This window comes from Algoriella xinjiangensis, assembly GCF_900115015.1.
Classification (GTDB): Bacteria; Bacteroidota; Bacteroidia; order Flavobacteriales; family Weeksellaceae; genus Empedobacter; species Empedobacter xinjiangensis.
The window spans coordinates 115,343-230,685 of the sequence record NZ_FOUZ01000005.1 but is presented as its reverse complement, the minus strand read 5'-3'; the positions used below and the strand labels follow the sequence as shown (position 1 = coordinate 230,685).

At 30.5% G+C, this 115,343-nt stretch carries 127 protein-coding genes, 1 other RNA gene and 1 pseudogene (2 of these 129 running past the window's edge); 39 read left to right on the top strand and 90 right to left on the bottom strand.

Annotated elements, in window-relative coordinates; genetic code table 11:
• The 4 genes in view from BM072_RS06500 to gldG are tightly spaced (at most 40 nt apart) and all read left to right on the top strand, a layout consistent with a single transcriptional unit that may run on beyond the window.
• On the top strand, nt 1–718 hold the 3' portion of the coding sequence (locus BM072_RS06500) for an SAM hydrolase/SAM-dependent halogenase family protein (RefSeq protein WP_092907706.1). It extends 125 nt beyond the left edge of the window; the window shows 718 of its 843 coding nt (coding positions 126–843); the start codon falls outside the window, past its left edge; its stop codon occupies nt 716–718.
• Between the two features lie 40 nt (nt 719–758).
• Nucleotides 759–1,304 carry a CopD family protein gene (locus tag BM072_RS06495; RefSeq protein ID WP_092907704.1) on the top strand — a complete coding sequence of 182 codons (546 nt, stop codon included), beginning with the start codon at nt 759–761 and terminating at the stop codon, nt 1,302–1,304.
• A gap of 1 nt (nt 1,305) precedes the next feature.
• The gene (locus BM072_RS06490; protein WP_092907702.1) at nt 1,306–2,034 is read left to right on the top strand and encodes an ABC transporter permease subunit; all 729 of its coding nucleotides are present in this window, start codon (nt 1,306–1,308) and stop codon (nt 2,032–2,034) included.
• A gap of 4 nt (nt 2,035–2,038) precedes the next feature.
• On the top strand, nt 2,039–3,709 hold the full coding sequence (gldG, locus tag BM072_RS06485; RefSeq protein WP_092907749.1) for a gliding motility-associated ABC transporter substrate-binding protein GldG: 1,671 nt from the start codon (nt 2,039–2,041) through the stop codon (nt 3,707–3,709).
• A 165-nt stretch (nt 3,710–3,874) separates the two neighbouring features.
• Here gldG and BM072_RS06480 read toward each other — a convergent pair whose 3' ends face one another.
• Nucleotides 3,875–4,225 carry a 4Fe-4S dicluster domain-containing protein gene (locus BM072_RS06480; RefSeq protein WP_092907747.1) on the bottom strand — a complete coding sequence of 117 codons (351 nt, stop codon included), beginning with the start codon at nt 4,223–4,225 and terminating at the stop codon, nt 3,875–3,877.
• Nucleotides 4,226–4,287: 62 nt separating this feature from the next.
• Here BM072_RS06480 and BM072_RS06475 point away from each other — a divergent pair, with 62 nt between their 5' ends.
• A complete protein-coding gene (locus BM072_RS06475; protein WP_092907700.1) occupies nt 4,288–5,352 on the top strand; it encodes an acyl-CoA reductase in 1,065 nt (354 codons plus the stop codon).
• Nucleotides 5,353–5,422: 70 nt separating this feature from the next.
• Here BM072_RS06475 and BM072_RS06470 read toward each other — a convergent pair whose 3' ends face one another.
• The gene (locus BM072_RS06470; protein ID WP_092907698.1) at nt 5,423–7,534 is read right to left on the bottom strand and encodes a TonB-dependent receptor plug domain-containing protein; all 2,112 of its coding nucleotides are present in this window, start codon (nt 7,532–7,534) and stop codon (nt 5,423–5,425) included.
• A gap of 120 nt (nt 7,535–7,654) precedes the next feature.
• Here BM072_RS06470 and BM072_RS06465 point away from each other — a divergent pair, with 120 nt between their 5' ends.
• Nucleotides 7,655–8,089 carry a hypothetical protein gene (locus BM072_RS06465; RefSeq protein ID WP_092907696.1) on the top strand — a complete coding sequence of 145 codons (435 nt, stop codon included), beginning with the start codon at nt 7,655–7,657 and terminating at the stop codon, nt 8,087–8,089.
• A gap of 136 nt (nt 8,090–8,225) precedes the next feature.
• Here BM072_RS06465 and ftsY read toward each other — a convergent pair whose 3' ends face one another.
• The 6 genes from ftsY to BM072_RS06435 form a co-directional block, all read right to left on the bottom strand.
• Nucleotides 8,226–9,188, bottom strand: coding sequence for a signal recognition particle-docking protein FtsY (gene ftsY, locus BM072_RS06460; protein ID WP_092907694.1), 963 nt, complete (start codon nt 9,186–9,188; stop codon nt 8,226–8,228).
• A 118-nt stretch (nt 9,189–9,306) separates the two neighbouring features.
• Nucleotides 9,307–9,456, bottom strand: a complete 150-nt coding sequence (locus BM072_RS06455; RefSeq protein WP_092907692.1) for a DUF4295 domain-containing protein — start codon at nt 9,454–9,456, stop codon at nt 9,307–9,309.
• A gap of 14 nt (nt 9,457–9,470) precedes the next feature.
• Nucleotides 9,471–9,653 (bottom strand): 50S ribosomal protein L33, encoded by a 183-nt coding sequence (rpmG, locus tag BM072_RS06450; protein ID WP_084018523.1) that lies wholly within the window; start codon nt 9,651–9,653, stop codon nt 9,471–9,473.
• Nucleotides 9,654–9,664: 11 nt separating this feature from the next.
• A complete protein-coding gene (rpmB, locus tag BM072_RS06445) occupies nt 9,665–9,901 on the bottom strand; it encodes a 50S ribosomal protein L28 (protein WP_092907690.1) in 237 nt (78 codons plus the stop codon).
• Nucleotides 9,902–9,981: 80 nt separating this feature from the next.
• Nucleotides 9,982–11,643: an apolipoprotein N-acyltransferase gene (gene lnt / locus BM072_RS06440; RefSeq protein ID WP_092907688.1), complete on the bottom strand. Its 1,662-nt coding sequence runs from the start codon at nt 11,641–11,643 to the stop codon at nt 9,982–9,984.
• A gap of 55 nt (nt 11,644–11,698) precedes the next feature.
• Nucleotides 11,699–13,342, bottom strand: a complete 1,644-nt coding sequence (locus BM072_RS06435; protein WP_092907686.1) for a M1 family metallopeptidase — start codon at nt 13,340–13,342, stop codon at nt 11,699–11,701.
• Nucleotides 13,343–13,940: 598 nt separating this feature from the next.
• On the opposite strand from BM072_RS06435, the gene BM072_RS06430 reads away from it, so the two are divergent.
• Together BM072_RS06430 and dnaK are read left to right on the top strand one after the other, a co-directional pair.
• Nucleotides 13,941–14,267: a tRNA-binding protein gene (locus tag BM072_RS06430; RefSeq protein WP_260562358.1), complete on the top strand. Its 327-nt coding sequence runs from the start codon at nt 13,941–13,943 to the stop codon at nt 14,265–14,267.
• 207 nt (nt 14,268–14,474) lie between these two features.
• Nucleotides 14,475–16,376, top strand: coding sequence for a molecular chaperone DnaK (gene dnaK / locus BM072_RS06425; RefSeq protein ID WP_092907684.1), 1,902 nt, complete (start codon nt 14,475–14,477; stop codon nt 16,374–16,376).
• 61 nt (nt 16,377–16,437) lie between these two features.
• On the opposite strand, the gene BM072_RS06420 is transcribed toward dnaK, so the two are convergent.
• On the bottom strand, nt 16,438–16,887 hold the full coding sequence (locus BM072_RS06420) for a lipocalin-like domain-containing protein (protein ID WP_092907682.1): 450 nt from the start codon (nt 16,885–16,887) through the stop codon (nt 16,438–16,440).
• An 86-nt stretch (nt 16,888–16,973) separates the two neighbouring features.
• Nucleotides 16,974–19,367 (bottom strand): TonB-dependent receptor, encoded by a 2,394-nt coding sequence (locus tag BM072_RS06415; RefSeq protein ID WP_092907680.1) that lies wholly within the window; start codon nt 19,365–19,367, stop codon nt 16,974–16,976.
• Nucleotides 19,368–19,803: 436 nt separating this feature from the next.
• Between BM072_RS06415 and BM072_RS06410 the strand changes: the two genes are divergently transcribed.
• From BM072_RS06410 to BM072_RS06365, 10 genes are all read left to right on the top strand, one after another.
• On the top strand, nt 19,804–20,871 hold the full coding sequence (locus BM072_RS06410) for a DUF6263 family protein (RefSeq protein ID WP_245752065.1): 1,068 nt from the start codon (nt 19,804–19,806) through the stop codon (nt 20,869–20,871).
• A gap of 1 nt (nt 20,872) precedes the next feature.
• Complete coding sequence (locus tag BM072_RS06405; protein ID WP_092907678.1) at nt 20,873–21,139, top strand: hypothetical protein; 267 nt, start codon at nt 20,873–20,875, stop codon at nt 21,137–21,139.
• Nucleotides 21,129–23,774 carry a YfhO family protein gene (locus BM072_RS06400; protein ID WP_092907676.1) on the top strand — a complete coding sequence of 882 codons (2,646 nt, stop codon included), beginning with the start codon at nt 21,129–21,131 and terminating at the stop codon, nt 23,772–23,774. The genes BM072_RS06405 and BM072_RS06400 overlap by 11 nt, the downstream gene beginning before the upstream one ends.
• Nucleotides 23,775–23,781: 7 nt before the next feature.
• Nucleotides 23,782–25,074: a glycosyltransferase gene (locus BM072_RS06395; RefSeq protein WP_092907674.1), complete on the top strand. Its 1,293-nt coding sequence runs from the start codon at nt 23,782–23,784 to the stop codon at nt 25,072–25,074.
• A gap of 212 nt (nt 25,075–25,286) precedes the next feature.
• The gene (locus tag BM072_RS06390) at nt 25,287–25,556 is read left to right on the top strand and encodes a hypothetical protein (protein ID WP_092907672.1); all 270 of its coding nucleotides are present in this window, start codon (nt 25,287–25,289) and stop codon (nt 25,554–25,556) included.
• Between the two features lie 48 nt (nt 25,557–25,604).
• Complete coding sequence (locus BM072_RS06385) at nt 25,605–26,132, top strand: GLPGLI family protein (RefSeq protein WP_177190269.1); 528 nt, start codon at nt 25,605–25,607, stop codon at nt 26,130–26,132.
• A 116-nt stretch (nt 26,133–26,248) separates the two neighbouring features.
• Complete coding sequence (locus BM072_RS06380; protein WP_092907668.1) at nt 26,249–27,037, top strand: GLPGLI family protein; 789 nt, start codon at nt 26,249–26,251, stop codon at nt 27,035–27,037.
• A 5-nt stretch (nt 27,038–27,042) separates the two neighbouring features.
• A complete protein-coding gene (locus tag BM072_RS06375; RefSeq protein ID WP_177190268.1) occupies nt 27,043–29,667 on the top strand; it encodes a carboxypeptidase regulatory-like domain-containing protein in 2,625 nt (874 codons plus the stop codon).
• Nucleotides 29,668–29,819: 152 nt separating this feature from the next.
• Complete coding sequence (locus tag BM072_RS06370; RefSeq protein WP_092907741.1) at nt 29,820–32,084, top strand: NADP-dependent malic enzyme; 2,265 nt, start codon at nt 29,820–29,822, stop codon at nt 32,082–32,084.
• A 93-nt stretch (nt 32,085–32,177) separates the two neighbouring features.
• Nucleotides 32,178–33,107: a T9SS type A sorting domain-containing protein gene (locus tag BM072_RS06365; protein ID WP_092907664.1), complete on the top strand. Its 930-nt coding sequence runs from the start codon at nt 32,178–32,180 to the stop codon at nt 33,105–33,107.
• A gap of 48 nt (nt 33,108–33,155) precedes the next feature.
• Here the strand turns inward: BM072_RS06365 and rplQ are convergent, their stop codons facing one another.
• The 36 genes and pseudogenes from rplQ to BM072_RS06190 form a co-directional block, all read right to left on the bottom strand.
• Entirely contained in the window at nt 33,156–33,626 is a 471-nt protein-coding gene (gene rplQ, locus BM072_RS06360; RefSeq protein ID WP_092907662.1) for a 50S ribosomal protein L17, read from the bottom strand.
• A gap of 12 nt (nt 33,627–33,638) precedes the next feature.
• Nucleotides 33,639–34,631 (bottom strand): DNA-directed RNA polymerase subunit alpha, encoded by a 993-nt coding sequence (locus tag BM072_RS06355; RefSeq protein ID WP_092907660.1) that lies wholly within the window; start codon nt 34,629–34,631, stop codon nt 33,639–33,641.
• 22 nt (nt 34,632–34,653) lie between these two features.
• Nucleotides 34,654–35,256, bottom strand: a complete 603-nt coding sequence (rpsD, locus tag BM072_RS06350; RefSeq protein WP_092907658.1) for a 30S ribosomal protein S4 — start codon at nt 35,254–35,256, stop codon at nt 34,654–34,656.
• A gap of 45 nt (nt 35,257–35,301) precedes the next feature.
• The gene (rpsK, locus tag BM072_RS06345; RefSeq protein WP_072928707.1) at nt 35,302–35,691 is read right to left on the bottom strand and encodes a 30S ribosomal protein S11; all 390 of its coding nucleotides are present in this window, start codon (nt 35,689–35,691) and stop codon (nt 35,302–35,304) included.
• 10 nt (nt 35,692–35,701) lie between these two features.
• On the bottom strand, nt 35,702–36,079 hold the full coding sequence (gene rpsM, locus BM072_RS06340) for a 30S ribosomal protein S13 (protein WP_092907656.1): 378 nt from the start codon (nt 36,077–36,079) through the stop codon (nt 35,702–35,704).
• A 12-nt stretch (nt 36,080–36,091) separates the two neighbouring features.
• Nucleotides 36,092–36,208 carry a type B 50S ribosomal protein L36 gene (gene ykgO, locus BM072_RS06335; protein ID WP_013598490.1) on the bottom strand — a complete coding sequence of 39 codons (117 nt, stop codon included), beginning with the start codon at nt 36,206–36,208 and terminating at the stop codon, nt 36,092–36,094.
• A 76-nt stretch (nt 36,209–36,284) separates the two neighbouring features.
• A complete protein-coding gene (infA, locus tag BM072_RS06330) occupies nt 36,285–36,500 on the bottom strand; it encodes a translation initiation factor IF-1 (RefSeq protein WP_019974180.1) in 216 nt (71 codons plus the stop codon).
• A gap of 20 nt (nt 36,501–36,520) precedes the next feature.
• Nucleotides 36,521–37,891, bottom strand: coding sequence for a preprotein translocase subunit SecY (gene secY, locus BM072_RS06325; protein WP_092907654.1), 1,371 nt, complete (start codon nt 37,889–37,891; stop codon nt 36,521–36,523).
• Nucleotides 37,892–37,906: 15 nt separating this feature from the next.
• Nucleotides 37,907–38,362, bottom strand: a complete 456-nt coding sequence (rplO, locus tag BM072_RS06320) for a 50S ribosomal protein L15 (RefSeq protein ID WP_092907652.1) — start codon at nt 38,360–38,362, stop codon at nt 37,907–37,909.
• A 25-nt stretch (nt 38,363–38,387) separates the two neighbouring features.
• Nucleotides 38,388–38,567 (bottom strand): 50S ribosomal protein L30, encoded by a 180-nt coding sequence (gene rpmD, locus BM072_RS06315; RefSeq protein ID WP_092907650.1) that lies wholly within the window; start codon nt 38,565–38,567, stop codon nt 38,388–38,390.
• An 11-nt stretch (nt 38,568–38,578) separates the two neighbouring features.
• Complete coding sequence (gene rpsE / locus BM072_RS06310) at nt 38,579–39,100, bottom strand: 30S ribosomal protein S5 (RefSeq protein WP_092907648.1); 522 nt, start codon at nt 39,098–39,100, stop codon at nt 38,579–38,581.
• 16 nt (nt 39,101–39,116) lie between these two features.
• The gene (rplR, locus tag BM072_RS06305; RefSeq protein ID WP_092907646.1) at nt 39,117–39,470 is read right to left on the bottom strand and encodes a 50S ribosomal protein L18; all 354 of its coding nucleotides are present in this window, start codon (nt 39,468–39,470) and stop codon (nt 39,117–39,119) included.
• A gap of 13 nt (nt 39,471–39,483) precedes the next feature.
• On the bottom strand, nt 39,484–40,029 hold the full coding sequence (gene rplF / locus BM072_RS06300) for a 50S ribosomal protein L6 (protein WP_092907644.1): 546 nt from the start codon (nt 40,027–40,029) through the stop codon (nt 39,484–39,486).
• 22 nt (nt 40,030–40,051) lie between these two features.
• Entirely contained in the window at nt 40,052–40,453 is a 402-nt protein-coding gene (rpsH, locus tag BM072_RS06295) for a 30S ribosomal protein S8 (RefSeq protein WP_092907642.1), read from the bottom strand.
• A gap of 254 nt (nt 40,454–40,707) precedes the next feature.
• Entirely contained in the window at nt 40,708–40,977 is a 270-nt protein-coding gene (gene rpsN, locus BM072_RS06290) for a 30S ribosomal protein S14 (protein WP_092907640.1), read from the bottom strand.
• Nucleotides 40,978–40,983: 6 nt separating this feature from the next.
• Entirely contained in the window at nt 40,984–41,547 is a 564-nt protein-coding gene (rplE, locus tag BM072_RS06285) for a 50S ribosomal protein L5 (protein WP_092907638.1), read from the bottom strand.
• Between the two features lie 5 nt (nt 41,548–41,552).
• Complete coding sequence (rplX, locus tag BM072_RS06280; protein WP_092907636.1) at nt 41,553–41,867, bottom strand: 50S ribosomal protein L24; 315 nt, start codon at nt 41,865–41,867, stop codon at nt 41,553–41,555.
• Between the two features lie 10 nt (nt 41,868–41,877).
• Nucleotides 41,878–42,246, bottom strand: a complete 369-nt coding sequence (rplN, locus tag BM072_RS06275) for a 50S ribosomal protein L14 (RefSeq protein WP_092907634.1) — start codon at nt 42,244–42,246, stop codon at nt 41,878–41,880.
• A 7-nt stretch (nt 42,247–42,253) separates the two neighbouring features.
• Nucleotides 42,254–42,511 (bottom strand): 30S ribosomal protein S17, encoded by a 258-nt coding sequence (rpsQ, locus tag BM072_RS06270; RefSeq protein WP_092907632.1) that lies wholly within the window; start codon nt 42,509–42,511, stop codon nt 42,254–42,256.
• A 13-nt stretch (nt 42,512–42,524) separates the two neighbouring features.
• Nucleotides 42,525–42,713: a 50S ribosomal protein L29 gene (gene rpmC, locus BM072_RS06265; RefSeq protein ID WP_092907630.1), complete on the bottom strand. Its 189-nt coding sequence runs from the start codon at nt 42,711–42,713 to the stop codon at nt 42,525–42,527.
• An 18-nt stretch (nt 42,714–42,731) separates the two neighbouring features.
• The gene (rplP, locus tag BM072_RS06260; RefSeq protein ID WP_092907628.1) at nt 42,732–43,151 is read right to left on the bottom strand and encodes a 50S ribosomal protein L16; all 420 of its coding nucleotides are present in this window, start codon (nt 43,149–43,151) and stop codon (nt 42,732–42,734) included.
• A 35-nt stretch (nt 43,152–43,186) separates the two neighbouring features.
• Nucleotides 43,187–43,909, bottom strand: coding sequence for a 30S ribosomal protein S3 (rpsC, locus tag BM072_RS06255; protein ID WP_092907626.1), 723 nt, complete (start codon nt 43,907–43,909; stop codon nt 43,187–43,189).
• A 4-nt stretch (nt 43,910–43,913) separates the two neighbouring features.
• The gene (gene rplV / locus BM072_RS06250) at nt 43,914–44,330 is read right to left on the bottom strand and encodes a 50S ribosomal protein L22 (RefSeq protein ID WP_092907624.1); all 417 of its coding nucleotides are present in this window, start codon (nt 44,328–44,330) and stop codon (nt 43,914–43,916) included.
• 9 nt (nt 44,331–44,339) lie between these two features.
• The gene (gene rpsS / locus BM072_RS06245; RefSeq protein ID WP_019974202.1) at nt 44,340–44,618 is read right to left on the bottom strand and encodes a 30S ribosomal protein S19; all 279 of its coding nucleotides are present in this window, start codon (nt 44,616–44,618) and stop codon (nt 44,340–44,342) included.
• A gap of 3 nt (nt 44,619–44,621) precedes the next feature.
• Nucleotides 44,622–45,446, bottom strand: a complete 825-nt coding sequence (gene rplB / locus BM072_RS06240) for a 50S ribosomal protein L2 (RefSeq protein WP_092907622.1) — start codon at nt 45,444–45,446, stop codon at nt 44,622–44,624.
• 15 nt (nt 45,447–45,461) lie between these two features.
• The gene (gene rplW, locus BM072_RS06235; RefSeq protein WP_092907620.1) at nt 45,462–45,746 is read right to left on the bottom strand and encodes a 50S ribosomal protein L23; all 285 of its coding nucleotides are present in this window, start codon (nt 45,744–45,746) and stop codon (nt 45,462–45,464) included.
• A gap of 8 nt (nt 45,747–45,754) precedes the next feature.
• On the bottom strand, nt 45,755–46,384 hold the full coding sequence (gene rplD, locus BM072_RS06230; RefSeq protein ID WP_092907618.1) for a 50S ribosomal protein L4: 630 nt from the start codon (nt 46,382–46,384) through the stop codon (nt 45,755–45,757).
• Nucleotides 46,375–47,004 (bottom strand): 50S ribosomal protein L3, encoded by a 630-nt coding sequence (gene rplC, locus BM072_RS06225; protein ID WP_092907616.1) that lies wholly within the window; start codon nt 47,002–47,004, stop codon nt 46,375–46,377. The genes rplD and rplC overlap by 10 nt, the downstream gene beginning before the upstream one ends.
• Nucleotides 47,005–47,270: 266 nt before the next feature.
• Nucleotides 47,271–47,576 carry a 30S ribosomal protein S10 gene (gene rpsJ / locus BM072_RS06220; protein ID WP_019974208.1) on the bottom strand — a complete coding sequence of 102 codons (306 nt, stop codon included), beginning with the start codon at nt 47,574–47,576 and terminating at the stop codon, nt 47,271–47,273.
• A 10-nt stretch (nt 47,577–47,586) separates the two neighbouring features.
• On the bottom strand, nt 47,587–49,710 hold the full coding sequence (gene fusA / locus BM072_RS06215) for an elongation factor G (protein WP_092907614.1): 2,124 nt from the start codon (nt 49,708–49,710) through the stop codon (nt 47,587–47,589).
• A 6-nt stretch (nt 49,711–49,716) separates the two neighbouring features.
• A complete protein-coding gene (rpsG, locus tag BM072_RS06210) occupies nt 49,717–50,193 on the bottom strand; it encodes a 30S ribosomal protein S7 (protein WP_072929391.1) in 477 nt (158 codons plus the stop codon).
• A 12-nt stretch (nt 50,194–50,205) separates the two neighbouring features.
• Complete coding sequence (gene rpsL, locus BM072_RS06205) at nt 50,206–50,589, bottom strand: 30S ribosomal protein S12 (protein ID WP_092907612.1); 384 nt, start codon at nt 50,587–50,589, stop codon at nt 50,206–50,208.
• 304 nt (nt 50,590–50,893) lie between these two features.
• The gene (locus tag BM072_RS06200; RefSeq protein ID WP_092907610.1) at nt 50,894–51,271 is read right to left on the bottom strand and encodes a response regulator; all 378 of its coding nucleotides are present in this window, start codon (nt 51,269–51,271) and stop codon (nt 50,894–50,896) included.
• Between the two features lie 11 nt (nt 51,272–51,282).
• Nucleotides 51,283–51,753 carry a sensor histidine kinase gene (locus BM072_RS15580; protein WP_338061008.1) on the bottom strand — a complete coding sequence of 157 codons (471 nt, stop codon included), beginning with the start codon at nt 51,751–51,753 and terminating at the stop codon, nt 51,283–51,285.
• A 15-nt stretch (nt 51,754–51,768) separates the two neighbouring features.
• Nucleotides 51,769–52,329, bottom strand: a pseudogene (locus BM072_RS15575) (histidine kinase dimerization/phospho-acceptor domain-containing protein); the annotation flags it as partial.
• Nucleotides 52,330–52,344: 15 nt separating this feature from the next.
• Complete coding sequence (locus BM072_RS06190; RefSeq protein WP_092907606.1) at nt 52,345–53,142, bottom strand: PAS domain-containing protein; 798 nt, start codon at nt 53,140–53,142, stop codon at nt 52,345–52,347.
• A gap of 216 nt (nt 53,143–53,358) precedes the next feature.
• On the opposite strand from BM072_RS06190, the gene BM072_RS06185 reads away from it, so the two are divergent.
• The 3 genes from BM072_RS06185 to BM072_RS06175 all read left to right on the top strand — a co-directional run bounded on the left by BM072_RS06185 (nt 53,359) and on the right by BM072_RS06175 (nt 56,327).
• Nucleotides 53,359–54,003: a DUF47 domain-containing protein gene (locus tag BM072_RS06185; protein ID WP_092907604.1), complete on the top strand. Its 645-nt coding sequence runs from the start codon at nt 53,359–53,361 to the stop codon at nt 54,001–54,003.
• Between the two features lie 23 nt (nt 54,004–54,026).
• A complete protein-coding gene (locus BM072_RS06180) occupies nt 54,027–55,133 on the top strand; it encodes an inorganic phosphate transporter (protein ID WP_092907602.1) in 1,107 nt (368 codons plus the stop codon).
• Between the two features lie 96 nt (nt 55,134–55,229).
• On the top strand, nt 55,230–56,327 hold the full coding sequence (locus BM072_RS06175) for an inorganic phosphate transporter (protein ID WP_092907600.1): 1,098 nt from the start codon (nt 55,230–55,232) through the stop codon (nt 56,325–56,327).
• A gap of 78 nt (nt 56,328–56,405) precedes the next feature.
• Here BM072_RS06175 and BM072_RS06170 read toward each other — a convergent pair whose 3' ends face one another.
• From BM072_RS06170 to BM072_RS06145, 6 genes are all read right to left on the bottom strand, one after another.
• Entirely contained in the window at nt 56,406–56,741 is a 336-nt protein-coding gene (locus BM072_RS06170) for a hypothetical protein (protein ID WP_092907598.1), read from the bottom strand.
• 172 nt (nt 56,742–56,913) lie between these two features.
• On the bottom strand, nt 56,914–57,318 hold the full coding sequence (locus BM072_RS06165) for a hypothetical protein (protein ID WP_092907596.1): 405 nt from the start codon (nt 57,316–57,318) through the stop codon (nt 56,914–56,916).
• Nucleotides 57,319–57,437: 119 nt separating this feature from the next.
• Nucleotides 57,438–59,150 carry a phospho-sugar mutase gene (locus tag BM072_RS06160; RefSeq protein ID WP_092907594.1) on the bottom strand — a complete coding sequence of 571 codons (1,713 nt, stop codon included), beginning with the start codon at nt 59,148–59,150 and terminating at the stop codon, nt 57,438–57,440.
• Nucleotides 59,151–59,160: 10 nt separating this feature from the next.
• A complete protein-coding gene (locus tag BM072_RS06155) occupies nt 59,161–59,865 on the bottom strand; it encodes a GIN domain-containing protein (RefSeq protein ID WP_092907592.1) in 705 nt (234 codons plus the stop codon).
• A gap of 15 nt (nt 59,866–59,880) precedes the next feature.
• Complete coding sequence (locus BM072_RS06150; protein ID WP_092907590.1) at nt 59,881–60,843, bottom strand: glycosyltransferase family 2 protein; 963 nt, start codon at nt 60,841–60,843, stop codon at nt 59,881–59,883.
• Between the two features lie 3 nt (nt 60,844–60,846).
• Nucleotides 60,847–61,416 (bottom strand): DUF4199 domain-containing protein, encoded by a 570-nt coding sequence (locus tag BM072_RS06145; RefSeq protein WP_092907588.1) that lies wholly within the window; start codon nt 61,414–61,416, stop codon nt 60,847–60,849.
• Between the two features lie 196 nt (nt 61,417–61,612).
• Between BM072_RS06145 and ffs the strand changes: the two genes are divergently transcribed.
• The 4 genes from ffs (at nt 61,613) to BM072_RS06125 (ending at nt 66,050) form a co-directional block, all read left to right on the top strand.
• Nucleotides 61,613–61,711: signal recognition particle sRNA small type (gene ffs / locus BM072_RS06140), an RNA gene on the top strand.
• Between the two features lie 82 nt (nt 61,712–61,793).
• Nucleotides 61,794–63,446 (top strand): CTP synthase, encoded by a 1,653-nt coding sequence (locus tag BM072_RS06135; protein ID WP_092907586.1) that lies wholly within the window; start codon nt 61,794–61,796, stop codon nt 63,444–63,446.
• Nucleotides 63,424–65,268, top strand: coding sequence for a membrane protein insertase YidC (gene yidC, locus BM072_RS06130; RefSeq protein ID WP_092907585.1), 1,845 nt, complete (start codon nt 63,424–63,426; stop codon nt 65,266–65,268). The genes BM072_RS06135 and yidC overlap by 23 nt, the downstream gene beginning before the upstream one ends.
• Before the next feature lie 215 nt (nt 65,269–65,483).
• Nucleotides 65,484–66,050: an acetate uptake transporter gene (locus BM072_RS06125; protein WP_177190267.1), complete on the top strand. Its 567-nt coding sequence runs from the start codon at nt 65,484–65,486 to the stop codon at nt 66,048–66,050.
• A gap of 62 nt (nt 66,051–66,112) precedes the next feature.
• Here the strand turns inward: BM072_RS06125 and BM072_RS06120 are convergent, their stop codons facing one another.
• On the bottom strand, nt 66,113–66,427 hold the full coding sequence (locus tag BM072_RS06120; protein ID WP_092907583.1) for a GlsB/YeaQ/YmgE family stress response membrane protein: 315 nt from the start codon (nt 66,425–66,427) through the stop codon (nt 66,113–66,115).
• Nucleotides 66,428–66,550: 123 nt separating this feature from the next.
• Between BM072_RS06120 and glmM the strand changes: the two genes are divergently transcribed.
• From glmM to BM072_RS06100, 4 genes are all read left to right on the top strand, one after another.
• On the top strand, nt 66,551–67,933 hold the full coding sequence (gene glmM, locus BM072_RS06115; RefSeq protein ID WP_092907581.1) for a phosphoglucosamine mutase: 1,383 nt from the start codon (nt 66,551–66,553) through the stop codon (nt 67,931–67,933).
• A gap of 93 nt (nt 67,934–68,026) precedes the next feature.
• The gene (locus BM072_RS06110; protein WP_092907579.1) at nt 68,027–69,397 is read left to right on the top strand and encodes a tetratricopeptide repeat protein; all 1,371 of its coding nucleotides are present in this window, start codon (nt 68,027–68,029) and stop codon (nt 69,395–69,397) included.
• 87 nt (nt 69,398–69,484) lie between these two features.
• The gene (locus tag BM072_RS06105) at nt 69,485–70,078 is read left to right on the top strand and encodes an acyl carrier protein phosphodiesterase (RefSeq protein ID WP_092907577.1); all 594 of its coding nucleotides are present in this window, start codon (nt 69,485–69,487) and stop codon (nt 70,076–70,078) included.
• 63 nt (nt 70,079–70,141) lie between these two features.
• Nucleotides 70,142–71,770, top strand: a complete 1,629-nt coding sequence (locus tag BM072_RS06100) for an acyl-CoA carboxylase subunit beta (RefSeq protein ID WP_092907575.1) — start codon at nt 70,142–70,144, stop codon at nt 71,768–71,770.
• A 55-nt stretch (nt 71,771–71,825) separates the two neighbouring features.
• Here the strand turns inward: BM072_RS06100 and BM072_RS06095 are convergent, their stop codons facing one another.
• The 10 genes from BM072_RS06095 to BM072_RS06050 are packed head-to-tail and all read right to left on the bottom strand — an operon-like array spanning nt 71,826 to nt 82,386.
• On the bottom strand, nt 71,826–72,401 hold the full coding sequence (locus tag BM072_RS06095; protein WP_092907573.1) for a sugar transferase: 576 nt from the start codon (nt 72,399–72,401) through the stop codon (nt 71,826–71,828).
• A gap of 5 nt (nt 72,402–72,406) precedes the next feature.
• On the bottom strand, nt 72,407–74,899 hold the full coding sequence (locus tag BM072_RS06090; protein WP_092907571.1) for an exopolysaccharide transport family protein: 2,493 nt from the start codon (nt 74,897–74,899) through the stop codon (nt 72,407–72,409).
• A 2-nt stretch (nt 74,900–74,901) separates the two neighbouring features.
• Entirely contained in the window at nt 74,902–75,690 is a 789-nt protein-coding gene (locus BM072_RS06085) for a polysaccharide biosynthesis/export family protein (RefSeq protein WP_092907569.1), read from the bottom strand.
• Between the two features lie 6 nt (nt 75,691–75,696).
• A complete protein-coding gene (locus tag BM072_RS06080; protein ID WP_092907567.1) occupies nt 75,697–76,800 on the bottom strand; it encodes a glycosyltransferase family 4 protein in 1,104 nt (367 codons plus the stop codon).
• The gene (locus BM072_RS06075; protein ID WP_092907565.1) at nt 76,787–77,539 is read right to left on the bottom strand and encodes a glycosyltransferase family 2 protein; all 753 of its coding nucleotides are present in this window, start codon (nt 77,537–77,539) and stop codon (nt 76,787–76,789) included. The genes BM072_RS06080 and BM072_RS06075 overlap by 14 nt, the downstream gene beginning before the upstream one ends.
• Entirely contained in the window at nt 77,524–78,639 is a 1,116-nt protein-coding gene (locus BM072_RS06070) for an EpsG family protein (protein WP_092907563.1), read from the bottom strand. The genes BM072_RS06075 and BM072_RS06070 overlap by 16 nt, the downstream gene beginning before the upstream one ends.
• Nucleotides 78,640–78,645: 6 nt before the next feature.
• Nucleotides 78,646–79,635: a glycosyltransferase family 2 protein gene (locus tag BM072_RS06065; RefSeq protein ID WP_092907561.1), complete on the bottom strand. Its 990-nt coding sequence runs from the start codon at nt 79,633–79,635 to the stop codon at nt 78,646–78,648.
• Entirely contained in the window at nt 79,632–80,696 is a 1,065-nt protein-coding gene (locus BM072_RS06060) for a glycosyltransferase (protein ID WP_125113388.1), read from the bottom strand. Before BM072_RS06060 ends, BM072_RS06065 begins: the two co-directional genes overlap by 4 nt.
• Nucleotides 80,697–81,245 carry a serine O-acetyltransferase gene (locus tag BM072_RS06055; RefSeq protein ID WP_092907559.1) on the bottom strand — a complete coding sequence of 183 codons (549 nt, stop codon included), beginning with the start codon at nt 81,243–81,245 and terminating at the stop codon, nt 80,697–80,699.
• Nucleotides 81,246–81,252: 7 nt separating this feature from the next.
• Nucleotides 81,253–82,386 carry a glycosyltransferase gene (locus BM072_RS06050; RefSeq protein WP_092907557.1) on the bottom strand — a complete coding sequence of 378 codons (1,134 nt, stop codon included), beginning with the start codon at nt 82,384–82,386 and terminating at the stop codon, nt 81,253–81,255.
• 61 nt (nt 82,387–82,447) lie between these two features.
• On the opposite strand from BM072_RS06050, the gene BM072_RS06045 reads away from it, so the two are divergent.
• Nucleotides 82,448–83,803: a hypothetical protein gene (locus BM072_RS06045; RefSeq protein WP_245752063.1), complete on the top strand. Its 1,356-nt coding sequence runs from the start codon at nt 82,448–82,450 to the stop codon at nt 83,801–83,803.
• Nucleotides 83,804–83,877: 74 nt separating this feature from the next.
• Here the strand turns inward: BM072_RS06045 and BM072_RS06040 are convergent, their stop codons facing one another.
• From BM072_RS06040 to BM072_RS06005, 8 genes are read right to left on the bottom strand one after another with little or no spacing between them, the layout of a single operon-like run.
• A complete protein-coding gene (locus BM072_RS06040) occupies nt 83,878–84,468 on the bottom strand; it encodes an HAD-IB family hydrolase (protein WP_092907555.1) in 591 nt (196 codons plus the stop codon).
• Complete coding sequence (locus BM072_RS06035; protein WP_092907554.1) at nt 84,468–85,193, bottom strand: SDR family NAD(P)-dependent oxidoreductase; 726 nt, start codon at nt 85,191–85,193, stop codon at nt 84,468–84,470. Before BM072_RS06035 ends, BM072_RS06040 begins: the two co-directional genes overlap by 1 nt.
• 2 nt (nt 85,194–85,195) lie before the next feature.
• Entirely contained in the window at nt 85,196–86,512 is a 1,317-nt protein-coding gene (locus BM072_RS06030; RefSeq protein WP_092907552.1) for an FAD-binding oxidoreductase, read from the bottom strand.
• Complete coding sequence (locus BM072_RS06025) at nt 86,502–87,377, bottom strand: UbiA prenyltransferase family protein (protein ID WP_092907550.1); 876 nt, start codon at nt 87,375–87,377, stop codon at nt 86,502–86,504. The genes BM072_RS06030 and BM072_RS06025 overlap by 11 nt, the downstream gene beginning before the upstream one ends.
• Nucleotides 87,378–87,391: 14 nt before the next feature.
• Entirely contained in the window at nt 87,392–88,183 is a 792-nt protein-coding gene (locus BM072_RS06020; RefSeq protein ID WP_177190266.1) for a hypothetical protein, read from the bottom strand.
• A 43-nt stretch (nt 88,184–88,226) separates the two neighbouring features.
• Nucleotides 88,227–89,390: a glycosyltransferase gene (locus BM072_RS06015; protein WP_092907546.1), complete on the bottom strand. Its 1,164-nt coding sequence runs from the start codon at nt 89,388–89,390 to the stop codon at nt 88,227–88,229.
• 11 nt (nt 89,391–89,401) lie between these two features.
• A complete protein-coding gene (locus BM072_RS06010; protein WP_092907544.1) occupies nt 89,402–90,304 on the bottom strand; it encodes a glycosyltransferase family A protein in 903 nt (300 codons plus the stop codon).
• On the bottom strand, nt 90,291–91,475 hold the full coding sequence (locus BM072_RS06005) for a glycosyltransferase (RefSeq protein ID WP_092907543.1): 1,185 nt from the start codon (nt 91,473–91,475) through the stop codon (nt 90,291–90,293). Before BM072_RS06005 ends, BM072_RS06010 begins: the two co-directional genes overlap by 14 nt.
• Before the next feature lie 105 nt (nt 91,476–91,580).
• Between BM072_RS06005 and BM072_RS06000 the strand changes: the two genes are divergently transcribed.
• Nucleotides 91,581–92,096 (top strand): Smr/MutS family protein, encoded by a 516-nt coding sequence (locus BM072_RS06000; protein ID WP_092907541.1) that lies wholly within the window; start codon nt 91,581–91,583, stop codon nt 92,094–92,096.
• Here the strand turns inward: BM072_RS06000 and BM072_RS05995 are convergent.
• From BM072_RS05995 to BM072_RS05980, 4 genes are all read right to left on the bottom strand, one after another.
• Entirely contained in the window at nt 92,093–92,743 is a 651-nt protein-coding gene (locus BM072_RS05995; protein WP_092907539.1) for an alpha/beta hydrolase, read from the bottom strand. The genes BM072_RS06000 and BM072_RS05995 overlap by 4 nt on opposite strands.
• A gap of 108 nt (nt 92,744–92,851) precedes the next feature.
• The gene (locus tag BM072_RS05990; RefSeq protein ID WP_092907537.1) at nt 92,852–93,436 is read right to left on the bottom strand and encodes a hypothetical protein; all 585 of its coding nucleotides are present in this window, start codon (nt 93,434–93,436) and stop codon (nt 92,852–92,854) included.
• A gap of 108 nt (nt 93,437–93,544) precedes the next feature.
• Nucleotides 93,545–94,309: a TIGR02757 family protein gene (locus BM072_RS05985; protein WP_092907535.1), complete on the bottom strand. Its 765-nt coding sequence runs from the start codon at nt 94,307–94,309 to the stop codon at nt 93,545–93,547.
• Nucleotides 94,306–94,983, bottom strand: coding sequence for an ABC transporter ATP-binding protein (locus BM072_RS05980; RefSeq protein WP_092907533.1), 678 nt, complete (start codon nt 94,981–94,983; stop codon nt 94,306–94,308). The genes BM072_RS05985 and BM072_RS05980 overlap by 4 nt, the downstream gene beginning before the upstream one ends.
• Before the next feature lie 275 nt (nt 94,984–95,258).
• On the opposite strand from BM072_RS05980, the gene sucC reads away from it, so the two are divergent.
• Nucleotides 95,259–96,452, top strand: coding sequence for an ADP-forming succinate--CoA ligase subunit beta (gene sucC / locus BM072_RS05975; RefSeq protein WP_092907531.1), 1,194 nt, complete (start codon nt 95,259–95,261; stop codon nt 96,450–96,452).
• Nucleotides 96,453–96,594: 142 nt separating this feature from the next.
• Here sucC and BM072_RS05970 read toward each other — a convergent pair whose 3' ends face one another.
• Together BM072_RS05970 and BM072_RS05965 are read right to left on the bottom strand one after the other, a co-directional pair.
• The gene (locus BM072_RS05970) at nt 96,595–96,975 is read right to left on the bottom strand and encodes a PUR family DNA/RNA-binding protein (protein WP_092907529.1); all 381 of its coding nucleotides are present in this window, start codon (nt 96,973–96,975) and stop codon (nt 96,595–96,597) included.
• Nucleotides 96,976–97,091: 116 nt separating this feature from the next.
• The gene (locus BM072_RS05965; RefSeq protein ID WP_092907527.1) at nt 97,092–98,849 is read right to left on the bottom strand and encodes an ABC transporter ATP-binding protein; all 1,758 of its coding nucleotides are present in this window, start codon (nt 98,847–98,849) and stop codon (nt 97,092–97,094) included.
• Nucleotides 98,850–98,914: 65 nt separating this feature from the next.
• Between BM072_RS05965 and nusB the strand changes: the two genes are divergently transcribed.
• From nusB to BM072_RS05935, 6 genes are all read left to right on the top strand, one after another.
• Nucleotides 98,915–99,862 carry a transcription antitermination factor NusB gene (gene nusB, locus BM072_RS05960; protein ID WP_092907733.1) on the top strand — a complete coding sequence of 316 codons (948 nt, stop codon included), beginning with the start codon at nt 98,915–98,917 and terminating at the stop codon, nt 99,860–99,862.
• Nucleotides 99,863–99,906: 44 nt separating this feature from the next.
• Nucleotides 99,907–100,398 (top strand): DUF1573 domain-containing protein, encoded by a 492-nt coding sequence (locus BM072_RS05955; protein ID WP_092907525.1) that lies wholly within the window; start codon nt 99,907–99,909, stop codon nt 100,396–100,398.
• Nucleotides 100,399–100,420: 22 nt separating this feature from the next.
• Nucleotides 100,421–100,777: a preprotein translocase subunit YajC gene (gene yajC, locus BM072_RS05950; protein ID WP_092907523.1), complete on the top strand. Its 357-nt coding sequence runs from the start codon at nt 100,421–100,423 to the stop codon at nt 100,775–100,777.
• 70 nt (nt 100,778–100,847) lie between these two features.
• Nucleotides 100,848–101,450: a dephospho-CoA kinase gene (gene coaE / locus BM072_RS05945; RefSeq protein ID WP_092907521.1), complete on the top strand. Its 603-nt coding sequence runs from the start codon at nt 100,848–100,850 to the stop codon at nt 101,448–101,450.
• Between the two features lie 23 nt (nt 101,451–101,473).
• Nucleotides 101,474–103,027: a sensor histidine kinase gene (locus BM072_RS05940; protein WP_092907519.1), complete on the top strand. Its 1,554-nt coding sequence runs from the start codon at nt 101,474–101,476 to the stop codon at nt 103,025–103,027.
• 4 nt (nt 103,028–103,031) lie between these two features.
• Nucleotides 103,032–103,727 carry a response regulator transcription factor gene (locus tag BM072_RS05935; RefSeq protein WP_092907517.1) on the top strand — a complete coding sequence of 232 codons (696 nt, stop codon included), beginning with the start codon at nt 103,032–103,034 and terminating at the stop codon, nt 103,725–103,727.
• Between the two features lie 68 nt (nt 103,728–103,795).
• Here BM072_RS05935 and BM072_RS05930 read toward each other — a convergent pair whose 3' ends face one another.
• From BM072_RS05930 to glf, 3 genes are read right to left on the bottom strand one after another with little or no spacing between them, the layout of a single operon-like run.
• On the bottom strand, nt 103,796–104,809 hold the full coding sequence (locus BM072_RS05930; RefSeq protein WP_092907515.1) for a glycosyltransferase family 2 protein: 1,014 nt from the start codon (nt 104,807–104,809) through the stop codon (nt 103,796–103,798).
• A 1-nt stretch (nt 104,810) separates the two neighbouring features.
• On the bottom strand, nt 104,811–105,704 hold the full coding sequence (locus BM072_RS05925; protein WP_092907513.1) for a glycosyltransferase family 2 protein: 894 nt from the start codon (nt 105,702–105,704) through the stop codon (nt 104,811–104,813).
• A 5-nt stretch (nt 105,705–105,709) separates the two neighbouring features.
• Nucleotides 105,710–106,819 carry a UDP-galactopyranose mutase gene (gene glf / locus BM072_RS05920; protein WP_092907511.1) on the bottom strand — a complete coding sequence of 370 codons (1,110 nt, stop codon included), beginning with the start codon at nt 106,817–106,819 and terminating at the stop codon, nt 105,710–105,712.
• 133 nt (nt 106,820–106,952) lie between these two features.
• Here glf and BM072_RS05915 point away from each other — a divergent pair, with 133 nt between their 5' ends.
• Nucleotides 106,953–107,954: a glycosyltransferase family 2 protein gene (locus tag BM072_RS05915; protein ID WP_092907509.1), complete on the top strand. Its 1,002-nt coding sequence runs from the start codon at nt 106,953–106,955 to the stop codon at nt 107,952–107,954.
• Here the strand turns inward: BM072_RS05915 and BM072_RS05910 are convergent.
• The 10 genes in view from BM072_RS05910 to BM072_RS05870 are tightly spaced (at most 6 nt apart) and all read right to left on the bottom strand, a layout consistent with a single transcriptional unit that may run on beyond the window.
• Nucleotides 107,951–108,883 carry a glycosyltransferase gene (locus BM072_RS05910; RefSeq protein ID WP_092907507.1) on the bottom strand — a complete coding sequence of 311 codons (933 nt, stop codon included), beginning with the start codon at nt 108,881–108,883 and terminating at the stop codon, nt 107,951–107,953. The two genes, BM072_RS05915 and BM072_RS05910, sit on opposite strands and share 4 nt — an antisense overlap.
• A gap of 6 nt (nt 108,884–108,889) precedes the next feature.
• Nucleotides 108,890–109,720: a glycosyltransferase family A protein gene (locus BM072_RS05905; protein WP_221405165.1), complete on the bottom strand. Its 831-nt coding sequence runs from the start codon at nt 109,718–109,720 to the stop codon at nt 108,890–108,892.
• Nucleotides 109,717–109,872: a glycosyltransferase family 2 protein gene (locus tag BM072_RS15570; RefSeq protein ID WP_221405164.1), complete on the bottom strand. Its 156-nt coding sequence runs from the start codon at nt 109,870–109,872 to the stop codon at nt 109,717–109,719. Before BM072_RS15570 ends, BM072_RS05905 begins: the two co-directional genes overlap by 4 nt.
• Complete coding sequence (locus tag BM072_RS05900) at nt 109,869–110,534, bottom strand: NAD-dependent epimerase/dehydratase family protein (protein ID WP_092907505.1); 666 nt, start codon at nt 110,532–110,534, stop codon at nt 109,869–109,871. Before BM072_RS05900 ends, BM072_RS15570 begins: the two co-directional genes overlap by 4 nt.
• Complete coding sequence (locus BM072_RS05895) at nt 110,521–111,363, bottom strand: hypothetical protein (RefSeq protein WP_092907503.1); 843 nt, start codon at nt 111,361–111,363, stop codon at nt 110,521–110,523. The genes BM072_RS05900 and BM072_RS05895 overlap by 14 nt, the downstream gene beginning before the upstream one ends.
• Nucleotides 111,360–112,148, bottom strand: coding sequence for a glycosyltransferase family 32 protein (locus BM072_RS05890; protein ID WP_092907501.1), 789 nt, complete (start codon nt 112,146–112,148; stop codon nt 111,360–111,362). Before BM072_RS05890 ends, BM072_RS05895 begins: the two co-directional genes overlap by 4 nt.
• Nucleotides 112,145–113,128, bottom strand: a complete 984-nt coding sequence (locus BM072_RS05885) for a WaaS/CpsH family glycosyltransferase (protein WP_092907499.1) — start codon at nt 113,126–113,128, stop codon at nt 112,145–112,147. Before BM072_RS05885 ends, BM072_RS05890 begins: the two co-directional genes overlap by 4 nt.
• 6 nt (nt 113,129–113,134) lie before the next feature.
• Nucleotides 113,135–114,154 (bottom strand): WaaS/CpsH family glycosyltransferase, encoded by a 1,020-nt coding sequence (locus BM072_RS05880; protein WP_092907497.1) that lies wholly within the window; start codon nt 114,152–114,154, stop codon nt 113,135–113,137.
• Complete coding sequence (locus tag BM072_RS05875) at nt 114,144–115,001, bottom strand: glycosyltransferase (RefSeq protein ID WP_092907495.1); 858 nt, start codon at nt 114,999–115,001, stop codon at nt 114,144–114,146. The genes BM072_RS05880 and BM072_RS05875 overlap by 11 nt, the downstream gene beginning before the upstream one ends.
• A gap of 2 nt (nt 115,002–115,003) precedes the next feature.
• Nucleotides 115,004–115,343: the 3' end of a glycosyltransferase family protein gene (locus BM072_RS05870; protein WP_143080476.1), read on the bottom strand. Its footprint extends 470 nt past the window's final position; only the last 340 of its 810 coding nucleotides appear in the window; its start codon lies off the right edge, out of view — the gene reads right to left on this strand; its stop codon occupies nt 115,004–115,006.

The following is a 115,343-nucleotide window of genomic DNA, read 5'->3' as shown; positions in this document are numbered from 1 at the left end:
CTACGATTTGTCTGAAGCCGCCTATATTATTCGAAATTCTTATGAAGAATTTCCGAAAGGGACAATTCATATCATTGCTGTAAACTCATTGAGTACACCATTTCAGAAACCAATTTGTGCATTGATTAACGGTTATTATTTTATTTGTGGAGACAATGGAATTTTATCTTTAATCTGTCAAAAAAATCAACCAGAAGAAATTTACGAAATCACAGCTTACCCAGAAGGAATAGATAGTTTGTTCCCGATGCGAAATTGTTTTGTACCTGTTGCTTGCCATTTGGCACGTGGCGGTGTACCTGCACTTTTAGGAAATAAACGTACAGAAATGAAACAATTGAATGAGTTGAAACCAATTTATCGTGATGATAAATTTATAGTTGGTAATGTGATTTATATTGATCATTTCGGAAATGTGGTAACCAATATTACACGAGAATTTTTTGAAGAAATAGCTGCTGATCGAAAATACAAGATTTTGCTTCGTCAAAAAGATTTTTCGATTACAGATATCAATATCATTTACGATCATTACAACGAAGTTGTGCAAGATTTTAGTAAAGAAGTGCAAGCTTTTGGACGAACGTTGTGTTTGTTTAATGCAGCAGAATTTTTAGAAGTTACACTTTACAAAAGTAATCCCGTGGTTTCTGGTGGCGCAAATCAGTTAATGGGATTAAAAAAAGGCGATACAATTACAATTGAGTTTGATAATTAACGCTAAAAAAAGACAAAATAAAGACGTTTAACACATCAAAATGGCATATAATTATTTAATATATAAAGCAATACACGTAATTTTTGTGGTTAGTTACTTTGCGGGATTATTTTATGTTGTTCGGTTGATGATTTATCATACCGAAACACAAAAAATGGAAGATCCTAAAAAATTGATTCTTCAGGAACAATATACGTTCATGGAAAAAAAATTATGGAATGTTATTACTGCGCCTGCACTTATTATTTTAGTCGTGATGGGAATTAATATGTTGATAAAAAATCCTGCATTATTACAACTTCCATGGATGAAAAGTAAATTAGGAATGGTGAGCGTTCTGTTACTTTACCATTTTTGGTGTTGGAGAACTTTAAAACAAATTCAAAAAAATATCTACAAATACACTTCGGTACAATTAAGAATGATGAATGAGGTTGCAACAATTTTATTGTTTGTAATTGTATTTGCAGTTATTCAGAAAACGCAATTTGGTCAAGACTGGTATTGGTCTATTGTTAGTTTCTTTGGCTCTGGTGTAATACTTATGCTTATTGTTCGTTTAATAAATAGAAATAATAAAAAATAATATGTGGACAATCTTTAAAAAAGAATTTTCCAGTTTTTATTTAGGTTTTACAGCCTATTTAGCAGCCGCAACTTTTGTCATCGTTTCGGCTTTGTTTCTTTGGTTTTTTGACAATGAATTCAATGTTTTTAACACAGGAAATGCATCATTAAGCAGTTTCTTTTTTATTGGACCATGGATTTTGTTATTCATGATTCCTGCATTGACCATGAAATTAATCGCAGAAGAACAAGCAAACGGCACATTATTGTGGTTATTTACACTACCTATAAAAAATAGCCAAATTATTTGGGGCAAATATTTAGCAGTAGTCGCCGTTGTTGTATTTTGTTTACTTTCTACTTTTTTGTTTACAATAACACTTCAAGAATTTTTAATGCCCGAACAAGAGCTAGATTATGGTACTATTTTTTCGGGATATTTAGGACTTTTCTTTTTAGGATGTCTTTTTGCAGCAATTGGATTATTTACTTCATCTATCACAAAAAATCAAGTAATGGCGTATGTTTTAGCCGTTTTCTTTTGTTTTATTATTTATTATGGATTTGAAGGTTTAGCATCCTATAATTTACTAGGTTCTGCCGATTTTTACGTTCAGAAAATAGGAAGTTATACACATTACAACCAATTTCTGAAAGGAATTTTAGACACAAGAGATTTACTTTATTTTATTGTTTTGATTGCAATTCTTAATCAATTTACAATCGTTAATCTCGAAAATAAAAAGTAGTGTTATGAAGAAATTAAATAAATCAAACCTAATTATTTTCGCGGGATTAATTGCACTTTTTATTATCGGACAATTTATATACAATCGTTTCGATTTAACAAAAGACAAACGTTTTACATTAACTTCTACCACAGAAAAATTAGTAGAAAATGTAAAAGAACCGCTTAAAATAGAAATTTTATTGGGCGGAGAATTACCAGGAGATTACAGAATTCTAAAAAATGAAATTCAATTTTTATTAGACGAATTACGCGAAAAAAATAGCAATATTTCTTATTCTTTTGTTGATCCAGTAGATTTAGGACAAACCGAATTAGAACAAAATAAATTAGCGCCAATTCCGATCAAAACTGATAAAGGAACACTAAATATTTATCCTTATGCAAAACTAACTTATGATGGAAAAACATCGTATATGGAAGTTTTAGTTAACGATCCATCAATTCAATTTAATGAATTGGCTTTAGCTTCTACAGAAAAGTTAGAATATTTATTTGCAGAAAAAATTCAGAAAGCAACAAATTTTGATCGTAAACGAATCGGTTTTGTTGTTCATCACGACGAATTACCCGAAGCTAATATTCAAAGTTTAGGACGCGCTTTATCCGAAAAATATGATGTTGAGATTTATTTAAATCCAATTGTTAACAAAACATTTTCGTTTCAACCAGCAGATTTAGATAGTTTAAAACGTTTTGATGCCTTGATTGTAGCAAAACCAACTTTACCTTTTTCGGATATGGACAAATTGGTTTTAGATCAATATGTGATGAATGGCGGAAAAATGTTGATGGCGATAGAAACCGTTGATGCCGAAATGGATTCTATTTTCAGAAGTGGTAAAATAGTTGCATTTCCTCGCGATTTGAAACTAAATGATTTCTTATTTAATTACGGTGTGCGTATTCATCCCGCTGTAATAAAAGATTTAAACGGTGCGCAAATTGTTTTGGCCGATGGCGAAACTGCGGGTAATACGAGTTATAATTATTACAATTGGCCTTATTTTGAATTAGGAATTAGAGGCGAAGAAAATCCAATTACAAGTTCTATAGATCCAGTTTTATTTCAATTCGCAAATCCGATTGAATTATTAAAAAATCCAGCAATTAAGCAAACCGTTTTATTAAGCTCGTCTGAACAAACAAGTTTGAAACCTGCTTTAAATTATATTCAGTTAAACGAAGTTGAAATTGAAGATCAGCAAGAATATAAAATGGGTAAAATACCGATGGCAGTTTTGTTAGAAGGTAATTTTAATTCCGCTTATTCTATGCGTTACGAGCGCAAAGAATTTCCAAACTTTAAGGCAAAAACAACCAACGGAAAAATGATTGTTATTTCGGATGGTGATGTGCTTAAAAATGCTTTATGGCGAGGAATGCCAATGCAATTGGGCGAAAACAAATATTCGGTTCGACCAGATAATCCAGATGGAAAACCAAAAACGTATGCCAATCAAACTTTTTTGATGAACGCGATGGATTATTTGTTAGGCGACGAAGATTTTTTAGCTTTACGTAATCGTAAATTAGAAATTCCGTTGTTAAGTGAAACAACTGTTTTACAAGAAAAATCGACTTGGCAAATAATGAATTTAGTTATACCAACATCTATAATTGCTTTGTTAGGAGGAATTGGATTTTGGATTAGAAAAAAGAAATACGCAAGATAAACGTTATCTACCGCAATAGGGATTGAAGTGGAAATCCTTTTTTGTAAAAAAAAGATTGAAATAAAAAGCCCGCCCGAAGGGATTGCCCAAAATAACTTTTAAAAAATAAATAATAAAAAACCTCGAACAATGTTCGAGGTTTTTATATGTAAAGTTGTGACGATCTTACTCTAAGTGCATAAACGCTTTCTTGCTCAAAAGACGTTCTTCGCTTTCTACGTGGTTATCATCAGGCACACAACAGTCCACTGGGCAAACTGCCGCACATTGTGGCTCTTCGTGGAAACCTTTACATTCTGTACATTTATCTGGAACAATGTAATAAACTTCATCACTAACAGGATCTTGCACCGCATCGGCATCAAACTCAATACCATCAACGTTTACAATAGATCCAGTAAGAGAAGTTCCCTCAGAATATTTCCAATCAACAGCAGCTTCATAAATCGCGTTATTTGGACATTCTGGTTCACAAGCTCCACAATTTATACATTCATCTGTAATAATTATAGCCATTGTATCTGTTTTTAAATTTCCTACATTTGCAAATACAAAATTACATTTAATTTTCAGAAAAAATGACATTTGAACAAAGGATTTCAGCATTTAATGAGTTAGGTCAGTTTTTTAATTTTATTATAGATAACGAACCGACTACGGATGAAAAATTGACTCAAAAATTTGAGAAATGGAAAGAGGAAGCTGAAAGTGCAATTCGCAATGCAGAAGCGCACAACAATTGGTTTATAAAAGAAAATACTACACTTGCTTTTAAAAGCTGGGCGACTGCCTTAACAACTGAAAATTTAACAAATTGGACAAAAGATTATCCGTTTGCTAAACAAGCCAAAAATGTAGGAATAATAATGGCTGGTAATATTCCGTTAGTTGGTTTTCACGATATGCTTTCGGTTGTAATTTCAGGAAATAATGCGTTAATCAAAACATCGTCTAAAGATGATAAATTGATGAAATTTGTGATAAAATATCTTTATTCTATTGATGAAGAATTTGAATCAATCATAAAAATTATTGAGCGTTTACAAAATTTTGACGCTGTTATTGCGACAGGAAGTAACAACACAGCGCGCTATTTTGAACAATATTTTTCTAAAGTTCCGAATATCATTCGTAAAAACAGAACTTCAGTTGCTGTGCTAAATGGAACAGAAACGACAGAAGAATTAACAAAATTGGCTGATGATATTTTTAATTATTTCGGATTAGGTTGCAGAAATGTAACGAAGATTTATTTGAATGATGAAAAACAAATTCCAACCGTTTTTGAATCGTTATATGATTGGGGCGTAAAAGTAATTAATCATCCAAAATATGCGAATAATTACGATTATAATCGTGCAATTTATTTGTTAGGAAAAGATGATTTCTTAGACAATAATTTTGTTTTACTTAAAAAAGACACCAATTTACATTCGCCAATTGCTGTTGTTAATTTTGAGATTTATAAGGATATTAATGATGTTAAAAATTATTTAATAGAGAACGAAGATCATATACAATGTGTGGTTGGACATGATATGAAAGAAAATCCAAATCATGTAGAATTTGGGCAAACGCAGTTTCCTAAACTTACAGATTACGCGGATAATATTGATACACTACAATTTTTAGCAGAAATATAAAACAAAAAAATCCTCACAAATTGTGAGGATTTTTTTTATCTATTTATCAATTTCGATGATTTTTTATTCATTAAAAAGTTGCTGCACCAGCAGTTTGATTTTGTAATTTTCTATCAACATTTGTCTTTTTACCCGTCGAAAAATCATAACTAAAACCTAATACAAACATATTTTTATTGTTCCAAATTTGGGTATGACTTGTATAATCTACCAAACTTTCTGACAAAGATTTTGTTTTATATTCCGAAGGCATTCCAATCCAATACATTCCGGTTGAAAAAGTAAAATTCTGCTTTTTATAACTCATAAAAAGATGATTATTGTTTTCGTTTGTGCTTAGAAAAGCACCGTTTAATGTATATGTCGGAATGTTAAACATATAATTTACACTAAAGTTTTTATAAACAGATGCTATCGAGAAATAATTACCTATATAATCATTTTTAATCGTTTTTCCTTCTTTCGTTTTTACACTTTCTGAAGATGGCGATAAAACAATTTTCAGTGTTAATAAATCTGTTCCAAATGGTTTTACAGAACCTGAAACTTGCACACCATATTGTTGCGAATTTTGAGCATTTTCGTATGTTTCGGCAAAACCAATTAACTTATTATCTGAATTATAAATTTCTTTATATAACCCATTTATTGCATCTTTTCTGTACCAATAAAACGCATTTGCATTGATATCTATATATTTAGAATTGTATGAATAAATTAAATTATTACCAAAAGATTTCTGAATTTTAAGAAATGGATTTCCTGTTTTTACTATGTTTGGAACGACTTGTATTACATTACTACTCAATTCATCACTATAAATAGTTCTTGGTTTATACGAACTTGTAAATCGCAAGCTTTGATTTTTTGCCAATTCATAACCCAAAACTAATTTCGGCGTAAATACCCAATTATTTGTACTTTCTTCTTTACTTTGATTATGAATATTTGTAATTCCTGCGCCTAAACGGTACATTAATTTCTTGGTTTTTCCTGAAAATTCTGAATAAAAATACTGTTCCAAATAATTTACATTGTAATTATCTGTACCCAATAAATTTTCGAGATTATTATCAATTGAGTTATTCGAAATACGATAACCTGAGCTTAATTTTCCTTTTGTAAAATCATGTGTATGCGCAATTTCTCCAACCAAACCAGTTTGCTTTGCTTTTAAATTGGTGATGTATTGATAAACTTCTTCGTTTGTATTCGTTTTCCATTCATGAGAAAAATTATATGAATTCGTCGTGTAATCTGCTCCAACAAAATTTAAACTAACTTCATCTTTTTTACCAAATTTTCTAGAATAATATAAATCTAAAGTTGGTTTTGTATAATGTTGATTATTGTGTTTATAAACGGTATGTTGTTCTGAGTTTTGATTCGTAAAAAAATTACTATTACCATTAACATCAGAAAAACTTGTCAAAATATCTAAATTTAACTTTGCTTGAAATGTATATTTATCCGAATCTGTATTTGTATATCTTAAAAGCACATTTTGATAGGTATAACCAAAATGATCAAATCTATTTTCATCCGTTTTATAATTAACCATTTCATCTAAATCATTTGGCAAAGTATAAGCGTAAGAATTGTTATTTTCGCGGTTATCATAATCTCTCAAATTAATCGAATATTCTAATCCAAAATTATTTTTACCTCGTGTAATATTCGCATAAGCCGAACCATTTACAAAACCTGTTGACAAAGCCGAGGTCAAATCTGTACCAAAAACATAACCATTTTCGGGATTTTTAGTGACTAAATTAACCACTTGATCTACTCGATTTGAATAACGTGCAGGTGGAATATCAAAATATTCTACACGAACAACATCTTGCGGTTTTATAGATTTTATTTGATTGTCTGTTGCCTCAACTCCATTAATTAACATCAAAGTTGTTCCACCTTTTATACTTTTTATTGTATTAGAAATTGGATCGACATTCAATTCTGGTAAAGTATTTAATAAATCTTTTGCATAGCGTGCCTTATCCAAAGCATCTTTATCAAACGTATAAACCGCCTTGTCCGCAAACATCTTTTTACGTTGCGATTTTATCAAAACTTCTTTTATTTCGATTGGATTATAATCTGTCGAATCTTGTTTTTCTTCTACTTGTGCAAAAGAAAAAATAGCTGTTAAGGAAATGGCAAGTACAAAAAAATTTCTCATAGTTTATATTTTTATGCTATTAACAAATATTGTGTTATTCTTAAGACGTGAGAACTTAGAAAATGTTACACTATTTTTGAAATTATTTTCGATAACTTTAACCTGAATAAATAATCAATTTTGAAAAAATCAGTTTTAATTCTTCTCCTATTTTTAGGATTTAACCTAACAAATGCACAAGAAATAGCATCTATACCTTTAACAGAATATAAGGTAGAAAGTTTTCAGACTTCTTTGGTTACAAAAAAAATGATGTTTGATTGGTTCGGAAAATGGGACAAAGTTGCCTACACAAAAAACAATGATATCATTTTAATTTGGACAAATAGAAAGATAATTAATGAAGCAAATGAAACTTTTATGATTATTACTTCGAGCAAAGAAAATGAAGACGAAATGTATGGAACAATACAAATTTTGAGTAGTAATAACCAAGATGCATTAGCCGAAAATTCGCCTTATCGTGAATATTTAACGGAGTTTTTGAAAACCATTTCGAAACAAGAGAATAAAAATAAAAAATTTTATAAAGAATATTTAAAAGTTGAGTATTAATGATGTGTTTCATGTGATTCTGAAACAAGTTGTTAAATTGAATTTAGTTAATCTTCGCATTGCAGAAAACTCAATTATTTTATCACAAAAAAATCCCTTCAATTACTTGAAGGGATTTTATATATTAATTAATCTCTTAATTATTTCGTTTGAAGAAAGAATCCACAAATTCCATTTTATTGAAAGCTTGTAAATCATTAATTCCTTCGCCTACTCCAATATATTTTACAGGAATCTGAAATTGATCAGAAATACCAATCACAACACCACCTTTTGCAGTTCCATCTAATTTTGTAACGGCTAAAGCTGTAACTTCTGTTGCTTGTGTAAATTGTTTCGCTTGCTCGAAAGCATTTTGACCTGTTGAACCATCTAACACCAACAAAACTTCGTGCGGCGCATCTGGAATAACCTTTTGCATAACTCGTTTTATTTTTGTCAACTCATTCATCAAATTTACTTTATTGTGCAAACGTCCCGCTGTATCAATCAAAACAACATCTGCATTTTGCGCAACTGCCGATTGAATTGTATCAAACGCAACCGAAGCCGGATCTGAACCCATCGCTTGTTTTACGATTGGCACATCTGCACGCTCTGCCCAAATAACCAACTGATCTACCGCTGCTGCACGAAAAGTATCTGCTGCTCCTAAAACAACTTTCAACCCATTCGCTTTAAATTGAGAAGCTAATTTACCAATTGTTGTCGTTTTACCAACTCCATTTACACCAACCACCATAATTACATACGGCACGTTTTTCTTTGGAATTGTAAAACCATTTGTATCTTCTATATTGTTTTCGGAAAGTAGACCTGCGATTTCTTCTCGCAGAATAAGATCTAATTCAGAAGTTGAAACATATTTGTCTCTTTCAACACGCTCTTCTATTCTTCGAATAATTTTCACGGTTGTTTCTACGCCGACATCAGATGAAATTAATACTTCTTCTAGATCATCTAAAACCTCATCATCTACTTTTGATTTACCTACAACTGCGCGGCTAATTTTATCAAAAAAAGACGATTTTGATTTCTCTAGACCTTCATCTAATTTGTCTTTGTTTTCTTTACCTAATATCTTTTTGAACCAACTCATTAAAAGTTAATTTATCTTAAAATTCTGTACGAAGATACATAAAATTAAAGGAAATAAAAAAGCTGCTCTTTTTAGAGCAGCTTTTATTAACCTTAATATTTTTTTGTTAAGCTAATAATTATTTTGCGTAGAATGCATCTACTTCGTCAGCGTTAACTACTTTTTCTACGAATACGTAAGCTCCAGATTTAGGAGATTTTACCATTCTAATTACTTTGGTCATTTTCTTAGACCCTGTTTGAAGGGTTGCTACTGTCTTTTTTGCCATCGTCTAAAATTTTATTATTTGATCTCCTTGTGAACTGTATACTTTTTCAATACTGGGTTGAATTTTTTCAACTCAATACGATCTGGAGTATTTTTTTTGTTTTTTGTAGTGATGTAGCGAGACATTCCTGGCATACCACTCTCTTTATGCTCTGTACATTCTAAAATAACCTGTACTCTGTTTCCTTTTTTTGCCATGGTGTATTAAATTATTTGATTAAACCTTCTTTACGTCCACGTCTAACAGCCTCATCAACACCTACTTTGTTGATAGTTTTTAAACCGTGTGCAGAAACTCTTAAAGTAATCCACTCACCAGCTTCTGGCATAAAAAATTTCTTTGTGAACAAATTCACTTCAAAAGTGCGTTTTGTTTTATTATTAGCATGAGAAACATTGTTTCCCACTAATCTCTTCTTACCTGTAATCTGACAAATTTTTGACATCTTATATTTACTTATTGTCTTATTTTAAACGGAGTGCAAAGTAACAATTTATATCTTACTTATACAACAGTTTAAGGTTATTATTTAATATTTTTTTTCTTAACTTGCTTATATAGTAACTTCTGAGCGAGTGTATAAGCTAAGATAATTCCCATTATCAATAAAGCTACTCTTGCTAATACGTCACCATATTTTGTATAAAACGTTAACTCACTATTCATCAAAACTGTACCATTTAAGGCACCTTGCTCTCCATAAGGTAATGATTTCATTATGTCTCCTCGCTGATTAACGAAAGCCGAAACCCCTGAATTTGCTGATCTAACAATAGCGCGTCTATTTTCAATAGCTCTTAAATTACCATATAATAGTAATTGTCGATGACCATCAGTAGAGCCCCACCAAGAATCGTTGGTCATTGTGAATAAAACATTTGCGCCTTCTCTCACATATTCTGTTGTGTATTCTCCGTAAATAGATTCGTAACATATAATCGGAGCAACAGCGGCTGCATTTGTTTTATTTTTGAAAACAGAACGATTAGGTTGTGTACCTAATGTTTTTGTTGTGCCGCCAAAGTTAAGCATAAATTCTCCAATAATTGGCATTAAAAATGAACGATATGGAAAATTTTCTACTCCTGGCACTAATTTACTTTTGTGATAGATCTGAATAGAATCGTTAGAACCTAATTGTAATGCAGAGTTATAGGCGTCGTACCATGTAATTCCGTCTTTCATTACTGAGGCAGATTCTGTTGCTAAAGATGCTACTGGATAAATTCGCATAACCGATGCGCCCGTTACAAAATGTAAATCTTTTTTACTATTTGTCCATTGCTGAATATCTTGAATGATTAAATCATTGTATAAATTATCAAAAACTAAGGCAGATGAGCCAGGAATTGCAGTTTCTGGTGCTACAACAAATTGTGTATTGGGTTGCATATTTTTTACAGCCAATTGTTTTAGCTCGTCATAAATCTGCAAACCATCTTTCATATACTTTTCGTTATATGGATCTAAATCTGGTTGAAGAATCAAGGCGTGTAATGCTTTTCCTTTTTCTTCGTAGTTGGCATAAATAATATATGATATCCCGATTGGAACAGCTATTAATAATCCTCCAAAAATTCCTAATTTATTTAGATAGTTTATTTCCTTCTTATTAATGTATGCTGTCAAATAATAAAAGATAACTAAATTGGTTACCCAAATCCACAATGTTCCTCCAAAAGTACCGGTGTATTCGTACCATTGTACCCATTCGTACCATTTTGCAAACCCGTTACCTAAATTAAACCACGGCCAAGTTAATTCCCAATTTAAATGTAGTTTCTCAAAACTAATCCAAATTGCAGGCAAAAAAACAAGTCCATATATATTACCTGCTTTTGTTTTTACCCAATGATAAATTTGAAAAACAATTGACATAAAAAATGCGTTGGCTATAACTGGAATCAAATAAGCCAACCACGAATTTTGTAAATCACCATTTGCATCGGTTTCTTTTGCAAAATGCAACCACCAAATTACAATAGCATTCCATATAATGAAGGCTAAAAATGATAATCCAAAAATTTTGCGTCCCTTCTTTTTAAATTCTGCGCGTTGCGAGATCTGATGCTCTGTTAACAACAACGGAACAAAAGCTATGAATAATAACAAAGGAAAACCGTGCGATGGCCAACCTGCTGTTAATAATAATCCTGAAGCTATTGCGTATGCAATGTATTTTTTCATGCGACAAATTTAATGTATCATCCATCAATAATCGATGATATTTGTTTGGTCTATTTTATTTTACGATTGATGTTTTTATGTAATAATTTGGATTAACCTCTACATCCGAAACTTTTTTTATAGTTGATTGATTAAGCACTTGCCAATCTTTTGTTGGATAGATTGTAATCTCCGAATTATTTAATCGCAAAGGCATTTTAAAACCTTCGACAATAGTAGTATATCTGTAAATAATTTGATTATCTTCTTGTTTAATTTCTAGGGTCGGAATATCAATTGTTCTTAAATATTGATTGAAAAATGCAGTTAAATCTAATCCCGAATTTTGTGCAATATAATTTTCTATTTGCGCTGTAGTTACAGTTTGATGATAAAATTCTTTGTTCAAACCACGTAAAATTCCTCTAAACTTTACATCATCATTCAACCAAGTTCGCAACGTATGAATCATATTTGCGCCTTTGTAATACATATCGCCACTACCTTCTTGGTTTACGCCGTAAACACCAATAATCGGAATATCATTTTGAATTGCATTTTGTGTTCCGCGCACATATTCGTCCGCAGCTTTTTTACCATAATAGGTTTCTGTAAATAAGGTTTCAGAATAAGCAGTAAACGATTCATGAATCCACATATCAGCAACATCTTTCTCTGTAATATTATTTCCAAACCATTCGTGACCAGCTTCGTGAACAATTATAAAATCCCATTTTAATCCCCAACCAGAACCTGACAAATCGCGACCTAAATATCCATTTTTGAATTTATTACCATATGCAATTCCAGATTGATGTTCCATACCCAAATGTGGTGCATCAATAATTTTGAACGAATCTTCGTAAAAAGGATAAGGTCCAAACCAATATTCAAAACTTTTTAGCATCAATTTAGCTTGTTCAAACTGTATTTTTGCTTTTTCTAAATTATAATCTAAAACATAATAATTTAAATCAAGTTTTCCTTTTTCGCCTTGATATGTATCTTTAAAGTTGACATAATTCCCGATATACGGAATAATATTATAATTGTTGATTGGATTGACAACTTTCCATTTATAAATCTTTTTATCTTTAATTGTCTTTTCCGAAACTAAACGTCCATTACCAACACCAACCAAATCTTTTGGCGTCACAATTTCTAGTTCCATTCCATTATCGGGTTCATCACCCAAATAATCCTTGTTCGGAAACCACGCACTTGCTCCTAAACCTTGTACTGCAACAGACATCCAATCTCTACCTTTTTCGTCTTTGGTAAAAATCCAACCGCCATCCCAAGGCGCTTTTATTGCAACACGAGGATTTCCTTGATACTGCAATTCTAACAGATTATCTTTTGCTTTTAATTTTTTACCAACTGTAATAAAGTAAACATTTCCGTCATGTTTAAATTCTTTAATATCTTGTCCATTCAGCTTTACATGTACAATTTTCATTGGTTCTTGCAAATCTATCTGAATCAAATCCGAACCTTGTTTTGCCGAAATATCAAACGTAATTGTAGACGTTCCTTTTATAGATTTTGTACTAAAATCTGGCTCTACATTTACTTTATAATGTTTAACATCCCACCAATTACGAAACTCATTATTTGTTCCACGAAGTGAATCTTGGCGTGTAAATTCTTTTTTATGATTTAAAACTTGTGCATTTGTAGTTATCGATAACAATCCAAGTATAAGCAATAATTTCTTCATAGTCATTTTTAAAACATATCAAAAATAACATTATATATTTGATTAATAAGCGAAAAATATGATTACTGAAAATTTTAAAGAGAGAATAAATTATTTAAAAAAGAATAAACTTATTGTAGAAGCTTTGTATGAAATTTTAGATTTATTTGATTTAAAACACAGCGATTTTACAGGTTTTACATTTCGAGAAGAAATCAATCCGCGAGGTTTATTGTTAACTGCCGAAGGCGATGAAACTACTGGAATTACAATTCGTGTTCCGCGTAATATTTTGAATTTTGACTTGATTTTAGTTACAAATTTATTGATGCACGAGATTTTTCATGTTTATCAACGATCAGGCAAAAATCAAATAGAAAGTCGCGAAGAACGCGAATGGCAAGCTTATAACGAAATGTTGTTTCACGATAAATTTCCGAAAGTTCCAAAACTTGCCAACTTTTATGTCAAACAATTTGGCGAAAAAGCATTGACATATTATGCAAAAATGTCAGACGAATTAAAAAATCAATATAAAGATGAAAAAAATCGGTTAGAAACACTTTTAACTAGTTTTGAAAAGGAAACTAAATCCGAAGAAAAAAAGGATGAACAAACAATTTCGTGGTCTGATTTTGAGAAAATCGACATGCGTGTTGGGACAATTGTAAAAGTGAATGATTTTCCGAAAGCAAGAAATCCAGCATATCAATTAGAGATAGATTTTGGAATATTGGGCATCAAAAAAAGTTCGGCTCAAATTACAGCTTTGTATAAAAAGGAAGATTTAATGGATAAACAAATAATTGCAGTTGTTAATTTCCCAAAGAAACAAATTGCCACATTTATGAGCGAATGTTTGGTAATGGGTGTTTATGGCGACAATAATGATATTGTATTGCTTAATCCTGAACGAAAAGTTGTAAACGGAAGCAAAATTGGCTAAACAAATTATGTCATAAACCTCATCAAAAGACATATAAAATAAAATTTGAGTTATCATTTTATAAAGCTTGTGACAACTTGTCATAAAAAACGAAGAATTTGATGATTATTTTACGTTGGCACAAAGATTGTCTATCTGTTGTAGCATCATTTTTGATATGATGAAGAACTATAGAAAAACATTTAATAATATAAATAACAAAATAAGATGAGCAAAATAATCGGAATCGACTTAGGTACAACAAATTCATGTGTCTCTGTAATGGAAGGTAGTGAACCAGTTGTAATTCCAAATGCAGAAGGTAAAAGAACTACTCCATCTATCGTAGCATTCGTAGAAGGAGGAGAAATTAAAGTTGGAGATTCAGCTAAACGTCAAGCTGTAACTAACCCTACAAAAACGATTTATTCTATTAAACGTTTCATGGGAACTAAGTTTAATAACGATGCAAATGAAATTGGTCGTGTTCCTTATAAAGTTGTAAAAGGAAATAATGACACTCCAGGTGTAGATATTGACGGACGTATTTATACGCCACAAGAAATCTCGGCAATGATTTTACAAAAAATGAAAAAAACTGCTGAAGATTACTTAGGTCAAGAAGTTACAAGAGCGGTAATTACTGTTCCTGCATACTTTAACGATGCACAACGTCAAGCAACAAAAGAAGCTGGAGAAATTGCAGGTTTAAAAGTTGAACGTATCATTAACGAACCAACTGCAGCTGCTTTAGCATACGGATTAGACAAAGCACATTCAGATAAAAAAATCGCTGTTTACGATTTAGGAGGAGGAACTTTTGACGTTTCTATCTTAGAATTAGGAGATGGTGTTTTCGAAGTATTATCTACAAACGGTGATACACATTTAGGAGGTGATGATTTTGATGATGCAATTATCAATTGGTTAGCTTCAGAATTTCAAGCAAAAGAAAATGTTGATTTGAAAAAAGATCCAATGGCTTTACAACGTTTACGTGAGGCTGCTGAGAAAGCTAAAATCGAATTATCTTCTTCTGCACAAACAGAAATTAATTTACCATACGTTACAGCTAACGAAACAGGACCAAAACACTTAGTAGAAACTTTAACTCGTTCAAAATTTGATCAGTTAACAGAAAGCTTAGTAAAACGCTCTATGGATCCTTGTCAAAAAGCTTTATCTGACGCTGGTTTATCAATTAGTGATATTGACGAAGTAATTTTAGTTGGTGGATCTACACGTATCCCTAAAATCCAAGAAGAAGTAGAAAAATTCTTCGGTAAAAAACCATCAAAAGGAGTTAATCCTGATGAAGTTGTTGCTGTAGGTGCTGCTATTCAAGGTGGTGTATTAACAGGTGATGTAAAAGACGTATTATTATTAGACGTTACACCATTATCTTTAGGTATCGAAACTTTAGGAGGTGTTTTCACTAAATTAATTGAAGCGAATACAACTATTCCTACTAAAAAATCTGAAACTTTTTCTACGGCTGCAGATAATCAACCAGCTGTAACATTAAGAATTGGACAAGGAGAGCGTGCTTTATTTAATGATAACAAAGAAATTGGTCGTTTTGACTTAGTAGATATTCCACCAGCACAAAGAGGTGTTCCTCAAATCGAAGTAACATTTGATATTGATGCGAATGGTATCTTAAGTGTTTCTGCAAAAGATAAAGGAACTGGAAAAGAGCAATCAATCAAAATTGAAGCATCTTCTGGTTTATCTGAAGCTGATATCGAAAGAATGAAGAAAGAGGCGCAAGAAAATGCTGCTAAAGATGAAGAAGCAAAAGAGAAAATTGAAAAAGTAAATGCTGCTGACGCTTTAATCTTTCAAACAGAAAAACAATTAACTGAATACGGAGAAAAAATTCCGGCTGATAAAAAACAACCTATCGAGGATGCTTTAGCTGAAGTTAAGTCGGCACACGCTGCACAAGACATCGCTGCTATTGATGCTTCTATGGAAAAATTAAACACAGCTTGGAATGCCGCTTCTGAAGAAATTTATGCTGCAATGAACGAAGGTCAACAAGGTGGTGCGCAAGCTCAACCAGGTGCTGATCAAGGTCAAGCTAAAAATGACGGAGTAGAAGACGTAGACTTCGAAGAAGTTAAATAATCGAATTTATTTCATTATTCAAATAGAAAAAAGCGACTCAAATTTGAGTCGCTTTTTTTATTTATTCTATTTTCTCTATAATATCATAACTAATTGTATTGGCTATTTTTTCAAAAAACTTGTCATCATCTACAATTTTCTCTTTACGATAGGTTTCTAAAGTAATTGAATTATCATTATTCAGTTTGACTATTTTTTCTTCTAAAACATCGTCATTTATATAAAACTGAATACGATTATCAATCAATCTCCAATTAGTTAAGCGTGGTTCACTTGGAAAACAATCACCATTACTTCCTTCAAAATAGCTGTATATCGCATATCCATTATCCCAAATAGAATAATTTCGCAGTAATCTACAATTATCAAAATCTTTATTCACTTTTTTGCCATCTTCAAAAAAGCCAGATTCTTTTAATTTCCAAAAACCTACAACATCATTTTGTTTTATCGATTGAGCAAATAAACTAGAGCTCACCACTAGAAAGAAAATTACCAATTGTTTTTTCATCTGTTTTTATTAGTTGTAGTAAATATACTTTTTAATTATACATTACATTTCAAACTGAGATTAAAATATAATGTATAATTATTATCCTAGAATTTATATCGTAATGTTGTCATTAATTGACGAGGCGCAATAGGATTTACACTGTAATTTTCGTGTACATTATAATTCAATTCATTTGTTATGTTAGATAATTTACTTAACAATGAGAATTTTTTCCAATGATAACCTAACGAAACATCAATTGTTGTATAACCTTCTAAAGGAATTTCGCGATCAAGGATTCCGTTTGGTTGAGAAGCATCAACTTGATTGTTCCAACCTCCTACTCGTTTTCCGATATAATTTCCGATAGCTCCTACAGAAAAACCTTTTAATGCACCATTTTGCATCGTATAAAAGAAACTTAAATTAGCCGTATTTGCAGGCGTTCTTACTAAACGATCTCCAACTATAAAACTACCTTTTAGCCCAGACGTTTTTGTATAACGCATATCATTATAACTATATCCCGCCATAATGCTTAATCCAACAATAGGACGAGCCGTAACATCTACTTCTATTCCTTTACTTTTTGTTGCACCGCTCAAAACTTTAATTGTTGTATCAGTATTTAATGATCCGTCTGCTTTAAACTCTGCTGTTTGCGCTAAATTATCATTTGTAATTTGATACAAAGTAACATTTGTGCTTAACAATCCTTTCCAAAAATCAGTTTTAACACCAACTTCATATTGGTCAATAATTGATGGTTTTATCGCTTGTAAATCTACTGTTGTACCAGAATTTGGCGTAAACGAATTAGAGTAACTTGCAAAAATTGCCATATCTTTTATTGGCTGATAAACTAACCCAACTTTTGGTGTAAAAGCTTGATCGACACGTTTACCATCTACTTTAACCTCAATAGGATTTTTTGTTAAATCCTCTGTTGTTACTTGTGCTTCTTGCCAAGACCAACGTAAACCAGCTAAAACTTTAATTTTATCTGTAACCGAAATTAAATCTTGAAAATAGACTCCAAAACGATTTGTTTTCGTTTTTACAATTCGTGTATTTTTTGCATCTGGAATTGCTCCACCTTGATCAAAATTCTCAAAATCAAAAACATTTCCGCTTCCGTAAGTTTTTGGATCAAAAACAAATGTGTACGCTTTTGCAGCCGAATTATCAAAATCTACACCTGTCATTAATTGGTGTTTTATACTTCCTGTCTTAAAATTACCTTGCAAATTAAGTTGCTCTGCATACAATTGCTCCGTATTTTTATTTTGACCTAATGCACGTGCCCAATTTCCTTTTGCATCTGGCGTTATACGCTCAGTTCCTTTAGATTTTCTATCATAATCTTGGAAAGATGTATTGAAATTAAGTTTCCAGTTTTCGTTAAATTCATGTTTTACCAACGCACTTGCACTCGCTTGACGCGTTTGACCATTTGACCAAACCGCACCTAAATAAGTACTTCTAGGCAAATCTAAAATATCTTTTCCGATGATTGCTGTACCAAAATCTGGCGTCCAATCATCATGTAAATAATCGGCTTGTAAAACGATTTCTGTTCTGTCTGATACTTTAAATAATAACGACGGATTAACATAAAAACGTTCTCTTTTTACAACATCTCTAAAACTTTCAGAATTTTCGTAAGAACCCGTAAAACGGTATGCAATGTTGTTATTTATTGGTCCATACAAATCTATTGCTGGTTTATAAAAAGCATTACTACCCGCTTGCATACTAACTTCGCCACCGCTTGTAAATTTTGGTTTTTTAGTTACCATATTCAAAATTCCACCTGGAGCAACATTCCCAAAAAGTAAAGCTGCGCTTCCTTTTAAAACCTCAACTCTTTCTAAAGATGAAACTTCTGGCATAGAACCATTGTTGAAACGAAACCCATTTTTGAACATATTGTTAGATGACATATCATAACCTCTTGACCAAAAAGATTCTTGTGCCGCACCACGCGCAGATCCTACATAAACACCGTTTACATTTTTTACAACATCACTTAATTTTATCGCTTGTTGTTGTTCTATTGTTTGATTACCAATAATCTGAATACTTTGCGGCAAATCCATCGCTTTGATGTCTAAACCTGACAATACATTTTCTCTTTTCTTATTTGGCGAATCATTAATTTTAATCACAAGTTCGCTTAAAGATGTAATATCTTCGTTCAGAATAAATGTAACATTACTTACTTGATTAGCTTGTACATCAACCGCTTTTGTTTGTTTTTTAAGTCCTGTACCTTCTAAAGTTATTGAGTGATGACCTTCTGGAAAATTTTCAAAGCGAAATTCTCCATCTTCGTTTGTTTCAGTAGAAACTGCTGGTTTTCCCATTTTAATTACAATTCCAGAAATTGGATAACCATCAGAAGATGTAATTTTTCCTTCGATAATTCCTGTGTTTTGCGCATGCAAACATATCGAGGAGAATAAGAGAATTAGTAGAAATTTGATTTGGTAGCTCATATTTTGTTTTTATTTGGAATAGTTAAAAATAATGTCGCAAATGTAGAGTTTCTTCCAAACTACACAAAATTTATTTAGAATAATTAAAATTAGATTCAATAAATTGATTTACAGCAAAATAAACCAATATTTTATCGGTTTAAAATTGGTTATTTTATATACAAATTACGAAATTTATTCATACCGGAATAATGATTTTTCTTAAAAACGTTAATAACTTTAACTTTTATGACTTTTTGCATTTCTATAAAATATCATTCATTGTATTCATAAAACTGACAAAAGAAAGTCTACTTAAATTTGAAGTACTATTTGCGATAACTATTTTATATAAAACTCATTATCAATTCATTTTCATCTAATCATAAAAAAACCACAGAAAATACTTATTTTTGGATTGATTTTGGTAATAAACCAACAATCAAATAAAACTTATATGAAAAAATTAGTATTCGTGATGGCTGTTTTAATGGCAGTTGTTTCATGTAAAAAAGACGATAAAGTAGTAGGCAAAGATAAAGACGGAAAAGAATTGGTGGTGAATGAAAAAGGTGATACAGTTGCCAAAACAGAAACACAAGATTCTTTGAAAGTTGAAACGCCAACTGCGCCAAAAGAGGTTGCTGTAGCCAAAGGTGCAGATGGTAAATTTGCTTATAAATATAATTTAGAGATTGGAAAAACATATCCGATGACATTGGCGATTAAAACAACGCATTCGGCATCTGATGGAAAACAATCTCAAAAAATGGTGAGTGAAAGTAAAAAAACGATTGACTATACGGTAAAAGATTTTAAAGATGGTGTTTATACACTTGAAGTAAATTCTAAAAGTTATGGTGAAAAAATGACAGATCCTTCTGGAAAATCAATTTCGTATGACACAAATTCTGCAAAACCTACAAATAAAGATATTGCAGTTTCTTGGTCTATTTACAAAGCGATGACTGGAAAAACATACACAATGAAAGTTGACCAAAAAGGAAAAGTGATTAGTGTAGATGGTTTGGATGCTGTAAAATCATCAATTCTTAACTCTGTTAAAAAACAAGTAACAGCAGAAGAATTCAAATTTTTTACGCAGGTTATCAACAGTTCTTTAAGCAAAGAAGCTTTATCTTCTCAGTTTGAAGAAACAATGAATATCTTTCCAAATAAAACATTAGCTTTAAATGAATCTTGGTCTGATAATCAAAAAATTGATAAAGGTCCAATGAAAGGAAATGTTTCGATGAAAAGAACTTTAACAAGCGTAGAACCTACAAACACAACAATTACAGTTGTAGGAACACAAAAGTTGAAAGGTACAGAAAGTCAACAAGGGATGTCGATGTCTGCGGATAATAATGCAAATGTAGATGGAAAAATTTTGATCGACACACAATCTGGGTGGATCAATAAAGTGAGCTTAACAAAAAAGGAAACATTAAAACGCACAGTTGAAGCGCAAGGTCAAAAACAAACAATGACGGAGTCTGTTACAACTGTCACAACAGTAAATTAAAATGAAAACAATTCTTTGGATCATTATTTTAAGTATAATTTTCTTAACCATTTTTAGATTTTTAAGAAAAGTATTTGTGATTAAAAAAGTGTTTAAAGACGCGATTAATCAACAACAAAATGCTTACAATCAAAGCCAAAATGCAACAAGCAATGGTTCTTATCAAGAGCCTCAAAATAACAACTCATTCGATCAAGCAAAATTTAATATCGAAGCCGAAACGGTAGATTACGAAATAATCGAAGAAGAAAAAAAGGATGAAAAATAAAAAGAATTTACTCTACGTTCTTGTATCATTACTACTTTTTGTGGTAATTGCTTTAGTTTATTGTGCGCCTGTTTTGTCAGGAAAATCGGTTATACAACCCGATATTGTCAACTACAAAGGTAGTGCGCAAGAAATGTTAACGTATCAGGATAAAACGGGCGAAAATGTCTATTGGTCTGACGCCATGTTTGGTGGTATGCCTACATATCAAACGGGTGCGAAATATAGTTTTGATGTGATTAAAACTATCGATGGCGCTTTTAGATTTTTACCTCGTCCTGCGGATTATATCTTTTTATTATTCACCGGATTTTTTATACTTGGATTAACCGTTTTCAAAAATTGGAAATATGCCTTAGTCGGTTCTATTTTCTTTGCATTTGGTTCCTATTATTTCGAATTGATTGCTGCCGGACACAACGGTAAATTACATACAATAGGCTACTTTGCGCCTTTAATTGCAGGTATTTTATTGTTATATCGCAAAAAATACATCAGCGGTTTTGTATTAACCACATTATTTATGGGTTTACAATTGCAAGCAAATCATATCCAAATGACATTTTATTTGTTTTTGGCAATGTTAGTTTTTGCAATCGTTCAATTCTTTGATAGTTTAAAAAAGAAAGAATTACCCGACTTTTTAAAATCATCAGCATTGGTTGTTGTTGCGGTTATTATTGCGGCTGGTTTAAATGCAAATCGTTTACTTTCTACCTACGAATACAGTAAAGAAACGACGAGAGGAAAGTCTGAAATGACTTTACTTAAAAAGAATTCAAATGGTTTAGACCACGATTATATTACACAATGGAGTTATGGAAAATTAGAAACATTAAATCTATTTATTCCAAATCTTATGGGTGGTGGTTCGCAAACAAATCCAGATGATTTAAAAAATTATACTTCAAAATTACAAGACACGCAATATAGTTTAGGAAATGACGAGTTTAATCAACAAGTTTATCAAGCCATAGCAAATCAACCACGAAGTGCTTATTGGGGTGATCAACCTGGTACATCAGGACCCGCTTATCAAGGCGCTGTAGTCGTATTTTTATTTATTATTGGATTATTTATGGTTCGTGGCAAATACGCGACCTATAAAAAATGGTTATTAGGAGCAACACTTTTAAGTATCATTTTGGCATGGGGAAAAAATTTACCATTTATCACCAATCTTTTTATCGATTATTTCCCGATGTATGATAAATTCCGAGCAGTTTCTTCTATCCTAGTTATTGCCGAATTTACAATGCCATTCTTAGCAATTCTTACCTTATATTATTTCTTTAATTCAGAAGAATCAGAGGAATTCAAAAAGAAAGTGTTATACTTTGCTGGAGGAGGAACAGTTGCAGTCTTAATCATTTTCTATTTATTTGGCGGAATGTTATTTCCTTTTGCCACAGAAAGTGATAAAATGATGTCCGAACAATTTTTAGGAGCCATACAACAAGCCAATCCAAACGCTGTTGGTTTCTGGGACGGAATGATAAAACAATTGGACGAAGCTTTAATTGAAGACCGAATTCAAATGTTTAAATCTGATACATTAAGAACTTTAATTTTTGTTCTTTTAACATTAGGTTTTTTATTGGCTTATCAATTAAAATACATCAAAAACGCAACAATCGTAGTTTTAACAATTGGAGCTTTGGCTTTGATTGATGGAATGACAGTGAATAAGCGTTATTTAAACGAAGATAATTTTGTTTCTAAATACATTGTTGATAATCCTTTTCCAACGGAATTATCGCCACGTTTAGAAACCGAAGCTACAAATAATAATCATGTTGCGCAGATTGCTTATAAGATTCCATTAAACAAAATGTTATCTGAAATCTCGAAGCAAGATAAATCTCATTTCCGTGTTTACAATACGGTTTTAAGTACTTTTAACGAAGCAGGAACTTCTTACTTTGTTCCTTCTATTGGAGGTTACCACGCTGCGAAATTGGGTAAATACCAAGATGTTGTCGACATTTATTTTTCACAAGATCCACGTCTAAAACAATATGGAGTAAAAGATGAAACTGGTTTAATCAACGTCTTGAATATGATGAATACAAAATACATTATTCATGGCGATGTTACTCAACCAGAAGTTCAGAAAAATCCAACTGCATTAGGAAGCGCTTGGTTTACTTCTGCTATAAAATGGACGGAGAATGCAAATGATGAAATTTTAGCCATCAATTCTACGCCAATTAACAATACGGTTATTTTGCGTAAAGATTTGGTTGCAGATAAAAATCTAAAAATTGCAGCAGATTCTACGGCAACTATTCAATTGGTTGATTATTCTCCAATGAAAATGACGTATAAATCAAAATCGAATACAGATCAAATCGCAGTTTTCTCAGAAATTTATTATCCTCATGGTTGGACAGCAACAATTGATGGAAAAGAAGTTCCGATAGAAAAAGCAAACTATGTTTTGAGAGCTGTTCCCGTTTCGAAAGGAGAACATACAATCATTTTTGAGTTTAAACCTCAAGTTATTGCGACAGGAAACATGATTACAATAATCGCTAATATTTTATTGTTAATTGTAGTAGCTGGTGGAATTTACTTAAGCTACAAAAAATGTTCGAAAAAAGACGATTCAACATTAGCCACAGAAAAGGCTTAAAATTATAATGAAAAAAATATTAATCATCACCTATTACTGGCCTCCTGCGGGAGGTCCTGGTGTTCAAAGATGGTTGAAATTCACAAAATATCTTCCTGAATTTGGATACGAACCGCATGTTTATATTCCAGAAAATCCATCGTATCCAATTATTGACGAAACATTAGCCAAAGACATAAATCCGCAGGTTAAAATCGTTAAAAATAAAATTTGGGAACCTTATCAATTAGCCGAAAAATTAAATCCAAAAAATAAAGCTTACAAAGGCGGACATTTTGAAAAGAAGGAAAATCAATCTTTCATGTCAAAATTATCGGTTTTTGTACGTGGAAATTTCTTTATTCCAGATGCCCGAAAGTTTTGGATAAATCCTTCGGTTGAGTTTTTAAATGATTATATCCAGAAAGAACAGATTGATACAATTGTAACTTCTGGTCCGCCGCATAGCTTACATTTGATTGGTTTAAAGCTTAAAAAACAACATCAAAATATCAAATGGTTAGCTGATTTTCGTGATCCTTGGACACAAATTAGTTACCACAAAGAACTAAAATTAACATCTTGGGCAGCTAAAAAACACGAAGATTTAGAACGTGAAGTAATGCAAAATGCAGATGTTGTTTTGGCAACGAGTTACGCCGATGGTAAGAATTTCGAGAAAATTGGTGCAAAGCATGTTGAAGTTATTACGAATGGTTTTGAAGAAGTAAAACAACAAACTAAAAAAAGCAACGAATATTTTGAATTAACATATTCGGGCGGATTAGAAATGCTTCGAAATCCTGTTTCGCTTTGGCAAGCTTTGGCAGAAATCATCAACGAAAATTCATCGTTTAAAACCGATTTAAAACTTAATTTTTATGGTTCTTTGGCTGATGATGTTAAACAAACAATTGTTGAAATTGGCTTAAAAAATAATTTAGTTGTACATGGTTATGTTTCGCATCAAGAATCGTTAAACGCCATCAATTCTGCTAATATTTTACTTTTAACTAATTTTGATAATCAAGCTTCGAAAGGAATTATTCCTGGAAAATTGTTTGAATATATGGCTACCGGAAATCCTATTGTTGCAATTGGACCGACCGAGGCCGATGTAGAAAAAATACTACATAAAACCAAAGCTGGAGAATATTTTGGTCATCAAGATGTAAACAAAATAAAGTCATTTATTCTGTCAACTTATCAACAATGGTTGGCAAATCCAAATACAAAATTTGACACAAACGAAGGGGAAGTTCAACAGTTTAATCGTAAAAACTTAACAGCTAAATTGGCTAAAGTTGTGGATAAATTATAACATCATTTTATTCAAAAAATATATAATCGTTTTTAACTATTTTGGTTTTAAACGATTTTTTTATTTAAAATTTTTCTGTCAATCATTTAATTTTCTATTTTAATTTATTGTTTTTTTATTATATTTATTGTTAGTAGTTTATATCAAAATAGAGATAATAAATATATACAATCTTTTAAAAAATAAAATTAATTACACCTAAAATTAACTATATGAAGAATATACTATTTCTGACGCTAATTCTTATTACAACTAATGTTTTTTCTCAACCATCTATAAAAACAAATATTACTATTAATGCGCCAGATTATTCGCAAATAGATTATGAGTTATCAAGTTTTAATATTTATTACGATTATACAATAGTTAAAAATATAAAACAGCCTGAAAAAGTAAAAGCAGGAACAGCTATTTTACAAGTAGGTAAAAACTACAATAAATTTATAGATGTTTCTAGCTTAAAAAAAGATTCTATTAATTAAAAATTAAGTCATCAAGCTACCGTCAACACGAATGAGATTAATCTGCTTTTGGCAATAGATTTTAAAGCTGCTTTTAAATATCAGCTTATTCTAAACAAGTTAACTAACCAATTTTCTTATACAGATAATATAGAAGGAAAACATTTTGCTTACAATGAAATAACACCAAATTTTGATTGGAAGATGAAAAATGAATCAAAAGAAATTTTGGGTTATCAAACAAAAAAAGCAACTGTAGAATATGGAGGTAGAAATTGGACAGCTTGGTATGCAGAAGAAATTCCAATTCAATTTGGTCCGTATAAATTCAACGGTTTACCAGGTTTAATCTTAGAAATATATGATGAAAAAAATCATTATCATTTTACAGTAAAAGCAATTAATCAGGATCCGCAACAAATTTATTTAGCAAAAACTAACAAAGATGAAATTCTAGTTTCAAAAGCAGAATTTATGACGGCAGAAAAAAATTATTATGCAAATGCTGCTGTAAGACTGAGTGGTCAAGCAATAGATGCTAATGGAAAACCAATAATAGGAAAAGAAATGCCTTATAATCCGATAGAATTAAAATAAACTTTTTAATCCGAATTTTATTTCTAATTTAGATATATTGTTAATTTTAAACAATGTGTTAATACTATTTTTTTTTATGAGTATTAATATCTAATCCTCATTTTGAATACACAATTATGAAAAAAAATATTTTTATAACTCTATTATTTAGCTCAATATTTTGTTTAGCCCAATCCAAAATTAATAAGGAGCAAAGTATTCGTGTCTCTTATAATTTAGAATACTCGCCTGATTCTATACATTTAAATAAAAAAGAGTATGATTTATTTTATCTAACTATCTTAAAAGATAGATCTATATTCAATTCTGAAACAGAATATTTAAAAGATTCTATTTTAAATTCAAGAAATCCTAATAATTTATTTATTCTTAATAAATCATTATTCAAAAATACAATCGTCAAAAAAAATAATAAAATTATTAATTACATAAATTATAATGTATATCGTTTTATTCTTAACGAAAATTTAGATCTAAAATGGGATTTAACAAAAGAAACAAAAGATATATTGGGCTATAAATGTAAAAGTGCTAAAACAAAATTTAAAGGAAGAGATTATATTGCTTTTTATACTGATGAAATACCTATTTCTGAAGGTCCTTATAAATTTAATGGTTTACCTGGGTTAATATTAGAAATTTATGATTCTAATAGAAATTATGAATTCAAAGCGGTTACAATTACAAAATTAACTAACGATTTTGATTATAAAATATTCAATCAATCTAATTATAAAGAAGTTGATTATACAGAAATAAAAAAACTTGAAGCTAAAATAAAAGATAAGCCTTCAATTTTAATAATGAATGATAAAATTAAACTTTCTGAAGAAGCTTATGATAAATATGATCGATCTTACAAAGAAAAAAATAAGTATAGAAATACCCCAATAGAACTAGAATAAAGAATTTGAAATATAAATTAACTCTACTTTTCATTCTACTATCACACTTTATTTTTGCACAACTTACTATTTCTGGAGTTGTAAAAAATGAAGATGGTAAACCCATTTCTGGTGCTAATGTTACAATTTCGCCTAGTACTACAGACGAAACATTGGCTTATTTTATTACCAAAGCAGACGGAAAATATACCTTAAAAATAGATAGTCCATCGCACGAAACCTATGAAATTAAAGTTCGTGCGATGAATTATGCTTTTACATCAGACTTAGCAAATCAATCAGCTTCTAATTTTGATTTCACATTGCAAGAAAAAGCAATTGAGTTGAAAGAAGTAAAATTGAAAGAATCTCCAATTCGAAAAAAAGGTGATACAATTGCTTATGATGTTAGTAATTTTAAAGATATCAAAGACCGTTCTATTGCAGATGTTATCAAAAAAATGCCTGGAATAGAAATTGAAACTTCTGGTCGAATTTTATACCAAGGCGAACCAATCAACAAATATTATATTGAAGGCATGGATTTGCTTGGTGGAAAATATGTCTTGGCAAACGAAAATCTTTCGGCAGATGCTGTAGATAAAGTTCAGATTTTAGAAAACCACCAACCAATCAAAATTTTAGATAGTTTGGTCTATAGTCCTAAAGCTGCATTAAATATCAAACTAAAAAACAAAATTACTTACTCCGGAAAAGCTGAGCTTGGTTTTGGTGCTTCGCCAATGTTGTATCAAGCCAATATTACGCCAATGTTGTTTACTAAAAAGCAACAAATGACAGGTTCTTATCAAGGTAATAACAGAGGAAATGATATTAGTAGACAATTAAAAACATTGACTTTAGATGATTTATTAAACGAGTCTGAAAAATTTTCGAATGAAGGTTGGTTATCAATTTCTACACTTCAAACTCCAGATTTTAATAGCGAACGTTGGTTAGATAATAGTATAAATTTAGGAACTTGGAATCATCTTTTTAAAATAAAAAAAGAATTAGATTTACGTCTAAATTTATCTTATCTCAACGATTATCAAAAACGTTTTGGCGAAACAAATACGCAATATTTTTTACCAACTGGTGATATATTTCTCAACGAAAAAAAACAAAATTATCTGCAAACAGAAAATCTAAATATAAAAGCAACTTTGCTTAGAAATAGTGCTGTAAATTATTTGGAAAACATTGTAGAATTTAAAGGAGATTGGAATAATACTAAAGGTAATTTAATTCAAAATGATCAATTAATTCAACAAAATCTAACAAAACCAAACAAAGAATTTTCGAATCAATTTAACACAATTCGAAAAATTGGTCAGCAATTATTAACTTTTCGTTCTACGATTGCGTACAAAGAATATCACGAAAATTTAGCCATAACGCCAGGAGTTTTTTCAGATTTTATCAATCAAGGAAAACCATACAACGATGCTTTTCAAGAAATTAGTTTTAATAAATTTACAACCAATAATTTTATCGAATTTTCGAAAGGTTTAAAACAATTTACTTTACAATCAAAAGTTGGTGTCAAATATACCAATCACACGATGACAAGCGATTTGTTGGCGGATAATGAAACAATAAATTCGACTTTTAGAAACAATACACGTTGGTCTACTTTTAATCCATATCTCGAAAATAAATTTTCATATAAAAAAAATAGTCTAAATGCTACTTTTGGAATGCCTTTGCAATGGTATAATTTATCAAATCAATCATTCGAAATTAAAAAATCATACAGTCGTTTTTATATCGAACCAAAGTTTAATCTAACAATTGATTTTGCAAAGTTCTGGAAAGTTTCTACTTCACATAATTTTTCGAACGATTTAGGTAGTTTAACAAGTTTACATCAAGGTTTTATTTTGTATAAATACAATTCGATACAACAAAATGATGCAAATTTTAACGAAGTTAAAAAATGGAGTTCATCACTTCGATTTGAGTATAGAAACCCAATAAAATCTTTATTTATAAATTTTGGTTATTCGTATAATTGGAACGAAAATAACTTGTTGTACAATTATAAATACAATGCTGATGCAAGTACAATTCTTGAGGTTTTAGAAAATGAAAATCATAGAAAAACACATTCTTTAAACGCAAAAATCAGTCAATATTTCTCAAAAATAAAGACAACTTTTAATTTATCTGGAGGTTATAATTTTACTAAATATGATCAATTATTAAATAATAATTTGGCCGAAGTAAACAACAATATACTAACTTCTAAATTCGAAACTTCTTTTAGATTATTAAGTTGGACAACGTTAGAATACAATTATTTGATTACAAATTATCAAAACAAATTATCAGAAACAAAAGCGCGTACAATTACCAATCAAACTCATCAAATTGCGTTGCATTTTTTTCTTGCAGAAAAACATTATATCAAATTTAATGTAGATTTTTATTTGAATGAGGATAAAAAATTAAATCCGAATTCAACATTTGGCGATTTAATGTATCGTTATTCACTTTCTAAAAAGAAAATTGATTTTGAATTGAGTGCTTACAATTTATTTAACGAAAAATATTTTTCTCAAAACTCGTTTTCAGCAAACAACGAACAACGTTTTGTTTATCAACTTCGTCCAACACAAATTATGTTAACAACACGTTTTAATTTTTAGTGAAATTTATCAACTCGATAATTTTAGATAGGCTAAATCTTTAAGTTGATAAAAAAACTTCTCTAAAAATATCAAAATCTAACATTCATCATAAGTTGATTGATTATTTTTTACCTAAATTTAATCTTGGAAAAAATATAAATCACAAAACAATGAATGACAATCGCAAGAAAGATGCATTGAATTACCACTCAATGGGAAAACCAGGTAAAATTGAGGTAATTCCTACAAAACCTACGAATACGCAAAGAGATTTATCACTTGCTTATTCGCCAGGTGTTGCAGAGCCGTGTTTAGAAATTGAGAAGGATCCCGAAAATGCCTATAAATATACTGCGAAAGGTAATTTGGTTGCAGTAATTAGTAACGGTACCGCTGTTTTAGGATTAGGAGATATTGGTGCGCTGGCTTCTAAACCTGTGATGGAAGGTAAAGGTCTTTTATTTAAAATATTTGCTGACATTGATGTTTTTGATATCGAATTAGACACTAAAAATGTAGATGAGTTTATTAACATCGTAAAAGCTTTAGAGCCAACTTTTGGTGGAATTAATTTAGAAGATATAAAAGCACCCGAATGTTTCGAGATTGAAAAACGTCTAAAAGCAGAAATGAATATTCCTGTGATGCACGATGATCAACACGGAACAGCAATTATTTCTGGTGCAGCATTAATCAATGCTTGCGAATTACAAGAAAAAGATATTTCGACTGTTAAAATCGTAGTTAACGGTGCTGGTGCTGCGGCAATTTCTTGTACTGGAATGTATATTTCGGTTGGAGCGAAAAAAGAAAATATCGTGATGTTAGACAGTAAAGGTGTTATCCGTGCTGATCGTGACAATCTTGATCCTTCTAAAGCCGAATGGGCAACAGATCGTGATATTTCTACTTTGGCTGATGCTGTAAAAGACGCGGATGTTTTTATTGGTTTATCGGCAGCTGATGTTTTAACGGCAGAAATGCTAAAAACAATGGCGAAAGATCCTATCGTTTTAGCCATGGCAAATCCAAATCCAGAAATTGCATACGAATTGGCTGTTGGTACTCGCGAAGATATTATTATGGGAACTGGACGTTCTGATTATCCAAATCAGGTGAATAATGTTTTAGGTTTTCCTTATATTTTTAGAGGTGCTTTAGATGTACGTTCGACAACAATTAATGAGGAAATGAAAATTGCTGCGGTTCGTGCAATTGCAGAATTAGCAAAACAACCAGTTCCAGAAGTTGTGACGCAAGCGTATAATAATCATTCATTAAAATTTGGAAAAGATTACATCATTCCAAAACCAAATGATCCACGTTTATTACCAGAAGTTTCTGCGGCTGTTGCAAAAGCAGCGATAGAAACAGGTGTTGCTAAAAATATTATTACAGATTTCGAAGAATATAAAACATCATTAATTAAACGTATCGGAAAAGAAAGTACGATTATGCGTAATTTGACGCAAACGGCTAAATCTAATCCAAAACGTGTATTGTTTGCAGAAGGTGATCGTTTCGAAATTTTGAGAGCGGCGCAAATTGTAAAAGAAGAAAAAATTGGAATTCCAGTAATTTTAGGTAAAAAATCTAAAATTCAACAAATGATTAAAGATTATATGTTGGATTTAGAAGATGTAGAAATTGTTGATCCAAGTACCGAAGAAGATTCAGACCGTTACAACCAATTTGTAGAGTTCATCTATAATAAGAGAGCTCGCAAAGGTGTTTCGCTTTCTGATGCTAAAAAACTACTAAGAGATCGCAATTATTTTGGATCTTGTATGGTTGAGTTTGGTTATGCCGATACAATGATTTCGGGAATGACAAAAAACTATTCGCAAGCAATTCGTCCAGCATTAGAATTAATTGGTGCAGAAGAAGGAATGAAAGTTGCGAGTATGTATATGATGTTAACCGAAAAAGGACCTATTTTCTTAGGCGATACAACGGTTAATTTAAACCCAAGTGCAGACGATTTGGTTAACATTACGCTTCAGTTTAATGAGACCATCAAAAAGTTTAAAATAGAGCCTAAAATTGCTTTGTTATCATATTCTAACTTCGGATCGAATAAAGGAGAAACTGTTGAGAAAGTTCAACAAGCTGTAAAATACATTCACAAAAATCATCCAGAAATTATTGTTGATGGAGATATACAAGCGAATTTTGCTGTAAATAAGGAAAAGCTGAAAAGCAATTTCCCTTTCAGTAAATTAAGTGGATCGTATGCAAATACCCTTGTTTTCCCTAATTTAGAATCGGCGAATATTTCGTACAAATTATTACAAGAATTAGGAAATATAGAAGCGGTTGGACCAATTTTAATTGGAATGAAAAAACCAATTCATTTATTACAATTGGATAGTACTGTTCGCGAAATCGTAAACATGGTTACTATTGCTGTGATTGATGCGCAACAACATGATTAAAATAGTATCGTTATAAAATACTTCTCTAAAACTCTGATTTAAAAAGTCAGAGTTTTTTTTTGTTATATTGCTTATAATTATAAACATGATAATATGAAGAAAATTTATACACTTTTATTTATTGCAAGTATTACTACTACGCAAGCGCAACAAATATATTCCTTCGAGACTTCTGAAGGCTATGTACTAGGAAACTTAAACAAACAAAATGGTTGGGAAGTTAGTGAAGCTGGTGATGGAAAAATAATAAACAATCAAATTGTAACAAATGAGTTAGCAAGTGATGGTATGTACTCTTTTAAAAATGGTGATCAAACAGATTATGGTGATCAATGGTTTCCTATTATGGGAGCTTCTAAAGCTTTTGAAAAACCTGTCGATTATAAAAATTTTACCATAACATTTGATGCCTATGTAAATAAAAGAAACGGTGCTGATTTTGAGTTTACTTTATATACAATAAATACAGAAACTGACGAATTTTATCCTGTTGCTGGTTTCGGAATGGAAAATAGAGGTTATTTATATGTTGTAAAAGATATCAATTATGGATTTGATTATGCAGATGACGCAAAAGATTGGCCAATTAATAAATGGAATAATTTTAAAATTGAAGTTTCTGAAAATGATATTAAATATTATCTAAACTCAAAACTAGTTTATACTGGAAGTAATTTCACAAAAATGAATATTAATGGATTCACTATGCTGCATAATAATTATGGTGGTGATGCATATTATGATAATTTTAAAATTACTTCTGATAATCTTACTACAAATAATATTAATCAACAAGAACTAAAAATATACCCTAATCCTATAAAAGATTATTTAGGAATTGATGCAAACTTTCAGAATCAAATATCTTCTATAGAAATCATCAATACATTAGGACAAGTTATTTTAAAAGAAAATAACGTAACCAATAAAATTGAAACAAATAATCTACAAGCAGGTATTTATATTGTAAAAATTATATTGAAAGATGGAAAAACCATTAATCGAAAAATAATCAAGAAATAAAAAAAGCTCCCAAAATTGGGAGCTTTTTTATATATAATCATTATAAGATTATGCTTCTTCAGTACTTACAGTTTCTGTTGCATCAGCAGCATCTTCTGTTTTTACTTTTTTACCACGACGTGTAGTTGCTTTTTTCTCTACTTTCGCATTAGTATAGATATCATTGAAATCTACTAATTCGATCATTGCCATATCAGCACTATCTCCTAAACGGAAACCAGTTTTGATAATACGAGTGTATCCACCTGGGCGGTCAGCAATTTTAGGAGCTACTGTTCTGAATAATTCAGTGATAGCTTCTTTATCTTGTAAGTATGAAAATACAACGCGACGGTTGTTAGTATCGTCTACTTTAGACTTTGTCAATAAAGGCTCTACATATTTTTGTAATGCTTTAGCCTTTGCTACTGATGTATTGATTCTCTTGTGAGTAATCAATGCTATAGCTAAATTAGATAATAAAGCTCTTCTATGAGAGGCAGTTCTACCTAAATGGTTAAATTTTTTTCCGTGTCTCATTTTTTAATAAAATTATTCTACGTCTAACTTATATTTTACGATGTCCATACCAAAGTTTAAACCTTTGCTGTCCACCAATTCTTCTAATTCTGTAAGAGATTTCTTACCGAAGTTTCTGAATTTCATTAAGTCAGACTTAGCGAAAGAAACTAATTCGCCTAATGTTTCAACTTCTGCTGCTTTTAAACAATTTAATGCTCTTACTGATAAATCCATGTCAACCAATTTAGTTTTCAATAATTGGCGCATGTGTAAAGCTTCTTCGTCATAAGTTTCACCAGATGCTACTTCTTCTGCTTCAAGAGTAATTCTTTCATCAGAAAACAACATAAAGTGGTGAATTAAGATTTTAGCTGCTTCAGTTAATGCATCTTGTGGAGTTATAGACCCATCTGTCGTAATTTCAAAAACTAATTTTTCGTAATCAGTTTTTTGTTCTACACGATAGTTTTCAATTGCATATTTTACATTCTTTATAGGAGTGTAAATTGAATCAATTGCTATAGTACCAATTGGCGCAGAAGCCTTTTTATTCTCTTCAGCTGGTACGTATCCTCTACCTTTATCAATTGTAAATGTGATAGTCACATTAACTTTTGAGTCTAAGTTAGCGATTACTAATTCAGGGTTTAAAACTTGGAATCCAGAAATAAATTTCCCTAAATCACCTGCTGTTAATTGATCTTGCCCTGAGATAGTAGCAGTTACAGTTTCAGCATCTGATTCATCAATTTGTTTCTTAAAACGAACCTTTTTCAGATTTAAAATGATCTCTGTAACATCTTCCACTACTCCTGGAATAGTTGAAAATTCGTGCTCAACACCTTCAATCTTGATCGAAGTGATTGCGTATCCTTCTAAAGAAGAAAGTAATACTCTACGTAGAGCATTTCCAACTGTAATCCCGTATCCTGGCTCTAAAGGACGAAATTCAAATTGTCCAAATTTAGAATCAGATTCTACTAAGATTACTTTGTCAGGTTTGATGAAATTTAAAATAGTCATTTTATTAGTCTGATTTTAAGGTTTATTTAGAATATAACTCGACGATTAATTGCTCTTTAATATCTTCTGGGATTTGAACTCTTTCTGGAGCTTTTGTAAATGTACCAGATAATTGCTCATCGTTCCAAACTAACCAATCGTATTCTCTACGAGCGTGTAATGAACTTGTAATAGGAGTCAAAGATTTAGACTTTGCTCTTACTCCAACAACATCACCAGCTTTTAATTGGTATGAAGGAATGTTAACTAATTCTCCATTAACAGTGATGTGTTTGTGAGAAACTAATTGACGAGCACCGCTACGAGAATTAGCAATACCTAATCTGTAAACTACGTTGTCTAAACGAGATTCACATAATTGTAATAATACTTCACCTGTAATTCCTTTAGATGCATTTGCTTTCTTGTATAAGTTTGCAAATTGTTTCTCTAAGATACCGTAAGTATATTTCGCTTTTTGTTTTTCAGATAACTGAATAGCGTATTCTGATTTTTTAGCTCTTCTTTTGTTAGGTCCGTGTTGCCCTGGAGGATATTTCTTTTTTTCAAAAGATTTATCATCTCCGAAAATTGGTTGTCCAAATTTTCTTGCAATTTTTGTTTTTGGTCCTGTATATCTTGCCATGATTTATTACTATTAAATATTAAATAATTAAATTGAGAAAAAGAATTATACTCTTCTCTTTTTAGGAGGACGACATCCGTTATGTGGAAGTGGAGTTACATCAACAATTTCTGAAACTTCAATACCCCCATTATGAATAGTTCTAATAGCAGATTCACGACCTTGACCTGGTCCTTTAACGAATACTTTTACTCTTCTTAAGCCAGCTTCGTATGCAACTGTAGCTGCATCTTGAGCGGCAACTTGAGCAGCGTAAGGCGTGTTCTTTTTAGAACCACGGAATCCCATTTTACCTGCAGAAGACCAAGAGATAACTTCACCATTTTTGTTTGTTAAAGTAACGATAACATTGTTAAATGATGCTTGAATATGAGCTTGTCCAGTAGCTTCAACAACTACTTTTCTTTTCTTTACTACTTTCTGATTTTTTGCCATGATCTACTTATTATTTAGTGGCTTTTTTCTTGTTAGCAACTGTTTTCTTTTTACCTTTTCTAGTACGTGAGTTATTTTTTGTTCTTTGACCACGTAATGGTAAACCTAATCTGTGACGAATACCTCTTTGACATCCGATATCCATTAAACGTTTGATGTTTAATTGGATTTCCGATCTTAATTCACCTTCTACTTTGAAAGTTTCATTGATCGATGCACGGATTGCGTTGATTTCTTCATCAGTCCATTCGCTAACTTTCTTATCCTCTGAGATATTATTCTCAGCTAAGATTTTAGAAGCACTGCTTCTACCGATCCCGTAAATGTATGTAAGTCCGATTACACCTCTTTTGTTTTTAGGTAAATCTACACCTGAAATTCTTGCCATAATTCTAAATAATTAACCTTGTCTTTGTTTAAACTTAGGATTCTTTTTGTTGATCACATACAAGCGTCCTTTACGACGCACAATTTTACAGTCAGCACTTCTCTTTTTAATGGATGCTCTAATTTTCATCTTTGTAAATTTATTTATAATCCGATAGAGTTAACGCCAAAAACGTTAACTCTACCACCAGTCGTTAATTTATCTTTTAGTATCTATAAGATATTCTACCTTTCGTTAAATCGTAAGGAGACATCTCAATCTTCACTCTATCACCTGGTAATAATTTGATGTAATGCATACGCATTTTACCAGATATGTTACATGTTACAACATGTCCATTTTCTAATTCGACACGGAACATTGCATTAGATAATGCTTCTGTAATCGTACCGTCTTGTTCAATATGTTTTTGTTTAGCCATAAATCTTTTAAAAAATCTTATTAGATATCTCTTGAAGTTCTACCTGAAGACATTAAACCATCATAACGGTGATTTAATAAATACGTATTAATTTGTTGTACAGTATCTAAGATAACGCCCACCATAATTAACATTGATGTACCTCCAAAGAACATAGCCAAGCTTTGTTCTACACCTAATAATTTTACAATTGCTGGCAAAACAGCAAGCAAAGTTAGTAAAATTGCTCCAGGTAACGTAATTTTTGATAAAATTTCGTCTAAATAATTTGCAGTTTCTTTTCCAGGGCGGATTCCAGGTATGATTCCTCCGTTTCTTTTTAAGTCTTCAGCCATTTGATTTACAGGGATTGTGATCGCTGTATAGAAATAGGTAAAGATAATAATTAGTAAACCAAAGATCAAATTGTATTCCCACGTAAATGGATCTGCCATTTTTGCGAAGAATTGTTTTACTGGACTTGCTTCGTCTAGAAAATAATTTGCTAATGTTCCTGGTAAAAACATAATCGCTTGTGCGAAGATAATAGGCATTACACCTGCTGCATTTACTTTTAGAGGAATATAAGATCGTACAGAATCTGTTACTGATCTCATATAAGAACTACTAGAAGTTTGTGCTCTTCTTACATATTGTACCGGTACTTTACGAACCGCTGCAACAATCATAATACACATTGCAATAACTAGGATTAAACCTAACATTTCTATCAAGAAGAAAATTCCATTTGAAGGGTCAACTTCAAATGCGTTAAATATTGCTTTTGGTAAGTCGGCTAAGATACCAACCATAATAAGGATTGATATTCCGTTACCGATACCTTTGTCAGTAATTTTTTCTCCCATCCACATGGCAAAGATTGTTCCTGTAATCAAAATGATTACTGATGGAAACCAGAACCAGAAGCTTGCTGGGGGAATTACATAAATAGCATACGATGAAGTTGGGTCATAAGGTAAAATCTGAGAGGTTACTAATGTAAGGTAGGCTGGTGCTTGCACCAAACATATCCCAATTGTTAACCATCTTGTGATTTGATTTACTTTATTTCGTCCACTTTCTCCTTCTTTTTGTAGTTTTTGGATGTAAGGTACTGCTAATCCCATCAATTGTACAACAATTGAAGCAGAGATATAAGGCATGATTCCTAACGCAAATACGGAAGCTCTTTTGAAAGAACCTCCGGTAAAAGAGTTTAATAATCCTAAAATTCCTGAGTTTGCATTTTCTTGGTCTGCAATAAAACGATTAACTTCGTTAATATCGACACCTGGAAGTGGTATATGAGAACCGAATCTATAAACCAATAACAAAAGGATAGTTACAAGTAACTTATCCTTTAGTTCTTTTATGCTCCAGATATTTTTTATGGTCTGTATAAACCCTTTCATCTATAAAAAAAATTTCTAAGCGTTAATTAATTCTACTTTACCTCCTGCTTTCTCAATAGCTTCTTGTGCTGTTTGAGTATATTTATCAGCAGTAACATTAACTGTAGCTGTTAATTCACCACGACCTAAGATTTTAACTAAGGCGTTTTTGTGAGCTAAACCTAACTGTACTAATGTTTCTTTGTTAAGAGTATCTGTAATTTTGTTGTTATCAACTAATTGTTGAATTGTATCTAAATTGATTCCTGTGTACTCAACTCTGTTGATGTTTTTGAAACCAAATTTAGGTAAACGTCTTTGTAAAGGCATTTGACCTCCTTCGAATCCGATTTTTCTAGAATATCCAGAACGAGATTTAGCACCTTTGTGTCCACGACCTGCTGTCAAACCGTTTCCACTACCTTCACCTCTACCTTTACGGAATTTATTTTTTACTGAACCAGCTGCTGGTTTTAAATTACTTAAATTCATTTTTTAAATCTTTTAAGGTTAGCGATTAAGCTCTTTCTACTACTACTAAGTGTTGAATTTTTCTGATCATACCCTCAATTTGAGGTGTAGATTCGTGCTCAACAACTTGATTCAATTTCTTTAATCCTAAAGCTACTAAAGTTGCTTTTTGAGATTTATCACGGTTGATAGCACTACGTGTTTGTTTTACTTTTACTTTGCTCATGATACTATATTTTAACCGTTGAATACTTTAGTTATTGAAATACCTCTTTGACGTGCAATAGTTTCTACAGAACGTAAGCTTAATAAAGCGCGGAATGTAGCTTTTACTGCATTGTGAGGATTAGAAGAACCTTTTGATTTTGATAATACATCATGTACACCAACTGATTCTAATACTGCACGTACTGTACCACCAGCAATAACTCCTGTACCTTTTGCTGCAGGACGGATAAATACTTGCGCACCACCGAAACGAGCTTCTTGTTCATGAGGAATTGTGTTTCCGAATAAAGGAATACGTACTAAGTTTTTCTTAGCATCTTCGATTGCTTTTGCAATTGCAGAAGCTACATCTTTAGATTTACCTAATCCAAAACCTACTACTCCATTACCGTCTCCAACTACTACGATTGCAGAGAAACCAAATGCTCTACCTCCTTTTGTTACTTTAGTAACACGTTGTACTCCAACTAAACGATCTTTTAAATCTAATCCTGTTGGCTTAACTCTTTCTACGTTTTTAAATCCTAACATAATTTCTTTCTCTTTTTTAGAATTTTAATCCACCTTCTCTAGCACCATCTGCTAAAGCTTTGATTCTACCATGATATATGAAACCGTTACGATCAAAAACTACAGTTTCAATTCCTTTAGCAACAGCTTTTGCAGCTAACGCTTTACCAACAGATGCAGATACATCAGATTTAGTACCTTCTACAGAAACACCTTTTTCACGAGATGATGCAGAAGCTAAAGTTACTCCACTGTTATCGTCAATAATTTGAGCGTAAATTTCTTTATTAGAACGGTAAACTGACAAACGAGGTTTAGTTTCTGTTCCGAAAATATTTCGACGCACGCGTCTTTTTATTTTTTGTCTTTTTTCTACTTTAGATAATGCCATTTTTCAATGATTTTTATGCAGATTTACCTGCTTTTCTTCTAATAATTTCTCCAACAAACTTAATTCCTTTTCCTTTGTAAGGCTCTGGCTTACGGAAAGCACGGATTTTAGCTACAATCATTCCTAATAATTGATTATCGTGAGATGATAATGTAATGATTGGGTTTTTACCTTTTTCTGTTAAAGTTTCTACTTTAATTTCTTCTGGTAATTCCAATACAATGTTGTGTGAGAAACCTAATGACAAATCTAATCTTTGTCCTTGGTTTGTTGCTCTGTAACCAACACCAACTAATTCTAATTGCTTTTTAAAACCTTCAGTTGTACCGATAATCATGTTATTGATTAATGCACGGTATAAACCATGTAAAGCTTTGTTGCTTTTAGCATCATCTGGACGTACTACAGTTAAAACTCCGTCTTCGATTTTTACATCAAAACCTTCGTTTAATTCTCTAGTCATCGTAATGTTGTTACCTTTTACAGTAACTACTTTATCTTTAAACTCAACAGTTGCTGCTGCAGGGATGTTGATTTGGGCTTGTCCTATTCTTGACATAATTTCTTAATTTTTTAAAAGATTAATAAACAAAACATAAAACTTCACCACCTACATTCTCTTGACGAGCTTGTTTGTCTGTCATAACACCTCTAGAAGTTGAAATGATAGCAATACCTAAACCGTTTAATACACGAGGTAAATCTTTAGATCCAGAGTATTGACGTAAACCTGGAGAAGAAGCTCTTCTGATTTTACGGATAGCTGGCTCTTTAGTTACTCTATCGTACTTTAAAGCGATTTTGATAGTTCCTTGAGGTTGATCTTGCCCTTCAAACTTGTAGTTTAAGATATAACCTTGTTCAAAAAGAATTTTTGTGATTTCTTTTTTTAATTTTGATGCAGGGATTTCCACAACTTTGTGTCCTGCCATCATTGCATTTCTAACACGCGTTAGAAAATCTGAAATTGGATCTGTATACATAATAATTCTATAGTATAGACCTTAGAGCCTACTTTTAAAATTAAACTTTAACCTAAAATGCACTATGCATTTGGGTTGCAAATATATTGCATATTTTTTAAATAAAAACTATAAATGCAAATAAAATAATTAAATACCATTGAAACCCAGTTACAACGCCATTTAGATATTTATTTTTTAGTTTTCATCTTATAAAAAAAATCCTTACTCAACTAAATGAGTAAGGATTTTTATATTGATTAGCGATTGGTAAATTACCAAGACGCTTTTTTAACACCTGGGATTAACCCTTCGTTAGCCATCTCACGGAAAGTTACACGAGAGATCCCGAAAGTTCTCATGTATCCTCTTGGACGTCCAGTTAATTTACAACGGTTGTGTAAACGTACTGGTGAAGCGTTTTTAGGTAATTTTTGTAATGCTTCGTAATCACCAGCTTCTAATAAAGCAGTTCTTTTCGCAGCATACTTAGCAACTAATGCTTCTCTTTTGCGCTCACGCGCTTTCATTGATTCTTTAGCCATGACTTCTTATTTTTCTTTAGTGAATGGTAATCCGAATTTAGATAATAAAGCTTTTGCTTCTTTATCTGTATTCGCAGAAGTTACAAATGTAATATCTAAACCTTGGATTTTCTTGATTTTATCAATATTAATTTCTGGGAAGATAATTTGCTCTGTAATACCTAAGTTATAGTTACCTCTACCATCGAAACCTGTAGAAGATACTCCGTTAAAATCACGTACACGTGGTAACGCTGATGCTACTAAACGGTCTAAGAATTCGTACATTTTCTCACCACGTAAAGTTACTTTTGCACCAATTGGCATCCCTTTACGTAATTTGAAAGCTGCCTCATCTTTCTTAGAGATAGTTGCAACTGCTTTTTGACCTGTGATTAATTCTAACTCTTCGATAGCGTAATCAACGATTTTTTTATCAGCTGTAGCAGCACCTAAACCTTGAGATAAAACAATTTTCTCTAATTTAGGAACTTGCATGATTGATTTGTAAGCGAACTCTTCTTTAAGAGCTGCTACAATCTCTTCTTTATATTTAACCTGCGGACGAGGTGTGTATGTAGTTGTACTCATCTTTATTAAATGGTTTTACCCGATTTTTTAGCAATTCTTACTTTTTTACCATCCTGATCTTTGATCGCTACTTTCGTTGCTTTTCCTGTTTCAGGATCTACTAAAGCCAATTTGCATAAATAGATTTGAGCTTCTTTCTCTACAATTCCACCTTGTGGATTTTGTGCGCTTGGCTTTACTCGTTTTTTTGCGATATTAACCCCTTCAACGATAGCTTTAGCTTTGTCAGGGAATACGCGTGATACCGTACCAGTTTGTCCTTTTTGAGAACCTGATAATACGACTACTTTGTCTCCTTTTTTTATTTTTAACTTTGCCATGTTGTTATGATTATAATACCTCTGGGGCTAATGATACAATTTTCATATATTCCTTGTCACGTAACTCACGAGCAACTGGACCGAATACACGAGTTCCACGCATTTCTCCTTGAGTGTTCAATAATACACATGCATTATCGTCGAAACGGATATATGAACCGTCTTTTCTGCGAACTTCTTTTTTAGTTCTAACTACAACAGCTTTTGATACAGCACCTTTTTTAACGTTTCCGTTTGGAGTTGCATCTTTAATAGCAACAACGATTTTGTCACCTACTGATGCGTATCTTCTTTTAGTACCACCTAAAACGCGAATTACTAATGCTTCACGAGCTCCTGTGTTATCTGCAACTTTTAATCTAGATTCTTGTTGTAACATAACTTTATTATTTAGCTCTTTCTATGATTTCTACTAATCTCCATCTTTTGCTTTTAGACAAAGGACGAGTTTCCATGATACGCACAGTGTCACCTTCGTTACAGTCGTTAGTTTCGTCGTGCGCTGTATATTTCTTCGTTTTTACAACGAATTTCCCATAGAATGGGTGCTTTTGTTTTTTAGTTTCAGCAACAACAATGGTTTTTTCCATTTTGTTTGAAGTAACTAAACCTACTCTTTCTTTTCTTAATTGTCTTTCCATCAGTTACAGATTGCTGTTATGATTTTTTTTCGTTTAAAACGGTATTCAAACGAGCAATTGTCTTACGTAATTGTCTGATACCGATTGGATTTGCCACAGGAGAAACTGCATTTGTCAATTTTAATTGATCATAGTTTGCTTGCTCTTCAGTAATTTTTACTTGTAACTCCTCTACACTTAGATTTCTAATATCTGCTGCTTTCATTTTTTCTTAATTTTTTAATTAATTTTGGAAATCACGTGCAACGATAAACCTAGTCTTAACAGGTAATTTCTGAGCTGCTAAACGCAATGCTTCAGTAGCAACCTCTAATGGCACACCTCCTACTTCGAATAAAATACGACCTGGTTGTACAGGAGCTACCCAATATTCTGGTGCACCTTTACCTTTACCCATACGTACCTCTGCTGGTTTCTTAGTAATTGGTTTATCTGGAAATATTTTAATCCATAATTGACCTTCTCTCTTCATACAACGAGTTGCTGCAATACGAGCAGCCTCGATTTGACGAGCTGTTATAAATGCTTCGTCTAAAGATTTAATCCCGAAAGTCCCGTAAGCTAATTCAGTTCCTCTGTGAGAAACTCCTTTCATCTTACCTTTTTGGGTTTTTCTAAACTTTACTCTTCTCGGTGATAACATATCTACTTAATTCTTTATGTTAGTTTAAAACTAAATTATCGCTTTCTATTATTAGATCTTTCACCTCCCTTTCTTGCGTTGTCAGATTTCTTTTGTTTCTTCTGTAATCCAACTAAAGGAGATAATTCTCTCTTACCATATACCTCACCTTTCATAACCCAAACTTTGATCCCTAAACGACCGTAAGTTGTGTGAGCTTCTGAAATGTGATAATCAATGTCTGCACGGAATGTAGACAAAGGAATACGTCCATCTTTATAAGTTTCTGAACGTGCCATCTCTGCACCGTTTAAACGACCAGAGATTTGAACTTTGATTCCTTCAGCGTTCATTCTCATTGCAGTCGTTATAGCCATTTTGATTGCACGACGGTAAGAAATACGATTTTCTATTTGTCTTGCGATACTATCACCTACTAAGATTGCATCTAATTCTGGTCTCTTAATTTCAAAGATATTAATTTGAACCTCTTTACCAGTGATTTTCTTTAATTCTTCTTTTAATTTGTCAACTTCTTGTCCACCTTTACCAATAATGATACCTGGACGAGCAGTAGTTACAGTAACTGTAACTAATTTTAAAGTACGATCGATGTAAATACGAGAAACTCCGGCTTTAGATAAACGCGCTCTTAAATAAGTACGAATTTTTGCGTCTTCTGCAATCTTATCACCGTAATCATTTCCACCGTACCAGTTAGAATCCCATCCTCTGATGATTCCTAAACGATTTCCGATTGGATTAGTTTTCTGTCCCATATTCTTAATCTTGTACTTTTTGTTTATCTTCTTTAGTTCCTAAAACCAAAGTTACATGGTTTGAACGTTTTCTGATTCTATGTGCTCTACCTTGAGGTGCAGTACGAATTCTTTTCAATTGTTTTGCACTGTCAACAGAGATTTCCTTAACATATAATCCAGCTTCTTCTACATCTGCTCCTTCGTTTTTGTTTTGCCAGTTAGCGATAGCGCTTAATAACAATTTTTCTAAACGAATAGATGGATGATTTTTAGTATATTTTAAAATACCTAAAGCTTTTTGAATTTCAACTCCACGGATAATATCTACAACTAACCTCATTTTACGAGGAGAAGTAGGAACATTATTTAATTTCGCAGAAGCTACCTGTTTGTTAGCTTCTTTGATTCTTTCGTTACTTAATCTTTTTCTAGATCCCATGGCCTTCTACTATTTTTTTCCTTTGTTTTTAGCTCCGGCATGACCTCTAAAAGTACGTGTTGGAGCGAACTCACCTAATTTGTGACCTACCATATTCTCAGTAACATAAACAGGGATAAATTGTTTCCCGTTGTGTACTGCGATTGTTTGACCAACAAAATCTGGAGAAATCATTGATGCTCTAGACCAAGTCTTAATGACGTTTTTACTACCGCTTTCTACGTTAGCAAGAACTTTCTTTTCTAATTTATAGTGGATGAATGGTCCTTTTTTTAGTGAACGTGCCATAAATTATTTTTTTCTTCTTTCAACAATATATTTGTTAGACGACTTCTTTTTAGCTCTGGTTTTGTAACCTTTTGCTGGAATTCCGTTACGAGAACGAGGAATACCTCCGGTTGCACGACCTTCACCACCACCCATTGGGTGATCTACAGGGTTCATAACCATTGGACGTGTTCTAGGACGACGACCTTGCCATCTAGAACGTCCTGCTTTACCAGAAACCTCTAATTGATGGTCTGTATTAGAAACAACTCCTACAGTCGCTTTACACTCTACTAAAATCATTCTCGATTCACCACTTGGTAACTTAACGATAGCATATTTACCATCACGCGCAACTAATTGTGCGTAAGTACCTGCACTTCTAGCCATTACTGCTCCTTGCCCTGGACGTAACTCTATACAAGAGATTACTGTACCTAATGGCATGTTTTTAAGTTTCATAGCATTACCTACTTCTGGTTCTGCGCTGTCTCCTGATACAATCACTTGACCTGCTTTTAAACCATTTTGAGCAATAATATAACGTTTTTCACCATCTTCATAAGACAATAAAGCGATGAATGCAGTTCTGTTAGGATCGTATTGTACAGATTCTACAGTTGCAGCACCTTCTTTATCACGTTTGAAATCGATGATACGGTATTTTTGTTTGTGTCCACCACCGATATAACGCATTGTCATTTTACCAGTGTTGTTACGTCCACCCGATTTAGATTTTCCTTCAACTAATGTCTTTTCCGGCTTAGCATTTTTATCTACTGCCGCAAACTCATTAACCACTCTAAAACGTTGTCCCGGGGTGATAGGTTTTAATTTTCTTACTGACATTTTTTAATTCTTAAATTATCCGAACAACTCTATTTCTTGACCTTCAGCTAAGCTAACGATCGCTTTTTTCAATTTATTTGTTTTCCCAGTTTGGAAACCTGTTTTTGTATAACGAGTTTTTACTTTTGGTGCAGAAACTAAAGTGCTTACAGAAACTACAGTTACACCGTAAGTTGTTTGTATAGCTTCTTTAATTTGTAATTTATTAGCTTTAGTGTCTACATAAAACGAATATTGCCCTAATAATTCACTATTACTAGTTGCTTTTTCTGAAATTACTGGTTTAATTATTATTCCCATTTCTCGTCTTATTTACTTAAATTTTCTTGAACAGTTGCTAAAGAACCTTCTAAAAATACAATTTGAGAAGCGTTAATTAAATCATAAACATTTAACTCAGATGTAGTTACAACTTTCGTTTTTTGTAAATTACGTGATGACAAATATACATTATTATTTGCTTCACCTAATACGAACAACGTTTTTTTGTTGTCTAATCCTAAGTTAGTTAAAAGAGAAATAAACTCTTTTGTTCTTGGAGCTTCGAATGTAAAATTCTCTACAACTTTGATTTCGTTCTCAGCTAATTTTTGTGATAACACAGATTTTTTAGCTAATCTCTTTTGTGTTTTATTGATTTTGAAAGAGTAGTTTCTTGGACGTGGTCCAAAAACTCTACCTCCTCCACGAAACACAGGAGATTTGATAGAACCAGCACGTGCTGTACCTGTTCCTTTTTGTTTTTTGATTTTACGAGTTGATCCCGCAATTTCAGCTCTTTCTTTTGCTTTGTGAGTTCCTTGACGTTGAGCAGCTAAGTACTGCTTAACTTCTAAATACACAGTGTGCGTAGAAGGCTCAATTCCAAAAACTGCTTCGTCTAACGAAACTGTTCTTCCAGTCTCTTGACCTTTGATGTTTAATACTACTACTTCCATCTTCTAACGATTACGTATGAATTTTTAGGACCTGGGATAGCTCCTTTAATAACTAAAAGATTTTTCTCAGAATCAACTTTAAGTACTTTTAGGTTTTGAACAGTAACTTGTTTACCACCCATTCTTCCAGCCATACGCATTCCTTTGAATACACGAGAAGGATCAGAACCAGCACCAATAGAACCTGGGGCTCTTAAACGGTTGTGCTGTCCGTGAGTAGCTTGACCTACACCGGCAAATCCATGACGTTTTACAACACCTTGAAATCCTTTACCTTTAGAAGTACCTGTTACACTAACAAATTCACCTTCGTTGAATAATTCAACGTTAACAACATCTCCTAAGTTTAATGATTCTACGAAAGCATCTCCGTAAAATTCAACTAACTTTCTTTTTGGAGTACTACCTGCTTTTTTAAAGTGACCTTTTAAAGCATTAGTCGTGTTTTTTTCTTTTTTGTCATCGAAACCAAGTTGAGCAGCAACGTACCCATCTTTCTCTAAGGTTCTGACTTGAGTAACCGCACATGGGCCAGCTTCTACGATAGTCACAGGAATATTTTTCCCGTTCTCATCAAATAAGCTAGTCATCGCGATTTTTTTACCAATGATACCTGACATTTGATCTTATTATGTTAATAATTAATTTAAATATTTCTGAGAATGTTGAACTTAATCAACTAGAGATCTTCTCTGAAATTAGCATGCAAATGTATGAATTATTTTGTAAACCACAAATTTTCAAGTGATTATTTTAGAAAAGATTATAATTCCGCTTGTACAGGAATTAGACCATTCAAAAATAAAAACTTAAAAAATTCATACTTATAAAAAATCCTCGAGATGTGCACGTCTCGAGGATTATATGTTTTAAAGTTAGTGGATAACTAAACTTTAATTTCTACTTCAACACCACTAGGTAATTCTAACTTCATTAAAGCATCTACTGTTTTAGATGAAGAAGAATAAATGTCTAACAATCTTTTGTGTGCAGATAATTGAAATTGCTCACGAGATTTTTTGTTAACGTGTGGAGATCTTAATACTGTAAAGATTCTTTTGTGAGTTGGTAATGGAATAGGACCATTAACTACAGCACCTGTAGCTTTTACAGTTTTTACGATTTTCTCAGCTGATTTGTCAACTAAACTATAATCGTAAGATTTTAATTTTATTCTAATTTTTTGACTCATTTTTCTTGAATTAAGCGTTACCTTTTGCTTTAGCGATTACAGCTTCTGCAACGTTTGTTGGTGCAGGCGCATAGTGATCAAACTCCATCGTAGATGTAGCACGACCAGAAGATAATGTACGTAATGATGTAACATATCCGAACATTTCTGCTAATGGAACCATAGCTTTAATAACTTTTGCGTTATTTCTATCATCCATACCAGAAACTTGTCCACGTCTTCTGTTTAAGTCACCTACAACATCTCCCATGTTTTCCTCTGGAGTTAATACTTCTAACTTCATAATTGGCTCTAAAATTTGAGCTCCGGCAGCTTTAGCAGCAGCTTTATACCCCATTTGAGCAGCTAATTCGAAAGATAAAGCATCAGAATCCACAGGGTGGAAAGATCCGTCTTTAACTGTAACTTTTAATGAATCCATTTCGAATCCAGCTAAAGGTCCATTTTTCATGGCAGCTTTAAATCCTTTTTCGATTGAAGGGATATATTCTTTAGGAATGTTACCACCTTTAATAATAGATTCAAATTCTAATCCAGATTTTCCTTCTTCTGCTGGTCCCATTGTGAAAACGATATCAGCAAATTTACCACGACCACCTGATTGTTTTTTGTAAACTTCACGGTGTTCTGCTAATTTAGAGAAAGACTCTTTGTATTCTACTTGAGGCTCACCTTGGTTTACTTCAACTTTGAATTCACGTCTTAAACGGTCAACAATAATATCTAAGTGTAACTCACCCATTCCAGAAATAATAGTCTGTCCTGAAGCTTCGTCTGTCTTAACTACAAATGTTGGATCTTCTTCAGCTAATTTAGCTAAAGCCATACCTAATTTATCAACATCAGCTTTTGTTTTTGGTTCAACCGCGATACCAATTACTGGATCTGGGAAGTCCATAGACTCTAATACGATAGGTGCTTTTTCATCACATAAAGTATCACCTGTTTTGATGTCTTTAAATCCTACTGCTGCTCCAATATCTCCAGCTTCGATTCTATCGATAGGCTCTTGTTTGTTTGCATGCATTTGGAAGATACGAGAGATACGTTCTTTGTTTCCTGAACGAGTATTTAATACGTAAGAACCCGCATCTAATCCTCCAGAGTAAGCTCTAAAGAACGCTAAACGACCTACGAAAGGGTCAGTAGCGATTTTGAATGCTAACGCAGAAAATGGCTCATCAACAGCTGGTCTACGAGAAGTAGGCTCATCTGTTTTAGGGTCAATACCGTGAATCGCTTCTTTGTCCATCGGAGATGGTAAATAACGACATACAGCATCTAACATAAATTGTACACCTTTGTTTTTAAACGAAGATCCACAAGTCATTGGGATGATAGACATATCTAATGTTGCAGCACGTAATGCAGCGTGAACTTCTTCTTCAGTAATAGAGTTTTCGTCCTCCATATACTTCTCTAATAAGTTCTCGTCATACGCAGCTACTTCTTCAATTAATTGACCGCGGTATTGTTTAACTTCGTCAACCATTTCGGCTGGGATGTCAACAATATCAAAAGTAGAACCATGATTTTCATCATGCCATACAATTGCACGGTTTTTAATTAAATCTACAACTCCTCTAAAGTCTGCTTCTTCACCAATTGGTAAAACGATAGGAACAGCATTTGAACCTAACATTTCGCGTACTTGACGACAAACATTTAAGAAATCAGATCCTTGACGGTCCATTTTGTTAACGAAACCTAAACGAGGAACTTTATAGTTATCTGCTAAACGCCAGTTTGTTTCAGACTGAGGTTCAACTCCATCTACTGCTGAGAATAAGAAAACTAAACCATCCAATACACGTAAAGAACGGTTTACCTCTACTGTAAAGTCAACGTGACCAGGAGTGTCGATAATATTAAAGTGATACCCTTTAGCGTCTGGTAATGGTTTACCTTGTTCTGTTGGGAATGTCCAATCTACAGTTACAGCTGCAGAAGTAATTGTGATACCTCTTTCTGCTTCTTGTTCCATCCAGTCAGTAGTTGAAGCACCTTCGTGAGTTTCTCCAATTTTGTGATTTTTACCTGAATAAAATAAAATACGTTCTGTAGTTGTAGTTTTTCCTGCATCAATGTGTGCAGCAATACCAATATTTCTAGTATATAATAAGTCTCTTGCCATTTCTTACTAGAATCTAAAGTGTGAAAACGCTTTATTAGCTTCTGCCATTTTGTGAGTATCTTGACGTTTTTTAACGGCAGATCCTTCTTCTTTAGCTGCAGCAATGATTTCACCTGCTAATTTTTGAGCCATAGATTTCTCATTTCTATTACGTGAGTATTTGATTAACCACTTCATAGCTGTAGAAATTTTACGGTCTGGACGAATTTCCATTGGAATTTGGAATGTAGCACCACCAACGCGACGAGAACGTACTTCTACGTGAGGCATCACATTTGATAAAGCTTCTTTCCAGATATCCACTGAAGATTTTTCAGCATCCTCTTTACGAGAATCAACGATTTCTAATGCATCATAAAAAATTTTAAATGCAACAGATTTTTTACCGTCATACATTAAATTGTTCACGAAACGTGTTACTAACTGATCATTAAATTTAGGATCTGGAAGTAAGGGTCTTTTTTTTGCTCTTGTCTTTCTCATTTCTCCTTAAATTTATTTTTTAGCATCTTTAGGACGTTTCGCTCCATACTTACTTCTACGTTGAGTACGTCCGCTTACTCCCGCAGTATCTAACGCACCACGAACAATGTGGTAACGTACACCTGGTAAATCTTTAACTCTACCACCTCTAACCAATACTATCGAGTGCTCTTGAAGATTATGTCCTTCACCACCGATGTACGCGTTAACTTCTTTTCCATTTGTTAATCTAACACGCGCTACTTTACGCATTGCTGAGTTAGGTTTTTTTGGAGTTGTAGTGTAAACACGTGTACAAACACCGCGGCGTTGTGGACATGATTCCAATGCAGCCGATTTACTCTTCTTGGTTAGTTTTTTTCTACCTTTTCTAACTAATTGTTGAATTGTTGGCATACTAATTATTTCCTTTTAAATTTGGATTAAACCCATTTTTTGGGCATGCAAAACTACGAATAATTATTACAAAAAAAAATAAATATGAATTTATTTACACTGATTTATAAAATCTTATCAAGTTTTGACCTAAAATTTACATTATTATTAATTTGATTTATTAGTTAACTCAAAATCACAATAAACCATTTTTTATCAAATAATTAATTATTCTTTTGATTGTTTCATTTTTACTAAAATATGTACAAAAAATAAAAAGCTACTCAACGAGTAACTTTTTATTCAATTATTTTGTTTTAAAATTCTAATTATGTGTAAAACGATAAATTTTTTCTAAAATTTCTTCTAACTCAAATGGTTTTGGAATAAAATCGTCGGCTCCATTTTCAAAAGCAGAATTAGATAAACCTCTACTTGCAGACATAATCAAAACTGGAATTGATTTTAGAGAATCATCTTCTTTTATCAAACGACAAAAATCTCGACCATCTTCTCCATTTATCCACATATCCATCAAAACCGTATCGGGCATTGATTGATTTAATTTTAGATTATTCAATAATTCAGAACCTTTCTCAAATTTCTTTACTTCATACCCTTCCATATTCAACAGAATTTCTAGCGAATCTAGAATTGCGGGGTTATCATCTACAATATGTATTTTTTTTGGTTGATTATTCATAAAACGAGGAATTATAGGTTAGTAGTTGTAATGGGTAGCTCAAAACAAAAATTAGACCCTTTTCCTTCTTCGGACGTTACATAAATATTACCATGACTTCTTTTTATAATTTCTGATGAGATATATAAGCCCAAACCAAGCCCAGAAATGGTCTTTTCGTACTTACTTTCTACTCTCATATATTGATCAAAAACTTTATCAATTTTATCAGCAGGAATTCCAATTCCGAAATCTTGCACAACAACTTTTACATTTTTATCCGCTTGAAAAACTTTTATCAAAACACGATTATCATCTGGCGAATATTTAATTGCATTACTCATTAAATTTGTCAATACTTGCCCAATTCTATCTCGATCTCCAAAAATTTTTCCAGAAGATTCTATTTCTAAAGTTATTTTATGATTCGTCGACATTTGTTGTTCTTCGGTAATTTCAAGAACCAAATCTGCCAATTCAAATTCTTGTTCTTGAAGCAACATTTTGCCGTTTTGTATTTTGGTCACATCTAATAAATCTGTAATCAGATTATTTAACTTATTAATTTGCGCTTCCATTTTATGCGCCAAATCTGCATTTTTTAAATCGCCTTGCTTTTTCAAATTCATTTCGATAAACTGCGAATACAATTTCAAACTCGTTAACGGCGTTTTTAATTCGTGGCTCGCAATTCCTAAAAAATCATCTTTTTGTTTTTGCAACAATTTAAAATCATCAATATCTGTAGAAGTTCCAATCCAGATTTCAATTTCGTTGTCCGAATTATAAACTGGAGTTCCTCTTGCTAAAAACCATTTGTATTCTGCAGGATTTTCAGAAACTCTTAGCTGATATTCTATTTCGTAAGCTTTATTATTTGCGACACAATCGTGCCAAAAATAAAAAACTTTGTCGTGATAATCTGGATGCAATAAATCCCAAAACGTATTATTTGGATCACTATTTTCTGGCAATCCAAAATAATTAAACCATTTTTTATTAAAATAAGTTACAATTCCATTTTTATCGGCTGTCCAAATAAATTGCGGCATAAAATCGGCAAGCGTTATAAACCTTCGTTCATTTTCTTCTAATTATTCTCGCGCAATAACCAAATCCGTTACATTAACCGAAATAATGACAACTGCATAAACTTTTCCGTTTCTATCTTTTTTAGGTTTAAATGATAAATTGAGGTAAGAAACGATTAATTGTTCCTTTATATAATATTCAATTCTAAATTCACTTTCCGAATGTAATTTTCCACTTCTATAAACTTCTTGGTATAATTTGATGAATTGCTGATTCATTTCTTGCGGAATAACATCCACAAATCTTTTGCCCAAAACATCTAATTTTTTACCAAGCGTGCGCATCATTTTATTGTTCATAATCTCGATAACCGGATCTTCGCCCGACAAAATAATTGTTGAGCAAGGCGAATTCGAAATAACATCATCAAACTCCGAAGTAGAATCTAAAATCATTTGTCTGTAAAATTCTCGATCCGCAATTTCGGTTACCGAAACATTTACACCAACTACATTGAATGATTTTTCATCAAGAACAGCTGTAAAAATGATATCAAAATAATTTTCTGATAAATAATCTGGATTCGTGTAATAATAGATTTTCTTAACAACGCGCGAACTTTCTTTAGACGTAAATATTTTTCGCAACAAACCAAGAAATTCTTGCTTTATCAATTCCGATGCAATCAAGTCAAAACATTGTCCAATTTGGTTTTGGTCTAATCCTCCAACTTTCAAGAATTGATTGTTTGCATAATCTAAAATCAATTCTTCTCCTTTAAAAAAAGCTAATCCGATTGGAGATTGATCTAAAATTTGATGGAGGTGTTTTATTGATTTAGTTTCAGGTATATCTTTCATTAAAAAAATTAATAGAGAGTTTTTGGTTGATAAATGTAATTATTTTATCGTCAATACTAAAAAATTTTAAACATCTTAACACAATCACATCTTATTTAAAATCAGCAAAAAGAAGCGAAATAAATAATTAAATAAATGACTTATTGTTATGAAAATATTTATTTAATGTTAATTTTACATTAGAAAAATTAATTTTGCACCACAAAACATTAGTAGATGTCAGTAAACTCTTTTTTTAAATTATTTACTCCGAAGGATAAAGTTTTCTATCCTTTGTTTGAGGAAGCTTCAAAAAGTTTAATCAAATTAGCAGAATTGCTACACGAATGCGTAAACGCACCGTTAGAAGAACGCGAAGATTATATCGCTCAAATCTCTAAACTTGAAAGTAAGATTGAGTATTTAACTCAAAAAACAAACTTAGAATTAAGCAAGAATTTTATCACTCCTTTTGATAGAGAAGATATTTACTCTTTGGTAAAATCGATCGATTATGTTGCGGATAACCTTAATGGTGCTGCAAACAGAATCAATATTTATCAAGTAGATAAAATTACAAAATCTATCCGTAAAATTACAGCTGTTAACTTAGAAGCTTGTCAATTAATTGGTGAAGGAATTGACCAATTGAAAGATTTTAAAGATTTAAATCGTGTTTACGAAATCTGTGAGCGTATCAATAAATTAGAAAACAAATCTGATCGTATTTTTGATAAAGCAGTTCAAGAGATTTTTGAAAACGAAACGGATGCTAAAAACATTATTAAGTACAAAGAAGTTTTATCATCTTTAGAATCTGCAACAGATAAATGTAAAAGCGTTGCAAATGTTTTAGAAGCTGTAGCTGTAAAATATTCATAAAATTAGCTCAAAAAAATTAAGAAATGACTGAATTTTTTGATGCACTTGGGCACATGATGTCGTCGACACCTGGAATTATTTTAATCTCGATTATTGTACTTTCTTTTGTTTTTGACTACATCAATGGATTTCATGATGCTGCGAACTCTATTGCAACCATTGTTGCAACTAAAGTATTAACTCCATTTCAGGCAGTTTTATGGGCCGCTGCATTTAACTTTGTAGCCTACTTTATATCTGTTTATTGGATTGGAGAATTTAAGATTGGTAATACCATTGCAAAATCTGTAAATGAAAACTTTATTACACTCGAAGTTATTTTATCAGGTATTATCGCTGCCATTTCTTGGAATTTATTAACATGGAAATTTGGTATTCCATCATCATCATCGCATACATTAATTGGTGGTTTTGTTGGTGCAGCACTTGCACACGCAGGTGGTTTTAATGCCGAAGGAGAATCTGTTATTGTTTATAGTAAAGTAATTCCAATTATCTTATTCATCTTTATGGCGCCGTTAATCGGTATGATTATCGCCTCTATCTTAACAATTATTATTCTTAATATTTGTAAAAATGCGAAACCTGCAAAAGCCGAAAGATGGTTTAAACGTTTACAACTTGTTTCATCTGCCCTATTCTCTTTAGGACATGGTATGAATGATGCACAAAAAGTAATGGGTATTATTGGTGCTGCGGTAATTTTTTACCACATGAACATCGATTTTGATCCTGCTTATGTAAATGCAGAAGATAAATTTCAATATTTTGTTGGACATTGGGGTTGGGTTCCAATAACATCTTTCATTGTTATCGCATTAGGTACAATGGGTGGTGGTTGGAAAATCATCAAAACAATGGGATCTAAAATTACAAAAGTTACGCCATTAGAAGGTGTAGCTGCTGAAACTGCCGGAGCAATGACACTTTATATTTCTGAGCATTTCGGAATTCCAGTTTCTACAACACATACCATCACAGGTTCTATAATTGGTGTTGGATTAACAAAACGTGTTTCTGCGGTTCGTTGGGGAGTAACCATTAGTTTACTTTGGGCATGGATATTAACTATACCTGTCTCAGCAATTGTTGCAGCATTAATTTATTATTTTATTACATTATTTATCTAAATAAATATCAAGGAGCTTTTTATAAGCTCCTTTTTTATTGGAAATAAAATCTAAAAAAATCCAATAATAAATAATAGAAAGCTATAAATTTGCACCATGCATTTAACTGTATTATTTATCATTATCGGACTTGCAATCTTGTTCGATTTTTTAAATGGTTTTCATGACGCTGCAAATTCTATTGCAACTGTTGTTACAACAAAAGTACTTACACCATTACAAGCTGTTATTTGGGCAGCATTTTTTAATTTCGTTGCGTTTTTTATCGCAAAATACATTATCGGAGAATTTGGCGTTGCTGACACAATTGCCAAAATCATTAAAGAAGATGTGGTGGTTGCCTTTGGCGCAAATCCATCTGTAGTTGTAATTGCTGCACTTTCTGCCGCAATTGTATGGAATCTTTTAACTTGGAAATTAGGTATTCCTTCATCATCATCGCACACCTTAATTGGTGGTTTAGCTGGTGGTGCATTAGCTGCAACGGGTTACGATTTTTCTGCAATTAACAGCACAATCATTCTTACCATTATCGCGTTTATTTTAGTTGCACCAATTATTGGATTAATTGCGGGTAACATTATTTACATCATTACACTTAATCTTTGTCGGAATGCAAAACCACACAAAGCAGATTCTTGGTTTAAGAAATTGCAATTGGTTTCTTCTGCATTATTAAGTATTGGACATGGTCTTAATGACTCTCAAAAAGTAATGGGTGTTATTACATTTGCATTGTTGGCAAACCAAACGGCTATTCTAAATACTGATATGGATAGTTGGATTTTGAATGATGTTTTTCATTGGAAAAATTGGTTTATCACAACAAATAGTAAAGACATACACGATTGGGTTCCGATTGTTTGTTTCTCTGCAATTGCATTAGGAACATTGGGTGGTGGAATGAAAATTTTGAAAACAATGGGTAATAAAATTACAAAAATTACACCTATTGAAGGTTTTACAGCACAAACCGCTTCTGCTATTACATTGTTTTTTACGGAGCATATCAAAATGCCGGTTTCTACAACTCACGTTATCACAGGATCTATAATTGGTGTAGGAATGGTGAAACGTGTTTCTGCGGTTCGTTGGGGTGTTACAATCAGTTTGCTTTGGGCTTGGATTTTAACTATTCCAGTTTCTGCATTACTTGCAACAGCATTTTATCATCTTATTATACTATTCTTTTAAAAAAATAACTTTAAATAAACACAAAAGGCAAACCGAGGTTTGCCTTTTGTGTTTTATGATATTGTGAATAATTATAATTTAGAACTGGTCATTAAACTGAGTAATCATGAGTTCTGGTTTCTCTGTTGAATATTTAACCATTACACTGTCTCCTTCATTTATATCAACTTTCTCATTCATTCCATCAGATTCTACATAAGATTTACCATTTACTATATATCTAACATCTATAAATCGACCTTTATAAACTGTTTTTTTTACAACTATACCTTTAGTATATTCAAACGATTTATTAATTTGATCTATATCATTTAATTTTGAAGTTCTTAAATAATAATAAATAGAACCTACTATAGGAATTATTGATAGTATTATTAAAATTGTTAAAATCTTATTTCTTATATTTTTTGTCATAAACCAAAAGGTTTTGCTGCATTTAAATATTTTTCATTTTCTTTATCTTTAGGTGTAGATTTATTAAATTACTCCAATTTACATTACTTGCAACAGCATTTTATCATCTTATTCTTCTAAAAAAACTTTAAATAAATACGTTGTGTAAAAACAACATTTCTGGAACATTGCCCTAACTAACAATATTTTTTATATTTAATTCTATCTCCTTAATTATTCCATTTAAATTATCTATCATTTCCAAAGCTTGCTCCTGTTTATCTAAAACTATATAAGTAAAACTAATTAAACCTAACCTATATTGTAAGTCATAAGGATAATACTTAGTAAGTAATTTGTATATGTATTGAATATCTTCTAAATTAAACGTTTTTAAAAATTCTTCATTTTCTATAAACTGTAATTTATCAGCAATAAAATCCATAATAGTGGGTGTTGTAATTATAGTTTTATCTATTAATTTTAATTGTTCGAGAGTATAATCATTTGTGAAATTTTTTCTTAACTCAAACAATGTTAAAGATATTGATTCTTGATTTTTATCAAATTGGTCAATTAAATCTTTTATATCTATCATTTATTTTTATTTTACCAGCAATTTCACCTCCTTGTTTAGCTAATTTATCTAAAAAAACTTTAACAAAATAAAAAAAGGCTGTCAATATTGACAGCCTTTATATTTTTAACTATAATTAATTATTTAAAATCTTCTTTTAACAAAGCAATCTTATCCATTAATTGTTTTTGAATTGTTGGATAATCTGCCGCATCACTAATTGGTGCATTTACCGAAAAGTAATATTTAATTTTAGGTTCCGTTCCAGAAGGACGACAAGCAACTTTACTTCCGTCTGCTGTATAAAAAATTAATACATTAGATTTCGGAATATCAATTGTTTTTTCTTCTCCAGAAACTAAATCTTTCTCGATTGAAGTTTGGAAATCTTTTACTTTAACAACAGCAGAACCTGCTAATTCTTTTGGAGAATTTGCACGGAAATCAACCATCATTTGTGCAATTAATTCCGCACCTTCTTTACCAGGTTTAACGATATTAGTTAAATCTTCTTGATAAGCTTTACCAATTTCCACATAAATTTCTGTCAACTTATTGTATAAAGAACTTCCTTTGGCTTTTTGAACAGCCGCAATTTCCGAAACCAATAAAGCTGTTGTTACAGAATCTTTATCACGAATAAAATCGCCAACCATAAATCCGAAAGATTCTTCTCCTCCTCCAATAAATTTCTCAACACCTTCAAACTGGCGAATCATATCCGCAATCCATTTAAAACCTGTTAATCCAACTTTACAATCAACATTAAATTTTGCTGCGATGTCATAAAAAATATCCGAAGTAACAATTGTCGATCCAATAAATTCTTTTCCGTTTAGTTTACCAGCTTCTTGCCATTTTTCTAACAAGTAATAAGTCAAAACAGTATTCATTTGATTACCGTTTAACAAAACGATTTCTCCATCATTATTACGTGTCGCAACACCTACTCTATCTGCATCAGGATCTGTTCCGATTACTACATCTGCATCAATTTCGTTTGCCAAAGCAACCGCCATTGTTAACGCTTCTGGTTCTTCAGGATTTGGAGATTTTACTGTCGGGAAATCACCACTTGGTATTGCTTGTTCTGCAACTTGATGTACTTGTGTAAAACCTGCTTTTTCGAACGCTTTTGGCGTTATTGCAACTGCAGTTCCATGAATTGAAGTAAAAACAATTTTAATATCCTTTTTACCTTCATTTGTAAAACTACCATTCTCTACACATGCATCAATAAAAACTTCGTCAATTTCTTTACCAATAATTGTAATTAACTCATCATTTCCTTTGAATTTGATTTCGTCAACTTTTACATTATTTACTTCATTAATAATTGCACCATCTTGCGGTGGAACAATTTGTGCACCATCATTCCAATAAACTTTATAGCCATTGTAAATTGGTGGATTATGAGAAGCCGTTAACACAATACCTGCGTCGCAACCTAAATGACGAACTGTAAAAGACAATTCGGGCGTTGGACGAAAAGACTCAAACAAATAAACTTTGATTCCGTTTGCTGTTAAAACATCTGCAACCGTCTTAGCAAATTTGTCTGAATTATGACGAACATCGAATGCAATTGCAACCGATTTTTCTTTATTTGGAAATTGTTGATTGATATAATTTGCCAAACCTTGCGTTGCCGCACCTAACGTATATTTGTTAAGACGATTTGTACCAACTCCCATAATTCCACGCATTCCTCCAGTTCCAAACTCAAGGTTACGGTAAAAAGAATCATCTAATTCGGTTGGGTTATTATCTATTAAATCTTGAACTGATTTTCTTGTTTCTTCATCATAAGAATCAGATAGCCATAATTTGGCATTCTCTAAACTTGAACTCATTCTTATCTTTTTATTTTTTAAGTACTTGGGCGCGATCAGCTATTTTGGTATCTTTATTCGGATCGCCCATAAAATTTACAATTGAATTTCCTTTTGCAGAACCATATAAAGTTTGGCGCGCATTGATGTCTAAAACAGCATTATCGTCTGTTGTAAAATCAGCTTCGTTAACTTCATATTTAAACAAATCAAGTTTTGCTTCGCCATATGCTTTCACTTTCATAGTTCCAGCAGTTCCTTCTAACAAAACACCCGATTGGTCGTCTGCTTTTAAATCAAAATTATTTGTAATCAAAAAAGTCTGATTTATTTTGGCTTGATCCTTCACTTCTACTGCTAAATCATCAACATTTAAAGTTCCAGAAGTTGTTAAAGAAGTTTGCTTATCTATCTTTAATTTTTCTAAATCGCGCGTCACATAAACATAAACATCATAAGCACTGTATTGGTCTACATTGCTTTTTTCTTTGATATTTAATGAATTATCTTTTGCCTCGACTACCAAATTATCAATAACATTTTGATGCGATTCTACTTTAACACCCGTTTTATTTCCAGGTACAAGAATTACATTACAATTACACGAAACACTCAAATCTTTGATACTATTTGCAGTGTATTCTTTTTGAGCAGTTGCTGCTCCATCACCATCAATAGACGATGAACACGAGGTTACAACAAAAGTTAATAATCCTAATAATAAAGCTTTTTTCATAGTTGGTTGATTTTATTAATTTAGATTGATTTCTTTCTGAACTAAATATAATTTCTTTTCGCGATTATTACGAACGATTAACTCGCCCAAAAATCCCGCCAAAAATAATTGCGTTCCTAAAATCATAAAGACCAAAGAAATATAAAAATATGGATTTTCTGCAATTAATCGTGCTGGAGAATGTGAAATATAAACTTTAAATAATTTCTCTATTCCAATATAAAACGACGATAAAAGTCCTAAAATAAACATCACAGTTCCTAATAATCCAAAAATATGCATTGGTTTATTCCCAAATTTTGAAGTAAAGAAAAGTGTAATTAAATCTAAGAATCCATTTATAAAACGGTTTGCTCCAAATTTAGATACACCATATTTACGCGCTTGGTGTTTTACCTTTTTTTCTATAATACGCGAATAACCCGCATTTTTAGCTAAAACCGGAATGTAACGGTGCATATCACCATACAATTCGATATTTTGCGTTACTTCCCAACGGTAAGCTTTTAAACCACAGTTAAAATCGTGCAATTTTACACCCGAAGTTTTACGTGCAACACCATTAAATAGTTTTGAAGGTAAATTTTTTGTCAATTTATTATCTTGACGATTTTCTTTCCAACCCGAAACAATATCTGCATTTTTATTTTTCAGCATATTGTATAATGAAGGAATTTCTTCAGGAAAATCTTGTAAATCTGCATCCATCGTAATCACAACATCACCTTTTACTTCTTTAAAAGCAGCGCTTAATGCTGGTGATTTACCATAATTTTTGCGAAATTTAATTCCTTTTACCTCTGGATTGAAATTGGCTATATATTCAATAATTTGCCAAGAATCATCTGTACTTCCGTCATCAACGAAAATTACCTCGAATGAGAAATCATTTTGCTCACACACTTTTTTGATTCGATAGAATAACTCTTCTAAGGAATCTTGTTCGTTCAATAAAGGAACTACAACTGAAATATCCATATGTTAAAAAACACGTTTTTTTAAGAATTGCGAAAACAATGCCGAAATAGCAATGTAGAAAGATAAGAAAATTGAGAATAATCCGAAGAAATTTTTAACCGTAAATAAATTTAAGGTTTTATAAGCTTCCGAATTTCTGAATGCTACAATATCTTTTGAGGTTTTTGGGTCAGACATGTTTGCTGTAAATGTATCTAACAAACCTTGTTTTAAGCTGTCTTGTGCCCATTCTCCGTATGTATTAAAAAATACAAAAATGGTTAATAAACTAATTACACCTGCGAAGAAAACGGTATAAAATCCTATTTTAAAACCTTGTTTAAAAGTCATTAAATCTTCTATTTCTTTGTAGTTTTTTGCTTTAGATCTTGCGACAATTAATATCGATAAAAAACAATATATTGCATATAATGGCAATACGACAAAACAACAAATAAAGAAACTATACGTGTAATACTCTTTTACAGAAACGGTTCCGTTTAGTGCAAAATAAAAGTATAGTGCAAAAAACAATGCTAAGGTAATTCCCGCTAGCACTAAAGAGTTTTTGAAAATCTTGTTAAAACTAATCATTTTGCAAAGATAATTATATCCCTTAATTCTGTATATATAATTTGTATGATTTAAAAAAGTAAATATTAAAAAACTAGATTATTTTTTTACTTCATAACCTACTCATAATGAATTGAAAAAATTAAAAGACAATAAATTTACAAAAAACTTTTCTTAAAATTCTTTTATTTTTAAAAAACATTATTACCTTTGCAATAGGCAAGTCCTACACAACCAGCTCCTGTTTAATCCTCCAGGACGGGAACGTAGCAAAGGTATACGGTTGTAGCGGTGTGATGTAGATCGCTTGCCTATTTTTATTTTTCTAAAATAACACTACACTTTTTTTTACCCCATTATTTATTCCTAAATTTGCAACCATTGATTTAAATATTTCAATGGAAACAAACAAGACACCAAAGTACATTTTCGTTACCGGAGGAGTAACTTCATCGTTAGGGAAAGGAATTGTAGCATCTTCTTTAGGAATGCTACTAGAAGCAAGAGGATATAGAGTAACTATACAAAAGTTAGATCCCTATATAAATGTAGACCCAGGAACACTAAATCCCTACGAGCATGGTGAATGTTATGTAACGGAGGATGGTGCAGAAACTGATTTAGATTTAGGACATTATGAGCGCTTTTTGAACCGCGCAACATCACGTGCTAACTCTGTTACTACAGGTCGTATTTATCAAACAGTCATCGAGAAAGAACGTCGTGGAGATTATTTAGGAAAAACTGTACAAGTTGTTCCTCATATCACAAACGAAATCAAACGTCGCATCAAATTATTAGGTAATACAGGTGATTATGATATCATTATTACTGAAATTGGTGGAACTGTAGGAGATATAGAATCTTTACCTTATATCGAAACTATTCGTCAATTAAACTGGGAATTAGGAGAGCATAACTCATTGGTTATTCACCTAACTTTAGTTCCTTTTTTAGCTGCATCAGGCGAATTAAAAACAAAACCAACTCAACATTCTGTTCGTACATTAATGGAAAGTGGTATTCAGGCAAATGTTTTAGTAACACGAACTGAGCATCATTTACCAAAAGATGTGAAAGCTAAATTGGCGCAATTCTGCAACGTTCGCAAAGAAAATGTGATCGAATGTATGGATGCAGACACAATTTATGAAGTTCCATTTTTATTACATGAACAAAATTTTGACGAAGTTGTTTTAAAAGGCTTAGATTTGCCAACTAATCAAGACCCAGATTTTACAGTTTGGAAAAAATTCTTGAACAACCATAAAAATCCTAAAAACGAAATAGAAATTGCCTTAGTTGGTAAATATGTCTCGTTACACGATTCTTATAAATCAATTACAGAAGCATTTACACATGCCGCTGCAACATGCGAAACTAGCGTAAAAGTACGTTGGGTTTATTCTGGAGATATTACAGAAGATAATGTAGGCGAAATGTTGAAAGGTGTTTCGGGTATATTAATTGCACCTGGTTTTGGAGATCGTGGAATTTTAGGAAAAATAATCGCAGCAAATTATGCGCGTCGCAACAATGTGCCTACGTTAGGAATTTGTTTGGGAATGCAAATTATGGCGATAGAATTTGCTCGTAATGTATTAGGTTACGAAAAAGCAGATTCTGCAGAAATGGATTTAACAACTCCGCATCCGGTAATTAGTTTGATGGAAGATCAAAAAGATGTATCGGATAAAGGAGGAACAATGCGTTTAGGAAATTGGAAATGTGAATTGACAGAAGGTTCTAAAATCAATAATGTCTACAAAACGACTACAATTTTAGAGCGTCATCGTCATCGTTACGAATTTAATAATGAATATTATACAGAGTTTGTAGAAAATGATTTTTTACCTGTTGGTAAAAATCCTGAAACAGATTTAGTTGAAATTTTAGAACATAAACAACACCCATATTATATTGGTGTACAATTCCATCCGGAATACAAGAGTACAGTTGCTTCGCCACATCCTTTATTTATAAGTTTTATCGAAGCGGCTTTGTCCAATAAACAAAATGATTTAATGCATGCAACAAGAGAAAAAATTTGATTTTAACCAAACGATTGGTTTCATATTAATTGCAATTCTTTTTGGCGTATTTTATTTCTTAAACAAGCCTTCGGAAGAACAAATAGAGGCTCAAAAGAAAGAATTAGTCCAAAAACAACAAGAAGCTAAAAAGCACGAACAACTAAACAACACTGCTTCTCAGCAAGCTTTTCAGGCTGTAGATCCTACACTTGCACAAGATGTTGAAGTAAGTAATGACAAATTAAAAGTTAAGTTTTCGCCAAAAGGTGCTCAAATTTCTGATGTAGAAATTATCGGATTTGATGCTTATGACGCGAAAAAAGACGGAAACAAAGATCCTTTACATTTAGTAAAAAATGGATCTAGTAAATTTAATTTATCATTCAAAACAAAGCAAGGTACTGTTCTTAATGTAGCTGATTTGGTTTTTGTACCACAAGTACAAAAAAATGCAAACAACACAGTAATTACGTTTACAGCTAATGCGCAAAACAGTCAAATTCAGTACATCTACACATTAGGAGATGCTTACGGAATTGATTTCGAAGTTAAAACACAAGGTTTATCTAACATTACGGCAGAAAACAAAGTAGATTTAGCTTGGACAATGGACGCTTTTAGTACAGAAAAAGGGAAAGATCAAGAGAAATATTGGTCGCATACTTATTTTCAATTCAAAGGAAACAAAGACATCGAATACGAATTATTTGGAGCTGATGAATGGAACGAAGAAGAGTCTATTTCATGGGTTGCAAATAAACAACAGTTTTTTGCCTCTGTATTATCTTATGACGAAGGTTTTAAGAATACAAATGGAGGATCTAAAAACTCTGAAAAAGAAGATTTAACGTACAGCAAACATTTTCACTTAAATTCTCAAATGGATTTAAAAAATAGTGAAATGAACTATAAATTTACTTGGGATTTTATTCCTTTAGATTATAAAATGCTGAAAGGTTATAACGACAAAGGATTCCAAAACTTAATTGATTTTGGTTGGGGATTATTTGGTTGGTTAAATAAATATTTCTTCTTAAATATTTTCAAATGGTTAGCGTCTGTTGGAATTACATACGGTTGGGTAATTTTCTTAATGACTATTGTTGTTAAATTAATTTTATCGCCAGTTATGTACAAACAATATCGTCAATCTGCATTGATGAAAGTTGTTCGTCCAGAATTAAACGCAATCAACGACAAATACAAAGACTCGAAAGATGCGATGAAAAAGCAACAAGAGACGATGGAAATTTACCGTACTGCGGGTATTAATCCTTTAGCAGGATGTTTACCAGCATTATTACAAATTCCTATCTTTTATGCCTTATTCCGTTTCTTCCCTAACTTAATTGATTTAAGAGGTGTTCCTTTTTGGTTTGTAGACGATTTAACTGCTTACGATGACATTATTAGAATACCAGAATGGGTTCCGTTATTAAATGGTCACTTAAGTATTTTTGCAGTATTGTACATTGTTGCGATGATGGTTTATTTCAAGATTTCAGGATCTATGGATAACTTCCAAATGCCACAACAAGAAGGTATGCCAAATATGCAATTCATGAAATACATGATGTACATTATGCCAGTATTCTTCTTTGTATTCTTAAACAATTATGCATCTGGATTATCTTGGTATTACTTAGTATCAAATACTATTAATATCTTTATTGTCTTGTACATTAAGAAATTTATGATTCACGAAGCGAAGATTCAACAAATTATTGAAACAAATAAAACGAAACCTAAAAAACAAGGTAAGTTTGCTTCTAAAATGCAAAACATGATGCAACAAGCACAAGAAATGCAGAATCAACAAAAAGACAACAAAAAGAAATAATCATTCTTTTTAAAATACTTCTAAAAATCCGTTAATGATAATTAACGGATTTTTTATTTAATCAAGACACTGGTTAAATAAATCATTCAACAATCTTTATATCAATAATATATTCGATTAAATTAATTTAATTGGTGTACATCATACACTTTTTATTAATAAATAGTTTGATATTTATTATTTTCAGATTATTATTGTCTTTAAATAATAAAAATATGAATGATATTTACAAAATTACAGATCAAACTGCGAATCCTGGTCCATTAGGATTATTTGGTTTCGCAATGACAACTATTCTTCTAAATATACATAATACAGGCTTTTTTCCTGTTAATAGTATGATTATGGGAATGGGAATTTTCTTTGGTGGTGGAGCTCAGTTTATAGCTGGAGTTATGGAATGGAAAAAAGGAAATGATTTTGGAAGTATTGCTTTTATGTCTTATGGTGCATTTTGGTTAACACTAGTTTTTATATGGCTAGCGCCAATGTTTGGTGTAGAAAAACCAGATGGCAACGCAATGGGATGCTATTTAGGTATGTGGGGATTATTTACTTTGGTTAACTTTTTACAAACATTAAAAGGAAACACAACCGGTAAATTATTATTTGGATCACTTACCTTGTTATTCTTTTTATTAGCTGCAGGTAATTTTACCGGAAGCGAACAAATCATTCATGTTGCTGGATGGACAGGAATCATTTGTGGATTTATCGCTTTTTATGAAGCTTCTGCAATTATGATTAACAAAAAATATGAGAAGAACATTCTTCCATTATAAATTAAAAAAACCCTTTAACTAAATCAGTTAAAGGGATTTTTTAATTAAACGCATTCTTATAATTATTTATTAAGCATCGGAGCAATTAACTTTTTCCAGATGAATAATAAAATTAAAGATCCTAAAATAGAAAATATCCAATCTAATGGACTAAAGAAACTTACTTCACCATCGTGACCAATTCCTAAAATTGTTCTCATATAAGCACCTAAATAAGCTCCAACAATACCAATTAAAGCAGTAACCCAGAAACCTCCAGGATCTTGTCCAGGCATAATTGCTTTAGCAATACCAGCACAAATAAGTCCGAAAACTAAATAAACCAAGAAACTCCAAACTCCTGTAATTCCCAATAAAATAAAACCAGTTGTCATCATAATAATTGTTTTTTAAGCATTTTAAATTGTTAAATAAATCTTAACTAAAATCGTACCAAAAAGATAAGAATAATTTTTTGTATTTTGTAGCTTTGTATCACTATAAAAAATTAAAAGAACAATATGTCTCTAATAAAATCAATTTCAGGTTTCCGCGGAACAATCGGAGGAAAACCAGGAGATAATTTAACACCTATTGATGCAGTTAAATTTGCTGCAGCTTACGGAACTTGGTTAAAAAATCAATCAGATAAAACAGAATATAAGGTAATTGTTGGTCGTGACGCTCGTATTTCGGGCCAAATGGTTTCGCAATTGGTATGTTCTACATTACAAGGTTTAGGAATTAATATTATAGATCTTGGCCTATCAACTACGCCTACTGTAGAAGTTATGGTGACGGATTTACGCGCAGATGGCGGAATAATTTTAACAGCTTCTCATAATCCAAAAGAGTGGAATGCTTTAAAATTATTAAATGCAAAAGGAGAATTTGTTTCGGCAAATGATGGTGCGCAAATTTTAGCATATGTAGATCAAGATGATTATAATTTTGCAGAAGTTGATGATTTAGGCTCTTACGAAACTTTTGATTACGCGATTGATCTTCACATTGACAAAATTTTGGCTTTGCCTTTGGTTAATGTTGAAGCAATTCAGAAAAAGAATTTCAAAGTCGCTATCGATGCGGTAAATTCGACAGGTGGTATTGCAATTCCTAAATTATTAGAGCGTTTAAACGTTGTACATTATGATATGTATTGTGAGCCAAATGGTCAATTTCCCCATAATCCAGAGCCTTTAAAAGAACATTTAGGTGATATTTGCGCTAAAGTAATTGCAGAAAAAGCAGATTTCGGAATTGTTGTTGATCCAGATGTAGATCGTTTAGCAATAATTGATGAAAAAGGTGAAATGTTTGGAGAAGAATATACATTAGTTGCAGTTGCAGATTATGTTTTATCTAAAACTCCATCAGCTACAGTTTCTAATTTATCTTCATCAAGAGCTTTACGCGATGTGACAGAAAAATACGGACAAAAATATTCGCCATCTGCGGTTGGTGAAGTAAACGTTGTCACAGAAATGAAAAATATTGGAGCAAAAATTGGTGGCGAAGGAAACGGAGGAATCATTTATCCAGAATTACATTATGGTCGCGATTCTTTAGTTGGTATCGCATTATTTTTAACACATTTAGCAGAATTAAACATTTCAGTTTCAGAGTTAAGAGCTTCTTATCCTGCTTATTTTATGGCAAAAAAGAAAATTGAATTGACGCCAGAAATTAATGTAGACGAATTATTAGTTAAAATTCAGGAAGTTTACAAAGACGAACAAATCAATACTGTTGATGGTGTAAAAATTGATTTTCCGACAGAATGGGTTCATTTACGCAAATCAAATACAGAACCAATTATTCGTATTTACACAGAAAGTACTTCTGAAGAAAATGCAAACAAATTGGCTGATAAAATGATAGAAAGCATCAAAAATATTATCTAAAATACTATTTTTTAATTGTTTAATAAATGTGCAAAACTCTAACATTTTGTTAGGCTTTTTGCACATTTTATTTTGTAATTTAGTCTTGTTACTATGGACGAGGATTTTTTTAACAACGAATTAATTGAGAAATTTGAGCAAATGCTTGATAATCGTGAATATACCTATTACGATTCAGAGGATTTGTGCGAAATTATTGAGTTTTACATCGAGGTAAATGATAGTGAATATGCGAAGCGTGCGCTAGATTTTGCAGAAAAAATGCATCCTGATAATTTAGAAATCAAGATTAAGCGCATTGAATATCTACTTTCTATCGGCGAATTAAAACGCGGCGGAAAATTATTACAAGAAATTAAAGAAATTGCAGCGCAAGAACTTGATTATTTATTAGTCCAAGCACGTTATTGGGGAATGAAAAATATGCCCCGAAAAGCAATTCGTTTTTACGAAGATGCTTTAAAAGTTGATGACGAAGAAACAGACTTTATCTGTAATTGCATTGGTAACGAATATTTAAATTTAGAAGAAATACGATCAGCATTAGAAGCTTTTAAACGTGCTTTAAAATTTAATCCCGAAAATGATTATTCTTTTTATTCAATCATTCAATGTTATGAAGATATTCATGATGATATGGATTGTATTGAATTTTTAAAAGAATATATCGAAGATAATCCTTATTCAGAGGTTTCGTGGTTGCAATTAGGTTTACTTTATTTGCACCAAAAGAAATATGATGATGCAATAAATGCATTTGAATATGTTATCGCAATTAACCCTAATAGCATAAGTGGTCATACAAACAAAGCAAGTGCATTAGAAGGTTTAGGGCAATTTAGTGATGCCATAAACACATACGAAGAAACCTTAAGTTTTGATGATTCGCCTGCTGTAACACATCTTAAAATTGGTGAAAATTTTGAACGTTTAGAAAAACCTCAAAAAGCATTAAAATCATATCATATTGCAATAAAAGAAGATCCACAATTGGATAAAGTTTGGGCAAAAGCTGCTGCACTTTATGACAAATTAGGAAATTTTGAAGAAGCAGAATATTACATCAATCGCGCGATAGAATTGGATAATAAAAATGTAGAATATTACAGTTCTGCAACATACTATTATCTGAAACAATTGAAGTTTGAAGAAGCTATCAGAAATTTGGCTATTATTGTCGAAATGAAACCGTTGGTTTTTAATTCTTGGTATGCTTATGCCGAAACTTTAATTGCAATTGGCGAGTACGAACAAGCAATTCCTATTATTATTGCGGCGTTAAGACATTTTAATCGTGCCGAATTTTTCTATCAATTAAGTAATGTTTACTATTTGACAGATCAAAATAAATTAGGTGACGAAGCACTAACAAATGCACTTTTATTGAATAAATCTTTAAAAGAATCTATGTTAGACAACTACCCTATTTTACAAGAAAAAATAGCGCAATTAAATCTAAAATAAACGTAATAAGATTCTTAATATTAAGTTCATTTCAATTTATTCCAAGACAACTAAAAATAATGTATCTTTAATTGTCAACAAATCAATATGAATTTAGTCGCACATCAATATTTATCTTTCGAAAATAAAGCTTTACAAATTGGTAATTTACTTGGAGAAACTGTCAAAGGAAATCAATATTTAAAATATCCAGAAGATATACAAACAGGAATTTTACTGCACAGAGAAATTGATACTTATACCGATTCTCACGAAATTGTAAAACAAAGTTCGAGCTATTTTCATGCGACTCAACATAAATTTGCACCAATTATTATTGATGTTATTTATGATTATTTTTTGATTAAACATTGGAATGATTTTTCTAAAACAACGTTTCAAGAATTTAAATTAGAGTGTTATCAACTTTTTGAAGATGAAAAATCTAATCTTCCCGAAAAACTTCAAGAAACTATTTTTTATCTTTTAAAATATGATTGGTTTCAAAATTATTCGACGATATATGGCGTTCAAAAAACGTTAAAAGGAATCGGTAGTCGAGCAAAATATTCGAATAATTTACATCAAATCATTCCCGAATTCGAAAAAAATTACGCAAATCTCGAAAATGATTTTTTAATTTTCTTTCCACAACTTTTCGCGCATTGTAAAAACTTTTTATCAATCGAAATCAACGAGTAAATTTCTTTTTAACAATTGGATAAAATTCATTAGTTTAGGGCTGTAAACAAACAGAAAACCACAATGGATTTAACTTTTAACAAAAGAGAGGATCATAACAAACTTTTGCTATCTAAACTACGTAATAAATTGAATGAAGTTTATTTGGGTGGAGGTAAAAAACGTATTGATGCTCAGCATAGCAAAGGTAAATTGACCGCTCGTGAGAGAATTGATTACCTTTTAGATGATAAAAAACCTGCAATAGAAATTGGTGCTTTAACGGGCGACGGAATGTACAAAGAACACGGTGGATGTCCATCAGGTGGTGTTGTCGTTAAAATCGGATATATTTCTGGAAAACAATGTATTGTTGTTGCAAATGATGCAACTGTAAAAGCTGGTGCTTGGTTTCCTATTACTGGAAAAAAGAATTTACGTGCACAAGAAATTGCAATGGAAAACAAATTACCTATCATTTATTTAGTTGATAGTGCAGGTGTTTATTTACCAATGCAAGATGAAATTTTTCCGGATAAAGAGATGTTTGGACGAATTTTTCGTAACAACGCAATAATGTCTTCAATGGGAATTACACAAATTTCTGCAGTTATGGGAAGTTGTGTTGCTGGTGGTGCTTATTTACCAATTATGAGCGACGAAGCAATGATTGTTGATAAAACTGGCTCTATCTTTTTAGCTGGTAGTTATTTGGTAAAAGCCGCTATTGGAGAAGATATTGACAATGAAACTTTGGGTGGAGCAACAACGCATTGCGAAGTTTCTGGTGTTACTGATTATAAAGCAAAAGATGATAAAGATGCTTTGGATAGAATAAAATCTATTGTTGGTAAAATTGGTGATTTTGAAAAAGCGGGATATAACCGAATTCAATCTGCACAACCTGCATTAGACGAAAAAGAAATTTATGGTATTTTACCAGAATCTAGAGCAGAACAATATGATATGTACGAGATTATTAACAGAATTGTTGATAACTCTGAATTAGACGAATATAAACCTGATTACGGAAAGTCAATTATTTGTACCTATGCACGTATTGACGGTTGGGCGGTTGGAATCGTAGCTAATCAACGTAAAATTGTGAAATCTAAAAAAGACGGAATGCAATTTGGCGGTGTTATATACTCGGATTCGGCTGATAAAGCGACTCGATTTATTGCTAATTGTAATCAAAAGAAAATTCCATTAGTATTTTTACAAGATGTTACAGGATTTATGGTTGGATCAAAATCTGAACATGGAGGAATCATCAAAGATGGTGCAAAAATGGTAAATGCTGTTTCTAATTCTGTTGTTCCAAAATTCACAATTATTGTTGGGAATTCTTACGGAGCTGGAAATTATGCAATGTGTGGAAAAGCGTATGATCCTCGTTTAATTGCTGCATGGCCTTCGGCTCAGTTAGCTGTTATGGGTGGAGAGCAAGCGGCGAAAGTTCTTTTCCAAATAAAAGAAGCTTCTTTAAAAAGTCAAGGAATAGAAGTTGATGAAGTAAAGAAACAAGAGTTATTGAGTGAAATTACAGCGCAATACAACGATCAAACAAGTCCTTATTATGCTGCTGCAAGATTGTGGACAGATGGTATAATTGATCCATTGGATACGCGTAAATGGATTTCTATGGGAATTGAAGCTGCCAATCATGCTCCAATCGAAAAACAATTTAACTTAGGAGTTATTCAAGTTTAAAAGAATAAATTATACAATAAGAAAATCGGTCATCTAAAAATAGATGACCGATTTTTTATTTTGTATAAACTGTTTTAATAATATAATTTAAATCTTTTATAAAACTCCAATTCTTTACATAATCAACATTGATTTTTACTTTATCTGTCCATAAAACTTCGTCATTGTATTTGATTGGATTTTCAACTTGTGCTAAAATTTCGTCTTCATTTCTGTATTTTAACTGAGCTGGACCAGTAATTCCAGGTTTTACATTTAATATTATTCGGTCTTCGTCTACTAATTTATCAGCATAACCAACAACATCAGGTCGTGGACCTACAAAGCTCATTTCTCCTTTTAGAATATTAAAAAGTTGGGGTAATTCATCTAATTTATAATCTCTTAAAAATTGTCCGAATTCAGTAATATTGTGTTCTTTGGTTGTGACGCTAGAAGTAGAAAAACCTTTCATAGATCGGATTTTATAAATCTTAAAAATTCGTCCGTTTTTCCCTACTCTATTTTGTGTAAAAAGTCCGAATTGGTTGGTATTAATAGAACTTATGATAATTAATAAAATGATTAATCCCACTAAAAAAATTAGTAGGATTAATGCAAGTATATAATCAAAAAGATTCTTTATTAACATTTTAATTAAAAGAATTTACTTTTAATTCTTTGTGCCAAACGTTTCATTTTACCAATAAACGAATTATCAAAATTTTCGTCTCCAGCAAAATAACCGTAGCCATAACCATATCCGTAGCCGTAACCATATCCGTAACCATATCCGTAGCCATAACCGTAACCAGTTTTGATTTGGAAATCATTGAATACAATACCTACGTTAGACACTTCGCCTTCATCGTATTTATTAGAAATAGCTGTGATAAAGTTTTTCTCCGAATAGTTATAACGTGTTACATATAGTGTACAATCTGCATAACGCATCAAATCATACGAATCTGTAACAAGACCAATTGGTGGCGAATCGATAATAATATATTCATATTTATCTTTTAATTCAGCAAACATTTGCTCCATACGTTTACTCAGAATTAATTCTGATGGATTTGGAGGAATTGGAGGAATTGGACCAGCTGTAATAATATCTAAATTAGGTAAAATAGTATGTTGTACGATACGATCTAATTCTAAATCGCCTGCAACAAAATCTGTAACACCAATTTTATTATTGATATTAAAATCATCAAAAATCTTTGGCTTTCTTAAATCTAAACCAATCAAAACAGTCTTTTTATCCATTGATCCCAATGAACTCGCAATGTTCATGGCATTGAATGTTTTACCTTCTCCACCAATAAATGAAGTTACTAAGATTGTTTTATTAAACTGATTGAGCGCCGGATCCTTGTAAATAAATTTTAAATTAGAACGTATCGATCTAAACGATTCTGAAATTCCAGATTTTGGATTATTAATAATCACCAACGGCGAATTATCTCCCAAAGGACCAACTAAACCAATAATTGGAATACCTGTACGCGATGTAATATCTTTTAGTACACGAACTTTAAAGTCTAATAATTCTTTAATTACCACATAAACCAAAGGAATCAATAAACCAATTGCTAAAGCAATTAAGTAATTTCTTTGTGGATTTGGATAAATAAAACCTTGTCCTTGATTTTTAGCAGGATCAATAATTGAGATATCAGATACAATAGAAGCTAATGATAAATCGGTTGTATTTAACTGATTGATTAAATTAGAATACAATGTACTGTTAAGTTCAAATCCTCTATTTGCCTCAACAAATTCTATCTCTTGAAAAGGTAAATCTTTTGCTTCAAATTCAGATTCTGCTAATTTTGCATTGACTTGTGATAAATCTGTACTTAATTTTTGTAAATGTGCGTTTACAACATTTGATATATCGTTTCGTGTTTTTCCTATTTGTCTATCAATTTCTCTAATTTCGTCTGTATTTGACTTGTAAACCTTCAACATTTCTTGTTTACGAATCTCTAGATTATCTAACTTATCTACATTCGACATATAATAAGAAACTTCTAATCCTGCAATATTCAGCGCAATAAGATTATCTACACTACTCGATTTTTTTGGCATTAAACGATGTAAAGCGGCTATTCTTTCTTCAATTTCTATTCGCTCCTTATCTAATGATGTTAACTTACCAATTAATTCACCTTTTTTGGTATCAAAATTATATATACCAGATTTTTTCTGAAGTTCTTGTAAATTATCTGTTGCACTATCTAGTTTAACTTTAATAGTTGTTATTCTATCTTTTAGGTATTTTCTTGTTTGATAGGCTGATAAATTACGTTCTGCAAGTTCGTTTTCTATTAATACACTAATTGAGTTATTTAATAAATCAACTGCTTCATTTAAACTTTCTGCATTTTTAGAAACAGATATAATACTTGCTATTTTTGATGGATTAGCTACTGAAAAATTTTGAATAGCTCTTTGTGTAGCATCTTTTATAGTAACTAATTTGAATGAGTATTTACTTCCAGAAGATTGATTATTAGATTTTTTCAACATCAATTTAAAATCTTTACCAATAATCCATTGATTATAATAACCAACTTTAGGTAAGTTTAATTGAGCAGGTTTTATCAGACTATCTTTAGAAAAATTGTATAAATTTCCTGAATTATTTTCAACTTTTAAATAAAATGAATTATTATCTTTCGCTTCTACTGAAACTTCTACGTTTGCAATTTGTGTATGAAGGGTGTCTATATGAACCTGAAAAGGTGCATCAAGTTTATAAATATTCGATTTTTTTATCTTTCCTTCTTCAAAATAATAAATATAAGACTCTACTTTTTTAACAACTTTCTCGTTGTGTATACGCGAAGTTAAAGTATATGATAAACCGTCTATTTTATTTGCATTTCCTCCCCAAATAAAATTAATCGAATTAGAAGCTAAATTGTTATTAGACCCACTATTTTCTTTTATTTTGAATGTTGTGTTTGCCGAATATATTTTGTTTAATTTCCAATTATTTAAATAAAAAGCAACAGATAATGCAATTAACATAGATATTATGTATAATGGCCACGCATTCAAAATACGAGGTATCAGCCTTTCTATATCAATAAAATCCGATTGACGCTTCTTATTTTTTTGTTCTATATTATTGTTCGTCATTATTAAATATTATCAAAGAATAAGTATACACCTAAAATTGTAGCAATTGCTCCCATAACAGTTGTTACTACTGTTAAAGGATTTAAACCAACACCCCAAACCTTCTCTTTACGAGGATTAACAACTATAATATCATTGTTTTGTATCCAATAATACTCAGAATTCATGATTGATTCTTTTGTTAAATCTACATAAACTTGTCTTGTTCCGTCCACATCAGTTCTAATAATTCTTACATTTTTTAAATCTGCGTAAATATTATTATTTGACCCTGATTGTGCAAAGGCATCTAATAAAGTGATATTTTTCTTTTGTGCGCGAAATACACCTTGATTTGCTTCACCTACAATTGTATATTCTATTCCTGCAATATTTACGTCTATATATGTTCCTTTTTCGTCATATATTTTATAAAATTCGGCTTGAACTGTCTTTCTTGCTTCTTCTAATGTAAGACCTTCCAGTTTTATTTTTCCGATACGTGGTAATTCTATATTTCCGTCTTCGCGTACATATACGCCATTTCCTCCTTGCGTATTATTACCTCCAGAAATAAAATCGCTTAAAATTCCCATAGATCCTCCTGCAACAGAAGATACATTAATCAGAATCTGGTCGTCTTTTTGAATACGGTATTCTGGCTTTGTAAATGCAATTTTTCCTTTACTATCTAATTTTAGATTTTGATCAGGCTGAATAAGTTGTACATCTTTTAGGGAAATACATGAAAATAAATTCAAGATTATTAAAAGAAATAAAGTTTTGGTTAAAGTTGATTTTAAGTAAAGCATATTTTTTTATAATAGTATTTTATTTTTAAGTTTCTTATTGACAATATATCTAAGCGAAAATACAAAACTAAATGATAAAATGACAAATATCAAAAATAGTTTATTAATTTCTATATTTCTAAAATAATAGGCGACTATAACAAAGATTATATTAATCAATATTAAAAATATTGAGGTTTGAATATGATTAAATCCAAGTTTTAGAACTTGATGATGTAAATGATTTTTATCTGGTTTTAGTGGGTGTTTACCTTTTAGAATACGAATTGTAAAAACGGTGATTGTGTCTAAAATTGGAATCACAAAAATAAAAAGTAATAAAACTGGTCCTGTTTTTAAGCCTAAATTAGAATTCTCACTTACATATAAAAAACGTACAGCCATAAAAGTTAGAATAAACCCAATTACCATGGATCCTGTATCTCCCATGAATATTTTAAATTTATTAGAAAGATTATATCGAACAAAACCTAATAACACGGCAATTGTACTAACAGCTAAAATACCTATGCTATAATCAAATATTCTATAAAAAATAAAAACAAAACAAAGACTGATTACAATACCTACGCCAGATGCTAAACCATCTATTCCATCTATCAAATTATAAGCATTTATTAAAACTATAAATACAAACAATGTTAAAACTACACCTAACCAATATGGAATTTGATATATACCAAAAAGTCCTGAGAAAGAGTTAATCATAATTCCTGAACCAAATATGATGAGTGTTGTGCTTATTATTTGACCGTATAATTTTTTGTCTGGTGCTACAACTAATAAATCATCCATTAACCCTATAAAAAAAAGAATGGTAATTGCTGATAAGAAAAAAGAATAATTAACACCTAAATCTGTTGCAAAGATGGATGTTGAAACTACTATCCCAAAAAACAAAGCTACACCTCCTAGAGTAGGTACTTTACTAACATGCGAACTCCTTTCTCCAGGAACATCCATCAATTGTTTTTTATAAGATATTCTAATTATTTTAGGTATAGAGATTAAGGTTAGTATTAATCCAACAAAATATGCTCCAAAAGTATTTAGATATATTGGAGAGATATCTAAACTATAGAGATAATCTAATATTTTAAAGTTTTCCATATTTTTTTAATCCATTTAATGCCCAAAAAAAAGTATAATATGATGACGTAAATAAATTCATTTTCAAATACTTTCTATACACTTCATATTGTTTTATTGCAATATTCAATTTATTTCGTGATACCGATTCTTCTCTTATTCTATAGATTGCTAAAGATTCCTTTATTGCCCTTGCATATTTTACTTTGGCTAATAAATCTATCCACATCGCATGATCTTCTCTTAACTCGGCATCAGGAAAAGATACTTTACCTATTCTTGTCGAATCATAAACTGATGTCAACATTGGTATTGGGCAGTTATACAATATTCGGTTACGGTTTATGTTATCAATTGCTATAAAATCTGATAAAAGAGGTTCTAATACTTCATTTACTCTTTTATAACTTGTATAAACTAGTTCTTCGTTATTATCTTTTAAATATTTTATTGTTGTTTCTAAAAAGCTTGGCAACCATAAATCATCACTATCTATAAATGTAATATACTTTCCTTTACTTAGTGATAATGCTTTATTACGTGCATTGGCAGCTCCTTTATTTATTGGTTCAACAAATAATTTTATACGATTATCTTGAAATGACCTAATAATATCTGCAGATTTATCACTAGAACAGTCATCTACAATTATCCATTCCCAATTTGGATAACTTTGAGCTTTGATTGATTGATAAGTTTCCGCTATATAATTTTCTGAATTATAGCAAGGTGTTATAATCGAAACTAATTCCATCTCCATAATCCGTAAATAGCTTCTTTATTAAAAATAGTGCTATAATTTGCAAAATTAGATTTATGTCCTTGTTTCACTTGAAACCAAAAAATAAGAAAAACCGTATAAGAAACAAAACTCATATACACAAAATTGCGTTTAAAAGCATCTCCATTAAAAACGTATATTAATCGTCCTACCGTTAAGCCTAAGAAAACTAAGTAAAAACCAGGTAATCTTACTCCAAAAATTCCTTTTCCTAAAAAGAAATACAACAATACTCCAAAAACAAAAAGATTTCTAAAATAGCAATATAATTTATCATGTACAGCATATTTATTATAAACTATAATGGATAAAATGGAGATAATTTTAATGAAATCTCCAATTGCAATACCAGAATTATCATATAATTGACTCTGATAACTCTCAAACTTATCTTGACCAATTGGCATATAATCCATAAGCACCTCTATAACAGAGTTCAATCCTGTATAAAAACCTACAATTGAAAATACTACTAACCAACCAATAAATTTTTCATCAAATTTCATGGGAGCAATCCAGTATGCTAAAACAAATACAATTATTGATTCATGTAACTGATAACCAATAAATAAGCAAATCAAAAACTTAATTAATTTACGATCAATAATATATCTGACTGAATATAAAGCAAATCCACTTGCAATCCCTTGTCTAATATGGACATGTTCTTCGAACATAAAATTAGGCATTGCATATATAAATAAAACTAAAAATGGTAGACCTCCATATTTATAAAAAGTAGATGTTTTTAAGGCAAGAGAAATAGATGCTACAACAAGTGTAACCATCCCAAAATCAAAACCATAATCAACTAAAATTTTATTCAGAGATAAATAACCTTTCTCCATTCCAGCCATATAAGCAAAACGATCAAGGTCAGACCAATTTATTGTCCCTAAAAGATTAAATGTATCAAAGTAAGCAGCCCAATCTGGACTTAAAGCATATCCCAAACCAGCTGTTAAAGCCATTATAACAACAATTACAATATACCATTGCTTACTAACTTCTTTTTTTGAATATTCAATAAAAGAAGCAACTCCAAGAAAGGCAAATATGAAAAGATAGATTAAACTCACTTCTGATTAGAATTTATTTAATAGTTTTAGGTTAATGAATGATAGTTGGTAAAAAATTCTTTTTTTGATTGGTAATGAATTTATATACTTTTCATCAAAACGTTGGTAATTCTTTATCGCTTTTTTAGTTAAATGATTATTTCTTAAAAATAGATCCAAAGCATCTAACATTTCACGTTTAAGATTCTTATCTTTTACAAAAGCAACATAGGCTAAGTATGAATAATAACCTTGTATAATTTGGAAACGTTTTAATTCTGTTGCAAATGTATTGTAATTACTCTTATAAAAATAGTCTGAAACCTCATTTATCGCAAAAAACATATCCAAACCTTTTGCTGTATGTGTTTTTGTTATAGAATCTTGACGCTCAAAATATTTGTAAAACGGTTGATTAATTTTAGAAATTATAGTAGAATCTAGCACTAATTTCGGTATCAATTCGATGTCTTCAAAATGAATTCCTTTTTTAAATTGATGCTTTTCAAACAAACTTTTTTTGAAAATTTTATTACACGCAAAGCAACTCATTTCTCCAAAAATTGTAAAATCATCTTTCAAAATAATTTTCTCTGGTAATTGTGGCGATTGCGGCAAATCTCTAAATTCATTTCCATTTTCATCAACCTTTACCAAATCGCACATTACAATTTCTGACTCATGCTTTTCTGCCAAATCAAGCATGGTTTGCAACATAACAGGATCAATATAATCGTCCGAATCTATAAAAGCTAAATATTCTCCATTTACCTTTTCTATACCACAATTTCGCGCATCGCTCAAACCTCCATTAGATTTAATTTTGGAAATAATTCTGGAATCTTTTTCTTTATATTCCTCAATTATTTCTTGCGAATTATCTTTCGAACCATCATTTACAACAATTATCTCAATCTCTTTCAATGTTTGATTCAAGATAGAATCTAAACACTTAGATAGATATTTTTCGGTATTGTAAACAGGTACAATTACAGATATTTTTGGTTGATAATTCACAGTTTTTCGAATATTGATTCGTATTGTTTTATAATAACGTTTTTACTGAAACGTGATTGTATACTTTCTATAATTTTTTCTTCGTGATGTTTTTCTTTTAAAATAGATTTAATTTTCTCAGCAAAACCTATATCATTAGTAATATCATAAATTTCTCCATTGATATTTTCTTGAATAATTTCATTAATTCCGCCTGGACAATTATTTGCTAAACTATATGTTCCGCAAGCACCAGCTTCTAATAAAACATTCGGAAACCCCTCATAACGAGAAGAAAGAATAAACAAATCTGCCTGTTTTACAAACGGAAAAGGATTATTTACTTTACCTAAAAACGAGACATTTGTTAAACCTAATTTTTCTTTTTGGTTAGCAAGTTCATCACGAAAAGCTCCATCTCCTAAAATTGTTAATTGAATTGGTTCGCCTTTCAAATGAGTAAAAACTTTTAGCAATAAATCAAAACCTTTTCTTGGTGACAAATTACCAATTGCAACAATTTTTTTATAGTTCGTGTTATAATCTTGTTTTAGATTTTCTTCTTTTAATCGATTAATTAACTCGAAATCAACTGGATTATTTATTTTTTCAATTTTTGATGGATTAATTTTAAAATTCTGAACCAAATCATTTTTCATATCATCACTTTGTGCAATAATTTGATGAAAGTTGGTGTAAAATCTATAAAAAAACAATATTTCTTTGCGTTTTACATGTTCAGAAACAACATTAGTTTCACGTGTAATAAATTTTGTTTTCGGAAATAAACCTATAATTGGTGATAAAAAAGCAGAAATTTCGCCCCAACCTGTAAAAACAATTGCTGGTTTTAATTTTCTAATTAATGGAACAATTTTAAAAATAGAATAACGAATACGCGTAGTATTTAACTCAATTATTTCGACATCATCTTTTAAATGATTCAAATAATAGCCCTCTTTTTTAAACAAAACTAATTTTGGACAAAACTTAGTTCGATCCAATTCGTTACATAAAATTGTAATTACGCGCTCTGCTCCACCTTGATTAAGGTCGGGTAAAATGAATAAAATTGTTTTCAATTAATCGATTCTATTATTAATATATCCTTCGGTCGCTTTTTCATTTGAAATAATTGTAATTGGATTTCCCATAACGATAGAATTATCTGGAATATCTTGCGTAACATAACTATTTGGCGCAATTAACACATTATTACCAATCGTAATTCCACCAACAATTACAGCATTTGTACCCACCCAAACATCGTCTTTTAACGTAGGAAATCCTTTTGTTTTTCCACGATTTGTTTGACCTAACGTAACGCCATGTGCCAAATTACAATTTTTACCAATTTTTGCTTTGGGATTTACAACCACAGTACCCCAATGTCCTAAATTAAGACCTGGACCAATTTCTGTTTTGGCAGAAATTTGATAACCGTATTTAATTGAATATCTTCTTAACAATAAACGATAAACAATTCCGAGAGGATGTTTTGATGAATATTGTTGTGCTTTTCTAAGAAAAAAAATATATCGAAAACCTGGACTCATACATCCTTTTAAAAAAGGAGAATTAGACCAATATCCAAAATTTCTATAAAAGTCTTGTTGTATTATTGTTTTCATAGAATGTTTAAAAATGTTTTTCGATTGATTCTACAGCGTTACTTAATTCAAAAGGTAAGCTTTTTGATTGAATAATTTTAGTATATTTTTCGGCTTCTTCTGGATTTTCAAGAAAATATTTCATTCCATTATAAATGTCATCTTCATCATTCGTAATGATATAACCCAATTCTCCATCATTCAACATCTCTCTAACACCAGAAACGTCCGTTGCTATAATTGGCTTTGCTAAAACCATTGCTTCAAATAAAACTGTTGGATAACCTTCGTAGCGCGAGGATAAAATATAATAATCGGCTTGCGTAAAATAAGGATATGGATTTTCTTTAAACCCTATTAACTTAGCCGTTTCTTCGACTTTTAGTACTTGAAATAATTTCTTAATATTAGGAAAATCATACCCATCGCCTACAATCCAAACATTGTGTTGATAACCTTCGTCCAATAATCTGCGGTGAACTCGCAATAAACGATCAAATCCTTTTTGAGGAAAAACAGTTCCGATTGAAACAAATGTTTTTACATCTGAATTCTTTTTCAGTTCGCAAGGTTGTTTTGATAATTCTAAAATCTCGTTAACATCAATTGGATTATAAATGCGTACAATTTTCTCTTTTTGTTCTTCTGTAGAAGCTATATCAAGAAATAATTGATTGATTTTTGAGGAAATTACCAATATTTTATCAAATCCAAAAAATGTTTTCAAACGCATTTCTGTATATTCAGGAATATTTGATAAATCGTTGTGAATCCAAACTATTTTCTTTGAAGATTTTATAGGCGAATTCAGAATTTCATCTGCAATACCATGTATCGCAGCAAACTCTATATCATACGTTTTATTTGGCAAAATAAAACGATACAGTAGTTTTGGAAACTTTTTTAGTATAGATTGATAAATGACACGAAATGCTTTTTCGGGAATATCCTGAATACGATTTGTTGTGATCATTTCGCCTTTGTTTAAATAATAAATATTTATCCAAGACGGAACTTCTTTTAAATACTTACCCGAATAAAGATTTAATAATAAATCAATCTCATATTTTTCTGGCGATAAATTCTTTAAAAAAGTCACTAATACTTTTTCGGCGCCGCCATGACGTAGCGAGCCAATTCGTATTAATATTTTCTTTTTCATAGTTTTGGTTTGAACAAATTTAATAATATTTGTTAAATATTCTTGTAACCAAACTTAACAAATGCTAAACCAATTAAAAAACGTAATTAAAACAACTCCATTCAAGATTATTATTCTACTAATTATCGGATGGATTTTCATGATTCTATTAAATTATTATTTAAGCAACCATCATTTTTTTACTGGTTCTAGAATTACATTTCCTATAAGTGTCGTCTATTTCTCTAAATTTACGTTACAAGGAATTTTATTTTCCTTTATCTTTTTATTTACTGGAATTTTATTACTAAATAATTATAAAAAACTAAATTATTGGTCTTTATTTAGTTCTTATATAATTATTATTTTATTGGGTAATTTATCACAAGGCTCACTACATTACACATTTTTAAGGTCTTTTATTGATACTGATTTTCAGTATTTTCATGATGTTATACAAATCAAAAATGGATATGATTTTATTGCACATTACAATACAATTCAAGACACATTAACTATGCATGCAAAAACACATCCTCCTTTTGCAGTTTGGATTCAGTACATTTTGTATACCTTCTTCAATAAATCTGTTTTAGGTTTATCAATAGGATTATCTGTTTTAGGTTTAATGTCTTTTATTCCTTTATATAAAATTCTAACTTATTTTAATTTAGAAAAATCTAGAAAAAATCTCTTAATTATCATTTTTGCATTAATACCCGCTGTAAATATTTATAGTATTGTCTCTATTGATGCAGTTTTTTTATTTTTTAGTTTAATCTTTTTATATGGAACATTATTAATTTCTAAATCAACAAAAATTAATTGGTTTGGAATATTAGTAACCGTTATTGGATTTACATTAGCAAATTCAATCACATTTAGTGGTACTTTTTTGGCTTGTATTGCAGCAATTTTATCAATTTTTGAGCTTATTAAACATAAAAATTATTATCCTTTATACAATTTTATTATTGTTGGAATATTATTTTTAATTATTTTATTTATTTCAAATATTCTGCTAGATTACAATCATATAGAAGCATTTCTTAATGCATCTAAATTAGAAAACCCCAATGGTTTTCGTGGATTTGAACAACCTTTAGTTTATATTTTTACACGAATAGAAAATATAAGCGAAATATTATTATTTCTTTCTTTTGGCTTTTTCGCATACTTATTTATACCAAAAAATTTAAATTTACAAAAACAAGATATTAGCTTCTATCTTCCTATAATTGCTTTTGGCTCATTATTATTAATGTTTTTAACTGGTGCTTATGGAACAGGAGAAACCGCAAGAGCATGTTTATACATTTATCCATTTTTCTTACTATTATTAATTAGAATAGCAACTGTTCAAACTTTATTAAACATTGCTTATATCGCATTATTTCAAACATTTTTTATGCAAATGGTGGGAGATTATTTTTGGTAATACTTCAGAATTAATCATATAAAAAAAGCTGTTTGGTAAACCCAAACAGCTTTTTACTTTCTTATAAATTACGACTAATTAAAATATCTAAAATTAGCTTTTGTAGCGATAGAAAACATTGCTTCATCTCCTTTTGTATCTCCAAAAGCAATTATTTCATCATAAAAAGATAAATCAATTTCTTTCTCAATTCGTAGTTTTTTTTCTTCGTTATTACAGTTATTAGAAACAAATTTTCCCGTAAAAACACCATTTTCATCAAAACCTGCTTTTGTACAAATTAATCCCATTCCGTAATCATCTGCAAAAGGTTTCACCCAAATATCCAATGAAGCCGAAACAATAAATTTATCATTGTAATTATTGATAGATTTAATATAAACATCTGCTTTTGGATGAATCAATTTTTGATGATTCGCTTCAAAATAATTCTGGGCTAATTTATCTATTTGATGAGTAGAAAGACCTTTCATAAATTGAGAAATAAATTTTTCTTTTACTTTTCCGGGATCAATAATCTTTAATTTGGAAACGACAAACAATGGCATAAATAATAGATAATTAATAAAATACGCTTTAGAAAAAGAGAATTTTAAAAAATCGAATAAAGTATCTTTATTAGTTAATGTTCCATCAAAATCAAATAAATATAAAGTACGCTTCATTACATTTTCATTTTCTTGAAAATAAATTCAGGTACATTACGAATAATCATCATAATTCCCCACCAAACAAATGTTACATAAACAACATTTCGTTTCTTAAGATAAGCTTTGTAAATAATATCTGCGGCTTGATCTGGCTGAGCTGTTAAAGGTTTAGGCGTTTCTATATCTGCGGTCATTTGTGTATCCATAAATCCTGGAATAACAGTCATTACATGTACTTTTTTATGAAAAAGATAATTTCTCAAACCTGCCAAATAAGCCGTAAAGCCAGCTTTAGCCGATCCATAAATAAAATTACTTTGACGACCTCTTTCTCCAGCGACAGACGATAAACCTATAATTGATCCTGAACCTTTTGCTTCAAATTTCTTTGCAAAATGATTAATTAAAACAATCAATTTAGAATAGTTTATTTCTACAATTTGTTTTGTATTCCAATCATCGTACAAACCTTCTTCAGAATTTTTTCCTAAATATCCAGCCGCACAAAAAAGCAATTCAGAATCGATGTGATTTAGCCTTGAGTAATCATTTTCTTTTGTTAAATCAAAATCAACAATCTCGCATTCTTGCTCATATTTTGCAAAAATATGTTGTGCCAATTTAGCTGTCTTTTCTACATTTGATGTAAATAAATAAACCAAAGGAAAACGTTTTCCTTCTTTCAAAACCTTTTCTACAAAAGCTGTTGCTACATCTGAATTTGATCCTATTACTATCATTTTTATTTGAATCTGTTGATACGTTCGTTTTGCATTGATTCGAATTTAATTGAATCAATATTTTTTAAATAATCCGTTAATGCTGGTGTAGACATTGCGTCTTTAGTACGGTAAATATGACCGCCATACTCCATCACAATTTGATCTAAATTCGCTATTAATTTTTCTAATTTATCATTCACTTTAAAGTCTAAAGCCAACGTATAACCTTTCATTGGAAACGAATTATACGCTTGAGGATTGTTATCTCCAAACAATTTTAAAACAACTAAAAAAGAACCATTACCACTTGTTGCAATTGTTTCAAGAATCTTTCTCATTCCTTCTTTTCCATTTTCTTTTGGAATCACAAATTGATATTGTATAAATCCATTTTTCCCATAAATACGATTCCAATTATGAACCGCATCCAATGGATAAAAAAATGTATCTAAATCAACAAAATTTTTCAAATGCTTTTTTCCTTGCTTGTTATAATATAGCCAATTAAAAATCTTAATAGTTAGCGGATTTAAAACAAAATTTGGAAAAAAGAATGGAATATTTAAATTTAGTTTTTTATTGACTTTTAGTGGATTCTTTTTCAATCTTGCAGGTAATTCTTGCCACTTAGCATGCTCGCCACGCAACATAATTGATTTACCTAAAGTATCACCTTTTTGTAAACAATCTAACCATGCAACGTTGTATGTCCACGACTCTGAAGACTCAAACAATTCAAAAATTTCATCTAAATTATCCGCCTGAATTGCTTCATTTCTAATGTAAGATGTTTCAATCTTTTTTAACATAAAACGAGCTGACAAAATAATCCCTGTCAAACCCATTCCTCCTATTGTTGTCCAAAACAATTCGGTATTTTCATCTCGAGAACAGCGAAGTATTTCACCGTTTTCTATCATTAAATCAAAATGAATTAAATGATCCGAAAAACAACCGTCTACATGGTGATTTTTTCCATGAACATCCGAAGAAATAGCGCCACCAACCGTAATAAATTTTGTTCCAGGTGTTACTGCTATAAAAAATCCGGTAGGAATAGAAACATCTAAAATTTCGTCTAAACGAACACCTGATTCTACTTCTACAATACCATTTTTACGATCAAAATCGATAAATTTATTCCATTTAGAAGTTGATATAATTGTATTTTGTAAAGATGCATCTCCATAACAACGTCCATTTCCGCGAGCAATTAATTGTTCGTTAGAAAGAACTGCTTCTTGAAATTCTAAAATTGTAGTTGGTGATATTACTTTTGCTTTTATGGCTGGATACAGTCCCCAATTGGAAACTGGTGTGAGTTTATTATTTTCCATTATTAAAATAAATTAATAGGACATAACTAATTCCCCATAATACAATTAACAATTGTAAAAAATGGTCTTTAAAAATTAGTTTTGTAGGTGATTCTGTTTTAAAATATACGAATGTTTGCTGCAAATAGCGTAAAACCGCTGCAAAAACAAAGACAAAAGTATAAATAATATAATGATGAAATTTTTGTTGTGTGTCTGGTGCTAAAATAAACATCAAATAACAAATCACGGCTACCGTACAAGTTATTGACAATGCGGAATTTAGAAAATTAAGATTATAACCATCTAATGATTTTCGAGTTACACCTTCTAAATCTGCATTGATTAATTCGCCTCGTCGTTTTCCTAATGCAAGTATTAAAGCTAAATCAAAAACCAAAAGAATTGTCCAATCTGTTACCACAATCCCTGTCATATAACCGCCTACCAGTACTCTTAGTAGAAAACCAAATGCAATAATCATAACATCTAAAATTGCAATTTGTTTTAATTTAAATGAATAAGCGATATTCATCAAAAAATAAACCGCAACTAACAGCGTAACTTTTACATTTGCGAAATAAAAAATTAATAGACTTGTTATAATGACTAAGCCGAAGAATAAAATTAGAGCTTTATTCTTTGAAATTTTACCACTTGCTAATGGTCTATTTTTTTTCTCGGGATGCTTTTGATCCTTTTCTATATCTACATAGTCGTTGATAATATAAATACTACTCGCTACAAAAGAAAAAATAAGAAAACCATAAAATGACTCGATAAATAAATCAATATTTAATAAGTTTCCTGAGAAAAAAAGTGGCAGAAAAACAAATAGGTTTTTTACCCATTGGTTAACGCGCATTAGTTTTATATAGTGTTGCATGGCTTATAAAAGTGTTATTTTATTTGGCTCAATTTCCAATCAGTATAAACTTGATTTGATAGTTGTCTTATGTCGGTTAAATTATCTATTGAAAAAATCATTTTCTTAATTTTAGTTTCATAATTATTCTCAATATAAGTCAATAAATCTGCCCACTCTTCAAAATCCAATTCTAAATAATTTTCAATTGCGTAATATTTAAATCCTTTTGCATTTAATCGTTGTTGATAATTTAATCTACTAATTGGTGTATTATATTGTGATTGATAAATTTTAGAAAAAATATTATTTTTCTCAATCAATTCTTTTTTTGTAATTGGTAAAAAATAACCTTCAGATTCCTTTGCAAAAGGTACTGAAATATGATAAAATTTTAAGTTTATTTTCTTATCTACTTTAACTAAAACTTCATGTAAAATTGTATTTACTTTGATATGCTCTTGATGCCAATCTATTGGAAAAGGAATAAAAATATCCGAAAAATTTTGAGTCAAAATTAAATTTTCTAAATCAGAATAATCTTCATAATTATCTGAAAGAATTAAATCAAAATTGATTTTTTTTCGCAAATTCTCTAACTCATTTCTACGAATTCTTTTATTTGATTCAGAATAATTATTTCCTAAAAACTGAAAATAATAAACTGTTGAAAAAGTTTTACTTAAAATTTGACTATTGCCTATCCATTCATCATCTGCATGAGGAGCTAAAATAAGCGATTTTTTAATTGATTTAGAATCTAATTCTCTATAATTTAGATAAGGTTTTATTTGGTTAAAATGATTTTCAAAGAACCATTTTATCAAATAACGAAATCTTCGAAATTTTAATTTAAATGTTCTTATTTTATCATTCATTATTCCTTAAAATTTTATCCCATTGTTTTAAAATAACCTCTTTTGACCATTTTTTAGAATCTTTAAGACTTGAATAAAGTAATTGATCTAAATCTTCGGAATTATCTATTAAAAACTGTAATTTCTCCTGAAACATTTTTTGATTATGCATCGGAATTAGAAATCCATTATTTTCACTAATAATATCAGATGGTCCGTACTTGCAATCATAAGATATCAAAGTGTTTGCCATTAATGTAGCTTCAATCAAAACCGTTGGTAAACATTCTGTTTTACTCGCAAACAGAAACAATTTACTTTTACTTAGTTCATCATAAATTTCATTAATGTTTCTACTTCCTAAAAATTCAACTGTGTTTTTAAGTTTTTCGCTAGAATTAACAATATTTTCTAAAGTATTTTTTGAGGGTCCATCTCCAATTATTTTAAAGCTAAAATCACGAAAATTTATATTCTCTAAAATCTGTAATAATTCGATTACATTTTTATCCGAATCTAATCTTCCAACATAAATCAACGTATTTTCTTTGTCTTTAATTTTATCAGAATTAAAAGACTCAAAAGGTTCTCCAATTAAATTTGGAATCTGAAAAGACTGGTTATTTATTGATTTATAATGCGAAAACGATGGAGAATTAATACAAACTACCGCTTTTAAATTTTTATAATATTTTCGTAATAAATTATTCCAAAGTTTACCTCCTCCTTCAAAATTGGCATGTTCCCAAGCAATTGTTTTGTGATTTGCTTTTTTATTTAAAGCTAATTGAGTAGATAATTTATACCAAGTAGAAATAATTACATCATATTCTTGATGATTTTTATTGATCCATTTGTGTAACATTTCCCATTGTCCAAAATCGTAAACATAGTTTTTAATATTATTTTTGTAGGGTAATTTTGGAGTATATTTATTCAGATTTACATTAATTTTTGTAAAACCCCAATGCGAAAATGTATCTAGATAAATTACTTTTACTCGACTATCTAACTCAAAAAAGCTAGATGTATCCGAAATCATCAATAAAATTGTAATATCATTTCCTTGTTTCACTAACTCATTTGCTAATGAAACTAAAACTCTAGCAACACCGCCTGCTTTAAAGAGTTTGTAGTAAATAAAAAGTATTTTTTGGTTGGTTGGTTGGTTGGTCATTTAGTAAAACATTACTTCAGTTTATAATAAATTAGTGTGAAAGGGTAAAGTAGAAAAGACAAAAATTTAAAATGTATTAAACCTTTGTTCATTTCTCCAAATTTCTTCTGATTAACAATAGAATAGACTTGATAGCCAACTAAATTACGAATTAAAGCTTTAGGATATTTAAAAAGTTTTGTCCCGTACGAATTAAGAAAAGACCGATAACCTTCCATTAGTCCTAAATACGATGTTTCCTTTATACGATCATTAGACATTGAAGCTAAATCATTTTCATCTTGATAATATATCCTAACATTTTTATTAACAAATTTTGTTTTTTCTCCATTTGAGTCATAAATATTAAAAAAAATTTTCTGAGGAGCATATTTATTTTTAAAAATAGTATAATCAAAGTTATTCAAATAGTTTTGATACTTTTCTGTTATAAAAATTGTGTGTTTATCACCTCTTATTTTATGTTTATACCTCATTTCTAATATTGATCCTTCAAAATTATTTAAAAATAAATCACCTACTAAATCACCATTAGGAAACTGAGAATTAAACGTTGCAGATATAAAATCTTTAGTATTTAAAGCAACTATTGTTTCATACATTATCTGTAATCCATTTTCTACATAAGCATCATCTGAATCTAAAATTGTAAAAAAAGGAGAGTTTACTTTTTCAATACCTTTAAAAACAGTGTAAAACTTCTTCGCATTCTCATTCCAAAAATATTCAATTTCAAATAAATTTTCGGCTTGATATTTTTCAATCAATTTTTTTGTATCATCGGTAGAACCATCATCCATAATAATCCATTTAAAATCTTTAAATGTCTGATTTTTTAATGATTCATAAACACGAGGCAAAGTATGTTCGCGATTATACGATGGTGTTACAACTGTAATTTTAGTTTCGTGCATGTGATAATTTTAATTGATATTGTTGTTCAAAAACTTCGGAAACTTGACGATAAATTTCTTTTTCATCAAATTTATTATAAGCCGTCTCTGCACCCTGAATAAGTTTTGTGACAAAATCTGGATTCGTCATAAATTGTTTCATCGCATCGTACATTTCTTGCTCATCATATTTTATCAATATACCATCTACTCCATCATCAATCATTTCTGAAATTCCGCCAACATTTGTCGAAATAATTGGTTTTCGCATACACATTACTTCGCCAATTACCAACGGATAAGATTCTGATTGTGTAGGTAAAATAAAATAATCTGAAGCTTTTATATATGGGTAAGGATTGGTTTGAGAATCTAATAATAAAAACGAATCTTCTACATTCAGTTCTTTGCGCTGATTTTGTAAATTTTCCATTTCATTTCCGCCGCCAATTACAGCAATTTTATGCTGAAAACCATCATCCAATAATCGTTTATGAACTTTCATCAACGTATGATATCCTTTGCGGTGATGCAAACGCCCCATCGAAGAAAAAACGGGTAAATCTGTCTGAAAAGAATAATCAACCAAATCAGCTTTTTTCAAAACCTCATCCACTTTTATCACATTATAAATAACAGTACTTTTTGAATATTGCACTTGATACAAATCATCAATTACTTGACGCGTTTGCTTAGAGCCAAAAATCATAAAATCAAAATGTTTCATTTTTTCGATTCTACTTAATACGCGTTTTTCATCTTTATCGTAACTAACATCTGTGTGAAACCAACCAATTTTACGCGATTTTTTATCAGGAGAATTTAAAACCATATCAAATTCTGCATATCCAGGAGAAACCTCAATATCGAATTTTTGTGGAACTTTTAGCGCATAAAGTACACTAGGAAATTTATCATAAATCTCCAATTTTAATCTTCTAAAAGCTAATTGTATTTTATTGATTATTGGATTAGAACTCATTTGTTCTTTTCCTTTTTCTACGACTATCAATTTTACATCATTTGGAATATCATTTATCAATTCGCCTTGATATAAATTTAGCATTAATGTAAAATCGAATTTATCTTTTGGTAAGTTTCGCAATAAGTCTAAAACTACTCTCGGAACTCCACCCATTTCTAATGAGCGCAGCCTAAAAAGTACTTTTATTTTTTCAGGTTGATTGGACATTTGGTTAGTTTGAGAAGCAAAAATACAATATTGATTTAGAATAGAATAGTACAATAAATTAAAAACTGATGAAATTATTCTTAATTTTGCATAAAATCTAAATAAATGTTCAAAATCGGAACAAAAGTTAAAGTGATAGACGATGATATTTCAGGTACAATTACCAAAATAAAAGGTGACTGTGTTTACTTTGACGATGAATTTGGTTTTGAATATGAATACAACCAAACCGATATTATAAAAGACATTGATATTGATTATGATGAGTACCGAGATGAGGAAATAAAAGAATTTTCTAAACCAAAGTTTAAAACATTTCGAAAATCGCATCGTCATCCGTATGTTACACGCGAAATTGATTTACATATTGAAAATTTGGTTGATAATTGGCGCGATTTAGATCCTGCACAAATTATACAAACGCAAATAGATGTTGCGCGAAATGAGGTGGAACGTGCTATGTTTGAAAATCAAATTCGATTAGTTTTTATTCACGGCTTTGGAAAAGGTGTTTTAAAGCGCGAATTAACCGAATTATTGTATCGTTATATCAATATAGAATTCTATGACGCGCCGATAAAAGAATATCACGGCGACGCCATAGAAGTTAAATTTATTTAAAAATTATTTACCCAAGCCATCAAATCATGGTAGTTTTGAGGTACAATTCCGTGTCCGCTTCTGTATTCGTGATATTCGAATTTTATTTCTAAAGATGTTAAAAACTCTTCGCCCATTTTACCTAATTCTATTGGTAAAACAACATCTTCTGTTCCATGAGAAACGAAAAAGTTTAGATTAGAAAAATCTTGAGTTTGATCGAAATCTCCAATTATTTTTTGTTCGGGATAACCGCTTAAAATTGCAACATTTTTTATTTTGGTTGGATTATTCAAAGCAATCGCATAACTTAAAATTGCACCTTGACTAAATCCCATCAACGTAACTTGTTTTTCGTCTAAATTTTCTTGTGCTACAATTTGATCGATAAATTCTACCAACTTATTTCGTGATGAAACTGCTTGATCTTCGTCCATCCATTTTTCATTGTTCACAAAATTAATATCGTACCACGCATAACCGCCGTACATAATATCATGCAAAGCTCTTACGCTAACAATATGCGCATTTTGAGGCAAATCTTGTGCAAACGAAAACAAATCTTCTTCGTTACTTCCGTATCCATGAATCAATAAAAACAACGGCGTTTTTTCTGTTTTAACAACCGGTAATCTTTCTATATAATTAACTCCAACTAAATTTTTCATATTCTTTTTTTGCGTGTCTAAAAATAACACTTATAATTCATAAAAAAAGGCATTCAATTGTAATGAATACCTTTCTACTTGCAAATTTATATTTTGTTTAATTTTATTTTAGATTTTAATATGTCCCCAATTTTCTCCAGATTTTATACGATACAATTGCATTTCGCTAATTCCGAATTGTTTTGCAATAATTCTTAATCGAGTTTTACGATTTGGATTGGCTAATATTTTTTTAATTCGAATAACATCGGTCGAAGTCAATTTATTACCGTCCATTTTTTGACGAGTTTCTTGCGACTTTTTTATTCCATCTTTATACAATGGACTTTTCATAAAATGATCTCGAAATTCATCTTTCGTTGCCCATTTTAAATTTGTCACATTATCGTTATCTTTTACAAAATCTAGATGCAACAAATACGTTTGATCTTCTGTTGGCGCAGGTAAAAATTTTTCTGCAACCAAATGATAAATTAAATTTTGCGTATATCTTTTTTTTCCAGCTTCATCTTTGTAACTGTAACGTAAAATTCTGTATCCGTTTATATAACTACCTTTCAACAATTTTCCGTCATCTTCTATTCCAGATAAAAAACTAACTAAACGTCCAAAATTTGAAACTGCATAAAAATTTCTTAAATTTCCTAATAAACTAACTTCTCTAAATTCTTCTCCTACATGTATCTTTACCATTGTGTTTTGATCTTTTTGAACTTATTTAAATATTTATAGTTAGGAAAGTAGAATCTAAAATTAGATAATAATTTTCTAAAAGCGTGTTAATAAATACTTAACTAAATACTAAAATCCTTCAAACACACCCAAACCAAAAAGAGCAAAGTCGTATTTCACAGGATCTGTCGCATCCATTTCTCGTAATTTTGCATCCAATTCTTTCAAGGCTTTTGCATCATTTTGTTTACGAGTCAAAATTCCAAGCTTACGCGCTACATTACCCGAATGCACATCTAAAGGACAAGATAATTTTGAGGGCGAAATCGTATTCCAAACTCCTAAATCAACACCTTGTTGATCTTTACGAATCATCCATCTTAACCACATATTTATTCGTTTTGCGGCTGAATTATTTAATGGATCTGAAACATGTTTTGTTGTTCGAGGTAGATGATCTACCTCAAAAAATATTTTCTTGAATTGAGAAATTGCTTCTTGCATAGAATCATCAGCTTGATAGTGATGAAAAACATGCTCCAATCCGTGATGATTTTGATAAATATTACGAAGCGATTTGATGAAAAATTTTAAATCATCGCTATTAAATGTACGATGCACAAAACCATCAAAACGAGTTAAATCGTCTTCAGAAGAATTCATGATAAAATCGAAAGGCGAATTTCCCATCAAAGTCATCATTTTATTGGCATTGTTGATAATCATTTTACGATTTCCCCATGCAATTGTTGCAGCTAAAAATCCCGAAATCTCGATATCTTCTTTTGTAGAATAACGATGAGGAATTTGAACCGGATCCGAATCTATAAAATCTAACGTATTATATTGAGTAACTTTTTCGTCTAAAAAATCTTTTAATTCTTGTTGATTCATTGCGCATTAGTTTCAAACAAACCATCAGCCATTACCAATTTACGATCAGTCATATTTGCTAATTCTTCGTTATGTGTGACAATTACAAAGGTTTGACCAAATTCATTTCGTAAATTAAAAAATAATTCGTGCAATTCTTCTGCATTCTTCGAATCTAAATTTCCCGAAGGCTCATCTGCAAATACAACTTTTGGTTGATTGATTAACGCTCTTGCCACTGCAACACGTTGCTGCTCTCCTCCCGAAAGTTGATTTGGTTTATGAGTTAATCGATTTGTTAATCCTAAATATGACATCAACTCTTTTGCGCGATTTTCTGCTTCTGCTTTTTTTGTTTTCTTGATAAACGCTGGAATACAAATATTTTCTAAGGCATTAAATTCTGGTAACAATTGATGAAACTGAAAAATAAATCCAATATTTTCGTTTCGAAATTTTGATAAATCACGGTCATTTAGTTTCGTAATATCTTGTCCCGCAATCGAAATATTTGTGTTGTACTTTCTAGGTTCAGTACTTTTTTCTAAGGTTCCTAATATTTGAAGTAAAGTTGTTTTTCCGGCACCAGAAGCACCAACTATCGAAACAATTTCGCGTTCAGAAATATTTAAAGATACACTTTTCAATACTTCTAAATCTCCAAATTTCTTTACAATATTTTCTGCTTTTATCATGAGGTAAATATATAAATTAAATAAATTAGTTCTAAGTTTAGATACGACCTTTTGTACACCACTAAAATTTGCTTCATTATTTTGTGGTGTAACTTATACGATCTAAAAATTGTATTAAAAACATTTTGACTTATTATATCAGTATTTTTAGTAACTTAGAAAATCTAAATAAGTAAATTTTTTAGCCTATTTTACATAAGCTGATAAATTTAATATGTCAAAATTTAGAATTCATCAACAATATTTTTATTTTTGTAATTGAAAAATCAAAAAAAATGAATCTTCACGAATATCAAGGAAAAGAAATTCTTAGTAAATATGGTGTGAAAGTGCAACGAGGAATCGTAGCAAGTACACCAGAAGAAGCTGTAGAAGCTGCAAAACAGTTAACTGAACAAACAGGTACAGGTTGGTACGTAATTAAAGCTCAAGTACACGCAGGTGGTCGTGGAAAAGGTGGCGGAGTTAAACTTGCTAAAAACTTAGACGAGGTTAAAGAAAGAGCAAACGATATTATCGGGATGCAATTGGTTACACCTCAAACTTCTGCGGAAGGTAAAAAAGTTCATCAAATTTTAGTTGCTGAGGATGTTTATTATCCTGGTGAATCTGAAACTGAAGAATTTTATGTTTCTGTATTATTAGACCGCGCAACTGGTAAAAATATGATTATGTATTCTACTGAAGGTGGAATGGATATTGAAGAAGTTGCAGAACACACACCAGATAAAATTTTTACAGAGGAAATTGATCCATCTGTAGGAATCCAAGGTTTCCAAGCACGTAAAGTTGCTTTTAACTTAGGTTTATCAGGTAACGCTTTCAAAGACGGAGTTAAATTTATCACGGCATTATACAATGCTTATGTTGCAATTGACGCTTCTATGTTTGAAATTAACCCAGTATTAAAAACTTCTGATGATCAAATTATCGCAGTTGATGCTAAGGTTTCTATCGATGATAACTCATTATTCCGTCATGCAGATATAGCTGCTTTACGTGATACAAGAGAAGAAGATGCTACAGAGGTTGAAGCTGGTGAAGCTGGATTAAACTTTGTAAAATTAGATGGTAATGTTGGATGTATGGTTAACGGAGCTGGTTTAGCAATGGCAACTATGGATATTATCAAATTATCAGGTGGTAACCCAGCTAACTTTTTAGATGTTGGTGGTACTGCTGATGCTGAACGTGTTGAAAAAGGTTTCCGTATTATCTTAAAAGATAAAAACGTAAAAGCTATTTTAATTAACATTTTTGGTGGTATTGTACGTTGCGACCGTGTTGCACAAGGTATCTTAGATGCTTACAACAATATGGGTGACGAAATTAATGTTCCTATTATTGTTCGTTTACAAGGAACAAATGCAGAAATCGCTAAGAAAATGATTGATGAATCAGGATTCGAAGTTCACTCTGCAATTACATTAAAAGATGCTGCTGATAAAGTAGAAGAATTATTAAAGTAATATTAGTTTTAAACTAAATATAAAACTCCCGAAGCATTTAGCTTTCGGGAGTTTTTTTTTATTTAATAGTATATTTTCTGATAAAACGCCATAAAAAAACCTCTCAAATTGAGAGGTTTTTATTTTACGCATATTAATAAGTCTAAATATCTTCGAAATCGATATTCGTAAAAGATTCTACTTGCGTATCATCTTTACTTTCAACTTTAGTTTTTAAATCAAAATCTTTTTGATGTCTTTCCGAAATTACTTCTTGTCCTTTTTGTGCAAAAACAAAATCAGTTGTTTCGTCTAACATTTCTTTAAAACTTTCAAAATCTTCTTTGTATAAATAAATTTTGTGTTTTTTGTAATAAACTGCACCATCATCTTGCGTGTTTTTCTTACTTTCTGTTATTGTTAAGTAATAATCTCCAGCTCTTGTTTCGCGCACATCAAAAAAATAGGTCCTGCGGCCAGCTCTTAATACCTTGGAAAAGACTCCTTCTGCATCCACCTTTTCCTGGTTTTCAAATTCATTCATAAGTCTAAATAGAGTTTAATTGTTAAATGTTTCCTAACAAATCTAAAAAAATTTAAGAAAACAACAACACTTTTAGCAAGTTAATTCTATTTTTTTGTTAAAATAATATTCTGGGCTTAGTCTAACAACTGCTTATTGTATAATTCGTAATAATAACCTTGTTTGTTTAATAAATCAGTATTCGAGCCATTTTCAAGCACACGACCGTCTTCTAATACTAAAATTTTATCCGCTCTTTTAGCAGATGAAACACGATGCGTAATAATTATAGTTGTTTTATTTTTTATCTCTGATGCAAGATTATTTAGAATTTGTTCTTCAGTTTCTGTATCAACGGCAGATAAACTATCATCAAATATTAAAATACTTGGATCATTAACCAACGCACGCGCTATAGAAACACGCTGTTTTTGTCCACCCGAAAGCGTAACACCACGCTCGCCTACAACTGTATTATAACGTTCCTTAAAATTATCGATATTATCATGTACAACAGCTTTCTTCGCAAATTCTTCCGCAACAGTTTCGTGCGTAGCATCAGAACCAAATAAAATATTATTGGTTAATGTATCCGAAAACAAGAAAGCTTCTTGCGGCACATAACCAATTTTATCTCGAATAGTTTCTACACTTAATTCGTGAATATTTTTACCATCAATTAAAATTTCTCCAGAAGTTGGTTCTAACGATCGTGTAATTAACAATGCTATTGTCGATTTTCCAGAACCCGTTTTTCCTAAAATTGCTAATGTTTCTCCTTTATTTAATATGAACGAAACATTATCTAGGGCTTTGATTCCAGTATTTTCGTAAACAAATGTTACGTTTCTGAATTCGATTGTTCCTTCAATTTTAAAATCTTTTGTATCACCTTCTACAATTTCTGATTCAAAGTTTAAAAATTCATTAATTCTAAACATTGATGCTTCGGCACGTTGCACAACCATGGTTATCCATCCAAGTGATGTAAATGGCCAAATTAACATATTTAGATACAAGAAAAATTGTGCGATTGAGCCAATATCCATTGTTCCTGCAATGTATTTTAATCCTCCTAAATACAAAATAACCAAATTACTAACACCAACTACAACAACCATTAATGGACCAAAAGCGGCTTGAACTTGTGCTAAATTAAGTGCTCGTTTTTGATATTCGTCGGCTTCTACTTCGTATTTTGATTTGATAAATTCTTCGGAATTAAATGATTTTATCACGCGAATCCCAGCAAATGTATCTTGCACAGATGACGAAATTGTAGATTGTTGTTCTTGTACACGTTTACTTTTTTTATTAATATTTCGTGCAACACCATATATTAATAAAGACAAAACTGGTAAAGGCGCAAGTGTATAAAGCGTTAATTCTTTATCAATCTGAATCATAAAGTACGCAATAATGATTACCCGAGAAACCAAATCTATCGGATACATAATTCCAGGACCAAGATACATGCGAACTAGCGCAACATCTTCGGTAATACGATTCATTAAATCGCCCGTTTTATGTTTTTTGTAAAATGACAACGATAATTTTTGATATTTATCGTAAATCACATTTTTTAAATCGAACTCGATATACCGAGATGCAACAATTATCATTTGTCGTGTACCAACCGTTAAAGCGCCTCCAAGAACTTTAAATCCAAAAAAAGCTAAACTTGCGTACATCAGACTTTCTTTTAGTAAATCAAGATTATCAGTACCTTTTTGGTTATAATTTCTTAATAATTCTTCGACAGTATTTATCGCTTCGCGAATATATGTTACAGAAAAAACTTGCACAAAATTGGCGCAAATTGTAAAAATGAAGCCTAAAATTATCCTCCATTTATACTTCCATAAAAATTTATTTAGTTTTTGTAATGATTTCACGAAACAAAATTACATTCTTTTTTTTACCTTTGCATCAATTTATTAGACGTTATATCATTGAAATTATGTTGGGAAGAAGACAACTCCGCGAAAAAGTAATGCAGAATATCTATGCATACAATAGTTTAGGTACGGAAGGCGAAGAAAGAATGGTCGAAAGGAATATGATGAAAAGTATCGATCAAATCTATGATTTGTACATTTATATACTAAACTTGATTAAAGTTCAAAAAGAAATTGCTGAGCACAGAATTCAACTTGCACAATCAAAAAACTTTCCAACCCAAGAGGATTTAAATCCAAATCTAAAGTTTGTGAATAACAAAGTTTTTAGAGTTTTAGAAAGTAATCTTGAGTTAAATCGTTACACAAGCGATAACAAGAATTTACTTTGGGATGTTTATGATTCTTATCCTAACAATATCTACAAAAGCTTGATAGAAAGTGATCTTTACAAAGATTACATGAAAAGTGGAAAAAATTCTTTTGAAGAAGATCAAGAATTTGTTTTAAACTTTTTTGTAGAATTAATCGCAGAATATGACGATTTACACGATTACTTAGAAGGTATACAAATTACTTGGGCAGATGATGTTCATATTGCAAATGCAATGGTACACACGACTATAAAATCTTTCCGCGAAAATAGTTCTCCATTAATTTCTTTATTTAAAGTATATAAAGATACGGACGACAAAAGATTTACAGAAGAATTATTTCGTAAAACAATTCGTCATCAATCAGAAACAAAAAATATGATTGACGAAAAAGCCCAAAACTGGGAATTAGATCGTATTGCGACAATCGATTTAATTATTTTAGAGATGGCTTTGACAGAATTTTTACATTTCCCAAACATTCCGGCAAAAGTAACAATCAATGAATATATTGAATTGGCGAAGAATTATTCGACAGAAAAATCACGTGTTTTTGTTAACGGAATCTTAGATAAAACTTTAAAAGAGTTAAAAGACAATAATAATTTACCAAAATACGGTAGAGGTTTATTATAGTCCTTAATTTTTCTTAAATTTGACTAAGACAAATAAGTATAAAAATGAAAAGCAAATTATTTATTTTAGGTGTAATTGCATTTACATTCGCAGTTAGTTCTTGTGGAGAAAAAAAAGCAAGCGAATCTTTTACAGCTGAAGAAACAGCTCAACAAGCTGAAAATGTAGTAGATGCTGCTACAGCTCCTGTATTAACATTAGCCGAAGCAAGCCATGATTTTGGAGATGTAGCTGCAAATTCTAAAGTAGAAACATATATCAAATTCAAAAACGATGGTAAATCGCCATTAGTTATTCGTGATGCATCAGCAACATGTGGATGTACAGTACCAGAATTTCCTACAGCGCCAATTCCGGTTGGTGGTACAGATTCTATCAAAGTACAATACACAGCTGGTAACATGAACGGTAAACAACAAAAAACTGTTACTTTAGTTACAAACACTGCAAATGGTCACGAAAAATTTGACATTACAGCAAACGTAACTGGTGCTACAGCAAATGACCAAAATGCACAACAAGCATTCGGGAAATAATTTTAATAGATAAAATATACAAATGATTCAAACAATCTTTTTACAAGCTGGTGCTCAAGGTGGCGGTATGTCTATGCTTTTAATGTTTGGTGGTATGTTCGTAATTATGTATTTTTTCATGATTCGTCCACAACAAAAGAAAGCTAAACAAGAAAAATTATTTCAAACTGATATCAAACGTGGTGACCAAGTTGTAACAACATCTGGAATTCACGGAAAAATCAACGAAATTTATGATGATACCTTAGTTATTGAGACTGGAGCAGGTAAAATCAAATTTGAAAAAGCTGCAATTTCTAGAGAATTAACAGCTGCACGTTACGGTAAAACTACTGAGAAAGCTGATAAAACAGAAAAAGCAGTAGAAGACAAAAACTAATTACAAGGTTAACATATATTTAACTGCATGCCGAAGAAATTATTCTTCGGCATTTTTTTAACTTCAAACCATGAAAAACAATCAACCATTTATAGCAGGAATTACAGGAGGCATAGGCTCTGGTAAAACAACTGCGGCAAAGTTTTTCGAAGAATTAGGTGTGCCCGTTTACAATTCGGATACAAGAGCAAAGATTATTCAGAACGAAAACTCTGAAGTAAAAGTTAAAATTATCGAAGCTTTTGGTGATGAAGCTTATAACCAATCGGGTTTAAACCGTGTTTATATTGCAAAACAAGTTTTTAATAACAACGAAAAACTAAAGCAATTAAATCAAATTGTTCATCCAGCTGTTTTCAACGATTTTGAAGAATGGAAAAAACAACAAACAAGTAAAATTATAATGAAAGAAGCTGCTATTTTGATAGAAAGCGGAAGTTATAAAGATTGTGACGTCGTAATTAGTGTTCTGATGGATAAAGAAAAAAGAATACAACGAATTATGGCGCGCGATGGTTTTACGGAAGAACAAGTAATGGCGCGAATTAACAATCAAATTTCGGATGAAGAACGCATCCAAAAATCAGATTTTATTATAGATAATAATGGCGATTTGACACATTTAAAAAATGAAGTTGAAAAGACATTTATCAAAATTAAAAAACTACTATAACTTTATAAATTCAAATTAAGTAAATGAGAAAAGGATTTTATAAAATCTTAATTGTAGTGATGAGCATTGCACTTATCGGCTTAATTATCATTCAGTTTTATTGGTTAAACTTAACCTTAAAAACCGGAACAGATAATTTTAGTAATGGCGTATATCAAGCCATGAATTTCACAACTGAGAAAGTTAACAAAAATGAATTAGAGAAATATTACAAGAAATTTAGTAATATAAAAACTGATTTAACATCTAACAAAGATAAACCACAAGTTGTTACAAATCATGTAATAAAAGATTCTTTGGGTACAACTTATGCGTATGTTACGCGTTATGTTGTCGAAAAATCTATGTTACCAGTTTCGGGCGAATACAATGATAGTTTAACAAGAGCTAATATTTATTCGCAAGAAAGAGTGTTTAAAATAAACAAAGATTCGACTTCGAAAGGAATTCCAAATCTTAACCTTAATTTAGAACAATCTTTACAAGATGGTACATTTACATTAGAAAGTGCGGCGCGTTGGGATGCAGGTACTACGCCAATAGACAAACGTGTTTCGTACAAAATGTTAGATTCTATTTTTAAAGTAGAATTAAAAAATAGAGGAATTTTACAAGCAGATCCGCAACTTGCAGTGCTTACAAAAGATTCTGCAATTACAGTTGTTAAGTCAAAAGATTTTGATCCAAATAAAGTCGAATTTATGGTTCCTTTATTTTTAGACCGTAATGATCATGTACAATATTATCTTGCCGCAAATTTCAAAAACAGAAAATTAGCCATCATTGCGCCTACAGTTCCTGTAATTTCGTTAACATTTATTTTGACGATGATTATTATTACCGTATTTTCATTATCCATTTACTATATGCAAATACAGCGTAAGAGTTCGGAAATAAAAACGGATTTCATTAATAATATGACACACGAATTCAAGACACCTATTGCGACAATTAATATTGCATCAGATGCCTTGCGAAACGAAAAAATTTATAATGATCCTGAGAAAGTAAAATATTATGCCGATTTGATAAAACAAGAAAACAAACGTATGAATGCCCACGTAGAGATGGTATTGCGTATGTCTAAACTTGATCGCAATCAAATGGATATGAATTTTCAGGAAGTTAACTTAAACGGTGTTGTGCAAAAAAGTGTTGAGCCGATAAGATTTATTGTCGAAGAAAGAAATGGTACAATATTTGAAGAATACAATGCAGAACATTCTTTTGTTAAAGGAGACCCTTTCCATTTAGAGAATATCGTTATTAATGTGTTGGATAATGCCCGAAAGTATTCGCCAAACACACCCGATATTAAAGTTAAAACTTATAACAAAGAAAATAACTTTATAATCGAAATTACCGATAAAGGAATGGGAATGTCACCGAATGTTCTTAAAAAAATATTTGAACAATTTTATAGAGAAGAAACGGGAAATGTACATAATGTAAAAGGTCACGGACTTGGTTTAGCTTATGTTAAAAAAATTGTCCAGCTACATGGCGGACAAGTTTGGGCAGAAAGCACTCCTGGAAAAGGAAGTACCTTTTTTATTAAAATTCCCCTAAAATCATAAATCAATGAGTGATAAACAAAGATTACTTTTAGTAGAAGATGATCCAAGCTTTGGAAGCGTATTAAAGGATTATTTGGTTATAAACGATTATGACGTAACGCACGCAATCGATGGTGAAGACGGTCTTACCAAATTTAAAGAAAGTGATTATGATTTATGTATCTTAGACGTAATGATGCCCAAAAAAGACGGGTTTACATTAGGTAAAGAGATCAAAGAATTAAAAAGCGAACAACCAATCATATTTTTAACGGCAAAAAACATGCGCGAGGATGTTTTAAATGGTTACAAAATTGGAGCAGATGATTATGTATTAAAACCATTTGATTCTGAAGTTTTATTGTACAAAATAAAAGCTGTATTGCAACGTAATGCAGGTGAGGAAGAAAAATTTGAGCAAGAAGATTTCAAAATTGGTAAATTTACTTTCAATGCGAAATTGAGACAATTAATTTTTGATGGTAAATCGCAAAAACTTTCGCCAAAAGAAAACGAATTGTTACGTTTATTGGCTGTTTATAAAAACGATTTAATGCCACGTGAAATCGCATTAACGCGTATTTGGCATGATGATAATTATTTTACATCTCGTTCTATGGACGTTTATATTGCGAAATTACGTAAATATCTAAAGAAAGATCCTGCAGTAGAAATCGTGAATATTCACGGTGAAGGATTTAGATTATTGGTACAAGAATAATAAATTACATTCTTTTAAATATTACAAAAAGACCTTAGAAAAATTCTAAGGTCTTTTTGTTTTATATTTTAATCTACTTGCGCACCTAAATTACGGTATTGTTTTCTAAATTGTTCTGCCCATATAAACCATTCTTCATATTGTGCATCTGGATGATTTTCCTGTTCTAAAAAAATCTTTATATAATCATCTGAAAAATCTTTTGGATAATTTTGCATTGCATCAAAATCATTTTTTAACCAAGCTTCGTTTAAAATATGATTTACTTTATCTATTGATAAATGAAGGTCATAATCATGATAATGCCCAGATGCTGAAGATTTAAATGTTGTTTTCATCTTTTCTTGCTTGGTTCTTGACACAATATTTTTATTGAATTTATGTTTACCAAACCAAACACCAGCATTTCTTAACTGAATTTTTTCATCTAATAAATTAACCGAATCTTTCCACATATACAGCCAGTAATCCTTTTTATACAAGCCCATTAATATTGAATTTAGAATCCAATATTTTCTTTTGGTCTGATTATCTACTAATCCTAATTTATATAAAAATGTAAAGAATTTGAATTTATTAAACATAAATAAATCCATAATAAATTGATTTGATGTAAATGTCTTTAATGGATAAGTTGATTCAATTTCTGATGATAATGTTTTTATCTCAGCAAATTTATCGTCAGAATAAATTCCTAAAATTCCCAGTTTAATTAAATGAATATCATTAGAAATCATCTGATTAATCAATTCGTCTACATTTACGATTTCTGTAAACCAAACATCGTCTTCAGTTATCAAGAAATAATCAGAAGAATTTTCGACTGCTTTTCGCCAACTTTCTGTCGGAATTACAAAACCATTGTTTTCTTTTCCTTCCTCTATGTTTTTTGATTTTTGAGTATAATTAATTGTCGGAATAATTTCCACATCATAACTATTTGCTATTTTATCAAGGTATTTTTGGGGCGTACCATCATCTATAATCTTTATTTTATAGTTGCCTTTTACATTTTGTAAAATAGATTTAAGGCATCGATCCAAATAATATGGCCGATTAAATGACTTGATGATAATATCCATTTTACTTCTTTATTTTATATAAAATTGCTTGCGCAGTAGAGATTGGACTTCTATAAAAACATTCGATTAATGGGATAATAAAACGTGGTGATTTTTCATTTAATAAGTAATTAAATTTTTTATACATCACTTCTGATTTCGATTTATTTAAAATATCATTTCTCTTTTTTCCTTTTACACCACGTCTATCCAAAGCTCTTTCTTTGATTATATGATGATCGCGATATGTAATGTAACTTTTCTTGAAACCCTGAGAAATTCCTGTCGGAGAAATGCGATAATAATACAATGGTTTTTCTACAAAATCTACTTCGCCTACTTCCTCTACTTTATAATACCAATCTTGATCTAATGCATTGCGCATTGTACGATCTATATTTCCGTTTTCGATAAATTTAAGGCGATTAAAAACAAAAAAATGGGTCATTGCAGATTTTCCGTACTCTAAATAAGTTGTCCCTTCTGGTATTTTTGTGCTTGTTTTACAAATTTCGACAGGATTTAAATCTTTATCACAAATCCAATGTTGAGAATATAAACCTACAAGTTGTGGCTTTTCATTTAATCGTCCCAACATTACTTCTAAAGCATCAGGTGTTAGTGCATCATCTGGATCGATAATACCAACATAATCTGCTTTAGCTAAATTAATACTATCGTAAATTGCTTGTCCGTAACCACCATTTTGTTTTTGTTGATAAAATGAAATTCTATCATCAGTTGGTACATATTCTTGTATAATTGCTACAGATTCGTCTGTTGAACAATCATCTAGAATTAACAATTCAAAATTTTTGAATGTTTGATTTAAAACACTTTCTATTCCTTTTTTTAAATAATGTGCATTATTATAATTACACATTAATAAAGTAATTGCAGGTTTATTATTTGACATGGCTTTTATTTATTCGGAATATTTTTCATTTTAACTAACGCAGAACCTATTACTTGATGCATATCGTAGTATTTATATTCGGCTAATCGACCGCCAAAAACAACATGAGAAACTTGAGTGCTTAATGCTTTATATTTAGAAAATATTTGATCATTTTCTTCATTATTTATCGGATAATATGGTTCTTTTTCATCGTTCCAATCATCAGGATACTCTCTCGTAATAATCGTTTTAGGCTGATTACCGTATTCAAAATGTTTATGCTCTATAATACGTGTAAAGGCTTCATCATGCGATGTATAATTAACAACTGCAACGCCTTGATAATTTTCCGTCTCGATTAATTCATTCTCAAAACGTAAACTTCTGTAGTTTAATTTTCCGTATTGATAATCAAAAAATGCATCAATTGGTCCAGTGTAAATAATATTATCGGCTAATTGATTATAATGTTCTTTATTTTCGAAATAATCTACATTTAATTCAATATCAATACCCTCTAATAATTTTTCAAAAATTTGTGTATATCCTCCAATCGGAATTCCTTGGTACTTATCGTTAAAATAATTATTATCATACGTGTAACGAACGGGTAATCGTTTGATAATAAATGCCGGAAGATTTTTAGCATCTGTACCCCATTGTTTTTCTGTATATTCTTTTATCAGTTTATTGTAAATATCAATACCGACTAACGATATAGCTTGTTCTTCTAAATTAGATGGATTTTTAACACCAAATTCATCCGCCTGTTTCTTAATTATTTCTTTTGCTTGGGCAGGCGTACTTACATTCCATAATTGATGAAAGGTATTCATATTAAAAGGTAAATTATAAATTTCGCCTTTGTAATTTGCAATTGGAGAATTTGTGTAACGATTAAATTCAGCAAATTGATTTACATAATTCCAGATCGTTTCATCATTTGTATGAAAAATATGTGCACCATATTTATGTACATTAATGCCTTCTATATTTTGTGTAAAGCAATTTCCTGCAATATGATTTCTTTTTTCGATAACGAGGCATTTATAACCTTTTTTGGTTAATTCGTAAGCCGAAACAGCTCCAAATATTCCTGCACCGATAATTAAATAATCATATTTTTGATTCATAGTTTTTGGTTTCAATTAAGAAACAAAAATACAATAATAACTTCGTAATAAACACATTATTACAAGAATCCTAAATTGTAAAATAAATATTGCTAGATTTTTCTAAATTTGTATCAACAAAACTTAAACCTTTATGCACACGCCATTAGTTAGTATCAATATTCCTGTTTATAAATGTGAATCATTTATCCTAAAATGTTTAGAATCTGTAAAAGCACAAACGTATCAAAACTTAGAAATTATTTTGATTAATGATTGTACACCTGATAATAGTGTTACAATTATTGAAGAATTTATAGCGAATAATACTAGTCTTAATATCAAATTACTTTATCACCAAGAAAATAGTGGTTTATCTGTTGTTCGTAATACAGGAATAGATAATTCTACGGGTAAATATATTTATTTTTTAGATAGTGATGATACAATTACATCTGATTGTATAGAAAAGTGTGTTGATAATGTACTACTCTATAAAACACAAATGGTAATTGCACAAAATCGTTGGATAAATACATTTGATAACACAACTAAAGATTTTGGTTTTGCAACTTTATCTATTGATAAAAACTTTAATAATAATTCTTCCATTTTTGAAGCTTATTGCAAAGGATATTTTCCTGTTTCTTCGTGGAATAAATTAGTAGAATTAGATTTCATCAAAACAAATAAAATTTATTTTGTTGCTGGTTTATTTGCTCAAGATGAGTTGTGGATGTTTCATGTGATGCAAAAAATAGATTCGTTATCAATTCTTGATGATATCACATATAATTATTATTTGCATGCAAATTCTGTGATTTTTAATCGCACAAAAAAGAATTCTGAAAATCACCAAACAATTTTAGAATGGGTAAATAAATCTTACAATGAAACGAAGGATTTGAATCGACGAAAATTGATACGAGGATGGATTGTAAATTTTAAAACTTTGATTTTACAAATGCAATGGAAGGTTATCAAAGATGACGATTATTTTAAAATAAACTATAATCGAATGAAAAAAGCACCATCACTTTCATTTTCTGATTATATTTCTTCTGACTTTACAAAAGCACAAAAAAAGGAAAATTTATTACTAAATCTACCTACTAATTTGGGTTATAAAATTTTTAAGAAACGTTATGAGGGTTAAGAATAAAGTTTCTTAAAATAATTTTTGTTGTTTTTAATAATTTTAATCGTTGTATCTAACCCTAAATTATGAATCATTTTCAAGATTAAAATAGTTGTTTTAATTAAAGCTCTTTTATTATATAGACTTCTAAAATAATGGTAATATCTTTCATATAATAAGAATTGTGTGTTTTTAGAAAATTTATTTTTGTAATTTTTAATCAGATATTTTAAATACTGAATTTCTCCTAACATTTTTTTTCCTTTTAAAGTAGGGTTTCCTGAAACAGATAATTCTGAATTTCTGTAATAAATAAAACAATTATTAATACAATAAATAGACTTAAAATCAGAAAATTCTAACCAAGCAACATTATCAGAGCCAAATGAACATTCAAATGATTTAAATTTATTTTTTTTATATGCTTCTACGCTGAAAATATACTCACTTAATGAACTTCTTGTTGTTTCCAATATCTTTTCTTCAAAAAGATGTATTGAAGCTTCAATTTTTTTATTACGATTAAATTCATTTAATATTAAAGAATTATTTTGATTAACTATTCGTGTTGCATATCGAATTACGTTAATCCCTAAATCATTTATTTCGTTGATATGATTATAAAATTCGTTTACACAAGTCTCATCTAAAAAATCATCATCACACAATACCATTATCCACTCTTCATTCCTTACTAAGTCATCAATACTTCTATTCCAATGTTTATTTAAATTTATACCGCCTATGTTATCGTTGTATAATTTATATTCTGTAATAATATCATTAAATTCTTCAATAAGAATATTTGGATTATTTGGACTACAATCATTTCCTATATAAAGATTAAAATTTTGATTTGTTTGATTACGAATAGACAATAACGTTTCTCTAAAATAATCAAGTTTATAATAAGGAATAACAATTGCAAGTTTCTCTTTTTTTACCATTTTTAATTATTTTCTAAGTTTAATAAAAGCATCTAAAATGTAAAATAATTTGAAGCGAAATAAAAAGAAATCAACTTTTTGAATAAATGTTTTATTTATCATTTCATAATTACTTATAAACTCGTCATAAATTTTTTTTAAATTTAACACTCGATTAGCTCTATCTTTCACTTTTAAGTATAAAATATTGTAAATCAAATAATTAAACTTAAACTTTAACTGATCTTTTTTAAATATAAGTAACGTTGTTTCATCAACTCTTAATCTCATAAAATCAATATTTAAAATATAATTTTTTAAATATTCAAACTCTGACTCAAAAGAAGGGTGACTTGATGTTGCTGAATTTTCTCTATTTACATAATGATAATTTGACACATTCAAAATCTTTATATTAGAAATTGTTTTATAATATTCTAAGCAAAATATCTCATCTTCTTTATGTGTAATATTCTCTTTAAATTTTATTTTATTTTCAGTGATTGTATCTTTTACAAAAAATTTATTAACAGGAAATCCTTCCAGAATATGACTATTTTTAATAATTTCTTCAAAATCATTTATAAAATTATATTCTTTATTTACAAAAAAACCTAATCGGTTAATTTTTATTTGTCCATTAATTTCTTTTGTTAAATCTTGTATAATAAGTGTTGTATCATTTTTATAGTTATCAACAAAATCCTTCAAATAATTTTCTTCAACCCAATCATCAGAATCTACAAAAACAATAAATTTCCCTGTTGCTTTTTCAAGTCCTAAATTTCGTGCACTCGAAACACCTCCATTTTCTTTATAAAAATAGTTAAAACGTTTATCCTTTTTTTGTAAAATCAAGACATATTTTTTTCAGAATTATCAGGCGAGCCATCGTTTATTAATAACACTTCAAATATTTCATAAGTCTGATTTGTTATGCTTTTTAAACACTCTTCTAAATAATCTTCAACTTTATAAATTGGAATTATTATAGAGGTTAAATCTTTCATCTATAATACTTTTTAATAAGATTAGCTAAATATTCATATTTATCTTGGATAGTAAATTCATAATCAAGTTCGTGTACATCAATGGAATAATGCTCACCTTTATCTTCTGATATTATATTTGTTTTGAGGTTTAGATTTTCTTCGAATGATTGAATGATTTCTGGAATGAAAAAATTTTCTATATAAGCAACATTCACAATTTTGTTCCAATTATTAGATGCTATATATTGTAGCGTAATATCTCGTACATCCTCAACATCTACTAGATTTCTTGTTGCATTGTTATGAATTGTAATTGTAGCATTAGATTTTATTTGTCTCGCTAAATAATTCATCAAAAGATTAGGATTACCTCCTTCTCCAACCGCATTGCTAACTCTTAGTATTAAGTAATTTTCTGCATTTTCTTTTATCAATTCTTCCATATGTAATTTATGCAAGACATATAAACTATTATACTTAGAAGAATCGTATATAGAACATGTACTAAAATAAATAAACAATTGTTTTGGATATTTATTAAGTGTTTCTCTCACTAAATTTTCTTCGCGAAGAAATTGATTTTTATCTGTTTCTGATGAATTAGAAACTCCAGACGCAAAATAAACAACATCATCATGATTCTGAAACTGTTTTGCGATTAACCCTTTACCTATTATCATTGTAATATTCTTTTATACTTTTATGTCCTACATGTAATATCACCTCATCATTTATACCTTCATTACCATCGCAAACACACCATTGTTTTGGTAAAATATATGGATAAATCCCCGTTTTCCAAGCAGATTTCCACATCACCAAAGAAGCTCTAGATGGATCAGTTTTCATTATTTCTGCACAATTTTCATAAAATAACATACCACGACTATCTTTTTGCCATAAAGTCATCGGACTTTGATTATAAGAATGCCCTAAACCTTTTGAGTCATCTTCTATCAATTGTGTATCTTTTGATAATTGCATATCCTGACGCAGTAATTGACGATCGTTATACGGTACACAAAATCCAAATTTTTTTGTTAAATGAATTAAAGCGATAATATCAGAAGAAATAATCTGCATATCTGTATCAAGAACACATTTAAAATCGGCATCAGAATTTAACAATCCCATAAATTTATAATAGTCAGCAGTACGATAACCGTATCTTGGATGTTCGGGCTGAAGGACTGGTGATTTTACTTTGATTAGATTTACACCATCAATATTCAAATCAAAATCACTATAAACAGTATATTTTGCATTCGGAAAATAATGACGTAATGTTTTTAAAGAAGGATCTAATCTATTTTTTTCATCAAAAGTACTTCCTCCTCCATTTACTCTATCTTCTCCAAATTCTGCAAAAAGAAATTCTATGGATATAGAATCTAAAAATTCTTGTTCTGTAGAAGTATAATTTGTATTGATAAAATTAATGTTCTTTCTTTTTTCTGTTTTTGCTTTTCCTAATAAAACTGCTATTGCATCTTTTAATCGTTGCATCATCTTTTAAAAATTTTATCAATCAAATAATTAAAAATATAACGAGTCGGTATTTGATCCAAAACCTGTTTTATCTCTATAATTTTATGATTATAAACTACATTTTTCACTTTCTCTTTAGCTGTTTTTTCATTAAGAACAGCATTAAGAACGCCGTACATATTCACCATTTCTTTATATGTATTTTTTTCTGAGGTCCAGCTATCATGCCAAGATCCTGAAAAATGATGTGTAACATAGTTAATTGGTAAGTCTAAAGAGAAATAAGTAGAAGGATATAAAGCTATTCCTTCTTTCAAATTCTGATATTCATCTTTTTGTGCATCCGCTCCAAACTCATCTACTAATAATCTCGAAAAAATAGCTGTATTTGGCTCTTCTGCATATTGATTTGTCAAATAATAATTCATTATTTTCTGCGCAAGAATATGCCCTTTTTCTATTCCCCAAAAAGCAGAATATGGAATTCCTTTTATCTCGAAACCGCAAACTGCACGATGATGTAAAAAATCATTCAACGTATTTTTTACTTCCATATCTGTGTCTAAATAAAAGCCTCCATTTTCATACAATGCTTTGGCTCTTGCAAAATCAGAAACAAATGCCCATTTTTTATTTTGATAGGCTGTTTTAACAAAATCATTTTGATTGACATCAAAATTACTTTCATTCCATTCTATAATTTCATAATCAGGTAAATATTTTTCCCATGATGCAATACATGTTTCTACAATTTTTGGCTTAGGATTATTTCCAAACCAACAATAATGAATTTTTTTTGGTATCATGTGTTAAATAAATTTTTAATCCAATTTTTAAAATTATACTTTTCTTTGATTTCTCTTTTTATATCCATGTAAGGTAAAGCGATAAATTCCTTTAAACCACTTATATCCTTATAATCTGTCACAAAGATATTGTTTGGATGATAGAAATCGTATTCTTTAACAGATTGATTATTTGTAATTATTTTATTTTGATAATTCATTGCTTCAAAAAAACGAAGTGATAATCCGTTGTGTTCTTCTCTTTTTAAATCTATTAAAACTCGAGATTTATTGCTCAATTCTAAACATTGCTCGTAAGTAAACGGTTTGTCTAATAACTTTAATTTAGCTGATGATTTGGCATGAAATTCATCTTGTTTTAAATAAAAATCAATTTCAAATTGAGGATTAATTAATTTTAATTCTTGGTATAAATCTTCTAAAATTTCGAAGCGATTTTCTGTATTTACACCAATATAAGAAAAGTCAATTGTCTTCGTAATTATCGGTTCTTCAAAAAAACAATTTGTTGTTGATTTTAAATCAAAATTAGGATAATCAATTACATCTTGTTCATCAAAAACATAGATTTGATTGAATAGATTTTTGTATTCTAATATTTTTTTTGAAACAGATAAACCATCTAATTGATAATCGATCATTTTATCAGAAATAGAACGTGCATAGTGCAAAATATTTGCTGGAATTAAGTCTCCACGAATTACAAAACAAACATCAAATTTTAGCTGCTTTTTTTGTAATTGTTTTAATTTTGTTTGACTTAGATTGATAAAATTACGGTGATTAATTTTATGTATTTGTTGTGTATCTTTTTTTACAACGCGATAATAAATATTCTCAAATCGTTGAAGTCTTGAAAACTCATAATATGGAATTTCTTCATCATAAAATTCATAAATAGTATATCCATTCAATTTGAAATGTTTTACAAATTGATGTGCTAAATTTTTATTTTTATAGATGAAAAGTATGGATTGCATTTGGATTTATTCTAGTTCTAAAATTCGTTTTAACCAATTATCGATACGATAATATTCTATTAATGATGAATCTATTTCAGTATAAGGTTTTAGTGAAAAATCATTTAATAAATGTTTTGTTTCTTCGTTATAGATAAAAATATTATCTGGATGATAAAATTTTAATTCTGTAGCAAATTGATTTGTTGTTATTATTTTCTTTTTGAGATAACTTGCTTCTATTATTCTAAATGTAAAGCCGTTTTGCCAACCAAGCTGAATATCCAAAATAATCTCAGAATTTAATGTTATTTTCATATAATCATGCAATGATATACCTGCTTCTAAATAATTAAATTTATATTTATCTTTTAACAAACTTTGTTTAAAATCATGTTTTACAATATTAATATCATATTCCACTTTTCCTTCTATATTATCCAAAATTTCTTCTATAACTACATCTCTTCTATCTGCTAAATTTCCAACATAAGATATTTTATTCACAGGTCTAGTAGTGTTTTTATAAATTTCAATCTCTTCTAAAGGATAATAAAAATTAGTTGTATAAATAAGATTAAGTTTTGTGAAATTATTTATTGAATTTTTATCATAGCAAAATAATTTACTTATCTTATTATTAAATTTTATTAATTGATGCTCTTTTTTATTGTTAATTGAATCCCAAGAATATCCAATTATTTTATTCGTATGTTTAGAAAGATAATTTATTACTTGAGATGAATAATGATAGGGAACAATAAGTAATATATAATCAAAATTTAAAAATTCAATTTCTTTTTTTATTTGATTTAGATAAAATCTGTTTTTATATTTTATACTTTTTTCTTCAAAATAATAAATGTTTTTTTTAACAACTCTATTATAAATATTTAAAATCTTATCTAAATATTTATTAGATTTAATTTGAATATTTGGATTTAAAGAAATTAATTTAGCTTCAAAATCAACCGAATTTAAATAGAATTCTATATCTTTCCTTAGAAAACCTTCTTCTATAATTAATATTTTTGGCTTAATACTCATCCTTAGTATTTTTCTTAATATATTGTATTTTTCTTTTGGCTTTTAACCAATTTATTAATCCTAAATGTTTAAAAGATATAAAGTCTTTTAAATATTGTATAATTTCTTTTTTATCAAAAATTAAATATCTTAATTGATTTGCAAAATATTTAAATGCAATTAATTCTATTTTTTTATCAATATTTAAATGTCTAATATCTGCCAATTTATAAGCAAGTATCACATTTTTTAACCATTCTTTAGTTAAGGATCCTGCTGAATAATGAACTAATAAAATTTGATTGGTTACAAAATTTTGATAATTTTTGCTTACCACTAAACTAAACAATATGTCGTAGCCATGAAAACCTTTTAAGGTCTGATTAAATTTAACCTTTCCCCAAACATCTTTTCGACATGCTATAAAAACACCATCTAATAATTTACATTCTTGTAAACCTGTATTATTTGTAGTAAATATATAATCAAAACGCTTCTTTGTATTAGCATTATAATGGCTTAAATGCGAAAACCTATAATTCTCTATTATCCACCAAGGTGATGGTGTATATGGCACATAATTAGCGCCAGCAATCCCTAAGCAACCCGTTTTATCTTCTCGTAAATAGTTACATAATATTTTACCCCAATTTTCTGTTTCAAAAAAGATATCTTCGTGTACAAATAACAAATTATCGTATTTTGCTTGTTCTGCTCCTTTATTGTAGGCTTCGCAAATTCCCATTGCTCCAGGATTCCAAATTTGAATAATTTCATAAACAAAATTTTCTCCGATAGTTAAATTAACATTTTCAGAGAATTGATCGAAATAATCTTTTTGATAGGATGATACTATGATTGAAAGCATTATTATATAAATTTATTATACTCAGTAGATAAGTGTTCTCCTTTTTCATTAATTCTCCAAGAAGATGAACCATTAACAGTTTTCATATAATAAAGTTGTTCTTCTGAGAAATTACCAGGATCTAAATACCATCCTCCATGTGAAGCTGTAAAATAATCTCCAACTCGTATCGCTTCTAATTTTTCTATATTATTAAATTTAGATGGATAAGATGGCTTATATAAAGCAAAAGTAGTATCTATCCAATTTAAATAAAGATGATCTTCTATTGGTTTTTCCCAAAATCTTTGCTCCCATTTTAACACTTTTTCTTTTAAAGGAAATGAATCAGGAATATCATCA

Excerpts from the sequence above, each read along its gene's own strand:
- BM072_RS06495 (WP_092907704.1), top strand. The coding sequence starts at position 759 with ATGGCATATAATTATTTAATATATAAAGCAATACACGTAATTTTTGTG.
- BM072_RS06490 (WP_092907702.1), top strand. The coding sequence starts at position 1,306 with ATGTGGACAATCTTTAAAAAAGAATTTTCCAGTTTTTATTTAGGTTTT.
- gldG (WP_092907749.1), top strand. The coding sequence starts at position 2,039 with ATGAAGAAATTAAATAAATCAAACCTAATTATTTTCGCGGGATTAATT.
- BM072_RS06480 (WP_092907747.1), bottom strand. The coding sequence starts at position 4,225 with ATGGCTATAATTATTACAGATGAATGTATAAATTGTGGAGCTTGTGAA.
- BM072_RS06475 (WP_092907700.1), top strand. The coding sequence starts at position 4,288 with ATGACATTTGAACAAAGGATTTCAGCATTTAATGAGTTAGGTCAGTTT.
- BM072_RS06470 (WP_092907698.1), bottom strand. The coding sequence starts at position 7,534 with ATGAGAAATTTTTTTGTACTTGCCATTTCCTTAACAGCTATTTTTTCT.
- ftsY (WP_092907694.1), bottom strand. The coding sequence starts at position 9,188 with ATGAGTTGGTTCAAAAAGATATTAGGTAAAGAAAACAAAGACAAATTA.
- BM072_RS06455 (WP_092907692.1), bottom strand. The coding sequence starts at position 9,456 with ATGGCAAAAAAGACAGTAGCAACCCTTCAAACAGGGTCTAAGAAAATG.
- rpmG (WP_084018523.1), bottom strand. The coding sequence starts at position 9,653 with ATGGCAAAAAAAGGAAACAGAGTACAGGTTATTTTAGAATGTACAGAG.
- rpmB (WP_092907690.1), bottom strand. The coding sequence starts at position 9,901 with ATGTCAAAAATTTGTCAGATTACAGGTAAGAAGAGATTAGTGGGAAAC.
- lnt (WP_092907688.1), bottom strand. The coding sequence starts at position 11,643 with ATGAAAAAATACATTGCATACGCAATAGCTTCAGGATTATTATTAACA.
- BM072_RS06435 (WP_092907686.1), bottom strand. The coding sequence starts at position 13,342 with ATGAAGAAATTATTGCTTATACTTGGATTGTTATCGATAACTACAAAT.
- dnaK (WP_092907684.1), top strand. The coding sequence starts at position 14,475 with ATGAGCAAAATAATCGGAATCGACTTAGGTACAACAAATTCATGTGTC.
- BM072_RS06420 (WP_092907682.1), bottom strand. The coding sequence starts at position 16,887 with ATGAAAAAACAATTGGTAATTTTCTTTCTAGTGGTGAGCTCTAGTTTA.
- BM072_RS06415 (WP_092907680.1), bottom strand. The coding sequence starts at position 19,367 with ATGAGCTACCAAATCAAATTTCTACTAATTCTCTTATTCTCCTCGATA.
- BM072_RS06410 (WP_245752065.1), top strand. The coding sequence starts at position 19,804 with ATGAAAAAATTAGTATTCGTGATGGCTGTTTTAATGGCAGTTGTTTCA.
- BM072_RS06405 (WP_092907678.1), top strand. The coding sequence starts at position 20,873 with ATGAAAACAATTCTTTGGATCATTATTTTAAGTATAATTTTCTTAACC.
- BM072_RS06400 (WP_092907676.1), top strand. The coding sequence starts at position 21,129 with ATGAAAAATAAAAAGAATTTACTCTACGTTCTTGTATCATTACTACTT.
- BM072_RS06395 (WP_092907674.1), top strand. The coding sequence starts at position 23,782 with ATGAAAAAAATATTAATCATCACCTATTACTGGCCTCCTGCGGGAGGT.
- BM072_RS06390 (WP_092907672.1), top strand. The coding sequence starts at position 25,287 with ATGAAGAATATACTATTTCTGACGCTAATTCTTATTACAACTAATGTT.
- BM072_RS06380 (WP_092907668.1), top strand. The coding sequence starts at position 26,249 with ATGAAAAAAAATATTTTTATAACTCTATTATTTAGCTCAATATTTTGT.
- BM072_RS06370 (WP_092907741.1), top strand. The coding sequence starts at position 29,820 with ATGAATGACAATCGCAAGAAAGATGCATTGAATTACCACTCAATGGGA.
- BM072_RS06365 (WP_092907664.1), top strand. The coding sequence starts at position 32,178 with ATGAAGAAAATTTATACACTTTTATTTATTGCAAGTATTACTACTACG.
- rplQ (WP_092907662.1), bottom strand. The coding sequence starts at position 33,626 with ATGAGACACGGAAAAAAATTTAACCATTTAGGTAGAACTGCCTCTCAT.
- BM072_RS06355 (WP_092907660.1), bottom strand. The coding sequence starts at position 34,631 with ATGACTATTTTAAATTTCATCAAACCTGACAAAGTAATCTTAGTAGAA.
- rpsD (WP_092907658.1), bottom strand. The coding sequence starts at position 35,256 with ATGGCAAGATATACAGGACCAAAAACAAAAATTGCAAGAAAATTTGGA.
- rpsK (WP_072928707.1), bottom strand. The coding sequence starts at position 35,691 with ATGGCAAAAAATCAGAAAGTAGTAAAGAAAAGAAAAGTAGTTGTTGAA.
- rpsM (WP_092907656.1), bottom strand. The coding sequence starts at position 36,079 with ATGGCAAGAATTTCAGGTGTAGATTTACCTAAAAACAAAAGAGGTGTA.
- ykgO (WP_013598490.1), bottom strand. The coding sequence starts at position 36,208 with ATGAAAATTAGAGCATCCATTAAAAAGAGAAGTGCTGACTGTAAAATT.
- infA (WP_019974180.1), bottom strand. The coding sequence starts at position 36,500 with ATGGCTAAACAAAAACATATTGAACAAGACGGTACGATTACAGAAGCA.
- secY (WP_092907654.1), bottom strand. The coding sequence starts at position 37,891 with ATGAAAGGGTTTATACAGACCATAAAAAATATCTGGAGCATAAAAGAA.
- rplO (WP_092907652.1), bottom strand. The coding sequence starts at position 38,362 with ATGAATTTAAGTAATTTAAAACCAGCAGCTGGTTCAGTAAAAAATAAA.
- rpmD (WP_092907650.1), bottom strand. The coding sequence starts at position 38,567 with ATGAGCAAAGTAAAAGTAAAACAAACACGTAGTGCTATCAACCGTGAT.
- rpsE (WP_092907648.1), bottom strand. The coding sequence starts at position 39,100 with ATGTTAGGATTTAAAAACGTAGAAAGAGTTAAGCCAACAGGATTAGAT.
- rplR (WP_092907646.1), bottom strand. The coding sequence starts at position 39,470 with ATGGCATTATCTAAAGTAGAAAAAAGACAAAAAATAAAAAGACGCGTG.
- rplF (WP_092907644.1), bottom strand. The coding sequence starts at position 40,029 with ATGTCAAGAATAGGACAAGCCCAAATCAACATCCCTGCAGCAGCAACT.
- rpsH (WP_092907642.1), bottom strand. The coding sequence starts at position 40,453 with ATGTATACAGATCCAATTTCAGATTTTCTAACGCGTGTTAGAAATGCA.
- rpsN (WP_092907640.1), bottom strand. The coding sequence starts at position 40,977 with ATGGCTAAAGAATCAATGAAAGCGCGTGAGCGCAAAAGAGAAGCATTA.
- rplE (WP_092907638.1), bottom strand. The coding sequence starts at position 41,547 with ATGAGTACAACTACATACACACCTCGTCCGCAGGTTAAATATAAAGAA.
- rplX (WP_092907636.1), bottom strand. The coding sequence starts at position 41,867 with ATGGCAAAGTTAAAAATAAAAAAAGGAGACAAAGTAGTCGTATTATCA.
- rplN (WP_092907634.1), bottom strand. The coding sequence starts at position 42,246 with ATGTTACAACAAGAATCTAGATTAAAAGTTGCAGATAACACAGGAGCT.
- rpmC (WP_092907630.1), bottom strand. The coding sequence starts at position 42,713 with ATGAAAGCAGCAGATATTAGAAATCTAAGTGTAGAGGAGTTACAAGTA.
- rplP (WP_092907628.1), bottom strand. The coding sequence starts at position 43,151 with ATGTTATCACCGAGAAGAGTAAAGTTTAGAAAAACCCAAAAAGGTAAG.
- rpsC (WP_092907626.1), bottom strand. The coding sequence starts at position 43,909 with ATGGGACAGAAAACTAATCCAATCGGAAATCGTTTAGGAATCATCAGA.
- rplV (WP_092907624.1), bottom strand. The coding sequence starts at position 44,330 with ATGGGATCTAGAAAAAGATTAAGTAACGAAAGAATCAAAGAAGCTAAC.
- rpsS (WP_019974202.1), bottom strand. The coding sequence starts at position 44,618 with ATGGCACGTTCACTAAAAAAAGGACCATTCATCCACTATAAATTAGAA.
- rplB (WP_092907622.1), bottom strand. The coding sequence starts at position 45,446 with ATGTCAGTAAGAAAATTAAAACCTATCACCCCGGGACAACGTTTTAGA.
- rplW (WP_092907620.1), bottom strand. The coding sequence starts at position 45,746 with ATGGGAATAATAATTAAACCAGTAATTTCAGAAAAAGCAACTAGTAAT.
- rplD (WP_092907618.1), bottom strand. The coding sequence starts at position 46,384 with ATGGAAGTAGTAGTATTAAACATCAAAGGTCAAGAGACTGGAAGAACA.
- rplC (WP_092907616.1), bottom strand. The coding sequence starts at position 47,004 with ATGTCAGGTATCATTGGTAAAAAAATCGCGATGACTAGCTTATTTGAT.
- rpsJ (WP_019974208.1), bottom strand. The coding sequence starts at position 47,576 with ATGAGTCAAAAAATTAGAATAAAATTAAAATCTTACGATTATAGTTTA.
- fusA (WP_092907614.1), bottom strand. The coding sequence starts at position 49,710 with ATGGCAAGAGACTTATTATATACTAGAAATATTGGTATTGCTGCACAC.
- rpsG (WP_072929391.1), bottom strand. The coding sequence starts at position 50,193 with ATGAGAAAGACAAGAGCAAAAAAAAGACCCTTACTTCCAGATCCTAAA.
- rpsL (WP_092907612.1), bottom strand. The coding sequence starts at position 50,589 with ATGCCAACAATTCAACAATTAGTTAGAAAAGGTAGAAAAAAACTAACC.
- BM072_RS06200 (WP_092907610.1), bottom strand. The coding sequence starts at position 51,271 with ATGAATAATCAACCAAAAAAAATACATATTGTAGATGATAACCCCGCA.
- BM072_RS15580 (WP_338061008.1), bottom strand. The coding sequence starts at position 51,753 with ATGTTGCTTCAAGAACAAGAATTTGAATTGGCAGATTTGGTTCTTGAA.
- BM072_RS06190 (WP_092907606.1), bottom strand. The coding sequence starts at position 53,142 with ATGAAAGATATACCTGAAACTAAATCAATAAAACACCTCCATCAAATT.
- BM072_RS06185 (WP_092907604.1), top strand. The coding sequence starts at position 53,359 with ATGTCAGTAAACTCTTTTTTTAAATTATTTACTCCGAAGGATAAAGTT.
- BM072_RS06180 (WP_092907602.1), top strand. The coding sequence starts at position 54,027 with ATGACTGAATTTTTTGATGCACTTGGGCACATGATGTCGTCGACACCT.
- BM072_RS06175 (WP_092907600.1), top strand. The coding sequence starts at position 55,230 with ATGCATTTAACTGTATTATTTATCATTATCGGACTTGCAATCTTGTTC.
- BM072_RS06170 (WP_092907598.1), bottom strand. The coding sequence starts at position 56,741 with ATGACAAAAAATATAAGAAATAAGATTTTAACAATTTTAATAATACTA.
- BM072_RS06165 (WP_092907596.1), bottom strand. The coding sequence starts at position 57,318 with ATGATAGATATAAAAGATTTAATTGACCAATTTGATAAAAATCAAGAA.
- BM072_RS06160 (WP_092907594.1), bottom strand. The coding sequence starts at position 59,150 with ATGAGTTCAAGTTTAGAGAATGCCAAATTATGGCTATCTGATTCTTAT.
- BM072_RS06155 (WP_092907592.1), bottom strand. The coding sequence starts at position 59,865 with ATGAAAAAAGCTTTATTATTAGGATTATTAACTTTTGTTGTAACCTCG.
- BM072_RS06150 (WP_092907590.1), bottom strand. The coding sequence starts at position 60,843 with ATGGATATTTCAGTTGTAGTTCCTTTATTGAACGAACAAGATTCCTTA.
- BM072_RS06145 (WP_092907588.1), bottom strand. The coding sequence starts at position 61,416 with ATGATTAGTTTTAACAAGATTTTCAAAAACTCTTTAGTGCTAGCGGGA.
- BM072_RS06135 (WP_092907586.1), top strand. The coding sequence starts at position 61,794 with ATGGAAACAAACAAGACACCAAAGTACATTTTCGTTACCGGAGGAGTA.
- yidC (WP_092907585.1), top strand. The coding sequence starts at position 63,424 with ATGCAACAAGAGAAAAAATTTGATTTTAACCAAACGATTGGTTTCATA.
- BM072_RS06125 (WP_177190267.1), top strand. The coding sequence starts at position 65,484 with ATGAATGATATTTACAAAATTACAGATCAAACTGCGAATCCTGGTCCA.
- BM072_RS06120 (WP_092907583.1), bottom strand. The coding sequence starts at position 66,427 with ATGATGACAACTGGTTTTATTTTATTGGGAATTACAGGAGTTTGGAGT.
- glmM (WP_092907581.1), top strand. The coding sequence starts at position 66,551 with ATGTCTCTAATAAAATCAATTTCAGGTTTCCGCGGAACAATCGGAGGA.
- BM072_RS06110 (WP_092907579.1), top strand. The coding sequence starts at position 68,027 with ATGGACGAGGATTTTTTTAACAACGAATTAATTGAGAAATTTGAGCAA.
- BM072_RS06105 (WP_092907577.1), top strand. The coding sequence starts at position 69,485 with ATGAATTTAGTCGCACATCAATATTTATCTTTCGAAAATAAAGCTTTA.
- BM072_RS06100 (WP_092907575.1), top strand. The coding sequence starts at position 70,142 with ATGGATTTAACTTTTAACAAAAGAGAGGATCATAACAAACTTTTGCTA.
- BM072_RS06095 (WP_092907573.1), bottom strand. The coding sequence starts at position 72,401 with ATGTTAATAAAGAATCTTTTTGATTATATACTTGCATTAATCCTACTA.
- BM072_RS06090 (WP_092907571.1), bottom strand. The coding sequence starts at position 74,899 with ATGACGAACAATAATATAGAACAAAAAAATAAGAAGCGTCAATCGGAT.
- BM072_RS06085 (WP_092907569.1), bottom strand. The coding sequence starts at position 75,690 with ATGCTTTACTTAAAATCAACTTTAACCAAAACTTTATTTCTTTTAATA.
- BM072_RS06080 (WP_092907567.1), bottom strand. The coding sequence starts at position 76,800 with ATGGAAAACTTTAAAATATTAGATTATCTCTATAGTTTAGATATCTCT.
- BM072_RS06075 (WP_092907565.1), bottom strand. The coding sequence starts at position 77,539 with ATGGAGATGGAATTAGTTTCGATTATAACACCTTGCTATAATTCAGAA.
- BM072_RS06055 (WP_092907559.1), bottom strand. The coding sequence starts at position 81,245 with ATGAAAACAATAATACAACAAGACTTTTATAGAAATTTTGGATATTGG.
- BM072_RS06050 (WP_092907557.1), bottom strand. The coding sequence starts at position 82,386 with ATGAAAAAGAAAATATTAATACGAATTGGCTCGCTACGTCATGGCGGC.
- BM072_RS06045 (WP_245752063.1), top strand. The coding sequence starts at position 82,448 with ATGCTAAACCAATTAAAAAACGTAATTAAAACAACTCCATTCAAGATT.
- BM072_RS06040 (WP_092907555.1), bottom strand. The coding sequence starts at position 84,468 with ATGAAGCGTACTTTATATTTATTTGATTTTGATGGAACATTAACTAAT.
- BM072_RS06035 (WP_092907554.1), bottom strand. The coding sequence starts at position 85,193 with ATGATAGTAATAGGATCAAATTCAGATGTAGCAACAGCTTTTGTAGAA.
- BM072_RS06030 (WP_092907552.1), bottom strand. The coding sequence starts at position 86,512 with ATGGAAAATAATAAACTCACACCAGTTTCCAATTGGGGACTGTATCCA.
- BM072_RS06025 (WP_092907550.1), bottom strand. The coding sequence starts at position 87,377 with ATGCAACACTATATAAAACTAATGCGCGTTAACCAATGGGTAAAAAAC.
- BM072_RS06015 (WP_092907546.1), bottom strand. The coding sequence starts at position 89,390 with ATGACCAACCAACCAACCAACCAAAAAATACTTTTTATTTACTACAAA.
- BM072_RS06010 (WP_092907544.1), bottom strand. The coding sequence starts at position 90,304 with ATGCACGAAACTAAAATTACAGTTGTAACACCATCGTATAATCGCGAA.
- BM072_RS06005 (WP_092907543.1), bottom strand. The coding sequence starts at position 91,475 with ATGTCCAATCAACCTGAAAAAATAAAAGTACTTTTTAGGCTGCGCTCA.
- BM072_RS06000 (WP_092907541.1), top strand. The coding sequence starts at position 91,581 with ATGTTCAAAATCGGAACAAAAGTTAAAGTGATAGACGATGATATTTCA.
- BM072_RS05995 (WP_092907539.1), bottom strand. The coding sequence starts at position 92,743 with ATGAAAAATTTAGTTGGAGTTAATTATATAGAAAGATTACCGGTTGTT.
- BM072_RS05990 (WP_092907537.1), bottom strand. The coding sequence starts at position 93,436 with ATGGTAAAGATACATGTAGGAGAAGAATTTAGAGAAGTTAGTTTATTA.
- BM072_RS05985 (WP_092907535.1), bottom strand. The coding sequence starts at position 94,309 with ATGAATCAACAAGAATTAAAAGATTTTTTAGACGAAAAAGTTACTCAA.
- BM072_RS05980 (WP_092907533.1), bottom strand. The coding sequence starts at position 94,983 with ATGATAAAAGCAGAAAATATTGTAAAGAAATTTGGAGATTTAGAAGTA.
- sucC (WP_092907531.1), top strand. The coding sequence starts at position 95,259 with ATGAATCTTCACGAATATCAAGGAAAAGAAATTCTTAGTAAATATGGT.
- BM072_RS05970 (WP_092907529.1), bottom strand. The coding sequence starts at position 96,975 with ATGAATGAATTTGAAAACCAGGAAAAGGTGGATGCAGAAGGAGTCTTT.
- nusB (WP_092907733.1), top strand. The coding sequence starts at position 98,915 with ATGTTGGGAAGAAGACAACTCCGCGAAAAAGTAATGCAGAATATCTAT.
- BM072_RS05955 (WP_092907525.1), top strand. The coding sequence starts at position 99,907 with ATGAAAAGCAAATTATTTATTTTAGGTGTAATTGCATTTACATTCGCA.
- yajC (WP_092907523.1), top strand. The coding sequence starts at position 100,421 with ATGATTCAAACAATCTTTTTACAAGCTGGTGCTCAAGGTGGCGGTATG.
- coaE (WP_092907521.1), top strand. The coding sequence starts at position 100,848 with ATGAAAAACAATCAACCATTTATAGCAGGAATTACAGGAGGCATAGGC.
- BM072_RS05940 (WP_092907519.1), top strand. The coding sequence starts at position 101,474 with ATGAGAAAAGGATTTTATAAAATCTTAATTGTAGTGATGAGCATTGCA.
- BM072_RS05935 (WP_092907517.1), top strand. The coding sequence starts at position 103,032 with ATGAGTGATAAACAAAGATTACTTTTAGTAGAAGATGATCCAAGCTTT.
- BM072_RS05930 (WP_092907515.1), bottom strand. The coding sequence starts at position 104,809 with ATGGATATTATCATCAAGTCATTTAATCGGCCATATTATTTGGATCGA.
- BM072_RS05925 (WP_092907513.1), bottom strand. The coding sequence starts at position 105,704 with ATGTCAAATAATAAACCTGCAATTACTTTATTAATGTGTAATTATAAT.
- glf (WP_092907511.1), bottom strand. The coding sequence starts at position 106,819 with ATGAATCAAAAATATGATTATTTAATTATCGGTGCAGGAATATTTGGA.
- BM072_RS05915 (WP_092907509.1), top strand. The coding sequence starts at position 106,953 with ATGCACACGCCATTAGTTAGTATCAATATTCCTGTTTATAAATGTGAA.
- BM072_RS05910 (WP_092907507.1), bottom strand. The coding sequence starts at position 108,883 with ATGGTAAAAAAAGAGAAACTTGCAATTGTTATTCCTTATTATAAACTT.
- BM072_RS15570 (WP_221405164.1), bottom strand. The coding sequence starts at position 109,872 with ATGAAAGATTTAACCTCTATAATAATTCCAATTTATAAAGTTGAAGAT.
- BM072_RS05900 (WP_092907505.1), bottom strand. The coding sequence starts at position 110,534 with ATGATAATAGGTAAAGGGTTAATCGCAAAACAGTTTCAGAATCATGAT.
- BM072_RS05895 (WP_092907503.1), bottom strand. The coding sequence starts at position 111,363 with ATGATGCAACGATTAAAAGATGCAATAGCAGTTTTATTAGGAAAAGCA.
- BM072_RS05890 (WP_092907501.1), bottom strand. The coding sequence starts at position 112,148 with ATGATACCAAAAAAAATTCATTATTGTTGGTTTGGAAATAATCCTAAG.
- BM072_RS05885 (WP_092907499.1), bottom strand. The coding sequence starts at position 113,128 with ATGCAATCCATACTTTTCATCTATAAAAATAAAAATTTAGCACATCAA.
- BM072_RS05880 (WP_092907497.1), bottom strand. The coding sequence starts at position 114,154 with ATGAGTATTAAGCCAAAAATATTAATTATAGAAGAAGGTTTTCTAAGG.
- BM072_RS05875 (WP_092907495.1), bottom strand. The coding sequence starts at position 115,001 with ATGCTTTCAATCATAGTATCATCCTATCAAAAAGATTATTTCGATCAA.